The organism is Ralstonia sp. 1138 (assembly GCF_040544795.1).
GTDB lineage: Bacteria > Pseudomonadota > Gammaproteobacteria > Burkholderiales > Burkholderiaceae > Ralstonia > Ralstonia flatus.
This window is the reverse complement of sequence record NZ_JBEPKQ010000007.1, coordinates 55,577-168,778: the sequence shown is the minus strand read 5'-3', so window position 1 is coordinate 168,778 and position 113,202 is coordinate 55,577. Positions and strand designations below refer to the sequence as shown.

Annotated in this window: 113 protein-coding genes (2 of these 113 only partly in view); 99 read left to right on the top strand and 14 right to left on the bottom strand. The window is 63.8% G+C overall.

The genetic code is table 11. The features are described 5' to 3' along the window. The 11 genes from rplL to recQ form a co-directional block, all read left to right on the top strand. Positions 1-160: the final stretch of a 50S ribosomal protein L7/L12 gene (rplL, locus tag ABIC76_RS24380; protein ID WP_004634456.1), read on the top strand. 215 nt of this gene lie to the left of the window's left edge; the window shows 160 of its 375 coding nt (coding positions 216-375); its start codon lies off the left edge, out of view; its stop codon occupies positions 158-160. A 449-nt stretch (positions 161-609) separates the two neighbouring features. Further along, positions 610-4,716, top strand: a complete 4,107-nt coding sequence (rpoB, locus tag ABIC76_RS24375; protein WP_354535487.1) for a DNA-directed RNA polymerase subunit beta — start codon at positions 610-612, stop codon at positions 4,714-4,716. 127 nt (positions 4,717-4,843) lie between these two features. Continuing rightward, a complete protein-coding gene (gene rpoC / locus ABIC76_RS24370; protein WP_009241878.1) occupies positions 4,844-9,073 on the top strand; it encodes a DNA-directed RNA polymerase subunit beta' in 4,230 nt (1,409 codons plus the stop codon). 259 nt (positions 9,074-9,332) lie between these two features. Beyond that, positions 9,333-11,189: a DUF2138 domain-containing protein gene (locus tag ABIC76_RS24365; RefSeq protein WP_354535486.1), complete on the top strand. Its 1,857-nt coding sequence runs from the start codon at positions 9,333-9,335 to the stop codon at positions 11,187-11,189. After that, positions 11,186-11,890, top strand: a complete 705-nt coding sequence (locus tag ABIC76_RS24360) for a DUF1175 domain-containing protein (RefSeq protein ID WP_354535485.1) — start codon at positions 11,186-11,188, stop codon at positions 11,888-11,890. Before ABIC76_RS24365 ends, ABIC76_RS24360 begins: the two co-directional genes overlap by 4 nt. A gap of 8 nt (positions 11,891-11,898) precedes the next feature. Continuing rightward, the gene (locus ABIC76_RS24355; RefSeq protein ID WP_354535484.1) at positions 11,899-16,683 is read left to right on the top strand and encodes an alpha-2-macroglobulin family protein; all 4,785 of its coding nucleotides are present in this window, start codon (positions 11,899-11,901) and stop codon (positions 16,681-16,683) included. Positions 16,684-16,689: 6 nt separating this feature from the next. After that, a complete protein-coding gene (locus ABIC76_RS24350; RefSeq protein WP_354535483.1) occupies positions 16,690-18,420 on the top strand; it encodes a YfaQ family protein in 1,731 nt (576 codons plus the stop codon). An 8-nt stretch (positions 18,421-18,428) separates the two neighbouring features. After that, the gene (locus tag ABIC76_RS24345; protein WP_232041201.1) at positions 18,429-19,220 is read left to right on the top strand and encodes a YfaP family protein; all 792 of its coding nucleotides are present in this window, start codon (positions 18,429-18,431) and stop codon (positions 19,218-19,220) included. A 10-nt stretch (positions 19,221-19,230) separates the two neighbouring features. Further along, positions 19,231-20,073, top strand: a complete 843-nt coding sequence (locus ABIC76_RS24340; RefSeq protein ID WP_354535482.1) for a YfaP family protein — start codon at positions 19,231-19,233, stop codon at positions 20,071-20,073. Between the two features lie 20 nt (positions 20,074-20,093). After that, positions 20,094-20,684, top strand: a complete 591-nt coding sequence (locus ABIC76_RS24335; protein ID WP_354535481.1) for a class I SAM-dependent methyltransferase — start codon at positions 20,094-20,096, stop codon at positions 20,682-20,684. A gap of 112 nt (positions 20,685-20,796) precedes the next feature. After that, entirely contained in the window at positions 20,797-22,710 is a 1,914-nt protein-coding gene (recQ, locus tag ABIC76_RS24330; protein ID WP_027680277.1) for a DNA helicase RecQ, read from the top strand. Here the strand turns inward: recQ and ABIC76_RS24325 are convergent. After that, positions 22,707-23,627, bottom strand: a complete 921-nt coding sequence (locus tag ABIC76_RS24325) for a LysR family transcriptional regulator (protein ID WP_354535480.1) — start codon at positions 23,625-23,627, stop codon at positions 22,707-22,709. The two genes, recQ and ABIC76_RS24325, sit on opposite strands and share 4 nt — an antisense overlap. Before the next feature lie 99 nt (positions 23,628-23,726). Between ABIC76_RS24325 and ABIC76_RS24320 the strand changes: the two genes are divergently transcribed. From ABIC76_RS24320 to dsbD, 36 genes are all read left to right on the top strand, one after another. Further along, positions 23,727-24,980 carry an MFS transporter gene (locus ABIC76_RS24320; RefSeq protein WP_354535479.1) on the top strand — a complete coding sequence of 418 codons (1,254 nt, stop codon included), beginning with the start codon at positions 23,727-23,729 and terminating at the stop codon, positions 24,978-24,980. Between the two features lie 297 nt (positions 24,981-25,277). After that, on the top strand, positions 25,278-25,655 hold the full coding sequence (rpsL, locus tag ABIC76_RS24315) for a 30S ribosomal protein S12 (RefSeq protein ID WP_003265519.1): 378 nt from the start codon (positions 25,278-25,280) through the stop codon (positions 25,653-25,655). Positions 25,656-25,841: 186 nt separating this feature from the next. Further along, positions 25,842-26,312, top strand: coding sequence for a 30S ribosomal protein S7 (gene rpsG, locus ABIC76_RS24310; RefSeq protein WP_004634470.1), 471 nt, complete (start codon positions 25,842-25,844; stop codon positions 26,310-26,312). Positions 26,313-26,426: 114 nt separating this feature from the next. Then, positions 26,427-28,553: an elongation factor G gene (gene fusA / locus ABIC76_RS24305; protein ID WP_027680274.1), complete on the top strand. Its 2,127-nt coding sequence runs from the start codon at positions 26,427-26,429 to the stop codon at positions 28,551-28,553. Positions 28,554-28,636: 83 nt separating this feature from the next. After that, positions 28,637-29,845 (top strand): elongation factor Tu, encoded by a 1,209-nt coding sequence (tuf, locus tag ABIC76_RS24300; RefSeq protein ID WP_102067425.1) that lies wholly within the window; start codon positions 28,637-28,639, stop codon positions 29,843-29,845. Between the two features lie 107 nt (positions 29,846-29,952). Further along, positions 29,953-30,264 (top strand): 30S ribosomal protein S10, encoded by a 312-nt coding sequence (gene rpsJ / locus ABIC76_RS24295; protein ID WP_004634473.1) that lies wholly within the window; start codon positions 29,953-29,955, stop codon positions 30,262-30,264. A 284-nt stretch (positions 30,265-30,548) separates the two neighbouring features. Next, complete coding sequence (gene rplC / locus ABIC76_RS24290) at positions 30,549-31,202, top strand: 50S ribosomal protein L3 (protein WP_004634474.1); 654 nt, start codon at positions 30,549-30,551, stop codon at positions 31,200-31,202. A gap of 11 nt (positions 31,203-31,213) precedes the next feature. Further along, the gene (rplD, locus tag ABIC76_RS24285) at positions 31,214-31,834 is read left to right on the top strand and encodes a 50S ribosomal protein L4 (RefSeq protein WP_004634475.1); all 621 of its coding nucleotides are present in this window, start codon (positions 31,214-31,216) and stop codon (positions 31,832-31,834) included. Further along, a complete protein-coding gene (gene rplW, locus ABIC76_RS24280) occupies positions 31,831-32,145 on the top strand; it encodes a 50S ribosomal protein L23 (protein ID WP_004634476.1) in 315 nt (104 codons plus the stop codon). Before rplD ends, rplW begins: the two co-directional genes overlap by 4 nt. Before the next feature lie 2 nt (positions 32,146-32,147). Next, positions 32,148-32,978, top strand: coding sequence for a 50S ribosomal protein L2 (rplB, locus tag ABIC76_RS24275; protein WP_009241891.1), 831 nt, complete (start codon positions 32,148-32,150; stop codon positions 32,976-32,978). A 21-nt stretch (positions 32,979-32,999) separates the two neighbouring features. Continuing rightward, positions 33,000-33,275: a 30S ribosomal protein S19 gene (gene rpsS / locus ABIC76_RS24270; protein ID WP_004634478.1), complete on the top strand. Its 276-nt coding sequence runs from the start codon at positions 33,000-33,002 to the stop codon at positions 33,273-33,275. Positions 33,276-33,284: 9 nt separating this feature from the next. Continuing rightward, the gene (rplV, locus tag ABIC76_RS24265; protein WP_004634479.1) at positions 33,285-33,614 is read left to right on the top strand and encodes a 50S ribosomal protein L22; all 330 of its coding nucleotides are present in this window, start codon (positions 33,285-33,287) and stop codon (positions 33,612-33,614) included. Positions 33,615-33,623: 9 nt separating this feature from the next. Further along, complete coding sequence (gene rpsC, locus ABIC76_RS24260) at positions 33,624-34,412, top strand: 30S ribosomal protein S3 (RefSeq protein ID WP_311530543.1); 789 nt, start codon at positions 33,624-33,626, stop codon at positions 34,410-34,412. A gap of 2 nt (positions 34,413-34,414) precedes the next feature. Then, positions 34,415-34,831, top strand: a complete 417-nt coding sequence (gene rplP, locus ABIC76_RS24255; protein WP_003264123.1) for a 50S ribosomal protein L16 — start codon at positions 34,415-34,417, stop codon at positions 34,829-34,831. A gap of 12 nt (positions 34,832-34,843) precedes the next feature. Further along, the gene (gene rpmC, locus ABIC76_RS24250; protein WP_004634481.1) at positions 34,844-35,038 is read left to right on the top strand and encodes a 50S ribosomal protein L29; all 195 of its coding nucleotides are present in this window, start codon (positions 34,844-34,846) and stop codon (positions 35,036-35,038) included. Further along, positions 35,035-35,304 (top strand): 30S ribosomal protein S17, encoded by a 270-nt coding sequence (rpsQ, locus tag ABIC76_RS24245; protein WP_004634482.1) that lies wholly within the window; start codon positions 35,035-35,037, stop codon positions 35,302-35,304. Before rpmC ends, rpsQ begins: the two co-directional genes overlap by 4 nt. Positions 35,305-35,571: 267 nt before the next feature. Further along, positions 35,572-35,940 carry a 50S ribosomal protein L14 gene (gene rplN / locus ABIC76_RS24240; protein ID WP_003264129.1) on the top strand — a complete coding sequence of 123 codons (369 nt, stop codon included), beginning with the start codon at positions 35,572-35,574 and terminating at the stop codon, positions 35,938-35,940. Positions 35,941-35,951: 11 nt separating this feature from the next. Next, positions 35,952-36,260: a 50S ribosomal protein L24 gene (gene rplX / locus ABIC76_RS24235; protein WP_009241893.1), complete on the top strand. Its 309-nt coding sequence runs from the start codon at positions 35,952-35,954 to the stop codon at positions 36,258-36,260. A 26-nt stretch (positions 36,261-36,286) separates the two neighbouring features. Continuing rightward, entirely contained in the window at positions 36,287-36,829 is a 543-nt protein-coding gene (gene rplE / locus ABIC76_RS24230) for a 50S ribosomal protein L5 (RefSeq protein ID WP_009241894.1), read from the top strand. Positions 36,830-36,838: 9 nt separating this feature from the next. Further along, positions 36,839-37,144, top strand: coding sequence for a 30S ribosomal protein S14 (gene rpsN / locus ABIC76_RS24225; RefSeq protein ID WP_004634486.1), 306 nt, complete (start codon positions 36,839-36,841; stop codon positions 37,142-37,144). Between the two features lie 27 nt (positions 37,145-37,171). Then, positions 37,172-37,567, top strand: coding sequence for a 30S ribosomal protein S8 (gene rpsH / locus ABIC76_RS24220; protein ID WP_004634489.1), 396 nt, complete (start codon positions 37,172-37,174; stop codon positions 37,565-37,567). A gap of 12 nt (positions 37,568-37,579) precedes the next feature. Then, a complete protein-coding gene (gene rplF, locus ABIC76_RS24215; RefSeq protein WP_012763152.1) occupies positions 37,580-38,113 on the top strand; it encodes a 50S ribosomal protein L6 in 534 nt (177 codons plus the stop codon). 11 nt (positions 38,114-38,124) lie between these two features. Continuing rightward, a complete protein-coding gene (rplR, locus tag ABIC76_RS24210) occupies positions 38,125-38,481 on the top strand; it encodes a 50S ribosomal protein L18 (protein ID WP_004634492.1) in 357 nt (118 codons plus the stop codon). A 21-nt stretch (positions 38,482-38,502) separates the two neighbouring features. Further along, positions 38,503-39,021, top strand: a complete 519-nt coding sequence (rpsE, locus tag ABIC76_RS24205; RefSeq protein ID WP_004634493.1) for a 30S ribosomal protein S5 — start codon at positions 38,503-38,505, stop codon at positions 39,019-39,021. Positions 39,022-39,043: 22 nt separating this feature from the next. Further along, positions 39,044-39,226, top strand: coding sequence for a 50S ribosomal protein L30 (gene rpmD, locus ABIC76_RS24200; protein WP_003264137.1), 183 nt, complete (start codon positions 39,044-39,046; stop codon positions 39,224-39,226). Between the two features lie 18 nt (positions 39,227-39,244). Then, positions 39,245-39,676, top strand: coding sequence for a 50S ribosomal protein L15 (rplO, locus tag ABIC76_RS24195; RefSeq protein WP_024977880.1), 432 nt, complete (start codon positions 39,245-39,247; stop codon positions 39,674-39,676). Between the two features lie 57 nt (positions 39,677-39,733). Beyond that, positions 39,734-41,056, top strand: a complete 1,323-nt coding sequence (secY, locus tag ABIC76_RS24190; RefSeq protein ID WP_037027069.1) for a preprotein translocase subunit SecY — start codon at positions 39,734-39,736, stop codon at positions 41,054-41,056. A gap of 26 nt (positions 41,057-41,082) precedes the next feature. Further along, a complete protein-coding gene (infA, locus tag ABIC76_RS24185; protein WP_003264140.1) occupies positions 41,083-41,301 on the top strand; it encodes a translation initiation factor IF-1 in 219 nt (72 codons plus the stop codon). Between the two features lie 30 nt (positions 41,302-41,331). Beyond that, the gene (gene rpmJ / locus ABIC76_RS24180) at positions 41,332-41,448 is read left to right on the top strand and encodes a 50S ribosomal protein L36 (RefSeq protein WP_003264141.1); all 117 of its coding nucleotides are present in this window, start codon (positions 41,332-41,334) and stop codon (positions 41,446-41,448) included. Positions 41,449-41,469: 21 nt separating this feature from the next. Next, a complete protein-coding gene (gene rpsM / locus ABIC76_RS24175) occupies positions 41,470-41,835 on the top strand; it encodes a 30S ribosomal protein S13 (protein WP_004634501.1) in 366 nt (121 codons plus the stop codon). A 24-nt stretch (positions 41,836-41,859) separates the two neighbouring features. Beyond that, on the top strand, positions 41,860-42,261 hold the full coding sequence (gene rpsK, locus ABIC76_RS24170; protein ID WP_003264143.1) for a 30S ribosomal protein S11: 402 nt from the start codon (positions 41,860-41,862) through the stop codon (positions 42,259-42,261). Positions 42,262-42,464: 203 nt separating this feature from the next. Then, positions 42,465-43,088 carry a 30S ribosomal protein S4 gene (rpsD, locus tag ABIC76_RS24165; protein ID WP_354535478.1) on the top strand — a complete coding sequence of 208 codons (624 nt, stop codon included), beginning with the start codon at positions 42,465-42,467 and terminating at the stop codon, positions 43,086-43,088. Between the two features lie 240 nt (positions 43,089-43,328). Beyond that, positions 43,329-44,309 carry a DNA-directed RNA polymerase subunit alpha gene (locus ABIC76_RS24160; protein WP_004634508.1) on the top strand — a complete coding sequence of 327 codons (981 nt, stop codon included), beginning with the start codon at positions 43,329-43,331 and terminating at the stop codon, positions 44,307-44,309. Between the two features lie 153 nt (positions 44,310-44,462). Continuing rightward, positions 44,463-44,861 (top strand): 50S ribosomal protein L17, encoded by a 399-nt coding sequence (rplQ, locus tag ABIC76_RS24155; RefSeq protein WP_024977878.1) that lies wholly within the window; start codon positions 44,463-44,465, stop codon positions 44,859-44,861. Between the two features lie 157 nt (positions 44,862-45,018). Then, the gene (gene cutA / locus ABIC76_RS24150) at positions 45,019-45,357 is read left to right on the top strand and encodes a divalent-cation tolerance protein CutA (protein ID WP_343548755.1); all 339 of its coding nucleotides are present in this window, start codon (positions 45,019-45,021) and stop codon (positions 45,355-45,357) included. 18 nt (positions 45,358-45,375) lie between these two features. Continuing rightward, on the top strand, positions 45,376-47,211 hold the full coding sequence (gene dsbD / locus ABIC76_RS24145; RefSeq protein ID WP_354535477.1) for a protein-disulfide reductase DsbD: 1,836 nt from the start codon (positions 45,376-45,378) through the stop codon (positions 47,209-47,211). Here dsbD and hemB read toward each other — a convergent pair whose 3' ends face one another. Further along, positions 47,212-48,207 carry a porphobilinogen synthase gene (gene hemB / locus ABIC76_RS24140; protein WP_354535476.1) on the bottom strand — a complete coding sequence of 332 codons (996 nt, stop codon included), beginning with the start codon at positions 48,205-48,207 and terminating at the stop codon, positions 47,212-47,214. It lies immediately after the preceding gene. Positions 48,208-48,357: 150 nt separating this feature from the next. Beyond that, entirely contained in the window at positions 48,358-49,059 is a 702-nt protein-coding gene (gene yihA, locus ABIC76_RS24135) for a ribosome biogenesis GTP-binding protein YihA/YsxC (RefSeq protein ID WP_012763149.1), read from the bottom strand. Between the two features lie 256 nt (positions 49,060-49,315). On the opposite strand from yihA, the gene ABIC76_RS24130 reads away from it, so the two are divergent. The 8 genes from ABIC76_RS24130 to msrQ all read left to right on the top strand — a co-directional run bounded on the left by ABIC76_RS24130 (position 49,316) and on the right by msrQ (position 57,251). Next, positions 49,316-49,975 (top strand): c-type cytochrome, encoded by a 660-nt coding sequence (locus ABIC76_RS24130; protein WP_206274131.1) that lies wholly within the window; start codon positions 49,316-49,318, stop codon positions 49,973-49,975. A gap of 112 nt (positions 49,976-50,087) precedes the next feature. Further along, complete coding sequence (locus tag ABIC76_RS24125) at positions 50,088-52,295, top strand: cytochrome c biogenesis protein ResB (RefSeq protein WP_354535475.1); 2,208 nt, start codon at positions 50,088-50,090, stop codon at positions 52,293-52,295. 7 nt (positions 52,296-52,302) lie between these two features. Beyond that, positions 52,303-53,490 (top strand): c-type cytochrome biogenesis protein CcsB, encoded by a 1,188-nt coding sequence (gene ccsB / locus ABIC76_RS24120; protein WP_354535474.1) that lies wholly within the window; start codon positions 52,303-52,305, stop codon positions 53,488-53,490. Between the two features lie 108 nt (positions 53,491-53,598). Further along, positions 53,599-54,027, top strand: coding sequence for a COG4315 family predicted lipoprotein (locus tag ABIC76_RS24115; protein WP_354535473.1), 429 nt, complete (start codon positions 53,599-53,601; stop codon positions 54,025-54,027). 25 nt (positions 54,028-54,052) lie between these two features. Beyond that, entirely contained in the window at positions 54,053-54,625 is a 573-nt protein-coding gene (locus ABIC76_RS24110; RefSeq protein WP_102067432.1) for an RNA polymerase sigma factor, read from the top strand. Between the two features lie 8 nt (positions 54,626-54,633). After that, complete coding sequence (locus tag ABIC76_RS24105; RefSeq protein ID WP_354535472.1) at positions 54,634-55,494, top strand: anti-sigma factor family protein; 861 nt, start codon at positions 54,634-54,636, stop codon at positions 55,492-55,494. A gap of 97 nt (positions 55,495-55,591) precedes the next feature. Further along, positions 55,592-56,587, top strand: coding sequence for a protein-methionine-sulfoxide reductase catalytic subunit MsrP (gene msrP, locus ABIC76_RS24100; RefSeq protein ID WP_027680258.1), 996 nt, complete (start codon positions 55,592-55,594; stop codon positions 56,585-56,587). Positions 56,588-56,594: 7 nt separating this feature from the next. Continuing rightward, positions 56,595-57,251: a protein-methionine-sulfoxide reductase heme-binding subunit MsrQ gene (gene msrQ / locus ABIC76_RS24095; RefSeq protein WP_354535471.1), complete on the top strand. Its 657-nt coding sequence runs from the start codon at positions 56,595-56,597 to the stop codon at positions 57,249-57,251. Positions 57,252-57,315: 64 nt separating this feature from the next. Here the strand turns inward: msrQ and lysA are convergent, their stop codons facing one another. Both lysA and lptM read right to left on the bottom strand, forming a co-directional pair. Next, positions 57,316-58,575: a diaminopimelate decarboxylase gene (gene lysA, locus ABIC76_RS24090; protein WP_354535470.1), complete on the bottom strand. Its 1,260-nt coding sequence runs from the start codon at positions 58,573-58,575 to the stop codon at positions 57,316-57,318. A 64-nt stretch (positions 58,576-58,639) separates the two neighbouring features. Then, on the bottom strand, positions 58,640-58,873 hold the full coding sequence (lptM, locus tag ABIC76_RS24085; RefSeq protein WP_004634541.1) for an LPS translocon maturation chaperone LptM: 234 nt from the start codon (positions 58,871-58,873) through the stop codon (positions 58,640-58,642). A gap of 138 nt (positions 58,874-59,011) precedes the next feature. Between lptM and cyaY the strand changes: the two genes are divergently transcribed. Then, positions 59,012-59,356, top strand: a complete 345-nt coding sequence (cyaY, locus tag ABIC76_RS24080) for an iron donor protein CyaY (RefSeq protein ID WP_354535469.1) — start codon at positions 59,012-59,014, stop codon at positions 59,354-59,356. A 69-nt stretch (positions 59,357-59,425) separates the two neighbouring features. Here cyaY and ABIC76_RS24075 read toward each other — a convergent pair whose 3' ends face one another. After that, positions 59,426-61,840 carry a penicillin-binding protein 1A gene (locus tag ABIC76_RS24075; RefSeq protein WP_206274122.1) on the bottom strand — a complete coding sequence of 805 codons (2,415 nt, stop codon included), beginning with the start codon at positions 61,838-61,840 and terminating at the stop codon, positions 59,426-59,428. Between the two features lie 452 nt (positions 61,841-62,292). Between ABIC76_RS24075 and pilM the strand changes: the two genes are divergently transcribed. From pilM to ABIC76_RS24035, 8 genes are all read left to right on the top strand, one after another. Further along, complete coding sequence (gene pilM, locus ABIC76_RS24070; RefSeq protein ID WP_024542181.1) at positions 62,293-63,363, top strand: type IV pilus biogenesis protein PilM; 1,071 nt, start codon at positions 62,293-62,295, stop codon at positions 63,361-63,363. A gap of 10 nt (positions 63,364-63,373) precedes the next feature. Continuing rightward, complete coding sequence (locus tag ABIC76_RS24065; RefSeq protein ID WP_354535468.1) at positions 63,374-64,006, top strand: PilN domain-containing protein; 633 nt, start codon at positions 63,374-63,376, stop codon at positions 64,004-64,006. A 2-nt stretch (positions 64,007-64,008) separates the two neighbouring features. Continuing rightward, positions 64,009-64,668: a type IV pilus inner membrane component PilO gene (locus ABIC76_RS24060; protein ID WP_354535467.1), complete on the top strand. Its 660-nt coding sequence runs from the start codon at positions 64,009-64,011 to the stop codon at positions 64,666-64,668. Beyond that, on the top strand, positions 64,665-65,210 hold the full coding sequence (locus tag ABIC76_RS24055; RefSeq protein ID WP_343548770.1) for a pilus assembly protein PilP: 546 nt from the start codon (positions 64,665-64,667) through the stop codon (positions 65,208-65,210). Before ABIC76_RS24060 ends, ABIC76_RS24055 begins: the two co-directional genes overlap by 4 nt. Before the next feature lie 2 nt (positions 65,211-65,212). After that, on the top strand, positions 65,213-67,369 hold the full coding sequence (pilQ, locus tag ABIC76_RS24050; protein WP_354535492.1) for a temperature dependent type IV pilus secretin PilQ: 2,157 nt from the start codon (positions 65,213-65,215) through the stop codon (positions 67,367-67,369). A 138-nt stretch (positions 67,370-67,507) separates the two neighbouring features. Then, positions 67,508-68,080: a shikimate kinase gene (locus ABIC76_RS24045; protein WP_027680248.1), complete on the top strand. Its 573-nt coding sequence runs from the start codon at positions 67,508-67,510 to the stop codon at positions 68,078-68,080. Beyond that, a complete protein-coding gene (gene aroB / locus ABIC76_RS24040) occupies positions 68,077-69,183 on the top strand; it encodes a 3-dehydroquinate synthase (RefSeq protein WP_354535466.1) in 1,107 nt (368 codons plus the stop codon). Before ABIC76_RS24045 ends, aroB begins: the two co-directional genes overlap by 4 nt. Before the next feature lie 19 nt (positions 69,184-69,202). After that, positions 69,203-70,369, top strand: coding sequence for a deoxyguanosinetriphosphate triphosphohydrolase (locus ABIC76_RS24035; protein WP_354535465.1), 1,167 nt, complete (start codon positions 69,203-69,205; stop codon positions 70,367-70,369). Positions 70,370-70,585: 216 nt separating this feature from the next. Here ABIC76_RS24035 and ABIC76_RS24030 read toward each other — a convergent pair whose 3' ends face one another. Further along, on the bottom strand, positions 70,586-71,260 hold the full coding sequence (locus ABIC76_RS24030) for an OmpW/AlkL family protein (RefSeq protein ID WP_102067442.1): 675 nt from the start codon (positions 71,258-71,260) through the stop codon (positions 70,586-70,588). Between the two features lie 249 nt (positions 71,261-71,509). Here ABIC76_RS24030 and ABIC76_RS24025 point away from each other — a divergent pair, with 249 nt between their 5' ends. The 28 genes from ABIC76_RS24025 (at position 71,510) to tatC (ending at position 97,699) form a co-directional block, all read left to right on the top strand. Beyond that, positions 71,510-72,235, top strand: coding sequence for a transposase (locus ABIC76_RS24025; protein WP_354535464.1), 726 nt, complete (start codon positions 71,510-71,512; stop codon positions 72,233-72,235). Positions 72,236-72,493: 258 nt separating this feature from the next. After that, a complete protein-coding gene (locus tag ABIC76_RS24020; protein WP_316885406.1) occupies positions 72,494-77,215 on the top strand; it encodes a glutamate synthase-related protein in 4,722 nt (1,573 codons plus the stop codon). Positions 77,216-77,352: 137 nt separating this feature from the next. After that, complete coding sequence (locus ABIC76_RS24015; protein ID WP_102067444.1) at positions 77,353-78,816, top strand: glutamate synthase subunit beta; 1,464 nt, start codon at positions 77,353-77,355, stop codon at positions 78,814-78,816. 175 nt (positions 78,817-78,991) lie between these two features. Then, on the top strand, positions 78,992-80,023 hold the full coding sequence (locus ABIC76_RS24010) for a Bug family tripartite tricarboxylate transporter substrate binding protein (protein ID WP_354535463.1): 1,032 nt from the start codon (positions 78,992-78,994) through the stop codon (positions 80,021-80,023). Between the two features lie 228 nt (positions 80,024-80,251). Then, the gene (locus tag ABIC76_RS24005) at positions 80,252-81,085 is read left to right on the top strand and encodes an ABC transporter ATP-binding protein (RefSeq protein WP_354535462.1); all 834 of its coding nucleotides are present in this window, start codon (positions 80,252-80,254) and stop codon (positions 81,083-81,085) included. Further along, complete coding sequence (gene mlaE, locus ABIC76_RS24000) at positions 81,082-81,849, top strand: lipid asymmetry maintenance ABC transporter permease subunit MlaE (protein ID WP_027680239.1); 768 nt, start codon at positions 81,082-81,084, stop codon at positions 81,847-81,849. The genes ABIC76_RS24005 and mlaE overlap by 4 nt, the downstream gene beginning before the upstream one ends. A 37-nt stretch (positions 81,850-81,886) precedes the next feature. Beyond that, the gene (gene mlaD / locus ABIC76_RS23995; RefSeq protein WP_027680238.1) at positions 81,887-82,408 is read left to right on the top strand and encodes an outer membrane lipid asymmetry maintenance protein MlaD; all 522 of its coding nucleotides are present in this window, start codon (positions 81,887-81,889) and stop codon (positions 82,406-82,408) included. 3 nt (positions 82,409-82,411) lie between these two features. After that, positions 82,412-83,215 carry an MlaA family lipoprotein gene (locus ABIC76_RS23990; protein WP_343548777.1) on the top strand — a complete coding sequence of 268 codons (804 nt, stop codon included), beginning with the start codon at positions 82,412-82,414 and terminating at the stop codon, positions 83,213-83,215. Between the two features lie 152 nt (positions 83,216-83,367). After that, positions 83,368-84,003, top strand: coding sequence for an MlaC/ttg2D family ABC transporter substrate-binding protein (locus ABIC76_RS23985; protein ID WP_102067447.1), 636 nt, complete (start codon positions 83,368-83,370; stop codon positions 84,001-84,003). A gap of 65 nt (positions 84,004-84,068) precedes the next feature. After that, complete coding sequence (locus ABIC76_RS23980; protein WP_502947898.1) at positions 84,069-84,389, top strand: STAS domain-containing protein; 321 nt, start codon at positions 84,069-84,071, stop codon at positions 84,387-84,389. A 251-nt stretch (positions 84,390-84,640) separates the two neighbouring features. Then, positions 84,641-85,606: an ABC transporter ATP-binding protein gene (locus ABIC76_RS23975; RefSeq protein WP_354535460.1), complete on the top strand. Its 966-nt coding sequence runs from the start codon at positions 84,641-84,643 to the stop codon at positions 85,604-85,606. Then, positions 85,603-86,391, top strand: coding sequence for an ABC transporter permease (locus ABIC76_RS23970; RefSeq protein ID WP_027680233.1), 789 nt, complete (start codon positions 85,603-85,605; stop codon positions 86,389-86,391). Before ABIC76_RS23975 ends, ABIC76_RS23970 begins: the two co-directional genes overlap by 4 nt. A 59-nt stretch (positions 86,392-86,450) precedes the next feature. Continuing rightward, the gene (locus ABIC76_RS23965; protein WP_024542178.1) at positions 86,451-86,687 is read left to right on the top strand and encodes a BolA family protein; all 237 of its coding nucleotides are present in this window, start codon (positions 86,451-86,453) and stop codon (positions 86,685-86,687) included. A gap of 98 nt (positions 86,688-86,785) precedes the next feature. Then, positions 86,786-88,051, top strand: a complete 1,266-nt coding sequence (murA, locus tag ABIC76_RS23960) for a UDP-N-acetylglucosamine 1-carboxyvinyltransferase (protein WP_354535459.1) — start codon at positions 86,786-86,788, stop codon at positions 88,049-88,051. 19 nt (positions 88,052-88,070) lie between these two features. Then, entirely contained in the window at positions 88,071-88,760 is a 690-nt protein-coding gene (gene hisG, locus ABIC76_RS23955) for an ATP phosphoribosyltransferase (protein ID WP_004634593.1), read from the top strand. Next, positions 88,757-90,085, top strand: a complete 1,329-nt coding sequence (gene hisD, locus ABIC76_RS23950) for a histidinol dehydrogenase (protein WP_147215155.1) — start codon at positions 88,757-88,759, stop codon at positions 90,083-90,085. The genes hisG and hisD overlap by 4 nt, the downstream gene beginning before the upstream one ends. Before the next feature lie 16 nt (positions 90,086-90,101). Beyond that, positions 90,102-91,226, top strand: a complete 1,125-nt coding sequence (hisC, locus tag ABIC76_RS23945; RefSeq protein ID WP_354535458.1) for a histidinol-phosphate transaminase — start codon at positions 90,102-90,104, stop codon at positions 91,224-91,226. Further along, positions 91,223-91,813, top strand: a complete 591-nt coding sequence (gene hisB, locus ABIC76_RS23940; protein ID WP_004634601.1) for an imidazoleglycerol-phosphate dehydratase HisB — start codon at positions 91,223-91,225, stop codon at positions 91,811-91,813. The genes hisC and hisB overlap by 4 nt, the downstream gene beginning before the upstream one ends. Before the next feature lie 55 nt (positions 91,814-91,868). Continuing rightward, complete coding sequence (locus tag ABIC76_RS23935; protein ID WP_027680229.1) at positions 91,869-92,492, top strand: MarC family protein; 624 nt, start codon at positions 91,869-91,871, stop codon at positions 92,490-92,492. Between the two features lie 8 nt (positions 92,493-92,500). Beyond that, the gene (gene hisH / locus ABIC76_RS23930) at positions 92,501-93,154 is read left to right on the top strand and encodes an imidazole glycerol phosphate synthase subunit HisH (protein WP_027680228.1); all 654 of its coding nucleotides are present in this window, start codon (positions 92,501-92,503) and stop codon (positions 93,152-93,154) included. 76 nt (positions 93,155-93,230) lie between these two features. After that, entirely contained in the window at positions 93,231-93,974 is a 744-nt protein-coding gene (gene hisA, locus ABIC76_RS23925) for a 1-(5-phosphoribosyl)-5-[(5-phosphoribosylamino)methylideneamino]imidazole-4-carboxamide isomerase (protein ID WP_004634607.1), read from the top strand. 47 nt (positions 93,975-94,021) lie between these two features. After that, positions 94,022-94,798: an imidazole glycerol phosphate synthase subunit HisF gene (gene hisF, locus ABIC76_RS23920; RefSeq protein WP_037027077.1), complete on the top strand. Its 777-nt coding sequence runs from the start codon at positions 94,022-94,024 to the stop codon at positions 94,796-94,798. Then, a complete protein-coding gene (hisI, locus tag ABIC76_RS23915) occupies positions 94,795-95,217 on the top strand; it encodes a phosphoribosyl-AMP cyclohydrolase (RefSeq protein ID WP_027680226.1) in 423 nt (140 codons plus the stop codon). The genes hisF and hisI overlap by 4 nt, the downstream gene beginning before the upstream one ends. Next, a complete protein-coding gene (locus ABIC76_RS23910) occupies positions 95,210-95,584 on the top strand; it encodes a phosphoribosyl-ATP diphosphatase (RefSeq protein WP_065856222.1) in 375 nt (124 codons plus the stop codon). The genes hisI and ABIC76_RS23910 overlap by 8 nt, the downstream gene beginning before the upstream one ends. A 31-nt stretch (positions 95,585-95,615) precedes the next feature. Continuing rightward, positions 95,616-95,990 carry a DUF4870 family protein gene (locus ABIC76_RS23905; RefSeq protein ID WP_027680224.1) on the top strand — a complete coding sequence of 125 codons (375 nt, stop codon included), beginning with the start codon at positions 95,616-95,618 and terminating at the stop codon, positions 95,988-95,990. A gap of 62 nt (positions 95,991-96,052) precedes the next feature. Next, on the top strand, positions 96,053-96,301 hold the full coding sequence (tatA, locus tag ABIC76_RS23900; RefSeq protein ID WP_027680223.1) for a Sec-independent protein translocase subunit TatA: 249 nt from the start codon (positions 96,053-96,055) through the stop codon (positions 96,299-96,301). Positions 96,302-96,321: 20 nt separating this feature from the next. Then, positions 96,322-96,834, top strand: a complete 513-nt coding sequence (tatB, locus tag ABIC76_RS23895; protein ID WP_009241948.1) for a Sec-independent protein translocase protein TatB — start codon at positions 96,322-96,324, stop codon at positions 96,832-96,834. Positions 96,835-96,895: 61 nt separating this feature from the next. Continuing rightward, on the top strand, positions 96,896-97,699 hold the full coding sequence (tatC, locus tag ABIC76_RS23890; protein WP_009241949.1) for a twin-arginine translocase subunit TatC: 804 nt from the start codon (positions 96,896-96,898) through the stop codon (positions 97,697-97,699). A gap of 83 nt (positions 97,700-97,782) precedes the next feature. Here tatC and ABIC76_RS23885 read toward each other — a convergent pair whose 3' ends face one another. From ABIC76_RS23885 to ABIC76_RS23865, 5 genes are all read right to left on the bottom strand, one after another. Then, on the bottom strand, positions 97,783-98,868 hold the full coding sequence (locus ABIC76_RS23885; RefSeq protein ID WP_102067452.1) for an ABC transporter ATP-binding protein: 1,086 nt from the start codon (positions 98,866-98,868) through the stop codon (positions 97,783-97,785). Then, positions 98,861-100,672 (bottom strand): ABC transporter permease, encoded by a 1,812-nt coding sequence (locus tag ABIC76_RS23880; RefSeq protein ID WP_354535457.1) that lies wholly within the window; start codon positions 100,670-100,672, stop codon positions 98,861-98,863. Before ABIC76_RS23880 ends, ABIC76_RS23885 begins: the two co-directional genes overlap by 8 nt. Before the next feature lie 87 nt (positions 100,673-100,759). Next, a complete protein-coding gene (locus ABIC76_RS23875; protein WP_316885421.1) occupies positions 100,760-101,866 on the bottom strand; it encodes an ABC transporter substrate-binding protein in 1,107 nt (368 codons plus the stop codon). A gap of 122 nt (positions 101,867-101,988) precedes the next feature. Further along, positions 101,989-103,518 carry a sensor histidine kinase gene (locus ABIC76_RS23870; protein WP_354535456.1) on the bottom strand — a complete coding sequence of 510 codons (1,530 nt, stop codon included), beginning with the start codon at positions 103,516-103,518 and terminating at the stop codon, positions 101,989-101,991. Further along, entirely contained in the window at positions 103,515-104,216 is a 702-nt protein-coding gene (locus ABIC76_RS23865) for a response regulator (RefSeq protein ID WP_027680218.1), read from the bottom strand. Before ABIC76_RS23865 ends, ABIC76_RS23870 begins: the two co-directional genes overlap by 4 nt. 107 nt (positions 104,217-104,323) lie before the next feature. Between ABIC76_RS23865 and ABIC76_RS23860 the strand changes: the two genes are divergently transcribed. After that, entirely contained in the window at positions 104,324-105,466 is a 1,143-nt protein-coding gene (locus ABIC76_RS23860) for an extracellular solute-binding protein (RefSeq protein WP_343548786.1), read from the top strand. A 332-nt stretch (positions 105,467-105,798) separates the two neighbouring features. Further along, positions 105,799-106,905: a porin gene (locus ABIC76_RS23855; RefSeq protein ID WP_027680216.1), complete on the top strand. Its 1,107-nt coding sequence runs from the start codon at positions 105,799-105,801 to the stop codon at positions 106,903-106,905. Between the two features lie 420 nt (positions 106,906-107,325). On the opposite strand, the gene ABIC76_RS23850 is transcribed toward ABIC76_RS23855, so the two are convergent. Next, a complete protein-coding gene (locus ABIC76_RS23850; protein WP_354535455.1) occupies positions 107,326-108,540 on the bottom strand; it encodes a Do family serine endopeptidase in 1,215 nt (404 codons plus the stop codon). 19 nt (positions 108,541-108,559) lie between these two features. Here ABIC76_RS23850 and ABIC76_RS23845 point away from each other — a divergent pair, with 19 nt between their 5' ends. Beyond that, a complete protein-coding gene (locus tag ABIC76_RS23845) occupies positions 108,560-109,306 on the top strand; it encodes a Nif3-like dinuclear metal center hexameric protein (protein ID WP_354535454.1) in 747 nt (248 codons plus the stop codon). Positions 109,307-109,318: 12 nt separating this feature from the next. Here the strand turns inward: ABIC76_RS23845 and mscL are convergent, their stop codons facing one another. Beyond that, positions 109,319-109,747, bottom strand: coding sequence for a large conductance mechanosensitive channel protein MscL (mscL, locus tag ABIC76_RS23840; protein WP_027680213.1), 429 nt, complete (start codon positions 109,745-109,747; stop codon positions 109,319-109,321). Between the two features lie 245 nt (positions 109,748-109,992). Here mscL and petA point away from each other — a divergent pair, with 245 nt between their 5' ends. The 4 genes from petA to ABIC76_RS23820 form a co-directional block, all read left to right on the top strand. Then, positions 109,993-110,601 carry a ubiquinol-cytochrome c reductase iron-sulfur subunit gene (gene petA / locus ABIC76_RS23835; RefSeq protein WP_009241960.1) on the top strand — a complete coding sequence of 203 codons (609 nt, stop codon included), beginning with the start codon at positions 109,993-109,995 and terminating at the stop codon, positions 110,599-110,601. After that, on the top strand, positions 110,601-112,004 hold the full coding sequence (locus tag ABIC76_RS23830; protein WP_027680212.1) for a cytochrome b: 1,404 nt from the start codon (positions 110,601-110,603) through the stop codon (positions 112,002-112,004). Before petA ends, ABIC76_RS23830 begins: the two co-directional genes overlap by 1 nt. Positions 112,005-112,041: 37 nt before the next feature. After that, complete coding sequence (locus ABIC76_RS23825) at positions 112,042-112,785, top strand: cytochrome c1 (RefSeq protein WP_027680211.1); 744 nt, start codon at positions 112,042-112,044, stop codon at positions 112,783-112,785. Between the two features lie 150 nt (positions 112,786-112,935). Next, positions 112,936-113,202, top strand: the beginning of a protein-coding gene (locus tag ABIC76_RS23820) for a glutathione S-transferase N-terminal domain-containing protein (protein WP_004634649.1). The gene runs 345 nt beyond the window's last position; the window shows 267 of its 612 coding nt (coding positions 1-267); it begins with the start codon at positions 112,936-112,938; the stop codon falls past the right edge of the window.

The window sequence follows — 113,202 nt, the reverse complement described above, 5'->3', positions numbered from 1 at the left end:
CATCAAGGCCGTGCGCGAAATCACCGGCCTGGGCCTGAAGGAAGCCAAGGACCTGGTCGATGGCGCACCGAAGCCCGTGAAGGAAGGCGTCGACAAGAAGACTGCCGACGAGCTGGTGAAGAAGCTGGTGGAAGCCGGCGCGGAAGCCGAAGCCAAGTAAGTGCAGGTCTCGCGTGCCGCATCCGGTACGCGATAGAGGCTGGCAAAGGGAGATTTCCCGGCGCCAGCCTTTTTGCGCTTGTGGGACCGGTTGTTGAGCGATCCCGAAATCACGCTGTAAGTATTGTTGAAGTCTCTTTGCCGGGTTTTCCGGCAGCCGGCCTGGACAAGGCCAGCAGAGGCCAAACATCAGTGGCACACTAGGCAGTTCGCAGTCCGCTGATGTTTGTCTTCTGAACCGACTGCAGAAGGCAAGTTTGGTCGGGTACTCCCCCGTCCGTAGCATGGGCTCCATGGGCCCTTGTGCGGGCGGCGCGCGCAGTACCGTCAGCCAGAGGTTGGTAGCGGCCAACCGCCAAATCCCGTCACCAGTCGCTGAACACCTCAAGTGTCAGGCGTGCCTTATCGCCTTAAGTCCGTCGCGCGCACTTGCGATGATTCGGAGATCCCATGGCGTACAGCTTTACCGAGAAAAAGCGTATTCGCAAGAGTTTCGCGAAACGCGCAACGGTTCATCAGGTTCCCTTCCTGCTTGCCACCCAGATTCAATCGTATGCCCAGTTCTTGCAGGAGAACGCTCCTGTTGCACAACGCAAGAGCGAAGGTCTGCAAGCGGCGTTCAACGCCATTTTCCCCATCGTGTCGCACAATGGTCTGGCACGCATGGAGTTCGTGTCGTACCACCTGTCCAACCCGCCGTTTGACGTCAAGGAATGTCAGCAGCGTGGTCTGACCTTCCACTCGGCGCTGCGCGCAAAAGTGCGCTTGATCATCAACGACCGCGAGAATCCCACCAAGGTCAAGGAGATCAAGGAGCAGGAAGTCTACATGGGCGAAATTCCGCTCATGACGTCCACCGGTTCGTTCGTGATCAACGGTACGGAACGTGTGATCGTGTCCCAGCTGCACCGTTCGCCTGGCGTGTTCTTCGAACACGACAAGGGCAAGACGCACAGCTCGGGCAAGCTGCTGTTCTCGGCGCGGATCATTCCGTACCGCGGCTCGTGGCTCGACTTTGAATTCGACCCGAAGGACATCCTGTACTTCCGCGTTGACCGCCGCCGCAAGATGCCGGTGACGATCCTGCTGAAGTCGATCGGCCTGACGCCGGAACAGATCCTGGCGCACTTCTTCGTGTTCGACAACTTCACGCTGAAGACCGAAGGCGCACTGATGGAATTCGTGCCCGAGCGTCTGCGCGGTGAAGTCGCTCGCTTCGACATTTCCGACAAGAACGGCAAGGTCGTCGTCGAGAAGGACAAGCGCATCAACGCCAAGCACATCCGCGACCTGGACTCGGCCGGCACCAAGCTGATCAGCGTGCCGGAAGACTACCTGCTGGGCCGCGTGCTGGCGAAGAACATCGTCGATCCGGATACCGGTGAAGTCCTGGCCAACGCCAACGACGAACTGACTGAAGGCGTGCTCGAGAAGCTGCGCGACGCCGGCGTGAAGGAAATCCAGACGCTGTACACGAACGACCTGGATCAAGGTCCGTACATGTCGGCGACGCTGCGCACGGACGACACGGCCGACCAGACCGCCGCGCGTATCGCCATCTACCGCATGATGCGCCCGGGCGAGCCGCCGACCGAAGACGCCGTCGAAGCGCTGTTCCAACGTCTGTTCTACAGCGAAGACTCGTACGATCTGTCGCGCGTTGGCCGCATGAAGGTCAACAGCCGCCTGAACCGCTCGACCGGTACCGGCCCGATGGTGCTGACCGACGAGGACATCCTCGACACGATCAAGCTGCTGGTGAACCTGCGTAACGGCAAGGGCGAAGTGGACGATATCGACCACCTCGGCAACCGTCGTGTGCGTTGCGTCGGCGAACTGGCGGAAAACCAGTTCCGCGCCGGTCTGTCGCGCGTTGAGCGTGCCGTGAAGGAACGTCTGGGCCAGGCCGAGACGGAAAACCTGATGCCGCACGACCTGATCAACTCGAAGCCGATCTCGTCGGCGATTCGCGAGTTCTTCGGCTCGTCGCAGCTGTCGCAGTTCATGGACCAGACCAACCCGCTGTCGGAAGTCACGCACAAGCGTCGTATTTCGGCACTGGGCCCGGGCGGTCTGACGCGCGAGCGTGCAGGCTTTGAAGTCCGTGACGTGCACCCGACCCACTACGGCCGCGTGTGCCCGATCGAAACGCCGGAAGGTCCGAACATTGGTCTGATCAACTCGCTGGCACTGTACGCACAGCTGAACGACTACGGCTTCCTCGAGACGCCGTACCGCAAGGTTGAAAACGGCAAGCTGACCGACCAGGTGGATTACCTGTCGGCCATCGAGGAAGGCAAGTACGTGGTGGCGCAGGCCAACGCGACGCTGGACAAGGACGGCAACCTGATCGACGAACTGGTCTCCGCGCGTGAAGGCAGCGAGCGTGAAACCCGTATGGTCACGCCGGACCGCGTGCAGTACATCGACGTCGCACCGTCGCAGATCGTGTCGGCTGCAGCCTCGCTGGTGCCGTTCCTCGAGCACGATGATGCAAACCGTGCACTGATGGGCGCAAACATGCAGCGTCAGGCCGTGCCTTGCCTGCGTGCGGACAAGCCGCTCGTGGGTACGGGCGTCGAGCGCACCGTGGCAGTGGACTCGGGTACCGCCGTGCAGGCAACCCGTGGCGGCGTGGTCGACTATGTTGACGCGAACCGCGTGGTGATCCGCGTGAACGACGACGAAGCCGTGGCCGGTGAAGTCGGCGTGGACATCTACAACCTGATCAAGTACACGCGTTCGAACCAGAACACGAACATCAACCAGCGTCCGATGGTCAAGGTGGGCGACATCGTTGCCCGCGGCGACGTGATTGCTGACGGCGCCTCGACCGACATGGGCGAGCTGGCGCTCGGCCAGAACATGCTGGTCGCGTTCATGCCCTGGAACGGCTACAACTTCGAAGATTCGATCCTGATCTCGGAGCGCGTCGTGGCTGAAGACCGCTACACCTCGATCCACATCGAGGAACTGTCGGTCGTTGCCCGCGACACCAAGCTCGGACCGGAAGAAATCACGCGCGACATCTCGAACCTGGCCGAAGCCCAACTGGCTCGCCTGGACGAGTCGGGCATCACGTACATCGGCGCGGAAGTGGAAGCCGGCGACGTGCTGGTCGGCAAGGTCACGCCGAAGGGCGAGACCCAGCTGACGCCGGAAGAAAAGCTGCTGCGTGCGATCTTCGGTGAGAAGGCGTCCGACGTGAAGGACACCTCGCTGCGCGTGCCGTCGGGCATGAGCGGTACCGTGATCGACGTGCAGGTCTTCACGCGTGAAGGCGTGGTGCGTGACAAGCGCGCCCAGTCGATCATCGATGAAGAACTGAAGCGCTACCGCCTGGACCTGAACGACCAGCTGCGTATCGTGGAAGGCGATGCCTTCCAGCGTCTGGAGCGTCTGCTGGTGGGCAAGGTTGCCAACGGCGGCCCGAAGAAGCTGGCCAAGGGCACCGCGCTCACGAAGGAATACCTGGCCGATCTGGACAAGTGGCACTGGTTCGACATCCGCCCGGCAGAAGACGAAGTCGCACTGCAGCTGGAAGCCGTGAAGGTCGCCATCGAGCAGAAGCGCCACGACTTCGACCTCGCGTTCGAAGAGAAGCGCAAGAAGCTCACGCAAGGCGACGAACTGCCGCCGGGCGTGATCAAGATGGTCAAGGTGTACCTGGCCGTGAAGCGTCGTCTGCAGCCTGGCGACAAGATGGCTGGTCGTCACGGTAACAAGGGTGTTGTGTCGAAGATCACCCCGATCGAAGACATGCCCTACATGGCCGACGGCACACCTGCTGACATCGTGCTGAACCCGCTGGGCGTGCCTTCGCGGATGAACGTGGGTCAGATTCTCGAAACCCACCTGGGCTGGGCCGCGCGCGGTCTGGGCGAGCGCATCGGCAACATGCTCAAGGCGCAAGCCAAGGCTGCCGAGATCCGCAAGCTGCTGGAGCAGATCTACAACGAAAGCGGCAAGGTTGAAGATCTGGACAGCCTGTCCGACGCTGAAATCCTCGAGCTGGCCGAGAACCTGAAGAAGGGCGTGCCGTTCGCGACGCCGGTGTTCGATGGTGCGCATGAGGATGAAATCCGCCGCATGCTGGACCTCGCCTATCCGGAAGACATCGCGAAGGAGAAGGGCCTGACCGCTTCCAAGCAGCAGGTCACGCTGTTCGACGGTCGCACCGGTGAAGCCTTCGAGCGTCCGGTCACGCTGGGCGTGATGCACATGCTGAAGCTGCACCACTTGGTCGACGACAAGATGCACGCGCGCTCGACCGGTCCGTACTCGCTGGTGACGCAGCAGCCGCTGGGCGGTAAGGCCCAGTTCGGTGGCCAGCGTTTCGGTGAAATGGAAGTGTGGGCACTCGAAGCGTACGGCGCGTCTTACGTGCTGCAGGAAATGCTGACCGTGAAGTCGGATGACGTGAACGGCCGGACCAAGGTGTACGAGAACATCGTCAAGGGCGAGCACTCGATCGATGCCGGCATGCCGGAATCGTTCAACGTGCTGGTGAAGGAAATCCGCTCGCTGGGTATCGACATCGACCTCGAGCGCAACTAAGCGCCGATGCGGTGAGGGCGTGGCGGCAACATCGCCATGCCCTGGTAACAGCAGCCATTGACGAAGATTTAGGGCCGGCGCCTTTGGGTCACACCAAGGCGCCAGCCTCAAACTCAAGGAGTTTGGAATGAAAGCATTGCTCGACCTATTCCGTCAGGTACAGCAAGAAGAGCAGTTTGACGCGATCAAGATCGGCCTCGCGTCGCCTGAGAAAATCCGTTCGTGGTCGTTTGGCGAAGTCAAGAAGCCTGAGACCATCAACTACCGTACGTTCAAGCCCGAGCGTGACGGTCTGTTCTGCGCCAAGATCTTCGGCCCGATCAAGGACTACGAGTGCCTGTGCGGCAAGTACAAGCGCCTGAAGCACCGTGGCGTGATCTGCGAGAAGTGCGGCGTTGAAGTGACGCTGGCCAAGGTGCGCCGTGAGCGCATGGGCCACATTGAACTGGCTGCGCCGACCGCGCACATCTGGTTCCTGAAGTCGCTGCCGTCGCGTCTGGGCATGGTGCTCGACATGACGCTGCGCGACATCGAGCGCGTGCTGTACTTCGAAGCATTCGTCGTGGTTGAGCCGGGCATGACCGCGCTCAAGAAGAGCCAGATCATGTCGGAAGACGACTACCTGGCCAAGTGCGACGAGTACGGCGAAGGCGAGTTCGTCGCCATGATGGGCGCCGAAGGCATTCGCGAGTTGCTGCGCGGCATCGACATCGAGAAGCAGATCGAGACGATCCGCGCCGAGCTGCAAGCTACGGGCTCGGAAGCCAAGATCAAGAAGTTCGCCAAGCGCCTGAAGGTGCTCGAGGCATTCCAGCGTTCGGGCATCAAGCCGGACTGGATGATCCTCGAAGTGCTGCCGGTGCTGCCGCCCGAGCTGCGTCCGCTGGTGCCGCTGGACGGCGGCCGTTTCGCCACGTCGGACCTGAACGACCTGTATCGCCGCGTGATCAACCGGAACAACCGTCTGAAGCGTCTGCTCGAGCTGAAGGCGCCGGAGATCATCGTGCGCAACGAAAAGCGCATGCTGCAGGAAGCGGTGGACTCGCTGCTGGACAACGGCCGTCGCGGCAAGGCGATGACCGGCGCCAACAAGCGTCCGCTGAAGTCGCTGGCTGAAATGATCAAGGGTAAGGGCGGCCGTTTCCGTCAGAACCTGCTGGGCAAGCGCGTGGACTACTCGGGCCGTTCGGTCATCGTGGTGGGCCCGACGCTGAAGCTGCACCAGTGCGGCCTGCCCAAGCTGATGGCGCTCGAGCTGTTCAAGCCGTTCATCTTCCACAAGCTGGAAACGATGGGCATCGCCACCACGATCAAGGCGGCGAAGAAGGAAGTGGAAAGCCAGACGCCGGTGGTGTGGGACATCCTCGAAGAGGTGATCCGCGAACACCCGGTGATGCTGAACCGTGCGCCGACGCTGCACCGTCTGGGTATCCAGGCGTTCGAGCCGGTGCTGATCGAAGGCAAGGCCATCCAGCTGCACCCGCTGGTCTGCGCGGCGTTCAACGCCGACTTCGACGGTGACCAGATGGCTGTTCACGTTCCGCTGTCACTCGAAGCGCAGATGGAAGCGCGCACGCTGATGCTGGCGTCGAACAACGTGCTGTTCCCGGCCAACGGCGATCCGTCGATCGTGCCGTCGCAAGACGTGGTGCTGGGTCTGTACTACACGACCCGCGACAAGATCAACGGCAAGGGCGAGGGCATGACCTTCGCCGACATCTCGGAAGTGATCCGCGCCTACGAGAACAAGGAAGTCGAACTGGCTTCGCGCGTGAACGTGCGGATCACCGAGTATGAGCTGGTGAACCCGGAAGCCGACGGCGACGCCCGTTTTGCACCGAAGATCACGCTGCAATCGACCACGGTCGGCCGCGCGATCCTGTCGGAAATCCTGCCGAAGGGTCTGCCGTTCTCGGTGCTGAACAAGCCGCTGAAGAAGAAGGAAATTTCGCGCCTGATCAACACGGCATTCCGCAAGTGCGGTCTGCGCGAAACCGTGATCTTCGCTGACAAGCTGCTGCAGTCGGGCTTCCGCCTGGCAACGCGCGCCGGTATCTCGATCGCCATCGACGACATGCTGGTGCCGCCCGCCAAGGAGAAGATCATCTCCGAGGCGGCCGCCAAGGTGAAGGAATACGACAAGCAGTACATGTCGGGTCTGGTGACGGACCAGGAGCGTTACAACAACGTCGTGGACATCTGGGGCGCCGCCGGCGACCAGGTGGGCAAGGCGATGATGGAGCAGCTCCAGACCGAAGACGTGGTCGACCGCAACGGCAACACCGTCAAGCAAGAGTCGTTCAACTCCATCTACATGATGGCCGACTCGGGCGCACGGGGTTCCGCAGCGCAGATCCGTCAGCTCGCCGGTATGCGTGGCCTGATGGCCAAGCCGGACGGCTCGATTATCGAGACGCCGATTACCGCGAACTTCCGCGAAGGCCTGAACGTCCTGCAGTACTTCATCTCGACCCACGGTGCACGTAAGGGTCTGGCGGATACGGCACTGAAGACCGCGAACTCGGGTTACCTGACCCGTCGTCTGGTCGACGTGACGCAGGATCTGGTGGTGGTGGAAGACGATTGCGGCACCTCCAACGGCGTGGCCATGAAGGCCCTGGTCGAAGGCGGTGAAGTGATCGAAGCCCTGCGCGACCGTATCCTGGGCCGCGTGGTCGTCAACGACGTGGTGAACCCGGAAACGCAGGAAACCGCGATCGAAGCCGGCACGCTGCTCGACGAAGACATGGTCGACCTGATCGACGCGCTCGGCGTGGACGAAGTGAAGGTCCGCACGCCGCTGTCCTGCGACACGCGTTACGGCCTGTGCGCTAAGTGCTACGGTCGCGACCTCGGCCGCGGTGTGCTGGTGAACTCCGGTGAAGCAGTCGGTGTGATCGCTGCTCAGTCGATCGGTGAGCCGGGTACGCAGCTGACGATGCGTACGTTCCACATCGGTGGTGCGGCATCGCGTGCGGCAGTGGCATCGAGCGTGGAAGCGAAGGCAACCGGTACCGTGCGTTTCACGGCGACCATGCGTTACGTCACCAACGCGAAGGGCGAGCAGATCGTCATCTCGCGTTCGGGCGAAGCGCTGATCACCGACGACCACGGCCGTGAGCGTGAGCGCCACAAGATCACGTACGGCGCGACGCTGCTGGTCAAGGATGGTCAGTCCATCAAGGCCGGCACGCAGCTCGCCACGTGGGATCCGCTGACGCGTCCAATCATTTCGGAGTACTCGGGCACCATCAAGTTCGAGAACGTCGAAGAAGGCGTGACCGTCGCCAAGCAGATGGACGAAGTGACCGGTCTGTCGACGCTGGTGGTGATCGATGCGAAGCGTCGTACCGCTGCCACGAAGGGCATCCGTCCGCAGGTGAAGCTGCTCGACTCGTCGGGCGCCGAAGTGAAGATCCCGGGCACGGACCACTCCGTGACCATCGGCTTCCAGGTGGGCGCGCTGATCACCGTGAAGGACGGTCAGCAAGTGCATGTGGGTGAAGTGCTCGCACGTATCCCGACCGAATCGCAGAAGACGCGTGACATTACCGGTGGTCTGCCGCGTGTGGCCGAACTGTTCGAAGCCCGTTCGCCGAAGGACGCCGCCGTGCTGGCGGAAGTCACCGGTACGGTTTCGTTCGGTAAGGACACCAAGGGCAAGCAGCGCCTGGTGATTACGGATCTCGACGGCAATGCCCACGAGTTCCTGATCGCCAAGGAAAAGCAGGTGCTGGTGCACGACGGCCAGGTGGTCAACAAGGGCGAAATGATCGTCGAAGGCCCGGCCGACCCGCACGACATCCTGCGTCTGAAGGGCGTGGAAGAACTGGCGACCTACATCGTCGACGAAGTGCAGGACGTGTACCGTCTGCAAGGCGTGAAGATCAACGACAAGCACATCGAAGTGATTGTTCGTCAGATGCTGCGCCGCGTGCAGATCGTCGATACCGGCGACACCCGCTTCATCCCGGGTGAACAGGTGGAGCGTTCGGACCTGCTCGACGAGAACGACAAGGTGATCGCGCTGGGCAAGCGTCCGGCGACCTACGAAAACCTGTTGCTGGGTATTACGAAGGCATCGTTGTCGACCGACAGCTTCATCTCGGCGGCGTCGTTCCAGGAAACCACGCGCGTGCTGACCGAAGCCGCCATCATGGGCAAGGTCGACGACCTGCGTGGTCTGAAGGAAAACGTCATCGTTGGCCGTCTGATCCCGGCCGGTACCGGCTTGGCCTACCACCGCGCCCGCAAGGCGAAGGAAGTGGCCGACCGCGACCGCGCTGCGGCGATTGCCGAAGAAGAAGCCGCTTCGATCTTCGAAACGCCTGCTGTTCAGCAAGAAGGCGACGCGTAAGCGATCGCTTGCAACACCATCAAAGCCCGGCCACGTGCCGGGCTTTTTTTTGCCCGCAATTTGGCCCCGGGCCGTGTGCAGACACGAAACAACACCGGCGTTGCCCGATTCCGAATTTCTCGAAACGTTAACCCGCCTTAACATGCCAACCGCTATGATTTCGCGGTTATAGACCGGCACTTTTTACAATCTGCGCGCCCTCCAGCGGAGCAGGTTCCAGCAAGTCGCCGGCCCCTCCAGTCTTGCCGACGATTCCTCCATGAAGCTCACACGCAAGCAGATCGCCGTTGGTGCGGTCGCCCTGGTCGTTGCCGGCGCGGCGGTGGTGCAGATGGTCTGGCACCCGTTTGGCCGCACACGCGCGCTGCACGCCCGCCAGGTCCAGCTCGACCTGACCTATCCCGACGCCCTCATCGACAGCCAGAGCCTGTCGCAACTGCCGCGCGACGTGCTGCGTGTGCCGCTGCTGCGCGACGTGCTGACCGAAGATTTCGTCGCCTATTACGAAGGCAACGAAGACCGCCTCTCGGTGGCCGGTGCGCTGCGCCGCCTGGCGTACGAGCAGAAGCTCGACCTGGCCGAGACCGTGCTCAAGCACGTGTTTGACGAGCCCGCGCGCGTGATGCTGTGGCGCGGCCCGGACGACAAGCTGCGCTACTGGGTGCTCTCGATGCAGCGCAACGGCCTGGCCAAGGCGCTGGAAGCTGTCGCCACCGTGGCCACGAGCGATGCACAGCTCAGCAAGGTCGCCGATGGGCTGGGCGATTCGGGCGCGCCGGTCTATGCGCTCAGGCTTTCGGCCACGCGTTCGATCCTGATTGCCTGCAAGGGCGACCGGCTGATCGCGCTGTCCGAGCCCGGCATGCTGCTGGACAAGGACGGCAAGCCGATCTCCAAGCAGGCGAACGCGCTGGCGGCGCTGTTCTCCGACGACGCCGGCAAGCGCAATGTGCAAGGCACGGCGTACGCGCTGCCCGCGCAGGAACCGACGGGCCATCACGTTGTGGTGAGCGCCAACTATCTGTCGTTCGGTTATCAGCAATACTTCCCCGGCATTGAAGCGCTGCGTTTCGACTTCAGTGCGGGCAAAGACGGCGGGGGCAATGGCTGGCAGAGCGCCGCACTCATCGACCCGGCCCGGCTTTCTGCCAAGTGGGACAACGCCGGGCTCTGGCGCGCGCTGCCGTCTGACCCTGCTGCGTGCGCGACGCTGCCGGTCGACTGGAAGGCCGCCGGCACGCTGCTGAAGTCCGTGGCGGGCGATGCCAAGGAGATCGGCGACGCCGCCGCGCATGTCGGCGATGCATTTGCGGGGCCGGCTGCTGCGTGCTGGTACGGCAAGTCGTCGCTGGTGGCGCCGTTGTTCGTGGCGAAGCTGGCATCGGCGTCGCAGGCAGAAGCCGTCAAGCCGGCGCTCGGCGCGCTGTTCGGCCAGATTGTCGGTTCGTACGAAGCCAAGGCCCAGGCCGATGACAAGTCCGGTCCGTACAAGCGCCTGCCGGTGACGACAAAGCCGGGCCCCGCCAACGCCACGCTGTGGCAGCGCCCGGTCAGCGCGCGCTACGGTACCGCGCAGTCGGCCGGTGCACCGTTTGCGGCGCAGCTGTCGGCGGATCGCTACTTCCCGGTCACGCTGGCGATTGCGGGCGACGTGGTCGTGTTCTCGCCGGACGCGCGCCTCGTTGAAGACGCCCTAGCGGTGCTCGCCAAGCGCTTCCCCGCCGTGGCCGATAGCCTGCCGAAGGACAAGACCGATCGCATCGTCCTGACGATGACGCCCGCATCGCTCGCGCCGCTGGTTCGCCGCGAAGCCGGTGCCGCGCTGCCCGCCGATCAGGAAGCGGTGTTCCTGAACGCCGCGCAGACGCATCTGTTCCCGAAGCTCAAGGCGTTGTCGCGGTACGCGCCCGTGTCGCTGGCGCTGGACGGCGGTGTGCCGTCGGCGCGCGGTTGGGTGCCGGTGACGTGGCTCTCCAGCGGCCGCGGTCTGCCTGCCGGTGGCGATGGCACGCCGCCCCCGGCTGACGCAGCGGCAGCGCAAGCTCCGGTGTCCGACGCGCCCGCCACAGCGGCTGCGGCGCCCGCCTCCGAAGACAACGCCAGCACGCAGCAATGACGTTGCGCGCCCGGGCCGCCGCGTTGAACCGCCGCCGTTGGTTGACGGCGGCTGGCGTCTGCCTGCTCGCTCCGTCTGTACATGCGCTGTCGGGCTGGGCCGACACGGCTCCGGCGGATGCCGATGCCCTTACGGCGGACCAATCGAGCGTGTTTCGCGCGTGGTTCGTTCGCATCGTCAACGAGCAGCTCCGCCAAGGCCCGACGCCGCGCTGGACGCATCGCGACTGCGCCGGCCTCGTGCGCTTTGCCGCCGGCGAGGCGCTGCGCCCCCACGACGCCCGCTGGCTGCGCGCCAACGGCATGCGCGATGCCGAATCCACACGGCAACTGCCGCCCGAGCTGAATCTCACGCCCGCCCAACGCACGCTTACGCAGCGGTGGGCACGCTTCGATGGCAGCACCGGCGCGTATGTCTCGGCGCTGGGGCTCATCCAGCAGAACAGCCGCTTCATCGCCAAGGACGTCAACCAGGCGCTCCCGGGCGATCTGCTCTTCTTCGATCAAGGCGACGACCAGCATCTGATGATCTGGATGGATCGCTACATCGCTTACCACACCGGTACCGTCACCCGCACCGACAACGGCCTGCGCGCGGTCCCGGTTTCTGAACTGATGCAATGGAAAGACTCGCGCTGGCAGCCGCAGAGCGGCAACCCCAACTTCATCGGCGTGTTTCGTCTGGCCTTTTTGACACGGTAGAAAAACTCATGCGCAACCGTTGGCTGTCGTTCAATCTCGTTGCCGCCGTCTGCGTGACGGTGCTGGCGTTGGTCGCTTCGGTGCCCGCAGCGCACGCGGCTGACGCGCCGGAAGCGCCGAACCCCACGCTGTTCGACGTGCCGGGCAGCGGCTACGAGCCGATCAAGGGGCAGCCGTTCTTCCTGCTCTCCGATGCGAGCTACGGCACCGATCAGGAAGCGCTGGTCCGCCTCGAAGCCCCGGGCCGCGAATACAAGGACGAACTTTCCCGCTACGGCGGCGCAGACATCCTCGTCTACCGCGTGCCGCAGCCGCTGGAGTTTCTGCAGGCGCAGAAGAACCTGCACCGCATCGACGTCAAGGCCAACTACACGGGCGAAGGCCTGGCCAACACGCTGGCCTATCTGTGGGACAACTGGACGCGCCAGGCCCGCCGTGCCTGGCAGCGCGTGTTGTCGTTCGCCACACGCAGCAAGGCCGTGGAGACCGCGCCGCAGTTCAGCATGGGCGACCAGATGACCGCGCCCACGCGCTTCTCGAACAACCCGCAATACGCGCCGCTCAAGGGCTACGAGTTGCTGGGCCGGTTCCGCTACCCGATCTGGGATGCCAAGCCCATTGCGCCGCCCAAGGACGTGAAGCTCGAAGGCAGCAGCAGCGAATGGATGCCGCAGAACGCCGGCAACGTGATGATCCCGGTGGGCAAGCTGCCGGCGGGTCTGTACATCGTTGAAGCCGTGATTGGGGCGTACCGTGCGCATACGCTGCTGTTCGTGTCGGACACCGTGGCCGTCACCAAGGGCACGTCGCAAGGGATGATGGTGTGGACGGCCGAGCGCAAGAGCGGCAAGCCGGTCAGCGGTGCATCGGTGAACTGGACCGACGGCGTAGGCGTGCTGGCCTCCGGCACCACCGAAGCGGACGGCACGGCCGACCTGCGCCACGTCTCGCCCGAACGCAGCTACGTGATCGGCAGCGACCGCGCGGGCGGCGTGTTCATCTCCGAGAATTTCTATTACGACAGCGAGATCTACAACACCAAGCTGTACGCCTTCACCGATCGCCCGCTGTATCGGCCGGGTGACGAAGTGAGCGTCAAGTTCATCGGCCGCAATTTCAAGAACGCGACCGAATCGACGGTGCCGGCGGCCGGCGACATCAAGCTGCAAGTGCTCGACCCGAATGGTGCGCCGGTGGCTACGACGACCACGCGCCTGACGGGCGAGACGGGCGCTGACGCGCGCTTTACGCTGCCGTCCAACGCGCCGGCCGGCGGCTACTCGCTGCGCTTCGACTACAACGGCGGCACATACGGCGGCGCCTTCCGCGTGGCCGAATACATCAAGCCGCACTTTGACGTGAACCTGTCGCTCGACAAGGCCAGCTACGGCACGGGCGAAGCGGTCAAGGGCAAGATCAGCCTGCGCTATCCGGACGGCAAGCCGGTCAAGAACGGCAAGGTGTCGGTCAGCTTGCGCGCGCAACAGGTGACGATGGTGGAAGGCGAGCTGCGTTACGCGGGCCTGTTCCCCGTCAAGCTGGAGCAGCAGGAGCTTGTCACCGATGGCGACGGCAACGCCAAGCTGGAGCTGCCCGCCGCCAAGGAACCGAGCCGCTACGTCGTGACCGTGTTTGCCAACGATGGCGCGGCGTACCGCGTGAAGGTGACGCGCGAATTGCTCATCGCACGTGGCGCGACGCCGTACAAGCTGTCGACCACGTCGAACTTCACCACGCCGGGGCAGAACGTGTCGTTCACGCTCACGCCGATGCCGGTTGCGAGTGGCGCAAGCGGTGCCAGCGCGCCGCCCGCCAAGTGGGACCTGGTGCGCCTGGAAACGCGCACGCGCACCGAAGGCACACTCACCCCGGATGCCAAGGGCAACGCCACGTTCCCGGTCAAGTTTGACCAGCCGGGCTCATACACGCTGTCGGTGCGCGATGCTGCTGGCAACCTGCTCGCCGCATCGAGCCACTGGGTCGCCGGCGACGGCGTGCAGACCGTGCCGGGCAACATCGAAATGGTGTTCGACCGCGATCGCTACCAGATTGGCGACACGGCGGAAGCGCTGATCACCTTCCCGCTGCCGGTGGACGACGCGCTGCTCACGCTCGAGCGCGACAAGGTGGAGCGCCACGCGCTGCTCACGCGCGGCGGCGAATGGCTGAGCCTGCAGAAGGTCACGCCGTCGCAGTATCGCGCGCGCATCAAGATCGGTGCAGAGTTCGCGCCCAACATGACGTTCTCGGTGCTGTACGTGCGCGACGGCGACATGGTGTTTCAGAATGCCGGCATTGTCGTGACGCAACCGACGCTGGACCTGGGCGTGCATGCCGACAAGGCCGTCTACGCGCCGGGCGAGACCGTCACGCTGGACCTGACCAGCGCGCTGGCGGGCAAGCCTGTACCGGCCAACCTGACCGTGTCGGTGGTCGACGAAATGATCTACGTGCTGCAGCCTGAAGTGGCGCCCAGCATCGTCGACTTCTTCTATCACCCGCGCCGCAACAGCGTGCGCACCACGTCGAGCCAGAGTTTCATCAGCTATGACCTGGCGCTTGCGTCGCTGCCGGGCAAGCCGGGCGGCACGTACGGCCGTCACAACGAGCGCGGCGTGAAGGTGCTCGAACGCCCGCGCCGCGACGAGAAGGACACCGCTGCCTGGGTCGCCAACCTGCAGACCGGCGCAGATGGCCGTGCGCGCATGACCTTCAAGATGCCGGATTCGCTGGCGCGCTGGCGCATCACGGTGCGCGCGGTGTCCACCACCGGCGCATCGGACGGCATCGTTGGCCAGCGCACGGCGAGCATCCGCTCCGACAAGCCGCTGTACCTGAAGTGGACCGGCCCGCAGCGCTTCCGCGAAAGCGATCAGCCGCGCCTGGACATGGTCGCCTTCAACCAGACCGACAAGGACATCACCGCCGACTGGATCGTCTCGGGCGCCGGCCTGAACATCAACCAGCGCGTGACGCTCAAGCGCGGCGCCAACTACCTGCGCGCGCCCGTCACGGCGCTGCAGGCGGGTGTGGTCAATGCCGAGCTGAAGCAGGACGACAAGGTTTCGGACCGCCTGCAGACCACGCTCAAGCTGGATGCGACCGGCTGGCTGGCGGACCGCGAAAACGTCGTCCCGCTCACGCAGCTGCAGGGCACGCGCCTGCCGCTGGGCCTGCCCGCCGATGCGCGCGACGTGCGTCTGCGCGTGGTCGGCAACACGGCCAGCCAGTTTGCTCGTGTGGCCGATGACCTCATCGAATATCCGTACGGTTGCGCCGAGCAGACCGCCAGCCGGCTGATTCCGCTGGCACTGGCCCAGCAGAGTCTGGCGGCCACTGGCACGCGCCTCGGCGACGGCGGCCCGGCTGGCACCCAGGGCGTCGACGCGCTGCTGCGCACGCAACGCCAGCGTCTGGCACTGCTGGCGGGCACCAACGGCACCTTCGGCTGGTGGGGCGAGCTGACCACCAGTAGCGCGCTGATCACGTCGTATGCGTATTACGCGGATTGGCTTGCCAGCCGTTCAGTCGGCATCAGCCTGCCGGCAGACAACTGGAAGCAGGTCCTCGAAGCCTACAAGCGCACCAGCCAGAACGAGCCGCTGCTGCACCGCGCGCTGGCGCTGTGGTTTGCCAACGAGATGGGCTTGCCCGTGGCGACGCCGCTGTCGGGCGTGGCGAACGAGCTTGCACCCAGTGGCGGCAAGGCGCCCAAGGCCTCGGCCGACGCCGACCCCGCCGCGGGCGACAGCCTGATCTTCGTGGCGCCGGATTCGCCGCGCGGCCGTCAGGTAGCGACGGTGCTGACGGCACAGCTGATGCGCCAAGTCGGCCAGCCGGTGCCGGAAGCGCTGGTCTCCGCTGACATCGCCGCGCGCAATGCGTTGGCTGCCGACACTTCCCCGCTGGTGCAAAGCCTGCTGCTGATGGGCGGTGGCCGCTCGGCTACCGACCCGGCACCGCTGCTGGCCCGCGCCAGCGCCGCCATGCCGACGATGGATCGCGCGGTGGCGCTGGTCTGGCTGCAGAAGGGTTTGGGCGGCCTGCAAGGCGCCAGCGTTGCCACCATCCAGCCGGCCGTCTCGGCGGGCGGCTGGCAGGCGACGCGCTCGCCGGTCGGTGTGCCGACGTGGCGCTGGACCGGCGCGCAAGCCCCCGCCGCGCTGGACCTGACGACGGCGCCGACCGATGTGACCACGCAATCGGCCATCGTGTCGTACCGCAGCCGCGCCGCCGAGGCCTCCAAGCTGCCGATCACGGTGGAGCGCAAGCTGTACCGTCTGGAGCCGATCGATTCGGCACCGGCCAAGCCGGACCCGAAGGCGCCCAAGCAGCCGGCGGCCGACACCAGCAGCAGCGGCATCGCCTTTACCGCCAAGCCGGTCAAGCCGGGCGACACGCTCGACAGCAACGCGCTCTACGTCGACGAGGTCGTGCTGACGCCGCGCCAGGGCACGTACCGCTACGGCCTGGTCGAGGTGCCGCTGCCGCCGGGCGCCGAAGTGGAAGCCACCACGTGGGGCATCCAGATCGACGGGCTGAAGGGTGAGCCGAACGAAGGCAACGGCGCGCAGGCGTTCGAGCGCAAGGCCGCGTACGAAATGGGCCAGCTCTCGTACAACCAGCCGGTGCCCGCCCTGGAGCGCCCGACCGTGCTGCGCCAGCTGGTGCGCTTCTCGCTGCCGGGCCGCTTTGCGCTGCCGCCGGTGCGCTACTTCCGCATGTACCAGCCGGAAGCCAAGGCGTTCCAGGGCGACGGCAAGACGGCCAGCTATCCGTTCAAGGTGGAGTGATCGGCGATGCTTTCCCGCCTGCTCGCGCGTGGTGTGCTGACCGGCCTGCTCTGGGCTGGCGGCGCCTGCGCGCTTGGCGGGCAGACTGGGCACGCCATGGCCGCGCCGGTGGGGCAGTCGCTTCCACCGTTGCGATATGCCGCGTTGCAAGGCGATGACGCCAAGCTCTGGCAGTTCAGCGCTGACCCTGCCGGCGGCGTGCCGCAAGCCACCGCGTTGCCGCGCGACACCGAAACACCGCTCGGCAGCGTCTGGAAGCTTTTCGTCTACAGCTACCTCGTCTCGCGCCGCCTCAGCACGCCCGACTACACGTGCCACGGTAACGACCCTGAAGAGGTCTACTGCTGCACCGCCGGCAACAGCATCGACCGCGAGCGCGCGCTCATCCAGTCGTGCGGACGCTATTTCGAACCGGCGCGTCTCGGGCTGGACCGCGCGGATTGGCGGCGCTTCTGGCAGCAAGCCGGATCGCCCACATGGCTGCGCGAGCTGCGTGCCATGCAGCCGACGCATCGCGTGCCGGTCGCCGATCTGCTCACCGCGCTGCGCAGCGTTCCGGCCGATGGGCGCGAAACGGCCGCGCAAACGCTCGTCTCTGTGCTGACCGTCGGGCGTGGCGAGGGCACGGTGTCGGACTTCGGCGGCCTGTTGCGCGCCAAGACCTGGACGATGCCCGACCCGCAGCGGCCCGGCGCGTCGATCGGCGGGGCCGCGGGCTGGCTGGCCGACGGCACGCCTGTCTGGCTGGGCGGTGCCGGGTCGAGCAACCAGGTGCTGGCCGCTGCCGCACCGCGCCTGACGCCGCTGATCGAACAGACGCCCGTGCCCGACGACGATGCCTGTGTCGTGGTGGACTTCTTTGCGCGCTATCCGATTCGCGAGGTGCGCGACGCCAGCGGCAAGCCGGTCGCCGCCGGTCGCCTGGAAGGCCGCTATGCCGTGCGCTTCGTCAACGGCAACACGCTGCCGATCGAGAGCAAGGGCGAGTTGACGCTCGCGCGCCAGAACAACGTGCCCGTCATCAGCGGCCGTCTGGGCATGAACGACTACGTGGCGCGCGTGGTCGAGCGCGAAGGCGAACTCGCCGAGCCGCAGGCCGCGCGTGCGTTGGCCGTGGCGGCGCGCAGCTACCTCGTGCAGCACGCCTCGCGCGACAAGGGCTGTTACCGCATCGCCGACAGCTCGCGGACGCAGCGCGTGCTGCCGCGCCCGCCGCAGGCCGCTGCGCGCAACGCCGCCGAATTTACCGACGCGCTGGTGCTGACCGGCCAGTCCGTGCAGTACCACGGCACCATCAGCGCGCGTGGCCAGATGAGCTGGACCGCGGCGCGCGCCGCCGCGCAAAGCGGCCAGGGGTTCGACGCAATCCTCGCGCAGTGGTGGCCGCAGGCGACGCTCACGTCGTTCCAGAGCCCGGTGGCGGGCGATTGCGCGCCGGTGGCGGGTGCGCAGCAGTGGCTGCAGGCGCGCGCGCCGGGTTGGTCGGCCCGCCTGGCTGCCGAGCCAGGCTACGAGGCGCCGCCGCTGCCCGCCGTGTGCGTCGTGCACGAGGGCCGGCCGTACGCTGATGCACGCCGCAACCGGCTCTACGTGCACCGGCTCGCGACCGAGGAAGACCGCATCGCGCTGACGCACGAATATCTGCACCTTGCCTTTGCGCGCCACCCGCGCGGGCAGGACGAACAGTTTGTCGAGGCGATGGCGCGTCGCCTGATCCGAGGGGAGGGTTTGCTGTGAAGAGTGGGATGACGCGCTTGGCGCTGGGCACCGTTGCGCTGCTGCTGGCCGCTTCGGCGCTGGCTGAGCCGGTGGCCGATCTGGAAGGACCGATCGGCGGATGGCGCAACAGCAAGCTGACCAACGAGCTGGAGCAATACACCGCGGCGTATCCAAAACCGCCCGTGGACCGCGGCGCCCAAAAATACCGCACGCTCATCGCCGGACGCATCCGCGCGGCCGGCAAGCAACGCCGCCCGCCGGTGCTTGTCGTCAACGGCAACGCCATGCCGCTGTATGGCGACGGCGAAGGCCGCTTCGCCCGCCCCTGGGCGTTCGGCCCGGGCTCGAACAGTGTCGAAATCGTCAGTGCCGACGGCCAATCGCGCCAACGCCTGCAGTTCTACGAGGCCGACACCACCAAGACGTCGGCCAAGCTGCGCGCCGTCCTCACGTGGGACGACCCGCGCGCTGAGGTCGACATGCACGTCATTTCGCCGATTGGCGATCACGCGTTCTGGGCGCAACCGCTGCTGTCCGACGGCGGCGGCCTCGACGTGGACAGCGTCGACGGTGCGGGCCCCGAGATTTTCTCGACCGCCGCGCCGCGCCCCGGCGTGTGGCTGTTCTACGTGAACTACTGGGGCAACTTCAACGCCGGCGGCTACAACTTCGACGAAAAAGCGCACGACCGCGATCTCATCACCGCGCAACTGACGCTGATCTATAACGAGAACACGCCAAACGAGCGGCGCGAGTTTGTCAGCGTGCCGCTGCGCAAGATCGGCGAGCTGGCGCTGATGAAATCGATCCGCTTCTGACGTGACCCACATGACGCCTTCCACTTTCCGTCTCGCCGTTGTCATCGCGCTGGCCACCTTTGCGGCCGCGGGCAGCGTGCTCGCGCAAACCGATGCCGGCAATGTCGAGATCACCGCGCCGCTCAACGGCTGGCGCAATTCGGCGGGCGACGACTCCCGCTACACGCAGGACGTGCATTACCCGGCGGTGTCGGTGTCCACGCCGCAAGGGCAGGGCGTGGCGTCCATGATCGCCGGGCGCATCCGCAACCAGCCGAAGGCGGCCGCAGCAACCGACGAGAACAACCCGCGCCGCCGCCGTGGCGCCGATGGCGCGTCGGTCGGTACGCTGATCGTCAACGGCGTGGCCATGCCGCAGCGCATCGAGGCCGACGGCACGTTCTCGCGTCCGTACGCATTTGGCGCGGGCAGCAACAGCGTCGAGGTGCGCAGCGCGCGCGGTGACGCCAAGCGCGTGCAGTTCTACGACAGCTACACCGGCAAGCAGCGTCCGCGTTTGCGCGTGGTCCTCGCGTGGGACACCGACGGCACCGATCTCGACCTGCATGTCATCTCGCCCGACGGGCAGCACGCCTGGTACGGCAACCGCGTGGTTGAAAACGGCGGCGCGCTCGACGTGGATGTCACCACCGGCTACGGGCCAGAGATCTATTCGAACCCGGCGCCGGTGCCCGGCACGTACCTCGTCTACGTGAACTATTACGGCAGCGGCAACGACCGCAGCGCGATCACCACCGCCACCGTCACCATCATTACCGACGAGAACACGCCGTCCGAACGCCAGCAGACGTTTGTCGTGCCGATGCGCAAGGCCGGCGATCTGACGTTGCTGCGCAGTTTCACGATGAAGTAGCCCACACGACCGGAGTCGCCATGGACACGCAGACCGTTGCCGCCTACGACGCGCTCGCCGAAACCTTCGCGCAGGAGTGGCGCGACCAGCCGGCGCCTGAAGACCTGTACGCGCTGCTGCGCCGCGAGTTCAAGGCAGGCGGCGCCACCGCCGACATCGGCTGCGGCGCGGGGCGCGAGGTGGCGTGGCTCAACGCCAACGGTTATCCGGCGGTCGGCTACGACGCGTCTGCCGCGCTGCTGGAAGCGGCACGCGAGCAATATCCGGGGCTGTCGTTCCGGCACGCGTTGCTCCCCGAGCTTGTCGGCATTGCCGAAGGCGCGTTCGACAACGTTCTCTGCGAGACCGTCATCATGCATCTGCCGCCGGACCAGATTGGTGCGGCGGTGCAGCGGCTGGTGTCGTTGCTGCGCCCGGGCGGCACGCTGTATCTGAGCTGGCGCGTCACGCCCGACGCCGACCAGCGCGATGGGCGCGGCCGGCTGTTCACGTCGTTCGATGCGGCGCCCGTGCGCGAGGCGCTGGCCGGCACTGAAGTGGTTTTCGACGAAGCGGCCGTTAGCCAATCGTCGGGGCGGACGATCCATCGCATCGTTGCACGCAAGGTCTGAGCGCAGCGTTTCCGACAATCCGACTGTCCTGATTGACCGCCCCTCGGCGGGGTTTGTCACAATAGCGGTTTCGCCCAGCCCGCGCGTGACACCGCGCGCACCCGCCGTCCCGATGTACGACTCTCCCGCCATAGATCACGCGCTGCAGGCGCTGCCCGAAGACACCGCCGCCGCCACGCATGCGGTGCTGCACGATGTGTTCGGCTACAGCGCCTTCCGCGGCCCGCAGGCGGAAATCGTCGCGCACGTCGCCGACGGCGGCGATTGCCTCGTGCTGATGCCGACCGGCGGCGGCAAATCGCTCTGTTACCAGATACCCGCGCTCGTGCGGCACCGGCGCGGGCAGGGCGCCGGCATCGTCGTGTCGCCGCTGATTGCGCTGATGCAGGATCAGGTGGCCGCGCTGGAAGAGGCTGGCGTGCGCGCGGCGTATCTCAACTCCGCGCTGACGGGCGCCGAGGCCGCGCAGGTCGAGCGCGATCTGGCGGCAGGGCGGCTGGACCTCGTCTACGTGGCGCCCGAGCGGTTGATGACGCCGCGCTTCCTCGAGTTGCTTGAGCGATCGCGCATCGGCCTGTTCGCCATCGACGAAGCGCATTGCGTGTCGCAGTGGGGGCACGACTTCCGGCCCGAGTACATCCAGCTTTCCGTGCTGCACGAGCGTTTCCCGCACGTGCCGCGCATTGCGCTCACGGCCACGGCGGACGCCGTCACGCGCGACGAGATCGTGGAACGGCTAGCGCTGACGGACGCACGCGTTTTCCTCTCCAGCTTCGACCGCCCGAATATCCGCTACACCATCGTCGAGAAGGACAGCGCGCGGCAGCAGCTGCTGCGCTTCATTCGCGCCGAGCACATGGACGGCGACACCTGCGACGCCGGCATCGTCTACTGCCTGTCGCGCAAGAAGGTGGAAGAGACCGCGCAGTGGCTGGCCGAGCAGGGCATCCGCGCGCTGCCGTATCACGCCGGGATGGACTCCGAAGTGCGCGCCCGCCATCAGGCGATCTTCCGCAAGGAGGAGGGCGTCGTGATGGTGGCGACCATCGCGTTCGGCATGGGCATCGACAAGCCGGACGTCCGCTTCGTTGCGCACCTTGATTTGCCCAAGAGCCTGGAGGGCTACTACCAGGAGACCGGCCGCGCCGGCCGCGACGGCCTGCCCGCCAACGCGTGGATGGCGTATGGCCTGGCCGACGTGGTGCAGCAGCGCCGCATGATCGACGAGTCCGATGCGGACGATGTGCACAAGCGCGTCTCGACCGCCAAGCTCGAAGCGCTGCTCGGCCTGTGCGAAGCCGCAACCTGCCGCCGCGTGGCGCTGCTTGCGTACTTCGGCGAAAGCAGCCAGCCCTGCGGCAACTGCGATACGTGCCTCACGCCGCCGCAAACCTGGGATGCCACGCGCGAGGCGCAGATGGCGCTGTCGTGCGCATACCGCGTCCAGCAAGCCAGCCGCGTGAGTTTTGGCGCGGGCCAGCTCATCGACATCCTGCGCGGCAACGCCACCGAGCGCATCAAGCAGTGGCATCACGAAACGCTGTCCACCTTCGGCATCGGCAGCGATCTGTCCGAAGCCGCTTGGCGCAGCGTATTCCGCCAGTTGGTCGCGCAGGGCTTGTTTGCGGTGGACCACGGCGGCCACGGTGCGTTGATCCTGACCGACGCGGCGCGCCCCGTGCTCAAGGGCGAGCAGCCGGTGATCCTGCGCCGTCAGGCCGAGAAGGTGCGCGGCGCGTCGTCATCGTCGACGAAGAAGGAGCGCCGCGCCGATCCGGCCGCCGAGCTTTCCACCGAGGCGCAGGTGCGCTGGCAGGCGTTGCGGGCCTGGCGGACGCAGGCCGCGCGCGAGCACAGCGTGCCGGCGTATGTGATCTTCCACGACGCCACGCTCGCGCGCATTGCGGAGACCGATCCGGATTCGCGCGAGGCGCTCGGCGAGCTGCCGGGTATCGGCATGGCCAAGCTGGACCGCTACGGCCAGGCGCTGCTCGACGTGCTGGAGAAGTGCCGCGAGCAAGCCTAGGCGGACGGCGGCAATGGCCCCATCACGCCGGTGCGGCTCAGGTGATCGCCCAGGAAATCGACAAACGCCCGCACCTTCGGCAGCAGATGCACACGCTGGGTGAACACGGCGTGCAGGGGCACCTCGCGCGCTGTGTAGCTCGTCAGCACCGCCTGCAGCCGACCGGCCGCAATATCGTCGCGCACGAGATACGCCGGCCCGAGCGACACGCCCAGCCCTGAACGCGCCGCCTCGCGCAGGACGAGGCTGTTGTTGGCGAGCATCGAGCCGGTGACGTGTGCGACGTGACGCTGGCCGGCAGCGTCCGTCAGCACCCAGTCGTGCGGCCCGTCGTAGTTGGCGTAGACGAGGCAGTTGTGGTCGCGCAAGTCCTCCGGCGACTGCGGAATGCCCCGCTCGCGAAAATACGACGGCGCGCCGTAGATGGCGTGCGCGCAGTCCGCCAGCCGCCGCGCCACCAGCGACGAGTCCTCCAGCATGCCGATGCGGATCGCCACGTCGATGCGCCCCGCCACCAGATCCGCGTAGCGGTCGTTCATGTCCAGATCGATCTGCACTGCGGGGTAGCGCGCCTGGAATGCGCCCAGCAGCGGCGCCAGCAGTGTCACCGCAAACGAGGCCGGCGCCGACACGCGCAACGTGCCGCGCGCCTCATCGCGCAAGGCGCTCACGGCCTGCTCCGCTGCATCGACGAGCGCCAGACCTTCGCGGCTTTTCTCGAAGAACGCGGCGCCTGCTTCGGTGAGCGACAGGCGCCGCGTCGTCCGTTGCAGCAGGCGCGTCTGCAACCGCGCCTCCAGCCGCGCAAGCGCCTTGCTGATCACCCCGCGCGACATGCCCAATGCATCGGCCGCCGCCGAGAGGCTGCCGCGCTGCACGACCTGCACGAAGACCACCACGTCAGAAAGCCGATCCATATTTGCGCACGTATGGAAACAATATGACGCCAGAGGCTACCTTAATCTGCGCGAATCGGCTGGCTAGGATGGGGTTTCCGACTCTTCGTCCCGCCCATCATGACCACCGAAGCCCCAGCCGTTCCCAACACGTCCCTCACCGACGCGCTCCCTCGCGGCGCCACGCCGCTGTTTGCCGCCGCCGTCGGGCTCATCGTCATCAACCTGTTCGGCATCCAGCCGCTGGTCGCCGAGATCGCCGCGAGCATCGGCTGGACCACGGCCGCCACCGGGCTGCTCGTGACCGCCACGCTGGTCGGCTACGGCATCGGCCTGTTGCTGCTGATGCCGCTGACCGACCTGCAGGACAATCGCGCGCTCGCCTCGCGCACGCTATGGGGCGCGGTGGCGTCGCTGGTGCTGACCACGGTCGCGCAGAGCGGCCAAGTGCTGATGCTGGCCGCCTTTGCCATCGGCCTCACGTCGACGGTCATTCAGATGCTGATCGCGCTGGCGGGCCGCTTGGCCGCAGACCACCGGCGCGGCCGCGTGCTCGGCGACATCATGATCGGCCTGAACCTGGGCATCCTGCTGTCGCGCCCGGCGGCCAGCCTGATCGCGGCGCAATGGGGCTGGCGTGCGTTCTACGGTGCATCGGCGGTGGCGATTGCCGTGCTGGCAGTCCTTCTGCCGCGCGTAATGCCGACCTTCGTGCCGCCGCGCGCGCTGTCGTATGGCGCGTTGCTCAAGTCGTATGGCCATCTTCTGCGCAGCGAACCGGTATTGCGTCGCCGCGCCGCCACGCAAGCTTTGCTGATGGCGGCCTTCACGCTGTTCTGGACGGCTGTTGCACTGCGGCTGGCGGCCGCGCCGTTCCATCTTTCGCAGAACGGCATCGGCATCTTCGCGCTGTGCGGCGCGGCCGGCGTCGTGGCGGCGCCCATCGCCGGACGGCTGGCGGATCGCGGCTTGGTGCGCGTTGGCACGCTGCTCGCGCATGGCAGTGCGGCGACGGGTCTGCTGTTGGCGCTCGCTTCGGCGCTGCTGCCGGGCCTGAGCGCCCCTGTCATGTTGGTGATGCTGGCCGCCGCAGCGTTGTTGCTCGACTTTGGCGCCATCGGCGACCAGGCGCTCGGCCGCTACATGGTCAACACGCTGTCGCCGGAGGTCCGGGGGCGCGTGAACGGCCTGTACACCGGGGCGTTTTTCTTCGGCGCCGCAGCCGGGGGCGGCTTGGCCGGCGTGGCTTGGGTGCGCGCCGGCTGGATCGGCGTATCGCTTCTCGCGCTCGGGTTTGTGGTGGCCGCTGCACTCGTCTTCATATGGCCCGCTAGTGCGCAGCGTGCCATCGGCGCCACACCGCGCCGCTGCTGACCGACGGGCCCGTCGCCAGACTGGCGGCGCGCTTGACGCTTGCAAGACAGCCCGCTATAGTGCCAGATTCGAGTTTTTGGCTTCTGGTTTCGCGCGTCCATGCCCGGCAAATGCTGTGCAAGGCATCTGAAATCAGACGGGCTCGCGCTCTTTGGTCTTGATCTGTTCCCGCAGGTCCTCCCTTCAGAGCGTTCTGCTCGCCACTTCCATAAAACCCGATTGCGCCGTCCGCCTCCCAAATGAGGCGTTCACGTTATGTGAGCCGGCGATTTTTCAAAAACCAAGCTGGATTGAACAATGCCAACCATCAATCAACTGGTTCGCAAGCCCCGCGTCTCGGAAAAGCTGAAGAGCAAGAGCCCGGCACTTGAGAACTGCCCGCAGCGTCGCGGCGTGTGCACCCGCGTGTACACCACGACGCCGAAGAAGCCGAACTCGGCACTGCGTAAGGTCGCCAAGGTGCGCCTGACCAACGGTTTCGAAGTCATTTCGTACATCGGCGGTGAAGGCCACAACCTGCAAGAACACAGCGTCGTGCTGATCCGCGGCGGCCGTGTGAAGGACTTGCCGGGTGTGCGTTACCACATCGTGCGCGGCTCCCTTGACCTGCAAGGCGTCAAGGACCGTAAGCAAGCGCGTTCGAAGTACGGCGCGAAGCGTCCGAAGGCGGCCTAAGTCGCCAGTGAGATCGCGCCGCTTTTGCGGTCACGGTCTTGTCATGAGCAGGCGGTACAACGGTGCGTTTTTTGACCGCACTGGCACCGTCGAGTAAGTGGTCACCCGGCTCAGATTGTTGGAAGACAAGCTAGTTGGTGGCCGGAGAACCGAGGCGGTTCTCAACTGAACAGAGAAGGAAAGAAGATGCCACGTCGTCGTGAAGTCCCCAAGCGGGAAATTCTGCCGGACCCGAAGTTCGGCAATGTGGAAGTCGCCAAGTTCATGAACGTCCTGATGCTGGACGGCAAGAAGTCGGTGGCTGAACGTATCGTCTACGGTGCGTTCGACCAGATCGAAAAGAAAGCAGGCAAGGCGCCGATCGAGGTGTTCACGCTGGCTATCGGCAACATCAAGCCGGTGGTCGAAGTGAAGAGCCGTCGTGTTGGTGGCGCCAACTATCAGGTGCCGGTCGAAGTCCGGCCGTCGCGTCGTCTGGCATTGGCGATGCGTTGGCTGCGGGAAGCTGCGAAGAAGCGCAGCGAGAAGTCGATGGCCCTGCGTCTGGCTGGTGAGCTGCTCGAAGCCTCGGAAGGCCGCGGCGGCGCCATGAAGAAGCGCGACGAAGTGCACCGCATGGCTGAAGCCAACAAGGCGTTCTCGCACTTCCGCTTCTAAGCGACGCGAGACGTTGTTGGTTGCTGGGCGGGCTGTGTGCGCACATCTCGCCCATTTGTATTAGGGGCGCTTGGCCGTGGGCCAGCGCCCCGTTGACGAATCTGAGGATTAACCGTGGCTCGTAAGACCCCCATTGAGCGCTACCGTAACATCGGTATTTCCGCTCACATCGACGCCGGCAAGACCACCACGACCGAGCGGATCCTGTTCTACACCGGTGTGAACCACAAGATCGGTGAAGTGCATGATGGCGCTGCCACCATGGACTGGATGGAGCAGGAGCAAGAGCGCGGCATCACCATCACGTCCGCTGCTACCACCGCCTTCTGGAAGGGCATGGGCGGCAACTACCCCGAGCACCGCTTCAACATCATCGACACCCCGGGCCACGTGGACTTCACCATCGAGGTGGAGCGTTCCATGCGTGTGCTGGACGGCGCGTGCATGGTGTACTGCGCGGTGGGTGGCGTGCAGCCGCAGTCGGAAACCGTCTGGCGTCAGGCCAACAAGTACAAGGTGCCGCGTCTGGCGTTCGTCAACAAGATGGACCGTACCGGCGCGAACTTCTTCAAGGTCTACGACCAGCTGAAGACCCGTCTGAAGGCCAACCCGGTGCCCGTCGTGGTGCCCATCGGCGCCGAAGACGGCTTCCAGGGCGTCGTCGATCTGCTGGAAATGAAGGCGATCATTTGGGACGAAGCCAGCCAGGGCGTGAAGTTCGAATACCACGACATCCCGGCCAATCTGGTTGACGTCGCCAACGAGTGGCGCGAGAAGATGGTCGAGTCGGCTGCTGAAGCCAGCGAAGAGCTGATGGAAAAGTACCTGGGCGGCGAAGAGCTGTCCCGTGCTGAGATCGTCAAGGCGCTGCGCGACCGTACCATCGCCTGCGAAATCCAGCCGATGCTGTGCGGCACCGCGTTCAAGAACAAGGGCGTGCAGCGCATGCTCGACGCCGTGATCGACTTCCTGCCGTCGCCGGTCGACATTCCGCCGGTTCAGGGCATCGACGAAAACGACGAAGAGAAGAAGCTCGAGCGCAAGGCTGACGACAACGAAAAGTTCTCGGCACTGGCGTTCAAGATCATGACCGACCCGTTCGTTGGTCAGCTGATCTTCTTCCGCGTCTACTCGGGCAAGATCAACTCCGGCGACACCGTGTACAACCCGGTGAAGCAGAAGAAGGAGCGTCTGGGCCGTATTCTGCAGATGCACGCCAATCAGCGCGAAGAAATCAAGGAAGTGCTGGCAGGCGACATCGCCGCTGCGGTGGGCCTGAAGGACGCCACCACGGGTGACACGCTGTGCGACCCGAGCGCTCCGATCATTCTCGAGCGCATGGTGTTCCCGGAGCCGGTGATCTCGCAGGCTGTCGAGCCGAAGACCAAGGCTGACCAGGAAAAGATGGGCATCGCCCTGAACCGCCTGGCTGCTGAAGATCCGTCGTTCCGCGTGCGTACCGATGAAGAATCGGGTCAGACCATCATTTCGGGTATGGGTGAGCTGCACCTCGAAATTCTGGTCGATCGCATGAAGCGCGAATTTGGCGTGGAAGCCAACATCGGCGCCCCGCAAGTTGCCTACCGCGAAACCATCCGCAAGAAGGTTGAAGACGTTGAAGGCAAGTTCGTCAAGCAGTCCGGCGGTCGCGGTCAGTACGGTCACGCTGTGATCACGCTGGAACCGGCGGACGACGAGGCGAAGAAGGCTGGCAAGAACTTCGAATTCGTCGACGCCATCAAGGGCGGTGTGATTCCTCGCGAATACATCCCGGCGGTCGAGAAGGGCATCGTCGACACGCTGCCGTCCGGTATTCTGGCGGGCTTCCCGGTGGTGGACGTGAAGGTCACGCTGACGTTCGGTTCGTACCACGACGTGGACTCGAACGAAAACGCGTTCCGCATGGCCGGTTCGATGGCTTTCAAGGAAGCCATGCGCCGCGCCACTCCGGTTCTGCTGGAGCCGATGATGGCTGTGGAAGTGGAAACGCCGGAAGACTACACGGGTACCGTGATGGGCGACTTGTCGTCCCGCCGCGGCATCGTGCAGGGCATGGACGACATGGTGGGCGGCGGCAAGATCATCAAGGCCGAAGTCCCGCTGTCGGAAATGTTCGGTTATTCGACGTCGCTGCGCTCGCAGACGCAAGGCCGCGCCACGTACACCATGGAATTCAAGCAATACGCTGAGGCACCGAAGAACATCGCCGAAGCTGTGATGGCTGCCAAGGGTACGAAGTAATCAACGTGTTTTGGCGGCGCGCGCGTGCGTGCCGCCTGCATCCCAAATCTAGTAATTAGCCGATTCCGAATTGAGGAGCTGACATGGCAAAGGAAAAGTTCGAGCGGACCAAGCCGCACGTGAACGTTGGTACGATTGGTCACGTTGACCACGGCAAGACGACGCTGACCGCAGCGATCGCAACCGTGCTGTCGAGCAAGTTCGGTGGTACCGCGAAGAAGTACGACGAAATCGACGCAGCGCCGGAAGAAAAGGCACGCGGCATCACGATCAACACCGCGCACATCGAGTACGAAACGGCTAACCGCCACTACGCGCACGTGGACTGCCCGGGCCACGCCGACTACGTCAAGAACATGATTACCGGTGCCGCCCAGATGGACGGCGCCATCCTGGTGTGCTCGGCCGCTGACGGCCCGATGCCGCAAACGCGTGAGCACATCCTGCTGGCCCGTCAGGTCGGCGTGCCGTACATCATCGTCTTCCTGAACAAGTGCGACATGGTGGACGACGCTGAGCTGCTGGAGCTGGTCGAGATGGAAGTGCGTGAACTTCTGTCGAAGTACGACTTCCCGGGCGACGACACCCCGATCATCAAGGGTTCGGCCAAGCTGGCGCTGGAAGGCGACAAGGGCGAACTGGGCGAAGTGGCCATCATGAACCTGGCCGACGCACTGGACACCTACATCCCGACGCCGGAGCGCGCTGTTGACGGTACGTTCCTGATGCCGGTGGAAGACGTGTTCTCGATCTCGGGCCGCGGCACCGTGGTGACCGGCCGTATCGAGCGCGGCATCATCAAGGTCGGCGAAGAAATCGAAATCGTCGGTATCGCCATGGACGGCGACAAGCCGAAGATCGACAAGACGACCTGCACGGGCGTGGAAATGTTCCGCAAGCTGCTGGACCAAGGTCAAGCAGGCGACAACGTCGGTATTCTGCTGCGCGGCACGAAGCGCGAAGACGTCCAGCGCGGCCAAGTGCTGGCCAAGCCGGGCTCGATCAAGCCGCACACCGAATTCACGGGCGAGGTCTACATCCTGTCGAAGGACGAAGGCGGCCGTCACACGCCGTTCTTCAACAACTACCGTCCGCAGTTCTACTTCCGTACGACGGACGTGACTGGCTCGATCGCCCTGCCGGAAGGCAAGGAAATGGTCATGCCGGGCGACAACGTGTCGATCACCGTCAAGCTGATCGCCCCGATCGCCATGGAAGAAGGCCTGCGCTTCGCTATCCGTGAAGGCGGCCGTACCGTGGGTGCTGGCGTCGTTGCCAAGATCCTGAAGTAAAAGGCGGATCGATGCGCTGTTCCTCGTAAGCGGTGCGGCGCATCGCCTGTAGCATCGCTCTTTCAATCTACCGGCGGCCTGGCCGCCATGCTCTTTAAGGAAACATCATGCAGAACCAGAAGATCCGTATCCGCCTGAAGGCTTTCGACTATCGCCTGATCGACCAGTCCGCCGCTGAAATCGTCGAGACCGCCAAGCGCACCGGCGCGATCGTCAAGGGCCCGGTGCCCCTGCCGACCCGCATCCAGCGTTTCGACGTTCTGCGTTCGCCGCACGTCAACAAGACCAGCCGCGACCAGTTCGAAATCCGCACGCACCAGCGCCTGATGGACATCGTCGATCCGACGGACAAGACCGTCGACGCGCTGATGAAGCTGGACCTGCCGGCTGGCGTGGACGTCGAGATCAAGCTGCAATAAGCAAGACAACGCTGCCGGGTCACTCCGGTAACGGGCAAACGGCGAGCCAAGTGCTCGCCGTTTTGCTTTTACGCGGCAGATGTTGCGTTGCACACGACGTCCGGGCGCTATCCGGCAATCGGCCTTGCATATTGTTCGTAACCGGGATATATTGTAGGGCTACCCCTTTAGTGAGGGGAGTGGGCTGGCCATTTGGCCTCGCGCTGTCTCTTTAGGCGCAGTCCAGTTCAAGATTCGTAGTATCAATCAGCCCCGGCCAATCGCAGCTGGGAATGGAGCAAACCATGAGCCTTGGCCTTGTAGGTCGCAAGGTTGGCATGACCCGTATTTTCACGGACGACGGCGATTCGATTCCCGTCACCGTGCTCGAGGTCGGCGACAACCGCGTGACGCAAATCAAGACGGACGAGACCGACGGTTATACCGCGGTTCAAGTCACCTTCGGCACCCGACGCGCCAGCCGCGTCACCAAGCCGCTGGCGGGTCATCTCGCCAAAGCCGGCGTGGAAGCGGGCGAAGTCATCAAAGAATTCCGAGTGGATGCCGCTCGTGCCGCTGAATTCCAGCCTGGCGCGAACATCAGCGTCGACCTGTTCGAAGTCGGTCAGAAGATCGACGTTCAGGGTGTGACGATTGGTAAGGGCTACGCCGGTACCATCAAGCGTTACAACTTCTCGTCGGGCCGCGCCTCGCACGGTAACTCGCGCTCGCACAACGTGCCGGGTTCGATCGGTATGGCGCAGGATCCGGGTCGCGTGTTCCCGGGCAAGCGCATGACCGGTCACATGGGTGACGTCACCCGTACCGTTCAGAACCTGGAAATCGCCAAGATCGACGCAGAGCGCAAGCTGCTGCTGGTCAAGGGTGCGATTCCGGGCGCCAAGGGCGGTCAAGTCATCGTCACGCCGGCCGTGAAGGCCCGCGCCAAGAAGGCATAAGGAGCAAACGCATGGAACTGAAGCTGCTCCAGGACAACGGTCAACTCGGCGCCGGCGTTGCTGCCTCGCCGGAAGTGTTCGGCCGTGACTACAACGAAGCCCTCGTTCACCAAGTCGTCGTCGCTTACCAGGCCAACGCTCGCAGCGGTAACCGTAAGCAGAAGGACCGTGAAGAGGTCAAGCACACGACCAAGAAGCCGTGGCGTCAAAAGGGTACGGGCCGCGCCCGTGCAGGTATGAGCTCCTCCCCGCTGTGGCGCGGGGGTGGTCGTATCTTCCCGAACAGCCCGGAAGAAAACTTCTCGCAGAAGGTCAACAAGAAGATGTACCGCGCCGGCATGCGCTCGATTTATTCGCAGCTCGCCCGTGAAGGTCGCATCAACGTCGTTGACAGCCTGTCCGTCGACGCGCCCAAAACCAAGCTGCTGGCCGACAAGTTCCGCGCCATGGGCCTGGATTCGGTGCTCGTGATTACCGATAACCTGGACGAAAATCTCTTCCTGGCATCGCGCAACCTGGCGCACGTGCTCGTGGTTGAGCCGCGTCACGCCGACCCGCTGTCGCTCGTGCACTACAAGAAGGTGCTCGTGACCAAGGCAGCCGTCGCGCAGATCGAGGAGTTGCTGAAATGACGCAAGTTGCCAAGAACGACCATCGCCTGATGCAGGTGCTGCTGGCGCCTGTGGTGTCTGAAAAGGCAACCCTGGTGGCCGAGAAGAACGAACAGGTCGTGTTCGAAGTGGCTCGCGACGCCAACAAGGGCGAAGTGAAGGCTGCTGTCGAGCTGCTGTTCAAGGTCGAGGTCGAGTCCGTCCAGATCCTGAACCAGAAGGGCAAGCAAAAGCGCTTCGGTCGCTTCATGGGTCGTCGTGACCACGTGAAGAAGGCCTATGTCTCGCTGAAGCCGGGCCAGGAAATCAATTTTGAAGCGGAGGCCAAGTAATCATGGCACTCGTCAAAACCAAGCCGACATCGCCGGGCCGCCGCTCGATGGTGAAGGTCGTTAACCCCGACCTTCACAAGGGCGCGCCGCACGCTCCGCTGCTGGAAAAGCAAATCCAGAAGTCGGGTCGTAACAACAACGGCCACATCACCACCCGTCACAAGGGCGGTGGTCACAAGCATCACTATCGCATCGTCGACTTCAAGCGTAACGACAAGGACGGTATCCCGGCCAAGATCGAGCGCCTGGAATACGATCCGAACCGTAGCGCCAACATCGCGCTCGTGCTGTTCGCTGATGGCGAGCGCCGCTACATCATCGCCCCGAAGGGCGCTGTGGTTGGCCAAGCCATCGCCAACGGCTCGGAAGCGCCGATCAAGGCCGGTAACAACCTGCCGATTCGCAACATCCCTGTCGGTACGACGATCCACTGCGTGGAAATCCTGCCGGGCAAGGGCGCTCAAGTTGCCCGTTCGGCCGGTACGTCCGCCGTGCTGCTGGCTCGCGAAGGCATCTACGCTCAAGTGCGTCTGCGCTCGGGTGAAGTGCGCCGCGTGCACATCGAGTGCCGCGCGACCATTGGTGAAGTCGGCAACGAAGAGCACAGCCTGCGCCAGATCGGCAAGGCTGGTGCAACTCGTTGGCGCGGTATTCGCCCGACCGTTCGCGGTGTGGTGATGAACCCGGTCGATCACCCGCACGGTGGTGGTGAAGGTAAGACTGCTGCTGGCCGTGATCCGGTGTCCCCGTGGGGCACGCCGACCAAGGGCTACCGCACCCGTCGTAACAAGCGCACTGACAGCATGATCGTTCAGCGCCGTCACAAGCGTTAATCGGTAGGTAGGAGCTTAGATATGACTCGTTCCGTAAAAAAGGGTCCTTTCATTGACGCCCACCTGCTGAAGAAGGTTGAGGCGGCAGTGCAAACGAAGGACAAGAAGCCCATCAAGACTTGGTCGCGTCGTTCGACCATTCTGCCGGACTTCATCGGCCTGACGATCGCCGTTCATAACGGTCGTCAGCACGTGCCCGTGTATGTCACGGAAAACATGGTTGGCCACAAGCTCGGCGAATTTGCGCTCACGCGTACGTTCAAGGGCCACGCTGCCGACAAGAAAGCGAAGCGATAAGGGGCAATCATGGAAGTTAAAGCGATTCATCGCGGCGCCCGTATCTCCGCACAGAAGACGCGCCTGGTTGCTGACCAGATCCGCGGTCTGTCGATCGAGCGCGCGCTCAACGTGCTGACGTTCAGCCCGAAGAAGGCGGCTGGCATCGTGAAGAAGGTGGTTGAGTCCGCCATCGCGAACGCCGAGCACAATGAAGGCGCCGATATCGACGAGCTGAAGGTCAAGTCGATCTACATCGACAAGGCCACGTCGCTCAAGCGCTTCACGGCGCGTGCGAAGGGCCGTGGCAACCGCATCGAGAAACAAACCTGTCACATCACTGTGACGCTGGGCAACTAAGGGGTCACGATGGGACAGAAGATTCATCCGACTGGCTTCCGTCTGGCTGTCAGCCGTAACTGGGCATCGCGTTGGTACGCGAGCAACACCCAGTTTGCCGGCATGCTCAAGGAAGACATCGAGGTTCGCGAGTTTCTGAAGAAGAAGCTGAAGAACGCGTCGGTGGGCCGCGTGGTCATCGAGCGTCCGGCCAAGAATGCTCGTATCACCATTTACAGCTCGCGTCCGGGCGTGGTGATCGGCAAGAAGGGCGAAGACATCGAACTGCTGAAGGCTGAGCTGCAGCGTCGCATGGGCGTGCCCGTGCACGTGAACATCGAAGAAATCCGCAAGCCGGAAGTCGATGCACAGCTGATCGCCGATTCGATCACGCAGCAACTCGAGCGCCGCATCATGTTCCGTCGCGCAATGAAGCGCGCGATGCAGAATGCGATGCGTCTGGGTGCCCAAGGCATCAAGATCATGAGCTCGGGCCGTCTGAACGGCATCGAAATCGCCCGTACCGAGTGGTACCGCGAAGGCCGTGTGCCCCTGCACACGCTGCGCGCCGATATCGACTACGGCTTCTCCGAAGCAGAAACCACCTACGGCATCATCGGTGTCAAGGTGTGGGTGTACAAGGGCGACCACCTTGGCCGCAACGACGCACCTGTCGTGGAAGAGCCGAAGGAAGATGAGCGCCGTCGCCGTCCGGGTCGCCCGGAAGGTCGTCGCCGTGAAGGCGATCGCCCGGCCGGTCAGCGCCGCGGTGCTGGTGCAGGTGCCCGTCGTGGCGCCGACGCCAAGACTGGAGAATAAACATGCTGCAACCTAAGCGCAGGAAGTACCGCAAGGAGCAGAAGGGCCGTAACACCGGTATCGCGACGCGCGGCAACGCAGTCTCGTTCGGCGAGTTCGGTCTGAAGGCGATGGGCCGCGGCCGTCTGACCGCGCGTCAGATTGAGTCGGCCCGTCGTGCGATGACCCGTCACATCAAGCGTGGCGGCCGCATTTGGATCCGGATTTTCCCGGACAAGCCGATCTCGAAGAAGCCTGCCGAAGTCCGTATGGGTAACGGTAAGGGCAACCCGGAATACTACGTGGCTGAAATTCAGCCGGGCAAGATGCTGTACGAAATGGACGGCGTTGGCGAAGAACTGGCACGCGAGGCATTCCGCCTGGCCGCTGCTAAGCTGCCGATCGCGACCAGCTTCGTGGTGCGTCAGGTCGGAACGTAAGGAGCACACACCATGAAAGCATCCGAACTGCGCGACAAAGATGTCGCCGGGCTGAACCAGGAGCTCTCCGAGCTGCTGAAGGCCCAATTTGGCCTGCGCATGCAAAAAGCGACGCAACAGCTGCAGAACACCAGCCAGCTGAAGAAGGTGCGTCGTGACATCGCGCGTGTCCGCACCGTGCTGGGCCAGAAGGGGAACCAGAAATGACTGAAGCCGCAACGTCCCTGAAGCGCACGCTCGTCGGTCGCGTTGTCAGCAACAAGATGGACAAGACCGTCACGGTCCTGATCGAAAACCGCGTCAAGCATCCGCTGTACGGCAAGTACGTGGTGCGCTCGAAGAAGTACCACGCGCACGACGAAGCCAACCAGTACAACGAAGGCGACAAGGTCGAGATCACGGAATCGCGTCCGCTCTCCCGCACCAAGTCGTGGGTGGTGTCGCGTCTGCTTGAAGCTGCACGCGTGATCTAAAACAACAGCGAGCAGTTTGCTGTTGCAAGACCGAGATTATGTGATATAGTCTCGGTCTTTCCCTTTGTGAGGGTGGCCGGCAAATATGCTGGTGGCTCGGGTGAAGGGGAAAAGCGAATGGGCCAGGCGGCAATCGCCGTCGGGCAGCTACCGACTTCAAGTTGATCAACCCAATCGCAGTTGGCGCAATGCCAGCAGCCGGCGGGACCAAGACTGATCGCCTCTGCGCATTGTGCGTTTGGCGAATTAAGTTGGGACGAGAACACCATGATTCAGACAGAAAGCCGGCTCGAAGTGGCCGATAACACGGGTGCGCGTGAAGTCATGTGCATCAAGGTGCTGGGCGGTTCGAAGCGCCGCTACGCCAGCGTCGGCGACATCATCAAGGTCAGCGTCAAGGATGCTGCCCCGCGTGGTCGCGTGAAGAAGGGCGATATCTACAACGCCGTGGTGGTGCGTACCGCCAAGGGCGTGCGCCGTCCCGACGGCTCGCTCATCAAGTTCGACGGCAATGCCGCCGTGCTGCTGAACACCAAGCTTGAGCCGATCGGCACCCGTATCTTCGGGCCGGTCACTCGCGAACTCCGTACCGAGCGCTTCATGAAGATCGTGTCGCTCGCGCCGGAAGTGCTGTAATCGGAGGCCGCATGAACAAGATTCGCAAGGGCGATCGCGTCATCGTCCGTACCGGTAAAGACAAGGGCAAGCAAGGTACCGTGCTGGCCGTACTCGCCGAGCATGTGACGGTTGAAGGCGTGAACGTTGCCAAGAAGCACGTGCGCCCGAACCCGATGCTGGGTACGACGGGTGGTGTGGTCGACAAGGTCATGCCCATCCATATTTCGAACGTTGCGCTCGTGGATGCCAATGGCAAGCCGTCGCGCGTCGGCATCAAGGTTGAAGGCGGCGTGAAGACGCGCGTGCTGAAGACCACTGGTGCTGCCGTCGGCGCTTGATTCTGGGCAATAGAGAGGAGTTGAGCATGACTGCACGTCTGCAAGAGTTTTACAAAGAGAAGGTTGTGCCCGAGCTGATCAAGCAGTTCGGCTACAAGTCCGTGATGGAAGTGCCGCGCATCACCAAGATCACCCTGAACATGGGTCTTGGCGAAGCCATCAATGACAAGAAAGTCATCGAGCACGCCACGGGCGACCTGATCAAGATCGCTGGCCAGAAGCCCATCGTGACGAAGGCCCGCAAGGCTATCGCTGGCTTCAAGATTCGTCAGGGTTACCCGATCGGTACGATGGTCACGCTGCGTGGCCAACGTATGTATGAATTCCTGGACCGCTTCATCACCGTGTCGCTGCCCCGCGTGCGCGACTTCCGTGGTGTGTCGGGCAAGGCGTTCGATGGTCGTGGCAACTACAACATCGGTGTGAAAGAGCAGATCATTTTCCCCGAGATCGAATACGACAAGATCGACGCACTCCGTGGTCTGAACATCAGCATCACGACGACTGCGAAGAACGACGAGGAAGCGAAGGCGCTCCTCAACGCGTTCAAGTTCCCGTTCCGTAATTAAGGGGTTACCGTGGCTAAATTGTCTCTGATCGAACGCGAGAAGAAGCGTGCCAAGCTCGTGGCCAAGTACGCTGAGAAGCGCGCCGCTCTCGAAGCCATCGTGGCCGACCAAAGCAAGTCGGAAGAAGAGCGCTACGAAGCGCGTCTGAAGCTGCAAGCGCTGCCGCGCAATGCAAATCCGACTCGTCAGCGCAACCGCTGCTCGATCACCGGTCGTCCCCGCGGTACGTTCCGTAAGTTCGGCCTGGCGCGTAACAAGCTCCGCGAGATCGCCTTCAAGGGCGAGATCCCGGGTCTGACGAAAGCCAGCTGGTAATCACGCACAGGCTACAGGAGAAACAGTATGAGCATGAGCGATCCGATCGCCGATATGCTGACGCGTATCCGCAACGCGCAAGCGGTGGAAAAAGCGTCGGTGGTCATGCCGTCGTCGAAGCTGAAGGTGGCAATCGCCAAAGTCCTGAAGGACGAAGGCTACATCGACGAATTCGCCGTGACCGAGCAGGGTGGCAAGTCCACGCTGACGATTGGTCTGAAGTACTACGCTGGCCGCCCGGTCATCGAGCGCCTGGAGCGCGTCTCGAAGCCTGGTCTGCGTGTGTACAAGGGCCGTAATGAAATCCCGCAAGTGATGAACGGCCTGGGTGTCGCCATCATCTCGACCCCGCAGGGTCTGATGACGGACCGCCGCGCCCGCGCAACCGGTGTCGGTGGCGAAGTCATTTGCTACGTCGCCTAAGGGAGGGGAACCATGTCTCGCGTAGGTAAGGCTCCCATCGCGCTGCCCAAGGGCGCCGAAGTTAATTTCGCTGGTGGTCTGCTGACCGTCAAGGGCCCGCTGGGCACCCTGACGCAGCCGATCCACTCGCTGGTCAAGGTCACCACCGACAACGGCACGATCACGTTCGCGCCGGCAGATGAGTCGCGTGAAGCCAATGCGCTGCAAGGTACGATGCGCGCCCTGACGGCCAACATGGTCAAGGGTGTGACGACGGGCTTCGAGCGCAAGCTGAACCTGGTCGGCGTGGGTTACCGTGCTTCGGTTCAGGGCACCGCTCTGAAACTGCAACTCGGTTTCTCGCACGACGTGATCCATGAGATGCCGGAAGGCGTGAAGGCGGAAACGCCGACGCAGACCGAAATCATCATCAAGGGTTCGGACAAGCAAAAAGTTGGTCAGGTCGCCGCCGAAGTGCGTGGTTATCGTCCGCCGGAGCCCTACAAGGGCAAGGGTGTGCGCTACGCCGATGAGCGTGTGATCCTGAAGGAAACCAAGAAGAAGTAAGGGTGCACATCATGAACAAAAATGACTCGCGTCTGCGCCGTGCACGTCAGACCCGCCTGAAAATTGCGGAACTGAGCGTCGCCCGTCTGGCTGTGCACCGTACGAACCTGCACATTTATGCGCAGGTCTTCTCGGAAGATGGCACCAAGGTCCTGGCTTCGGCCTCGACTGCGGAAGCCGAAGTCCGCAAGGAACTGAACGGCAACGGTGGCAACACCGCTGCTGCCACCCTGGTGGGTAAGCGTATCGCTGAGAAGGCGAAGGCTGCCGGCATCGAAGCCGTGGCGTTCGATCGCTCGGGTTTCCGTTATCACGGTCGCGTGAAGGCTCTGGCCGACGCGGCACGCGAAGCTGGCCTGAAGTTCTAAGCCGGCATAGAGGATATCGTCATGGCAAAAATTCAACCTAAGGTCCAAGGGGACGAACGCGACGACGGTCTTCGCGAGAAGATGATCGCGGTCAACCGTGTGACCAAGGTGGTCAAGGGCGGCCGGATTCTCGGTTTCGCTGCTCTGACTGTGGTCGGCGACGGCGACGGCCGTATCGGCATGGGCAAGGGTAAGGCTAAGGAAGTCCCGGTGGCCGTGCAGAAGGCAATGGACGAAGCCCGTCGCAAGATGGTCAAGGTCCCGCTGAAGAACGGTACGCTGCAGCACGAAGTGGTTGGCAAGCATGGCGCCGCAAAGGTGCAGATGATGCCGGCGAAGGACGGTACTGGCGTGATCGCCGGCGGCCCGATGCGCGCCATCTTCGAAGTGATGGGCGTGACGAACATCGTGACCAAGTCGCACGGTTCGACCAATCCTTACAACATGGTGCGCGCAACGCTGGATGGCCTGCGCAAGATGAGCACCCCGGCCGAAGTTGCCGCCAAGCGTGGCAAGTCGGTCGAAGAGATCCTCGGCTAAGCCGAAGGGATAGGTGAACGATATGTCGCAGAAAACCGTGAAAGTCCAACTCGTGCGCAGCCTGATCGGTACGCGCGAAGACCACCGCGCCACGGTGCGCGGCCTGGGCCTGCGCCGCATGAACTCGGTGTCCGAATTGCAGGACACGCCCGCAGTGCGCGGCATGATCAACAAGGTGTCCTACCTGGTCAAGGTCATCGGCTAAGGCAAGACGGAGAAGAGCATGCAACTGAATAACCTGAAGCCGGCAGCCGGCTCCAAGCACGCCAAGCGCCGCGTTGGTCGCGGTATTGGTTCGGGCCTGGGCAAGACGGCTGGTCGTGGTCACAAGGGTCAGAAGTCGCGTTCGGGTGGTTTCCACAAGGTCGGCTTTGAAGGCGGCCAGATGCCCCTGCATCGTCGTCTGCCCAAGCGTGGTTTCACCTCGCTGACCAAGGAATTCACCGCTGAAGTGCGTCTGGGTGACCTGGCGGGCCTGCCGATCGAAGAAATCGATCTGCTGTCCCTCAAGCAAGCCGGCCTCGTTGGCGAGATGGTCAAGAGCGCCAAGGTGATCCTGTCGGGCGAAATCGACAAGAAGGTAACTCTGAAGGGTATCGGCGCGACGGCTGGGGCGAAAGCTGCAATCGAAGCGGCTGGTGGCTCGCTGGCCTAATAGCCTGCTGTTTTACACTGACGGAGCATCCGTTTGGCCACGGCGAAACCTAATGTGATGGCCCAGGCCAAGAACACGGCCAAGTACGGCGATCTTCGCCGTCGGCTGGTGTTCCTGGTCCTGGCACTGCTGGTGTACCGGATCGGCGCGCACATTCCTGTGCCGGGTATCGATCCGGATCAACTGGCGCAGCTTTTCCAACGGCAGTCGGGCGGCATCCTCGGGATGTTTAACCTGTTCTCCGGCGGCGCGCTGTCGCGTTTCACGGTGTTTGCGCTGGGGATCATGCCGTACATCTCGGCGTCGATCATCATGCAGCTGCTGACGATCGTGTTGCCGCAGCTGGAATCGTTGAAGAAGGAAGGCCAAGCCGGCCAGCGCAAGATTACGCAGTACACGCGCTACGGCACGGTCGTCCTGGCAACGTTCCAGGCGCTGGGAATTGCAGTGGCACTCGAAGCGCAGCCGGGTCTGGTTTTGGATCCGGGCCTGATGTTCCGGGCCACCGCTGTGATTACGCTGGTGACGGGCACGATGTTCCTGATGTGGCTGGGTGAGCAGATCACCGAGCGTGGTCTGGGCAACGGGATCTCGATCATCATTTTCGGCGGGATTGCTGCAGGGCTGCCCAACGCGATCGGCGGGTTGTTCGAGCTGGTACGTACGGGGTCGATGGGGATTTTCTCGGCGATCCTGGTCGTGGCGATTATTGGTGCGGTGACGTTCCTGGTCGTGTTCATTGAACGTGGTCAGCGCAAGATCCTCGTCAACTACGCCAAGCGGCAGGTTGGTAACAAGATTTATGGCGGGCAGTCGTCGCATTTGCCGCTGAAGTTGAATATGGCTGGGGTGATTCCGCCGATCTTCGCATCGTCGATCATTCTGTTCCCGGCCACGATCGCGGGCTGGTTTACAGCCGGTAACTCGACGAATCCGGTTGCACGGGTTGTCAAGGACTTGGCGGCGACGCTGTCGCCTGGTCAGCCGGTGTACATCCTGCTGTATGCAGCGGCGATCATCTTCTTCTGTTTCTTCTACACCGCGCTGGTCTATAACAGCCGGGAAGTGGCGGATAACCTGAAGAAGAGTGGGGCGTTCATTCCGGGCATCCGTCCGGGCGAGCAAACCACGCGGTATATCGACAAGATTCTGGTGCGTCTGACCTTGGCGGGTGCGATCTACATCACGCTGGTGTGTCTGTTGCCGGAGTTCTTGGTGCTGCGCTGGAACGTGCCGTTCTACTTCGGTGGGACGTCCCTGTTGATCATCGTGGTCGTCACGATGGACTTCATGGCACAAGTGCAGTCCTACGTGATGTCTCAGCAGTACGAGTCTTTGATGAAGAAGGCGAATTTCAAGGGAAACCTGACGCTCCGCTAGGAGTGATCGCACGAACCTGAAGGGACATGGCTAAAGATGACGTGATCCAGATGCAGGGCGAGGTGCTGGAAAACCTCCCCAACGCAACGTTTCGCGTCAAGCTAGAGAACGGCCACGTAGTGTTAGGCCATATTTCCGGCAAGATGCGCATGCATTACATCCGCATCTTGCCCGGGGACAAGGTGACGGTCGAATTGACCCCGTATGATCTGTCCCGCGCGCGCATCGTATTCCGGGCGAAGTGAGCGGACTGGAATTGAAGGAAGAGGAAAATCATGAAAGTGCTGGCTTCTGTTAAGCGCATTTGCCGCAACTGCAAAATCATCAAGCGCAAGGGCGTGGTGCGTGTGATCTGCTCGTCGGACCCGCGTCATAAGCAGCGCCAAGGCTAATTTCGCAAAGAGGATTGACGAATGGCACGTATCGCAGGGGTCAATATCCCCAACCACAAACATACCGTGATTGGCTTGACGGCGATCTACGGTATCGGCCGCTCGCGCGCTCAGAAGATTTGCGAGGCTACTGGCATCCCGACCGACAAGAAGGTCAAGGACCTGACGGATCCGGACCAGGACGCGCTGCGTAAGGAAATCGAGAAATTCCTCGTTGAAGGCGATCTCCGCCGCGAAACGACGATGAACATCAAGCGCCTGATGGATCTGGGCTGCTACCGTGGCGTGCGCCACCGCAAGGGCCTGCCGATGCGTGGTCAGCGTACCCGCACCAATGCCCGTACCCGTAAGGGTCCGCGCAAGGCCGGCGTCGCGCTCAAGAAGTAATCCGTCGGGTAAAGGATAGGAACTATGGCAAAAGCAGCGAATACCGCCGCCCAGCGCGCGCGTAAGAAGGTTCGCAAGAACGTCGCCGACGGCATCGCGCACGTTCACGCGTCGTTCAACAACACGATCATCACGATCACCGACCGTCAGGGCAACGCTCTGTCGTGGGCGACTTCGGGTGGCCAAGGCTTCAAGGGCTCGCGTAAGTCGACGCCGTTCGCTGCCCAGGTGGCTGCTGAGAGTGCTGGCCGCGTGGCCCAGGACCAAGGCATCAAGAACCTGGAAGTGCGCATCAAGGGCCCGGGCCCGGGTCGTGAATCGGCTGTCCGTGCACTGAACAACCTGGGTATCAAGATCCAGTTGATCGAAGACGTGACGCCGGTGCCGCACAACGGCTGCCGTCCGCCGAAGCGTCGTCGCATCTAAGCGATTCGACCGACCGCGCGGCTGTTGGCGAGGTCGGTCTGCGGGTGCTATACTTGCCCGCTTGCCTGTCTTCCGGTTTTTCCGGAAGGCGGGTTTCGTCTTTTCATAAGCCCACTGTTCGCTGCCGTCCTGTTGCTGAGACTGAGCAAGCGAACCATCCGAGGCCTCTGCGCCCCGGGTGACTGATAACGAAGGAACACAACGTGGCACGCTATACCGGCCCCAAGGCGAAACTGTCTCGCCGCGAAGGTACTGACCTTTTTCTGAAGAGCGCACGCCGCTCGCTCGCCGACAAGTGCAAGCTGGACAGCAAGCCTGGTCAGCACGGCCGCACTTCCGGCGCTCGCACCTCCGACTACGGCAACCAGCTGCGTGAAAAGCAGAAGGTCAAGCGCATCTACGGCGTGCTGGAACGTCAATTCCGCCGCTACTTCGCAGAAGCCGATCGCCGCAAGGGCAACACGGGCGAAACCCTGTTGCAACTGCTGGAGTCGCGTCTGGACAACGTCGTCTACCGCATGGGCTTCGGCTCGACGCGCGCAGAAGCCCGTCAGCTGGTGTCGCACAAGGCGATCCTCGTGAACGGCCAGGCTCTGAACGTTCCGTCGGCTCAGGTCAAGTCGGGTGACGTGATCGCCATCCGCGAAAAGTCGAAGAAGCAAGTGCGTATTGCTGAGTCGCTGACGCTGGCTGAGCAGACTGGCTTCCCGATCTGGGTGAGCGTGGATGCCAAGAAGATGGAAGGCATCTTCAAGCAGGCTCCGGATCGTGCAGATATCGCCGGCGATATCAACGAAAGCCTGATCGTCGAACTGTATTCGCGTTAATGACGACGCCCGTACCGCAAGGTGCGGGTTCGTGTGCCTTTCTGGGGACGCTCATCGTCAACGACATTGCGTTCTTGCACCGGCAGTACTCCGGCGCAGAGCCGATCCGATTCGTTACGTGCCGCAACGCGATTGCGGCACGTGCGTCTTCCGTCGCAATGTTTGTGATGGAACCTTTCCAGTCCAATCCGTCAGCCTTATCGGTGTAACGAGCCGAGGGTATTGAAATAGGACAACCTAATGCAAACAGCACTCCTGAAGCCCAAAATTATTGCGGTTGAGCCGCTTGGCGATCATCACGCGAAGGTCGTCATGGAACCGTTCGAGCGCGGCTACGGCCACACGCTCGGTAACGCGCTGCGCCGCGTGCTGCTGTCGTCGATGGTCGGCTATGCCCCGACCGAAGTTACGATCGCTGGGGTCGTCCACGAATATTCCACCATCGATGGCGTGCAGGAAGACGTCGTCAACCTGCTGCTGAACCTGAAGGGCGTGGTGTTCAAGCTGCACAACCGTGATGAAGTCACGGTGTCGCTGCGCAAGGAAGGCGAAGGTGTGGTGACCGCCGCCGATATCGAGCTGCCGCACGATGTCGAAATCATCAATCCGGGTCACGTCATCGCGAACCTGTCGGCAGGTGGCAAGCTGGACCTGCAACTGAAGGTCGAGCAAGGCCGCGGCTACGTGCCGGGCAACGTTCGCAAGTTCGGCGATGAGTCGAGCAAGGTCATCGGCCGCATCGTGCTGGACGCCTCGTTCGCCCCGGTGCGCCGTGTGTCGTACGCAGTTGAGTCTGCCCGTGTGGAGCAGCGTACTGACCTCGACAAGCTGGTGATGAACATCGAGACCAACGGTGTGATCTCGCCGGAAGAAGCGATTCGCCAGTCGGCTCGCATTCTGGTTGATCAACTGTCGGTGTTTGCTGCACTGGAAGGTACCGAGAGCGCTGCCGAGGCGGCCGCCGCTCGTGCGCCGCAGATCGATCCGATCCTGCTGCGTCCGGTCGACGATCTGGAACTGACCGTGCGTTCGGCCAACTGCTTGAAGGCCGAAAACATCTATTACATCGGCGACCTGATCCAACGTACCGAGAACGAACTGCTCAAGACCCCGAACCTGGGTCGCAAGTCGCTCAACGAGATCAAGGAAGTCCTCGCATCGCGTGGCCTGACGCTCGGCATGAAGCTCGAGAACTGGCCGCCGGCAGGTCTCGAGAAGTAAGTTGTCATCGTCGGCCGGTGCGAGAGCATCGGCCGGTTTTCCGCCATCGCTGTTTGGGTGGCTTATTGTCAAGGCTACCGGCCCGCGCCACGCCATGTTGTATGAGCGGCGGCGATAGAAGAGCTGGTTAAACACTTTTAAGAAGGAATCATCATGCGTCACCGTCATGGTTTGCGGAAACTGAACCGCACCTCGTCGCACCGTCTCGCGATGCTGCGCAACATGTCGAACTCGCTGCTGCAGCACGAGCTGATCAAGACCACCCTGCCGAAGGCCAAGGAGCTGCGCAAGGTTGTCGAGCCGCTGATCACGCTGGCCAAGAAGGACACCGTTGCCAACCGCCGTCTGGCATTCGCCCGCCTGCGCGACCGCGACATGGTCACCAAGCTGTTCAACGAACTGGGCCCGCGTTTCGCCACCCGTCCGGGCGGCTACACCCGTATCCTGAAGTTCGGCTTCCGCCAAGGCGACAATGCGCCGATGGCACTGGTCGAGCTGCTCGATCGTCCGGAAGTTGCCGAAGCTGTGGAAGTCGACGGCGCAGCTGAATAAGCGTTGCCCAGGTTTGCCAGTGCGACATGGCGTCGCGCTGGGCAAGCTGCAAGATGCGTGCTTCTGCGCGCATTACAATGAAGCCAGGATTCACATCCTGGCTTTTTTGTTGCCCATTTTTTGCGTTTGCCTGTCGGAAAGCATCCGTGGAGTGTCTATGTCTGCCGGAACCGAAGTGCTGCTGGTGCTGACCAACCTACCCGATGCCGACAGCGCGGATCGCGTAACCAAGGTCGTTCTGGAATCGCGTGCAGCAGCGTGCGTCAATCGCTTGCCAGCTTGTGCGTCGACGTATTGGTGGAATGGTGCGATCGAGCACGCCGCCGAGATTCCTCTGCTGATCAAGACCACGCGCGCAGCCTACCCGGCATTGGAAGCCGCGCTGCGCGAGGCCCATCCGTACGAGGTCCCTGAGATCATCGCTGTGCCGCTCGCTGCCGGGTTGCCAGGGTATCTCGCGTGGGTTGCCGATGAAACGCGCCAGCGCTCCAATTGATGTTCGATTGCCGTTGATATGACTTTCTCTTCGTTCCGGTCCGTGCGGCGCATGGTGCAGTGCCTATTGCTGCTGGTCGCAATGGCGACAGTGCATGTGTCCGCGCATGCTGCCGACGATTTCCTGCCGCCTGAACAGGCATTTCGCTTTTCGGCCGCGCAAGTCGATGGCCAAACTGTCGAAATCAAGTTCGCTATTGCCGATGGCTACTACATGTACCGCGAGCGTTTCGCGGTCGCGGCGGATCCGGCAACCACCACGCTGGCGCTTTCCGACATGCCGGCGGGCAAGGTCAAGTTCGACGAGACGTTCAACAAGGACGTCGAAACCTATCGCCATGAAGTCGCATTCCATGTAAAGGCGCAGAACGCGACGGCGCCGTTCACATTGATTGTCACGTCGCAGGGATGCGCGGATCAGGGCCTGTGTTATCCGCCGATGAAGAGCCGATTCCATGTCGAGCCCGCCGCAGCGTCGCTGGGCGCGTCGTCCGTGGGCGGTGGCGAGATCAGTTCCGGCGACGCACTCGGCCGCATCGCCAGCACGCTGGGCAGCGGCAACCTCGGGGCGATTGCGGCGTTGTTCTTCGGACTCGGGCTGTTGCTGACCTTCACGCCATGCGTGCTGCCGATGTTGCCGATCCTGTCGGCGATCGTTGTCGGCGAGCACGCGACGCGTTCCCGCGCCGCATTCGTGTCGGTTGCGTATGTGCTGGGTATGGCCGTGGTCTATACCGCGGTGGGCGTGGCAGCGGGCTTGGCGGGACAGGGCCTGCAAGCGGCGTTGCAGAACGCGTGGGTGCTCGGCGCATTCGCCGTATTGATGGTGGCGCTGTCGCTGTCGATGTTCGGTCTGTATGAACTGCAGTTGCCGGCGGCCTGGCGCGATCACCTGACAAAAGCCTCCAGCAAGCATGGTGGCGGCGAGATTGTCGGAGCAGTCGTGATGGGCGCGCTTTCGGCGTTGATCGTGTCGCCGTGCGTCACACCGGCACTGGCCGGCGCGCTGGCCTATATCGCGCAGACCGGCAACGCTGCGATCGGCGGTATGGCGCTGTTTGCAATGTCGATCGGCATGGGCGTGCCGCTGGTGCTCGTGGGTGTGGGGGCGGGCAATTTGCTGCCGCGCGCCGGTCATTGGCTGATCGTCACCAAGGCTGTGTTCGGTTTCATCCTGCTGGCTGTGGCGTTGTGGATTGTGCAGCCCGTGTTGCCCGCGTGGGCCGTGATGGTCGCGTGGGGCGGGTTGCTGATCGGCGCCGCCGTGTTTCTGCGGACGTTCGATTCGCTGCCCGAAGGGGCCGGCAACGTGCAGCGCCTGGGCAAGGTTGCGGGGGTGGTGCTTGCGCTGGCGGGCGCCGCGCAACTGGTCGGTGTCGCCGCCGGCGGCCGCGATCCGCTGCAGCCGCTGTCCGGATTGATTCGCGCGTCGGCAGGAACATCGGCGCAAGCCGAAACCCAGGGCGTGACCTTCAAGCGCGTCAGGAGCATCGCCGAACTCGATGCGGAAGTGCGCAATGCGAGTGCGTCCGGCCGTGCGGTGATGCTCGATTTCTATGCCGACTGGTGCGTGAGCTGCAAGGAAATGGAGCGCCTGACCTTTACCGATGCGCGGGTGCGCAAGGCGCTTGCCGATGTGGTGCTGTTGCAGGCCGACGTGACGGCCAACAATGCGGATGATCAAGCGCTGCTCAAGCGCTTCGGCTTGTTTGGCCCACCGGGCACGATCTTCTTCGATACGCAGGGTCGCGAACTGAAGGCTCGCGTGGTGGGCTTTGAGCGCGCGGACACGTTCCTGGAAAGCCTGCGTCGCGCAATCGGGACGACGACGCAGGCGGTCAAGCCGACGGCTTGATTACGCGCGCAGCAGGCGGGCAGCGTCCAGCGCGAAATACGTCAGAATGCCGTTCGCGCCGGCGCGCTTGAACGCCAGCAGCGATTCCAGCACGACCTTGTCGTGATCCAGCCAGCCGTTCTGCGCGGCGGCTTTCAACATCGCGTATTCACCGCTGACCTGGTAGACGTACGTGGGAAAGCGGAACTCATCCTTCACGCGTCGCACGATATCGAGATACGGCATGCCGGGCTTGACCATCACCATGTCGGCGCCTTCGGCGATGTCGAGCGCCACTTCGCGCAGCGCCTCGTCCGAGTTGGCCGGGTCCATCTGGTAAGTCATCTTGTTGCTCTTGCCCAGATTGGCCGCCGAGCCCACCGCATCACGGAACGGGCCGTAGAACGCTGAAGCGTACTTTGCCGCGTAGGCCATGATGCGCGTGTAGATGTGATCGTCGTTCTCCAGCGCCAAGCGGATCGCGCCGATGCGGCCGTCCATCATGTCCGACGGCGCGACGATGTCCACGCCGGCCTCCGCTTGCACCAGTGCCTGGCGCATCAGGATGTCGACCGTCTCTTCGTTGAGCACGTAGCCGTTGGCGTCGAGCACGCCGTCCTGGCCGTGGCTCGTGTACGGATCGAGCGCCACATCGGTCAGGATGCCCAACTCAGGGAAGCGCGCCTTGAGCGCCTTCACCGCGCGCGGGATCAGGCCATCCGCGTTTGTAGCTTCGATACCGTCCGGCGTCTTGAGGGACGGCTCGATGACAGGGAACAGCGCCAGCACCGGAATGCCAAGCTGCACACACTGCTCGGCCACGCTCAGCAACACATCGATCGACACGCGCTCCACGCCCGGCATCGACGGCACGGCCTGGCGCACGTTGGTGCCTTCGAGGATGAAAACGGGGTAGATCAGGTCGTCGGGAGTGAGGCGCGATTCGCGCATCATGCGGCGGGAGAAATCGTCGCGGCGCATGCGGCGCGGACGATGGTCGGGGAAGCTCGCGATCATTTCAGCAGACCCTAAGAACACACTGTGAAGTTTCGAAACCTTTGTCGCGATTATCCATCCTATGCACGGACAATGCGCCAGCGACGCTGATGCAGCGTCCCCCGCGGCTCCTCCCTGACGCGGGTTCCCATCGATGGCTCGATGGGGTCGTTACCCCCGTTGCGCGTTTGGCGACGGGGTTTTTTTTGCCTGTTCGGCTTGCGGCTGGGGCTCCAGCGCCTCGGGCAGGCACAGCCAGCCTGCGACAATTCGCTGCGCCTCTTCGATGCCGCGACGCTTCAGGCTCGAGAACAGCTGCACCGTCAGCGACACATCACCGTCGATCTGCGCACGGTAATCGGCCAGCACCTTGCGGGCCGCCATGAGCGCACGCGAGGCATCGTTGTTGGTCAGCTTGTCCGCCTTCGTGAGCAGCACGTGGATCGGCTTGCCCGTCGGCAGAAACCACTCGACCATCTGGCAATCGAGATCGGTAAACGGACGGCGCGCGTCCATCATGATGACGAGCCCGGCAAGTTGCTGGCGCGCCTGGACGTAGTCGCCGAGCAGATGAACCCAGTGCGATTTGGTCTCGCCGGGGGCTTCGGCATAACCGTAACCGGGCAGGTCGACCAGGAAGCCGAGCGGGTCCTCCGCCTTGGCGGGCATCACCGAGAAGTAGTTGATGTGCTGCGTGCGGCCGGGCGTCTTGCTGGAAAAAGCCAGCCGCTTCTGATTGCAGAGGATGTTGATCGCGGTGGATTTGCCCGCGTTGGAGCGGCCCGCAAACGCGACTTCCGGCACGGCGGTCGCCGGTAAATCACGCAGATGATTGACGGTGATGAAGAAACGGGCTTGATGCAGGAGCGACATGCGCGGCAGTACCTGTAAACTGCAGTTCAGAACTGCGTGGTTGCTGCGCCGCGAGGTCGCATTGCAGAGGTGTTATTGTACAATACGCCGGTTTACGGACGTCCCCACCAGATCCGTCGCAGGACCGCCCCGAGGCCCGGGCCGGTCCGTTTTCATGCGCGGGACTGGCACGAGGAGAAGGGGGCGCCCGGCGCCGCAGGGTCCCGCATAGGGCGGCGCACGCAGCATTCGAAAACAATCTAAACAAGGTGTGCGAATGAACCGCATCGCGAACGTTTTTGCTGTCGCAGCGCTGTCCCTGGCATCGGCCTTCTCCGTGGCCCATGCCGAAGAGCAAAAAGTCGCCAAGGCCGACGCCGCGCGCGGCGAAACGATCTTCAACACCGGTGTGCCGGCCAATGGCGTGCCTGCGTGTACCAGTTGTCATGGCGCCGGCGGCAACAGCGCCATGAACGTCAACCCGAAGCTGGCCGGCCAGCACGCCGAATACATCGAAAAGCAGCTCAAGGATTTCAAGGCCAAGACCGACCGCAACCAGCCGGTCATGTCGCTGTATGCCGGCGCGCTGTCGGATCAGGACATGAAGGACATTGGCGCCTATCTGGGCAAGCAACCGGCTTGGAAGCCGGGTTCAGCCAAGAGCAAGGACACCATCGAACTGGGCCAGAAGCTGTATCGCGGCGGTGACGCCAAGCGCGGTATCGCAGCGTGCGCAGGCTGCCACGGCCCGACGGGTGCCGGCATCCCGGCGCAGTATCCGCGTATCGCAGGTCAGTTCTCTGAATACACCGAGGCTCAACTGGTTGCGTTCCAGAGCGGCGCTCGCAAGAACAGCGTACAGATGCACGACTTGGCCGGTCGCATGACGGCCCAGCAGATCAAGGCGGTGGCCGATTACATTGCCGGCCTGCGCTAATCTGCCGCACCCGGCCGTCAACTGACGGTCGCACAATCAACAAGAAGAACAGGGTGGCAATGCGCCTGGCATCGCCACCCTGTTTTCGTTTTTGAACAGGTTGTTTCCCCGCATGTCTTCGGTCTCCACTTCCGGCGTCCAGATCCGCTCTCGCCGTCGCGCGTTGCGTGAAACGGTTGAGCTGCTGTCGTCGATGCGCTTCGCGATCAGCCTGCTGACGGTGATTGCCATTGCCAGCGTGATCGGCACGGTGCTCAAGCAGAACGATCCGTACCCGAACTACGTTAACCAGTTCGGGCCGTTCTGGGCCGATGTGTTCCGGTCGCTGACGCTGCCGACGGTCTACAGCGCGTGGTGGTTTCTTCTGATCCTGGCGTTCCTGGTGGTGTCGACGTCGCTGTGCATCGTGCGCAACGCGCCCAAGATGCTCGCCGACATGCGCTCCTGGCGCGAGAACGTGCGCGAAGGCAGCCTGCGGGCGTTCCATCATCGGGACGAATTCGATTCGTCCGTGGATACGGCGACCGTGACCGCGCGTCTGGCCGCACTCGCGCAGAACCGCGGTTTCCGCATCAAGGCGTTCGCGCGCGAGGGTGGCGCCACGCTCATTACGGCAAAGGCGGGGGCGGGCAACAAGATTGGCTACATCCTGGCGCATACGGCCATCGTCGTGATCTGCATCGGCGGCTTGCTCGACGGCGACATGATGATCCGCGCGCAGATGTGGTTTGGCGGCAAGTCGCCCATCAAGGGCAATGCGGTCATCAGCGATATCGGCCCGGAGCATCGGCTGTCGACGTCGAACCCGGGCTTTCGCGGCAACGCTTTCGTGCCGGAAGGTTCGACGGTCAGCACGGCGATTCTGAACATTGCGGACGGCGCGCTGATCCAGGATTTGCCGTTCATGATCACGCTTAAGAAGTTCACCGTCGAGCATTACTCGACCGGTATGCCCAAGCTGTTCGCCAGCGACATCGTCGTGACCGACCGCCGCACCGGCAAGCAGACCGCTGCGCGCGTGGAGGTGAACAAGCCATTTGTGTATGACGGCGTGGCGATCTATCAGTCGAGCTTTGAAGATGGCGGCTCCAAACTCAAGCTCATCGGCTATCCGATGCACGGTGACAACGCCAAGACGTTCGACATGTCGGGCGTCGTGGGCGAAAGCTCGAAGCTCACTGGCAAGGGCGGCGACTACACGGTCGAGTTCTCCGACTTCCGCCTGATGAATGTGGAAACGGTGACCGACGCCTCGGGCAAGCAGGACGCGCGCGGTGTCGGCAAGAAGGGCGGTGCGGAAAATGGTCTGCGCGCGGAGCTGGGCAACGTCACCAAGATGACGCGCGACCGCGATCTGCGCAACGTCGGCCCGTCCGTGCAGTACAAGCTGCGCGACGCCAACGGCCAGGCGCACGAATTCAGCAACTACATGCTGCCCGTCACGCTCGATGGGCAATCGGTGTTCCTGGCCGGCATGCGCTCGCAGCCGGACGAGCCGTTCCGCTATCTGCGCATTCCCGCCGATGCGCAAGGCACCGTCGCCGACTGGATGCGCCTGCGCGCCGCGCTGCAGAATCCGGCGATGCGCGGCGAAGCGGCGCGCCGGTTTGCGCTGCTCTCCATGCCCGGCGAAGAGCGCGCGGAACTGCGCAAACAGTTGACGGAAAGTTCGCGTCGCGCGCTCGACCTCTTTGCCGGCGCTGCCGATGCCAAGGACGGCGCCTCCGCCGGCGCGCAGGGTGGTTTTGCCGCGGTCGCCACGTTCCTGCAGAAGTCGGTGCCCGAAGGCGAGCGAGAGAAGGCCGCCGATGTGCTGATGAAGATCATCAACAGCTCCATGTGGGAACTGTGGCAACTCGCCCGTGCGCAGGACGGCCAGCCTGCGCCAACCGTGGATGCCGCGAGCAGCCAGTGGTTGCAGAGCGCCATCAACGCGCTGTCGGACAATGTCTTCTACGGCGCACCGGTCTATCTGCAGTTGAGCGACTTCCAGCAGGTGCAGGCCAGCGTGTTCCAGCTCACACGTGCGCCGGGCAAAAACATCGTGTATCTTGGGTCGTTGCTGCTGGTGCTGGGCGTGTTTTCCATGTTCTACGTGCGAGAGCGCCGCTGGTGGCTGTGGATCCGGCCGCAATCCGGCCAGGCCAACGAAAGCGCCTCCGGCGCACATGTGCTGACCGCCATGTCGACCATGCGCCGCACGCTCGACTTCGACCGCGAGTTCGAGCGCCTCAAGGACGATATCCGTGCCGCGGCAGGCGCCCCAGCCGCACCCGATGCCGCCAGTGCAGCGAGCGTCGACCCCAAACCAACGAAGTGAGCAGGTGATGGAAGTGACCAATCCCCAAACGACCGTGGCGAGCGCTGATCTGGGTGCGCTGCAGCGTCCGTCGTATTTCCGCCGCCTCGGCTGGTTTGACTGGCTGTTTGCTGCAATGCTGGCCGCCGGCGCCGGTTACGCCTTCTCGCGCTACGGCGCCTACATGGACGGCTACGAGCGCGGCATTCTCGTTGCCGCCGTGCCCGCCTTCGCATGGCTGGGCTGGACGTGGAAGCCGGTGCGCGTGCTGATGATCGGCATCGCCGTATTGTCGCTGTTCGGCATCTCGCAGTACGCCGGCGCCAATGGCCCGGATCTCGCCCGCGCCGAGCACGCCTTCTTCCTCAAGTACTTCCTCGCCAGCCAGTCGGCCATCCTGTGGATGAGCGCGCTGATCTTCCTGTCCACGTTGTTTTTCTGGACGGGCCTGGCGCTGCGCTGGGAAGCGGGCGGGGCCATCGGCAGCAAGCTGTGCTGGGCAGCGGTGGTGCTGGGCCTGACCGGCATGCTGGTGCGATGGTACGAGTCGTACTTGGTCGGCGCAGACATCGGCCACATCCCCATCTCGAATCTGTACGAGGTGTTCATCCTCTTTACGTTGATCACCTCGGTCTTCTATCTGTACTACGAGCAGCGTTACAAGACGCGCGCGCTGGGCCCCTTCGTGATGCTGGTGGTGTCGGCGGCCGTGGGCTTTCTGCTGTGGTACACGGTGTCGCGCGGCGCGCAGGAGATCCAGCCGCTGGTGCCTGCACTGCAGAGCTGGTGGATGAAGATTCACGTACCCGCCAATTTCATCGGTTACGGCACGTTCGCGCTGTCGGCCATGGTGGGCTCTGCCTATCTGCTGAAGGAGCGCGGCGTGCTGGCCGATCGTCTGCCGTCGCTCGAAGTGCTGGACGACGTGATGTACAAGGCCATCACTGTCGGCTTCGCGTTCTTCACCATCGCCACGATTCTCGGCGCGCTGTGGGCGGCCGACGCCTGGGGTGGCTACTGGAGCTGGGATCCGAAGGAAACGTGGGCGCTGATCGTGTGGCTGAACTACGCGGCGTGGCTGCACATGCGCCTGATGAAAGGGCTGCGCGGTCGCATGGCGGCCTGGTGGGCACTGATCGGCCTGTTGGTGACGACGTTCGCCTTCCTGGGCGTGAACATGTTCCTGTCGGGCCTGCACAGCTACGGCGAGCTGTAAGCCGTCAGTCACAAAAAAATCTCAGCGGACTGGAATAAAGACGCGCTTGGCGTGTTTACTGCTCAGTGAGGGCGCGATCGGCGTGCCCCTCCATCCAAGGAGAACAAGATGAGCCAGTCCGCAGCTTCCCAGAAGTGGTTCAACCCGCGCACCGCGCTGGCCAGCGCCGCGCTGCTCACCGCCCTCGGTTTGGCGGGCTGCAGCGGCATGGGCATGGGGGCGTCGTCCACGCCGTCCGCCGTCAAGGTGACCAACGGCACGCTCACCGATCAACACGGCATGGCGCTCTACACCTTTGACCGTGACGCCACGGCCGGCAAGAGCGCCTGCAACGGCAAGTGCGCCGAGAATTGGCCGCCGCTGGCCGCCAATGACGCCGACAAGCCGTCCGGCGACTACACCATCATCACGCGCGACGACGGCAAGAAGCAGTGGGCCTATCGCGGCAAGCCGCTCTACCTCTGGACCAAGGACAAGATGCCGGGCGACCAGACCGGCGACGGCTTCATGAACGTTTGGCACATCGCCAAGCCGTAAGCACGCCGCCGTCGCTCACGCCGCTATGTCCGATCTGGCCAGCCGGCTGATTGCGCTGACGCCACGCCTGCGCCGACACGCACGCGGCCTGGTGCGTGACGCGAGCCGTGCCGACGACCTCCTTCAGGACACGTTGGAACGCGCCTGGCGTTACCGCTGGCGCTTCCAGCTGCGGCCGAGGCTGGGCCCCCTCGGCGCGATCGGCGCGAAGGATGAGAGCGACGGGCTGTTTGCCTGGCTGCTGACGATCATGCACCGGCTCCACCTGAATGCCGTGCGCCGGCCCGACCGGATCGAGCTGAGCGACGCACCCCCTGAGATTCCCGTCGATGACGACCCCGGCGTGCGCCGCGACCTGCTGCGCGCGCTGGCGACGTTGCCCGAAGACCAGCGCGCGGTATTGCTGCTCGTCGGTCTGGAGCAATTCGCCTACAAGGAGGCCGCCGACGTGCTTGGCGTGCCGGTCGGCACGGTGATGTCGCGGCTGTCGCGGGCGCGCGAGCGGATGCGTGTCGCGCTCGAGGGAGCGCCCGCCGCATCGGGTGCAATTGCGGCATCCGGCGATGCCAGCAGCGCAATGCTGCACCGCGTGAAGTGAGGCTCGCCATGTCCTCCAATTCCATTCATATCGACGAACTTCATGCGTATGCCGACGGCCGTCTGCCTGCGGCGCGCCGTGCTGCGGTGGAGGCCTATCTTGCCGCGCACCCCGGGGTCGCGGCTGAAGTTGCGGCTTGGCGCGAGACGGACGCGCAATTGCATCGCGCGCTCGATCCGCTGCTCAACGAACCGGTGCCGCAGCGTCGCATTCCGGCAGCGATCCTTGCGGCAGCGCGTCGCCCCACGGCCGGCGGGTTCGGAGCGATGCGCGGCTGGAGCGTGGCGGCGCTGAGCGTGGCGTGTCTGGCCATCGGTTCCGGGGCGGGCTGGCTGAGCCGAGGTGCCGTTGAGCGCACCATGCCCATGCAACGGTTCGCCAACGATGCCCTCGTTTCGCACGTCGTCTTTTCGCCGGAGTCCAAACACATCGTGGAAGTGCCGGCCGACGAGGAGGCGCATCTGGTCACATGGCTGTCGCGCCGGCTTGATGCACAACTGCACGTGCCTGATCTGACATCGCTGGGCTACCGGCTCATCGGCGGGCGCCAGACGGTGGTGGCCGATGCGCCCACGGCCATGCTGATGTACGAGGGGCCGGGCGGCACGCGCATCTCCGTGCAGCTGCGGCGCATGCCCAACAACCGCGATACCGGCTTCCGGCTGGAGACGCTCGCGCCCGACAACCGTGTGCTGCAAGCAATCCATCCTGCGGTCGATCACCCGCCGCCGATGGCGTTCTATTGGGCGGATCACGGCCTGGGATTTGCGGTCGCCGGCCCGCTTGCCCGGGCGCAGTTGCTGGAAGTGGCGCAAGTCGTCTTTCGACAGTACAGCGAATTCACCGGGCCGGCGGCACGTAAGGAATAGCGCTACATTTTTCTTTCGCTACGCGCTGTCAGGTCGGCAGCGCTGGCACGACCAACGCACATGGGACAGCGTTCCCCCACAACGAGGACCACGAATCATGTTGATCAAGACTGACCGCTGGCTGCGTGGCGACGACATCCCCGCCAGCGAGATCACGCCGCAGCACATCTTCGAGCAGCGCCGCCGTTTCTTGGCCGCTGCCGCCATGGGCGCGGCCGGCGCGACGCTGGCGCCCTGGGCATCGCGCGAAGCCTTTGCCGCCAACCCTTCGCTGGCCAAGTTGCCCGGCAAGCCGAATCCCGCGTACACGACGGTGGAGAAAGCCACGCCGTACGACCAGGTCACCACGTACAACAACTTCTACGAGTTCGGCACCGACAAGGCTGACCCGGCGCGCTATGCCGGCACGCTGCGCCCGCACCCGTGGCAAGTCAGCGTGGAAGGGTTGGTGAAAACTCCCAAAACCTACGACCTGGATGACCTGATGAAGCTCGCGCCGATGGAAGAGCGCGTCTACCGCCTGCGTTGCGTCGAGGGCTGGTCGATGGTGATTCCGTGGGTGGGCTTTCCGCTGGCTGAGTTGATCAAGCGGGTGGAGCCTCAGGGCAGCGCCAAGTACATCCAGTTCATCTCGCTGGCCGACAAGCGGCAGATGCCCGGCATCAGCAGCCCCGTGCTCGAGTGGCCCTACAGCGAAGGCTTGCGCCTGGACGAGGCGATGCATCCCTTGGCATTGCTCACCTTTGGCCTTTACGGCCAGGTGCTGCCGAACCAGAACGGTGCGCCCGTGCGCGTGATCGTGCCGTGGAAGTATGGCTTCAAGAGCGCAAAGTCCATCGTCAAGATCCGCTTTGTCGACAAGCAGCCGCCGACGAGCTGGAACATTGCCGCAGCCAATGAATACGGCTTCTATTCCAACGTGAACCCGACGGTGGACCATCCGCGATGGAGCCAGGCCACCGAACGCCGCATCGGCGAGGACAAAGGCGGTTTCGGCGGCCTGTTCGCGCCCAAGCGCAAGACGCTGATGTTCAACGGTTACGACCAGGTGGCCCCGCTGTACGCCGGCATGGACCTGCGTAAAAACTTCTGAGGCCGACATGACATTGCTGCCGCCGATGTTGGCGCCCAAGCCATTGCGTGTGGTGAAGGCGATCGCATGGACTCTGGCGCTGCTGCCGTTCCTGCGCATCGTCTTCCTGGGCGCGACAGACCAGTTCGGGGCCAACCCTCTGGAGTTCGTCACGCGCTCGACCGGGACGTGGACGCTGGTGCTGCTCTGCTGCACGCTGGCCATCACGCCGCTGCGCCGCATCACGGGCATGAATTGGCTGATTCGGCTTCGCCGCATGCTCGGTCTCTACACGTTCTTCTACGGAACGATCCACTTCCTGATCTGGTTGCTGGTGGATCGCGGGCTCGATCCGGCGTCGATGTTGAAGGACATCGTCAAGCGGCCCTTCATCACCGTCGGTTTTGCGGCGTTCGTGCTGATGATTCCGCTGGCGGCCACGTCGACCAACGCGATGGTGCGCAGGCTCGGCGGCAAGCGCTGGCAGTGGCTGCACCGGCTTGTCTACGTGACCGGTGTGCTGGGCATCCTGCATTACTGGTGGCACAAGGCCGGCAAGCATGACTTTGCCGAGGTGTCGATCTACGCCGCAGTGATGGCGGTGCTGCTGGGCCTGCGGGTGTGGTGGGCGTGGCGCTCGCAGCGCAGTGCGATGACCGGAGGCGCGATGCCAGCCCGCGATTGATGCCGATCGCGCCCACAAAAAAGCCGACGTTTGCGCGTCGGCTTTTTCTTTTTGCGATGCGGGCTTACGCCGGGAACAGGTGCTCGCCGCGGATCAGGTCTTCAAAGCACTCGCGCTCGCGCGCCAGATGGACTTTGTCGCCATCGACGATGACTTCTGCTGCGCGATTGCGGGTGTTGTAGTTCGAACTCATCGTGAAGCCGTACGCGCCGGCCGACAGGATCGCGAGCACATCGCCCGGCTGCACCGCCAGCGAACGGTCGCGGCCCAGCCAGTCGCCGGATTCGCACACCGGGCCCACCACGTCGTAGACGACCGGCGCGCTTTGGCTTTCGCGTACCGGCACGATGTGGTGATACGCCTCGTACATCGCCGGGCGGGCCAGGTCATTCATGGCCGCATCGACGATGCAGAAGTTCTTGCTCGCGCCGGGCTTGAGGTATTCAACACGCGTGAGCAGCAGGCCGGCGTTGCCCACCAGCGATCGGCCCGGCTCGAACAGCACGGCGCGATCGCCAAAGCCGCGCTGCTCCACGCGGTCCAGCAGCGTGCGCGCGAAGGCGGTGATGTCCGGCGGCGTCTCGTCCGTGTACGTGATACCCAGACCGCCGCCCACATCGATGTGCGCGAGGCGGATGCCCTCGGTGTCGAGCTGCGTCACCACGTCGAGCACCTTGTCGAGCGCATCCAGATAGGGCGACACCTCGGTGATCTGCGAGCCGATATGGCAGTCGATGCCGACCACGCGCAGGTTCGGCATCGCAGCCGCCGCGCGGTAGGTCGGCAGCACTTCGTCAAACGCCACGCCGAACTTGTTGCCCTTCAGGCCCGTCGAGATGTACGGGTGCGTCTTGGCATCCACGTCCGGGTTGATGCGCAGCGACACGGGCGCGATCTTGCCCATCGATGCGGCCACGTCGTTCAGGCGGTGCAACTCGGGAATCGACTCCACGTTGAAGCACGCCACGCCGACTTCCAGCGCGAAACGCATTTCGTCCGCGCTCTTGCCCACGCCCGAGAACACCACCTTCGACGCCTGTGCGCCGGCAGCCAGCACGCGCTTCAGTTCGCCGGCAGAGACGATGTCAAAGCCGGCACCAAGCTGTGCGAACACCTGCAGCACGGCGAGGTTCGAGTTGGCTTTCACGGCGTATTGCACATGCGCGTTGCGGCCTTCGCACGCGGCGGCGTAGGCGCGATAGTTGGCCGTGAGGGCGGCGCGCGAGTACACGTAGGTGGGCGTGCCGAACTGTGCGGCAATCGCGTCGAGCGCGACGCCTTCGATCATCAGCGCGCCTTCCTGGCGGATCAGGGACTCAGACATGAGCGGGAACATTCTGGGCGTCGCACCGGATAAGGGCGTCGCCGGTTGAGCAAAAAGGATGGGATCAGCGGTTCGCGGGCACCGCGCTGGCTGCATCGGCGGCTGCGGGTTTGGCGCCCGGCACCGGGGGCTGCGGCACGGCGTTCGGGCCGGCGATGCCAGGGTCGGTGGTTTGCGGCGCGGTCGGCGCCGGCGGCACCTTGGGCATGTACAGCGGCCCGCGAATTCCGCAGCCGGATAGGCCTGCGACCGTCAGGGTCAGGCCGACAGTGGCTACAATGGCGGCGGTTCGTATCATCGGATGATGGTGCAGAAAGGATGCCCCAGGGGTGTGGCCCTTGCGGCGATCGGAGTCATATGGGACGAGGCGCCTGCTGGTCAGGACGGGCCGGAAAGGGCCGCCACGCAACGTCCGCGCAAGATTTTGGAGTGTAGCATGCCCCCCCTGAGCGAATCGGAGTTCCTGGCGCTGGCCGAGGCCGAACTCACCCGCATCGAAAGCATTGTCGAAACGGCCGCTGATGAGGCCGATGCCGACATCGAGATCAACCGCACCGGCAACGTGTTGACCCTCGAATTCGACGATGGCTCCAAGATCATCATCAACAGCCAGGCGCCGATGCAGGAACTGTGGGTAGCGGCGCGTGCGGGCGGTTTCCACTTCCGCCGCGGCGATGACGGCCGCTGGGTCGACACACGCAGCCAGGAAGAACTGTATGTGGCGCTCTCGCGCTACGTCAGCCAGCAAAGCGATGTGGATGTGACATTGGCGGCGGGCTGAGCGCAGCGTTCTCGTTAGATGCCAAAAGAAAAGCCGCCCCGAAGGGCGGCTTTTTCATGGGCGCGACGTTCAGTTGCCGCGGAACATGTCGAGAATCTTCTGTTTCTCCTGTTCCTGCGTCGGCGCCAGGTTGATGCCAGGCTGTTGTGACGGGTCGCCGCCCGGCGCAGAGGCTCCCGGCAGTGCATCGCCCAGGCCCACCGACGCCACGCCCTGACCGTTGGCGTATTCCTCGTAGGCCCAGTCGCCCGCCATCTGCACGACGCCTTCCGGCGGCTGGCGCTCGGTCTGCGGTTCGCCCTTCAGTGCGTAGCTCATGTAGTTGATCCAGATCGGCAGGGCCAGGCCGCCGCCGGTTTCGCGATCCCCGAGGCTGCGCGGGTTGTCGTAACCCATCCAGGCCACGCCGACCAGCTTGGGCGTGTAGCCGCAGAACCACGCGTCGAACGAGTCGTTGGTGGTGCCGGTCTTGCCGGCCATGTCGTTGCGGCCCAGCTTGACCTTGGCCTGGTAGCCCGTGCCGTTCGACACCACGCTGCGCAGCAGCGAATCCATGATGAAGTCGTTGCGCGGATCGATCACGCGCACGGCATCCTTGCCGGCGGTCATCGGATGGCTTTGCTGCACGACCGTGCCGCGCGCATCGACCACGCGATCGATGATGTACGGGTTCACGCGGTAGCCGCCGTTGGCAAACACCGAGTAGCCGCTCGCCATCTGCAACATCGTCACCGAGCCGGCGCCCAGCGCCATGGGCAGATAGGCGGGGTGCCGATCGGCATCGAACCCGAAGCGCGTGATGTACTGCTGCGCGTACTGCGTACCGATCGCCCGCAGGATGCGCACGGACACCAGGTTCTTCGATTTCTGCAGCGCGCGGCGCATCGTCATCGGGCCGTCGTAGCCGCCGCCGTAGTTCTTCGGCTCCCACACCTGGCCGCCGGTGTCGCCCGTCGGGATCGAGAGCGGCGCATCATTGATGACGGTAGACGGCGAGAAACCCTTGTCCACCGCCGCTGAGTAGATAAACGGCTTAAAGCTCGAACCCGGCTGGCGCCACGCCTGCGTGACGTGGTTGAACTTGCTGCGGTTGAAATCGAAGCCGCCGACCATCGAGTAGATCGCGCCCGTTTGCGGATCCAGCGAGACGAAGCCCGAGGCCACTTCCGGCAGCTGCGTGATCGACCACTTCTGCGTCTTCGGATCTTCGATCACGCGGATCACCGCGCCCGGGCGGAGCTTGATCTTCGGCTGCGCGTTGTTCGACAGCGCGGCCTGTGCAAAGCGCAGGCCGTCGCCGGTCAGGTCGATCGTCTCGCCGGTCAGCATCGTCGCGCGCACCAGCTTGGGTGTCACGCTCACCACCACGGCCGATTGCAGATCGTCGCTGTTCGGATGTTCCAGCAGGGCATCGTCGATCGCCTGTTCGCGTTCCTCCGCATCGGAGGGCAGGTCGATGAATGCTTCAGGGCCGCGATAGCCGTGACGGCGCTCGTAGTCGAGAATGCCGCGACGCACGGATTGATACGCGACGTCCTGATCCGCCTTGCGCAGCGTCGTGTAGACGTTCAGCCCGCGCGTGTAGGTTTCTTCGCGGTATTGCGCGTACATGAGCTGGCGCACCATTTCAGCCACGTACTCGGCGTGCACGTCGAACTCATGGCCTTCGCCACGCACCGGCAGTTGCTCATTGATGGCCTGGGTGTACTGCTCCGGGGTGATGTAGTGCAGGTCGCGCATGCGCTGCAGGATGTATTCCTGACGCACCTTCGCGCGTTTCGGGTTCACCACCGGGTTGTACGCCGACGGCGCCTTCGGCAGGCCGGCCAGCATGGCCGCTTCGGCCAGGGTGATGTCCTTGATGTTCTTGCCGAAGTAGATCTGCTCGGCGCTCGCAAAGCCGTACGCGCGCTGGCCCAGGTAGATCTGGTTCATGTACAGCTCGAGGATCTGATCCTTTGTCAGGCTCGCCTCGATCTTGTACGAGAGCAAGATCTCGTAGATCTTGCGCGTGTACGTCTTCTCGCTCGACAGGAAGAAGTTGCGCGCCACCTGCATCGTGATGGTCGACGCGCCTTGCGACAGGCCGCCATGCAGGTTCGCCAGGCCCGCGCGCAGGACGCCGATGAAGTCGACGCCGCCGTGCTCGTAGAAGCGGTCATCTTCGATGGCCAGGACCGCGCGCTTCATCACGTCGGGCATCTGCGTGATCGGCACGAAGCTGCGGCGCTCTTCACCGAATTCGCCGATGAGGACGTTGTCGGCGGTGTAGACACGCAGCGGAATCTTCGGGCGGTAATCGGTGATGGCGTCGAGCGACGGCAGGTTGGGCGCGGCGACGAGCAGGGCATAGCCCAGCAGCAGCGCCCCGACGACCCCCATGGCAACGAACAGGCCGAGCATCCAGAGAAGCAGTCGCGCCCACAGTGGGCGACGGGCCTTGGGCGGCTTGGGCGAAGCTGGGGTGGTTTGGGCAGTAGCCATTACAGGTGGGCACCGGGGGTGTCAGTCAGCGTGGCGGCGATTATATCGTTGAGGCTTCGGCGGTCCGGCTGCCTTGGACGTAACAGCACGTAACCGCTGTCACCGCAGCGGAGGCGCTGGCACTTGTGCGCCGCGCCATGCACCGTCCGGGCGCAGATTGTGCGCCGGCGGTATCTCGATTCAAGGCGGCTAAGAATCCGCCGTTAGAAGTAGACGGAGCGGAAATCAAGTCAGACGAAAGGGGTATCCCCCGACCGTGGGGTTTTGACAACGCTTTCGGAAGGGCATGGCGCGAAATGCATCGCGGTCTGCCTGAGCGTTTGCCTGTTCTAAAGGATTTTGTGAGAATCCAGCAGCAAATCTAAGCAGGCTATGGCGCACGTTGGATTTGCGACGGGCGCCAGGGTTCAAAAAACTATAAACGGTGGGGTGTCTCTGTGCGACGGGGTTTGTTGTCCGGCCTGCTGCGCCGCAATATCGTCGGGATAGATATCGGGTCTTCCAGCGTCAAGGTGGTGGAGTTGTCCGCCAACGGCAAGCAGGGGGATTTCCGTCTCGAAAAATGCGCCAGCGAGCTGATTGAACGCAGTGCCGTCGCTGACGGCAATCTGGTGAATATCGATGCGGTGGGCAATGCGCTCAAGCGCGCCATCGCCAAGGCCGGCATTCGCGGTAAGGAAGCCGTGCTTGCCATTCCCGCGAGCCTGACGGAATCGCAAACCGTCAGCCTGCCCGACAACCTGACTGAAGACGAACTCTTCGTGCAGGTCGAGAGCGAAGCCAACCGGCTGTTTCCGCCCTCGCAGAACGTCAATTTCGACTATGTCGTGATCGGTCCGTCCGAAACCGAAGGCGGGATCGGCGTGCGCGTCACGGCAACGGTGTCCGAGCGTGTGACCGAGCGCGTGACCGCCGCCGAGATGGCCGGTCTGAAAGCGATCGTCATGGACGTGGAGGAAAACGCCATCCAGCGCGCCATGACGCACATGCTCGCCGTGAAGCCGGACGCCAGCGAGATCGAGACGCGCGACATGCCCGTCGTGGCGATGTTCCACTTGGGCGGTGCGCGCTCGCACGCATTGTTCTACCAGGGCTGGAAGGAGTTGTACGAGCAGCCGATGTCGGGATCGGGCGACCAGCTTACGCAGAGCATTTCCCGTCTGTTCTCCCTCGATCTGCTCAAGGCCGAGGTGAAGAAGCGCAAGAACACGCTGCCCGACGAATACCGCAGCCAGCTGCTCAAGCCCTCGCTTGAGACGCTGGCCATGGAAGTCGGTCAGGCCATCCAGAATTTCCTGTCGACCTCGAGCGTCGGCCGCGTCGACGAGATCGTGCTGTCGGGCGGCCACGCATCGTTGCTGGGCGTGCAGACCGCCATCCAGCAGCAGACGCAGATCAATACGACGCTGGCCAATCCGTTCGCCAATATGGGCGCGGCCAAGAACGTCAACGCGCGCTATCTGCAGCGCGATCTGCCGGCCTACATCGTCAGCGCGGGCCTCGCCCTGCGCGGGCTGCAATAAGGAGCTGACGATGGCCAATGAAAGCGCACATGCTGTGAATGCGCTCCCGAGCGTGAACCTGCTGCCGTATCACGCGGAGCGACGCGCCGGTAAGCGCAAGAAGGTATTCATGAGCCTCGGCGCCGCCGCTGCCGTGGGTGCGGTGGTGGTATTCCTGGGCGGCATGGTGATCGATCACCAGACCGAAGAGGCGCAACGCATCAACGACATCCTCACGCAGAAGAACGCGGAGATGGACAAGCAGATCGCCGAGGTCAACACCCTCAAGAAGGACATCGACGACCTGCTGCAACGTCAGCAGGCCGTGGAGAGTCTGCAAAACCAGCGCAACCGCCCGGTGCAGTTGCTTGAAGAACTGGTGCGCCAGGTGCCGGACGGTATCTATCTCACATCGCTGAAGCAGGAAAGCGAGCGTTACACGGTATCCGGGGTGGCGCAGTCGAACGAGCGCGTCTCGGACCTGCTGCGCAACCTGGGCGCGGTGCCCTGGCTCGACCATGCCGAACTGGGCGAATCGGTGGCCACCACCATGACGAACAACCTGAAGGAACAGCGCCGCCTGTTCAACTTCACGATCCGCTTCCAGTGGAAGGCCGAACCGGCAACGCCGGCCAAGCCCGGTGCGGCCACGGCGGGGAAATAACCATGGCGCTCTCGACCGAAATTTCGTTGGAAGACCTGGTCAGCCAGTTCCGTGGCCTGAACCTGAACGAGCCGGAAACGTGGCCGATCGCGCCGCGCATCCTGTTCATGATTCTCTCCGCCGTGCTGGTGATCGGCCTGGGCTGGCAGTTCTATTGGAGCGGCAAGTTTGACGAACGCGACGCCAAGCGCACCGAGCAGGACAACCTCAAGTCGGCATACCAGAGCAAGCTCGCGCAGGTGGTGAACCTCGAAGCGCTGCGCAAGCAGAAGACCGAGGTGGAGCAGCGTGTCGCGAAGCTCGAACTGCAACTGCCCAACAAGACCGAGATGGACGCGCTGCTGGCCGACGTCAACCATGCCGGTATCGCGCGTGGGCTGACCTTCGATCTGTTCCGCCCGTCCGGCGCCGTGATCAAGCCTTACTACGCCGAGATCCCGGTCGCGGTGAAGGTGAATGGTCGCTATCACGACATGGCGCTCTTTGCTGCCGACGTGGCGGCGCTCTCGCGCATCGTCACGCTGCAGAACATCTCGCTGACAGGCACCAAGGATGGCGGCATGGTGATGGAAACGCGCGCCGAGGCCTACCGGGCGCTCGACGCCGACGAGCAGGCTGCCCAGCGCAAGGCGAATGCAGCCGCCAAGGGAGGCGCCAAATGAGGGGCCGCACCGTGAGCCGTCGCCGCATGTCGCGCGTTCTGCGTCTGTCGCCGCTGTGCCTGGCCGTCGTGCTGACGGCCTGCGGCGCAAGCGAAGACGATGAATTGCAGCAATGGATGCAGCAAGCGCGCCAGAGCGTCAGTACGACCGTGCCGCCGCTGCCCGAGCCCAAGCCTTACGCGCCGCGCGAATACACGACCACCAAGCAGACTGATCCGTTCAGCGTGCAGAAGGTGGCAGAACTGTCGCGCGCGCAGAACGAATCGCCGGAACCGAATCGCCGTCGCGAGCCGCTGGAAGACTATCCGCTGGAAGCCTTCAAGCTGGTCGGGACGATGAAGCGCAATGGCGAGACGGAAGGTGTCCTGTCTGTCGGGGACAAGACGCAGCATGTGCATGTGGGGCAGTACATCGGACAAAACTATGGTCGCATCGTCCGCATCGGAGACCAGGAACTCACCCTGCGTGAGCTGGTGCGCGAAGGCACGACCGAATGGAAAGAAAAAATGACGACCCTGAAAGTTCAGGAGAGCGCGCAATGACGATGCGTCTTGTGAAGGGCGGCCTCTCGCAGGCAGCCCGAGTGGCCCGGGGGGGCGCGGTGGCATGGCTTTCGCTGTGCCTGTTCATGGTGGCCGGTCAGGCCGCCGCCCAGCAGGCGGCGCCTGCAGCGGCCGTCTCCGGCAACACGATCGAAAAGGTGGAGCAGGCCACGGCCGGCGAATCCACCGTGGTGACGGTCACGCTCAAGAGCGCGCCGACCCAGAAGCCGGTGGAGTTCAGCACGCAGCAGCCAGCGCGCATCGCCATCGACTTCTTCGGGGCCAGCTTCGCGCAGGGCCGCGCCAATTACCAATACGGCGGCAAGCTGCTGCGTTCGGCGAACGTGGTGCAGATTGGCGACCGTACCCGCGTTGTGCTCGATCTCGCGCGCCAGACGCAATACAAATCGGAAGTGCGTGGTAACCAGTACGTGCTGACGCTGGAAGCTGCGCCCGTGGCCGCGGCTGTCGCGGCGCCGACGTTCTCGGCGCCGACGCCCGTCGCAGGCGCCGAGCGCCCGGCGGTGCGCAACGTTGATTTCCGCCGCGGCGAGGATCTCGCCGGCCGCGTCGTGGTCGACCTGTCGACTGCCAACTCGGCGATCAACATCGCCCAGCAAGGCCAGAACCTCGTCGTGGACTTCGTCGGTGCGACGCTGCCGCAGTCGCTGCGCCGTCGGTACGACGTGAGCGATTTCGGCACGCCCGTGCAGGCCATGCGCGCGACCGACAACGGCACCGGCGCTCGCCTGATCATCGAGCCACGCGGCAACTGGCAGTACAGCTCGTACCAGACCGACACGCAGTTCGTCGTGGAAGTGCGCCCGACCAAGGAAGACCCGAACAAGCTGATTTCCGGCCCGGGCTACCGCGGTGAGCGCCTGTCGCTGAACTTCCAGAACATCGATGTGCGTTCGTTGCTGCAGGTCTTCGCAGACTTCACGAACCTCAACATCGTGACGAGCGACAGCGTGACGGGCACCCTTTCGCTGCGTCTGAAAGATGTGCCCTGGGATCAGGCACTGCAGATCGTGCTGGATTCGAAGGGCTTGGCGTCGCGTCGCAACGGCAACGTGCTGTGGGTTGCCCCGCGCGGCGAGCTGGCCACGAAGGAAAAGGCCGAGCTTGAGTCGCAACAGCAAGTGACCGAGCTGGAGCCGCTGCGCAGCCAGGTGTTCCGCCTGAACTATCAGAGCGCCGGTGACGTGCGCAACATGCTGCTGGGTACCGGGGCTGCCGGCGGGGCAGGTGGTGCTGCCGGCGGTACGACTTCTCGGATCCTGTCCAAGCGCGGCTCGCTCACGGCCGATACGCGGACGAATCAGCTGTTCGTCTCGGACATCCCGAGCAAGCTGGAGGAAGTGCAGGCGTTCCTGCTGAAGATCGACATTCCGGTTCGCCAAGTGATGATCGAAGCGCGCATCGTCGAGGCGGACGACACGTTCAGCCGCAACCTCGGCGCCAAGCTCGGCTTCGCCTCCAAGACGAACGGCGCCGGTTATGGCAATACCTACACCAACGTGGTGTCGCCTGTGACGCAAAACGCCACGTGGGACAACAGCCCCGCGATCAGCTTCCCGGCCAATGGCATCAACGGCGTGAACGCAGCTAGCGTGGCCGTGAGCCTGTTCAACGCCGGTGCCGGCCGCTTCCTGGCGCTGGAGCTGTCTGCGCTGGAGGCTGATGGCCGCGGCAAGATCGTCTCCAGCCCGCGTGTCGTGACTGCCGACAACATCAAGGCGCTGATCGAGCAAGGTACTGAGATTCCGTACCAACAAGCGACGTCTTCCGGTGCGACTTCGGTGCAGTTCAAGAAGGCCAACCTGAAGCTGGAAGTGACGCCCAAGATCACGCCGGACGGCAACATCTTCCTGGACGTGGACGTCAACAAGGACAGCGTAGGTATCCAGACCACCAACGGCTTCGCCATCGACACCAAGCACGTGCAGACGCAGGTGCTGGTCGAAAACGGCGGCACGGTCGTGATCGGTGGTATCTATACGCAGAATGAGCGGACCGACATCAACAAGGTGCCGCTGCTGGGCGACATTCCGGTGCTGGGCAACCTGTTCAAGAGCACCAACAAGATCAACAACCGCACCGAGTTGCTGGTCTTCCTGACGCCGCGTGTGCTCTCCGATCAACTGTCGCTGAAGTAACCGACGGCGGCGTTTCGATCAAAAAGCCCGGCCTCCTGAATGGAGCGCCGGGCTTTTTTGTGTCCTGCGGCGGGGTTTGTGCAGGATGGTGACCAAATGCCACTACAATCAGGCTCAAATTCCTGATTTCACGCGATTTTGTCTGTTTCGAACGTATTTTTCGTCGGCTTGATGGGCGCGGGCAAGACCACGGTCGGCCGGGCGGTGGCGCGTCGGCTCGATCTGCCGTTCTTCGACTCCGACCATGAGATCGAAGCGCGCTGCGGTGTGCGGGTGCCGGTCATTTTCGAGCACGAAGGCGAGGTCGGTTTTCGCGATCGCGAAACCCACATGATCGACGAGCTGACCGCGCGCGACGGCGTGGTCATCGCCACGGGCGGGGGTGCCGTGTTGCGGGCCGAAAACCGGGCGTTCCTGCGCGAACGCGGTACGGTGATCTACCTGCGCGCCAATCCGCATGACCTGTATCTGCGCACGCGCCACGACAAGAACCGGCCGCTGCTGCAGACAGAAAACCCGCGCGCCAAGCTCGAGGAACTGCATGCGATCCGCGATCCGCTGTACCGTGACGTGGCGCATTTCGTCATCGAAACCGGCAAGCCCACCGTCGCGCAGCTTGTTAATATGGTCCTGATGCAACTCGAAGTGGCCGGCATTGTGGCTCCGCCCGCAGGCTCGTCCACCTCCTCGCAAGTCTCCTCTCAGTCATGATTACCGTTGATGTTGACCTTGGCGATCGCGCCTATCCGATCCATATCGGCTCGGGGCTGCTGTCCAAGGCTGAGTTGTTTGCCCCCCACATTCGCAGCGCGCGTGCCGTGATCGTCACCAACGAGACCGTCGCACCGTTGTATGCGGCCAAGGTCGAAGCGGCCATTCGTTCGCTCGGCAAGGAGGTCGACACGGTCGTGCTGCCTGATGGCGAATCGTTCAAGAAGTGGGACACGCTCAACCGCATCTTCGACGCGCTGTTGACCGCAGGCGCAGATCGCAAGACCACGCTGATCGCCCTCGGTGGCGGCGTGATTGGCGACATGACGGGCTTTGCCGCCGCCTGCTACATGCGCGGCGTGCCCTTCGTCCAGGTGCCGACGACGCTGTTGTCGCAGGTCGATTCTTCGGTGGGTGGCAAGACGGGCATCAACCACCCGCTGGGCAAGAACATGATCGGCGCATTCCACCAGCCGCAGGCGGTGCTGGCCGATATCGATACGCTGCGCACGCTGCCGGCGCGTGAGCTGGCTGCAGGCATGGCCGAGGTCATCAAGCACGGCGCGATTGCCGATGCCGATTACTTCGCCTGGATCGAGCAGAACATCAAGGGCCTCAACGACTGCGACACCGACCTGATGACCGAGGCCGTGCGCGGTTCGGTGCGCATCAAGGCCGCAGTCGTGGCACAGGATGAGCGGGAGACCGGTCTGCGTGCCACCCTCAATTTCGGTCACACCTTTGGCCACGCCATCGAAGCCGGTCTGGGCTATGGCGAATGGCTGCACGGCGAGGCCGTCGGCTGCGGCATGGTGATGGCGGCGGACCTGTCGCATCGCCTCGGCTTTATTGATATCGACACGCGTAACCGGATCACTGCGCTGACGCGTGCCGCCAACTTGCCGACGGTGGCGCCGGACCTCGGCGTTGATCGGTTCATCGACCTGATGCGCGTCGACAAAAAGGCCGAAGCCGGCGAGATCAAGTTCGTACTCCTGCGCAAGCTGGGCCAGGCCTTCGTGACCACGGTGCCCGACGCTGATTTGCGCGCCACCTTGCAGCACGCCGTGCTGCGACCGCCGACCGAGGCGCCCGTCGCCTGAGACAAGACGAGATGGCCCGATGAACGACCGATTTGATGTGCCGTCCGCGCCGTTCGATCTCGAAGGCCCTCTCGCTCCCTACGCCGCGCATTCGGCGCAGACGCGCGGCCGCGTCCACGCCGAGCCGCCGTCCACGTCGCGCACCGAGTTCCAGCGTGACCGCGATCGCATCATCCACAGCACCGCTTTCCGCCGGCTCGAATACAAGACGCAGGTCTTCGTGAATCACGAGGGCGACCTGTTCCGGACGCGGCTCACACACAGTCTGGAAGTCGCGCAGATTGCCCGTTCGATCGCGCGCAGCCTGCGCCTGAACGAGGATCTCGTCGAAGCGATTTCGTTGGCACATGATCTGGGCCACACGCCGTTCGGCCATGCCGGGCAGGATGCGCTCAACGATTGCATGAAGCCGTACGGCGGGTTTGAGCACAACCTGCAGAGCCTGCTCGTGGTCGATCGGCTGGAAGAGCGCTACGGCGGTTTCGACGGGCTGAACCTGACGTTCGAAACGCGCGAGGGCATCCTCAAACATTGTTCCCGCAATAACGCGGCGACGCTGGGTGACCTGGGGCGGCGCTTTCTCGAAGGGCAGCAGCCTTCGCTGGAAGCGCAACTCGCCAACCTCGCCGATGAGGTCGCGTACAACAACCACGATATCGACGACGGCCTGCGCTCCGGCCTGATCACGCTGGAGCAACTCGAAGACGTGCCGCTGTGGGCCATCCATCGGCGCGAAGCCGAGGCGGCATTTCCGGACGTCAGCGGCCGACGCCTGATCAACGAAACCATTCGTCGCATCATCAACGCGCTGATCGTCGATCTGATCGGCACCACGCGCACGGGCATCGCTGAAGTCGCGCCGCAATGCATCGACGATGTGCGTGCCGCGCCGGCGCTCGTTGCGTTCTCCGAGCCGATGCGCGAAGAGGCGCGGGCGCTCAAGCGTTTCCTGTTCGATAACCTGTATCGGCATTACCTCGTGATGCGCATGGCGGCCAAGGCGCGCCGCATCATCGACGATCTGTTCGGCGCGTTCATGGATGATCCGCGTCTGCTGCCGCCGCAATACCAGGCGAAAGCCAACCCTGAAGAGCAGCCGCGCTGGATTGCGCATTACATTGCCGGCATGACGGATCGCTATGCCATCAAGGAGCATCGCCGCATCTTTGCGGTGGATGCAGTTTGAGCGACGGCGCTAGCGGGGCGGCTACTCGCTTGCCTACCTCCCCGAACATCCGGCAACTGATCTAAACCGAGCGCCCAAAAAAAATGCCCGGCCGCCCCAACGCATGCCGGGCCGAACGCGCCAACCACCGCCGACGAGCGCCCCCGCCGTCGACGGCCCCTGCGGCACGTCGGTAAAAGTCGATCAGGACAGTGTCGGATCGCTGATCGTCCTCCCTTAAAAGCGATAGCCCAGGCCGACGCCCAGCAGCCACGGGTCAACCTTGACCTTGCTGATGGTCTGGCCGGCCGCCTTCACGTCGGCGCTGATCCAGGTCTTCTTCAGGTCGACGTTGAAATAGAGGCGTTCGGTCAGGCGATAGTCGAAGCCGACCTGCAGCGCCGGGCCGAAGCTGTTCTTGCTGAGGTCGAGCGGGCCAACGCCCGGCACCTGCAGATTCACATTCGAAATGCGCGTGTAGTTGATGCCCGCACCCACGTACGGCTTGAAGCGCGACTCGGGCGTGAAGTGATACTGCATCGTCAGAATCGGCGGCAGGTGGCGGAAATTGCCGATCTTTGTCGGGCCGCCCAGCGCACTTTGCATGACGGTCACGTCGTGCTGCTGCGGGTACGTCAGGATCAGCTCGGCCGCGAGGTGCGGCGTAAAGAAGTACGAGATGTCCAGCTCAGGCAAAACCTTGTTGTTGATCTGAATGGCATCCGCCGGAATGGCAAGCGCCGGCACTGCATCGGACTTGTTGGCGGCTGTCAGGTTGACGGCGCGCAGGCGCACCATCCAATTGCCAGTGGCGGGCGCCAAATCGGTGCTCTGCGCAAATGCGGCCGGGCTGAATCCGGCGGCAAACATGCCGGCGGCTGCGGCGACTGCGGCTAGGCGGTAAAAAGCCATGAAACGCTCCCTCTCGTGTTGTCTCGTGATGTGATGGGAGCCAGTCTCGCGGGGAAGTTGCCTTGCCGATTTGCTTGGGATCAAGTTGGGCCGGTCGTCGATGGCGCATCGGGCCGCCGATTTGACGGTACGCAAACTTCGCCGTTGCGCCCCCGCGACAGCGTCATGCAAGCGTTTGCGCTCTAAAAATTGGGGACAGATTCGCGAGCTCCGGCTACGATGGTGCTTTTCTTCCCCCTGTTTTTTCCCATGGCTCGCCTGCCTCGTCTCAGTCCAATCGATGTCCCGGTGCACGTGTTGCAGCGCGGCAACAATCGCCAGACCGTCTTTCGCGGCGACGACGACTACGCGTTCTATCTCGACACGCTGCGCATGGCCGCCCGCGAGCATGACTTCGCCATCCATGGGTTTTCGCTGATGCCGAATCACGTCCATCTGGTGGGAACACCCAAGGTGGCGGATAGCCTCTCGCGAACGCTGCAGGCCGTGGGACGGCGCTATACGCGCTACTTCAACGCTGCGGCGGATCGCAGCGGCACGTTGTGGGAAGGGCGTTTCCGCTCGACGGTACTGGACCCCGCCGAGTGGGTGCTGCCGATCCTGTTGTACGTGGAATCGAACGCCACACGCGCAGGCCTCGTCAGCACGCCGGAGGAAGATCGATGGAGCACGTATCGTCACCACGTCGGCATCCAATCCATTCCGTGGGTGAGTGACCACTATTGCTATTGGCGGCTTGGCAACACGCCGTTCGAGCGGCAGTCGCGATACCGGACGTTGTGGCACGAAGGTCTGGGTTCAGACCAGCTGACGCAGATCCGCCAGCATGTGCACAGCGGTTGGCCGCTCGGCAACGAGGCGTTTCTCGCTACCTTGGCGCGCACCGGAGGCCGTCGCGTTGCCCCATTGCCCAAGGGGCGGCCGCCTCGTCGCACCGCAGAAGTGGGAACGGAGAGCAGCGCGCGCATCGAATAGGGGCGGCGACGCCGTCATGCAGACGACATCAATCGCACCGATTTTGATCTGTCCCCATTAATAAACCCGCACTGATGTCGTGCATTTATTAATTTGTTCCGACCCCATTTAAAAAATTTTGCCTGTTACGGGCCACTCTTTTATATTCGTTTCACCCCGCATTCATGGTGCGGCGCGCCATTGCTTGTCTGCCACCGCATCCGCACCATCGCGAGGGCCTCCCACGGCGCGTTGCACCTACAACCTCGGAAGATCGCCGTGGAACAACATTCCTTCCCCATCACGCCGTCGGCGCCGTCGGCCCAGGGTCTGTACGACCCGACCAATGAACACGACGCTTGCGGCGTCGGCTTCGTCGCCCACATCAAGGGCAAGAAGAGCCACGAGATCGTCCAGCAAGGCTTGCGCATCCTGCACAACCTCGACCACCGGGGCGCCGTCGGTGCCGACCCGCTGATGGGCGACGGGGCAGGCATCCTGCTGCAGATTCCCGATCAGTTCTTCCGCGAAGAGATGGCCAAGCAGGGCATCAACCTGCCGCCGGCCGGCGAATACGGCGTCGGCATGATCTTCCTGCCGAAGGAACACGCCTCGCGCCTCGCTTGCGAACAGGAACTTGAGCGCACCGTGCGTCTGGAAGGCCAGGTTGTGCTGGGTTGGCGCGACGTGCCGGTCGACAAGACCATGCCGATGTCGCCCACGGTGCAGAAGACGGAGCCGGTGATCCGCCAGATCTTCATCGGGCGCGGCCGCGACATCATGACCACCGATGCGCTGGAGCGGAAGCTGTACGTGATCCGCAAGACCGCCAGCCACGCCATCCAGGCGCTCAAGCTCAAGCACGGCAAGGAATACTTCGTGCCGTCGATGTCGGCGCGCACGATCGTCTACAAGGGTCTGCTGCTGTGCGAACAGGTCGGCCGCTACTACCAGGACCTGGCAGACCCGCGCACGGTGTCGGCGCTGGCGCTGGTGCATCAGCGTTTCTCGACCAACACGTTCCCTGCATGGGAACTGGCGCACCCGTACCGCATGGTTGCGCACAACGGCGAAATCAACACCGTCAAGGGCAACGTCAACTGGATCAACGCGCGTACGGGCGGCATCTCGTCGCCGGTGCTGGGCGATGATCTGCCGAAGCTGTGGCCGCTGATCTATCCGGGTCAATCGGATACGGCTTCGTTCGACAACTGCCTCGAACTGCTGACAATGGCCGGCTATCCGCTGGCCCAGGCGATGATGATGATGATTCCGGAAGCGTGGGAACAGCACACGCTGATGGACGACAACCGTCGCGCTTTCTACGAATACCACGCTGCAATGATGGAGCCGTGGGACGGCCCCGCCGCCATCTGCTTTACCGACGGCCGCCAAATCGGCGCGACGCTCGACCGTAACGGCCTGCGTCCGGCGCGTTATTACGTCACCGACGACGACATGGTCGTGATGGCGTCCGAAGCCGGCGTGCTGCCGATTCCCGAGTCGCGCATCGTCAAGAAGTGGCGTCTGCAGCCGGGCAAGATGTTCCTGATCGACATGGAGCAGGGCCGCATCATCGACGACAAGGAACTCAAGGACAACCTGGCCAACGCCAAGCCGTACAAGAGCTGGATCGACGCCGTGCGCATCAAGCTCGACGAGCTGGAAGCCAAGCCGGAAGACGTGGCGGCAGAGACCAAGCCGGCCGCCAAGCTGCTGGATCGCCAGCAGGCCTTCGCCTACACGCAGGAAGACGTCAAGTTCCTGATGGCCCCGATGGCCGCCAACGGTGAAGAAGCCGCCGGCTCCATGGGCAACGACAGCCCGCTGGCCGTGCTGTCCTCCAAGAACAAGACGCTCTACAACTACTTCAAGCAACTGTTCGCGCAGGTCACGAACCCGCCGATCGACCCGATCCGCGAAAACGTGGTGATGTCGCTCGTCTCGTTCATCGGGCCGAAGCCGAACCTGCTTGAGCTGAACAACATCAACCCGCCGATGCGTCTTGAAGTGAGCCAGCCCGTGCTGGACTTCAAGGACATGGCGAAGATCCGCAACATCGAGCACTACACCGGCGGCAAGTTCATGGCTTACGAGCTGAACATCTGCTACCCGGTGGCCTGGGGCAAGGAAGGTATCGAAGCGCGCCTGGCCTCGCTGTGCGCCGAAGCCGTCGATGCGGTCAAGTCGGGCTACAACATCCTGATCGTGTCCGACCGCGCGGTCGACGAGAAGCAGGCAGCCATTCCGGCGCTGCTGGCTACGTCCGCCATCCACCATCACCTGGTGGAAAAGGGCCTGCGCACGAGCACCGGTCTGGTCGTCGAGACCGGTTCGGCCCGCGAAGTGCATCACTTCGCCCTGCTGGCCGGCTACGGTGCGGAAGCCGTGCACCCGTACCTGGCGATGGAAACGCTGGCCGAACTGGCACCGGGCCTCGGCCTGACCGCCGAGAAGGCGATCTACAACTTCACCAAGGCGATCGGCAAGGGCCTGCACAAGGTGATGTCCAAGATGGGCATCTCGACGTACATGTCGTACACCGGCGCGCAGATCTTCGAAGCGATCGGTCTGTCGCGTGAACTGGTCGACAAGTACTTCCAGGGCACGGCATCCAACGTGGGCGGCATCGGCATCTTCGAGGTGGCTGAAGAAGCGCTGCGCTTGCATCGCGACGCCTTTGGCGATGCGCCGGTGCTGGCCAACATGCTGGACGCCGGCGGCGAATACGCCTACCGCGTCCGCGGTGAAGAGCACATGTGGACGCCGGATTCGATCGCCAAGCTGCAACATGCGACGCGGGCGAATTCGTACCAGACGTACAAGGAATACGCGAACCTCATCAACGATCAGAGCAAGCGGCACATGACGCTGCGCGGCCTGTTCGAGTTCAAGGTGGACCCGGCGCGCGCGATTCCGCTGGAAGAAGTCGAGCCGGCCAAGGAGATCGTCAAGCGCTTTGCCACGGGCGCCATGTCGCTGGGTTCGATCAGCACGGAAGCGCACACCACGCTGGCCGTGGCGATGAACCGCATCGGCGGCAAGTCGAACACGGGCGAAGGCGGTGAAGACGAGCGTCGTTACCGCAACGAGCTGCGCGGCATTCCCATCAAGCAGGGCACGAAGCTGTCGGACGTGATCGGCCGCGAAGTGGTCGAGCGCGATCTGGAACTGCAAGAAGGCGATTCGCTGCGCTCGAAGATCAAGCAGGTGGCGTCGGGCCGGTTTGGCGTGACGGCCGAGTACCTGGCGTCGGCCGATCAGATCCAGATCAAGATGGCGCAGGGCGCGAAGCCCGGCGAGGGCGGCCAGTTGCCCGGCCACAAGGTGACGGATTACATCGGCAAGCTGCGTTACGCAGTGCCGGGCGTGGGCCTGATCTCGCCGCCGCCGCACCACGACATCTATTCGATTGAAGACCTGGCGCAGCTCATCCACGACCTGAAGAACGTGAACCCGCGTTCGGACGTGTCGGTCAAGCTGGTGTCGGAAGTGGGCGTGGGCACGGTGGCGGCAGGTGTCGCCAAGGCGAAGGCAGACCACGTGGTGATCGCGGGTCATGATGGCGGCACCGGTGCTTCGCCGTGGTCGTCGATCAAGCATGCCGGCACGCCGTGGGAATTGGGCCTGGCCGAGACGCAGCAGACGCTGATGCTCAACGGCCTGCGCAACCGCATCCGCGTGCAGGCCGACGGCCAGATGAAGACCGGCCGTGACGTCGCGATCGGTGCGCTGCTGGGCGCCGACGAGTTCGGCTTTGCGACCGCCCCGCTGGTGGTTGAAGGCTGCATCATGATGCGCAAGTGCCACCTGAATACCTGCCCGGTCGGCGTGGCGACGCAGGATCCGGTGCTGCGCAAGAAGTTCTCGGGCAAGCCCGAGCACGTGGTGAACTACTTCTTCTTCGTGGCCGAGGAAGTGCGCGAAATCATGGCGCAACTGGGCATCCGCACGTTCAACGAACTGATCGGTCGCGCGGATCTGCTCGACACGAAGGCCGGTATCGAACACTGGAAGGCCCGCGGTCTGGACTTCGCGCGCATCTTCTACCAGCCGGCGAAGAAGGAAGGCGAACCGTGCTACCAGGTCGACGTGCAGGACCACGGTCTGGATCGTGCGCTGGATCACCAGCTCATCGAGAAGTCCAAGGCTGCGCTGGAGAAGGGCGAGCGTGTCTCGTTCATCCAGCCGGTGCGCAACGTCAACCGTACGGTGGGCGCGATGCTGTCGGGCGAGGTCGCCAAGCGCTATGGCCACGAAGGTCTGCCTGATGATTCGATCCACGTGCAGATGCAGGGCACGGCCGGCCAGTCGTTCGGCGCGTTCCTGGCGCACGGCATCACGTTGGATCTGGTGGGCGACGGCAACGACTACGTGGGCAAGGGCCTGTCGGGCGGCCGCGTGATCGTGCGCCCGCCGCACGAGTTCCGCGGTGAGCCGACGTCCAACATCATCGTCGGCAACACCGTGCTGTACGGCGCGCTGGCCGGTGAGGCGTTCTTCAACGGCGTGGCAGGCGAGCGCTTTGCGGTGCGCAACTCCGGCGCCACCACGGTAGTGGAAGGCACGGGCGACCACGGCTGCGAATACATGACCGGCGGCACGGTCGTCGTGCTCGGCGCTACCGGCCGCAACTTCGCGGCAGGCATGTCGGGCGGCGTGGCCTACGTCTATGACGAAGACGGCCTGTTCGACAAGCGCTGCAACACGGCGCAGGTCGCACTGGAATCCGTGCTGTCGGCGGCCGACCAGGAGAAGGCCCACACGCCGTCGACCTGGCACAAGGTGAACGGCGAACGCGTGCTCGACGAGCAACTGCTCAAGGCACTGGTGGAAAAGCACTTCCGCTACACCGGCTCCGAGCGTGCCAAGGAACTGCTGGCCGACTGGAACAACGCGCGCCGCCGCTTCGTCAAGGTCTTCCCGACCGAGTACAAGCGTGCGCTGGCCGAGATGTACGAACGCGAACAGGAAGCCGGCCGCGAACAGATCGCTGCCTGATTCCAATCGACTGGGCGAATGGCTGATCCGATCGGCCGTTCGCCACCACCGAATACAACGCAACCTCACAAGACAGGCTCGACTGCCTGGCTAGCACGACTGTGCCGGCAGAGCAGCATCGGGCCAGGAAGGACACCATGGGCAAGGCGACCGGTTTTCTCGAATTTCCCCGCCAGAACGAGGCATACGAAGCGCCCGAAGCGCGCGTGAAGCATTACAAGGAATTCGTGTTCGCGCTGGCGGACAACGAGGCCAAGATCCAGGGCGCACGCTGCATGGACTGCGGCATTCCGTTCTGCAACAACGGCTGCCCGGTCAACAACATCATCCCGGACTTCAATGACCTGGTGTATCGCCAGGACTGGAAGACCGCGATCGAGGTGCTGCACTCGACCAACAACTTCCCCGAGTTCACGGGCCGCATCTGCCCGGCCCCGTGCGAAGCGGCTTGCACGCTGGGCATCAACGAACTGCCGGTGGGCATCAAGTCGATCGAGCACGCCATCATCGACAAGGCCTGGAAAGAAGGCTGGGTCGCGCCGCAAGTGCCGAAGCACAAGACTGGCAAGACCGTGGCCGTTGTCGGCTCGGGCCCGGCTGGCATGGCGGCAGCGCAGCAACTGGCGCGCGCCGGTCACGATGTGACGCTGTTCGAAAAGAACGACCGCATCGGCGGCCTGCTGCGCTACGGCATCCCCGATTTCAAGCTGGAGAAGGCGCAGATCGACCGTCGCATGCAGCAGATGGAAGCCGAGGGCGTGACGTTCCGCACCGGCGTGATGGTGGGCGACAAGACGGTTCCGGCCGGCATCACCAACGACGCACGCGAGACCATCGCCGCGGAAGAGATCCTCAAGCAATTCGACGCCGTCGTGCTGACGGGCGGTTCGGAAGTGCCGCGCGATCTGCCGGTGCCGGGCCGTGATCTGGACGGCGTGCATTACGCGCTCGAATTCCTGATCCCGCAGAACAAGGAAGTGGCCGGCGATGCGCCGAACCCGATCCGCGCCGACGGCAAGCACGTCATCGTCATCGGTGGCGGCGACACGGGTTCGGACTGCGTTGGCACGTCCAACCGCCATGGCGCCGCATCGGTCACGCAATTCGAACTGCTGCCGCGTCCGCCCGAAGAAGAGAACAAGCCGCTGGTGTGGCCCTACTGGCCGATCAAGCTGCGCACGTCGTCGTCGCATGACGAAGGTTGCGAGCGCGACTGGTCGGTCGCCACCAAGGCGCTGATCGGCGAGAACGGCCGCGTGACGGGCCTGACCGCCGTTCGCCTCGAGTGGAAGGACGGCAAGATGGCCGAGGTCGCGGGCAGCGAATTCACCCTCAAGGCCGATCTGGTCCTGCTGGCGATGGGCTTTACCAACCCGGTCGGCGGCGTGCTGGATGCCTTTGGCGTGACGAAGGATGCGCGCAACAATGCGCGTGCCTCCACCGAAGGCGACAACGCCTACGCCACCAACGTGCCGAAGGTGTTTGCCGCCGGTGACGTGCGCCGCGGCCAGTCGCTCGTCGTGTGGGCCATCCGCGAAGGCCGCCAGGCTGCCCGCGCAGTCGACGCGTTTCTCATGGGCCATTCGGAACTGCCGCGCTGACCACGTGGTGGAATCGATTGGTTCAGGCCCGCCTCGGCGGGCCTTTTTGTTTGGTGTGTCCATCATGGCGCGGGCGGGCGCGTCTTCATGGTTTACATCGACATGGTTTACATGAGTGCAGGGCGGGCGGGCCGGTTTCTAGAATGAAATCCTCCCCGTGATCCCAGCACCGCCCATGCGCACCTGCGCCAGCGATATGCCCGCAGAAGTGACCGACGCGCCCAATCGGCAGCGGCGCCGCGCCTTGGCCTGGCTGGGTGTGCTGCCGGCGGTGCTTGCGTCTCCGGCGCATGCGCTGTTGCGCGGATATCCCTCGCAGCCTATGCGCCTTGTGGTGCCGGCCGCCGAGGGCAGCGCTTTCGATGCGCTCGCCCGCGCGCTCGCCGCGCAGCTCCAGGCGCAGGTGGGCCGGCAGGTCGATGTGGAGGACCGCCCCGCCGGCAACGGCATGGCCGCCGGCGAGACGGTCGCGCGTGCGCCGTCCGACGGGCATACCTTGCTGCTCCACCAAACCACGTTTGTTGCCCAGCCAGCGCTGGAGGCGGCGTCGTACGATCCGCTGCGCGACTTCCAGCCGGTCGCCATGGTTGCGACGCTGCCGCTCTTTCTTGCGGTCGATGCGCGGCTGCCGTTCTCTTCTGTGACGGAACTGCTCGCGCAGGCCCGCGCCGACACGGTCACCGTGAATTGCGGGTCGGATGTCGCCGGCACCTGGTCACACCTCGTCGCCGAGCAGTTTGTCCGCGATTACGCCTTTCACGCGCCGCACGTCGCCGTCCGCGGAGAAGCCGGCCTCGTGCAGCAGGTCCTGGCGGGCCGCATGGCCGCCTGTTTCGCCTGCTATCCGAGCGTGGCGGCGGCAGCGGCCAACGGCCAGCTGCGGTTGCTCGGCGTCACGGGCGATGTACGTTCGCGCTTGGCACCGGCTGTGCCGACGCTGCGCGAAAGCGGCCTCGCCGGATTTGATCGCAGTGCGTGGATCGGTGCCTTCATGCCGGCGCGCACGCCGCGCCTGCTGTCGTTGCGCGCCGCGGCGGAGTTACGTCGCGCGATTTCGGCAAGCGACGTACGCGACACGTTGCGGGCCGGGGGCTTCGAGCCGGAATGGGACGCGCCCGACACGTTCGCGCAGGCCGTCCGCCGCGACGCCACGCATTGGCAAGGGGTGATTCGCCAAGCCGATCTGCGGCTGGATAGTGGCGAATAAGCCGCTTTCTCGCGGCGTGCGCACTGTCTTCCGCCACCTGCAAGGGCCGCGTGGGGGCATCGCGGCGCCCAAGCCACACACCGTGTCGGTAAGCGCAGCGTGACCGGCGGGGCACGCGGGTTTCCCCCTATAATGGCGGGCCGCGCCAAGCTGGTGCGGCAGCCAAGACAACAAGATGCGGCACTGCATAGCCGCCAACCCGTCGAGCCCTCTGCACCGAACTCCACCGTGTCCACCGAGCCTTCCAACGCCGTTGTCGAACTCGATCAGGTCGATTTCGCCTACCAGCCAGGTGCGCGGCGCATCCTGTCCGGCCTGTGCATGCGCGTGCCGAAGGGCAGCGTGGTGGCCGTCATGGGCGGCTCCGGCTGCGGCAAGACGACGATTCTCCGGCTGATTGGCGGCCAGGTGAGCGCCGCCGCGGGCACGGTCCGCGTGCACGGTCAGGACATCGGCGCCATGGACAAGCGCGCGCTGTACGACGCCCGCCGCCAGATGGGCATGCTGTTCCAGTTTGGGGCGCTGTTTACCGATCTGTCCGTGTTCGACAACGTGGCATTTCCGCTGCGCGAACATACCGAACTGCCCGAGCCGCTCATCCGCGATCTGGTGCTGATGAAGCTGAACGCCGTCGGCCTGCGCGGAGCGCGCGACCTGATGCCCTCGGAGATTTCCGGCGGCATGGCGCGGCGCGTGGCGCTGGCGCGGGCGATTGCGCTGGACCCGTCGCTCATCCTCTACGACGAGCCGTTCGCCGGGCTGGACCCGATCTCACTGGGCCTCACTGCCTCGCTGATCCGCAAGCTGAACGACGCGCTGGGTGCGACGAGCATCATCGTCTCGCACGACGTACAGGAAACGTTCCACATTGCCGATTACGTCTATTTCATTGCCAACGGTGGCATTGCCGCCGAGGGCACGCCGGCCGAGCTGACCGCATCGACCGATCCGTTCGTGCGCCAGTTCGTGCACGGCGAGGCGGACGGCCCCGTGCCGTTCCACTATCCCGGGGCGCCGCTGGCCGATGACTTCGGTCTGGGCAAGGTCGGAGGCGCGCGATGATTTCCACCATCGGCCGCTTCGTTCTGGTGCTGATCAGCCGCTTCGGCTATGCCGCGCGCACGTTGATTTCACTGATCGCCGCTTCCGGCGATGTGCTGCGCCGCCCACGTCTGGTCGTTGAGCAGCTGCGCTTTGTCGGCAACGATTCGTTCATCATCATCGCGGTGTCGGGTCTGTTCGTCGGTTTCGTGCTCGGCTTGCAGGGGTACAACACGCTCAACCGCTACGGCTCCGAACAGGCGCTGGGCCTGCTGGTGGCCCTGTCGCTGGTGCGCGAACTGGGCCCGGTGGTGACAGCCTTGCTGTTTGCCGGTCGCGCCGGTACCTCGCTCACCGCCGAGATTGGCCTGATGAAAGCCGGCGAACAGCTGATCGCCATGGAAATGATGGCCGTCGATCCGCTGGCCCGCGTGCTGGCGCCGCGCTTCTGGGCGGGCTTCATCGCCATGCCGTTGCTGGCGGCGATTTTCAGTGCCGTGGGTATTCTGGGCGGATACTTCGTCGGCGTGGGGCTGATTGGTGTGGACCCCGGCGCGTTCTGGTCGCAGATGCAGGCCGGCGTCGATGTCATGGATGACGTGCTGAACGGCGTCATCAAGAGTTTCGTGTTTGGTGTGGCGGTCACCTTCATTGCCCTGTATCAGGGGTATGAGGCCAAGGCCACGCCGGAAGGCGTCTCGCGCGCGACCACCCGCACGGTGGTGATCGCGTCGCTCACCGTGCTGGCGCTGGATTTCGTGCTCACGGCGCTGATGTTCAGCTGAGCCGCCGGTTGTCGTTAGCGTTCAACGAGAAAAGATCATGCGTAAAAGCGTCCTCGATTTCTGGGTCGGCCTGTTCGTTCTGGTAGGCATCATCGCGCTGCTGTTCCTGGCGCTCAAAGCGGGCAATATGAGTTCGTTCTCGTTTGCCAAGACCTACCAGGTGAAGGCGGCGTTCGACAACATCGGCGGGCTGAAGGTGCGGGCCCCGGTCAAGAGTTCGGGCGTGGTGGTCGGCCGGGTGTCGCAGATCCTGTTCGACGACAAGAGCTATCAGGCGATTGCCGTGCTGGAGATGGACCAGCGCTATCAATTTCCGAAGGACAGCTCGGCCAAGATCCTGACATCGGGTCTGCTGGGCGAGCAGTACGTGGGCATCGAGCCGGGCGGGGATTCGGCCATGCTGGCCAGCGGCAGCAAGATCACCATGACGCAGTCGGCGGTGGTGCTGGAAAACCTGATCAGCCAGTTCCTCTACAGCAAGGCAGCAGATGCCGGCGCTGGCAGCGGAAATGGCGGTGCCGGCGCAGCCAAGCCGGCCGAGGGCAGTGGGAGCAAATAAACCATGAAAACAACAACATCTATCCGTACGTTGCGCGGCTTTGCGCTGGCCGTGGCCGCAGGCGCCACGCTGCTGGCCGGCTGTGCCACGGGGCCGAATGCGAATCCGGCAGACCCGTTGGAACCCTTCAATCGCGAAGTCTTCCGCATCAACGAAGACCTCGACAAAGGCGTGCTGAAGCCCGTTGCCCAGACGTACGTCGATGTCGTGCCGTCGCCGGCGCGCACTGCGGTATCGAACTTCTTCTCGAACGCGGGCGATGTCTATTCGGCCGTCAACAACCTGCTGCAATTGAAGGGCACGGCAGCGCTGGAAGACACCATGCGCGTGGCGATCAATACCGTGCTGGGTCTGGGTGGCCTGATCGACATTGCATCGGATGCCGGCCTGCCCAAGCACAAGGAAGACTTCGGCCAGACGCTTGGCGTGTGGGGTGTGCCATCCGGCCCGTACGTCGTGTGGCCGCTGCTCGGCCCCAGCACCGCGCGTGACACCGTGGGTTTCCTGGTCGACTGGCAGATGGACCCGCTCACGTACTGGCACGACAGCACGATCACCTATTCGCTGGCTGCGCTGCGCGTGATCGATGTGCGTGCCAATCTGCTCGGCGCGAGCAATGTGTTCGAACAGGCCGCGGTCGACAAGTACACCTTCCTGCGCGACGCCTACCTGCAGCGCCGCCGCTACCTGATCTATGACGGCAACCTGCCGGAGGATCAGGACAGCAAGACGTCGCCGGATACCGGTGACGCCACGGTTTCGCCGTATCAGCGCTTTACGCCGAACTGGCCGGTATTCCGCCGCTGAGCGGACCACGTAACACCGTCGCCACAATGGTGACAAGGCGTAAAACAGGCCGTGCCGCGCGAACTTGGCAGCGGACGGTCTGTTCTAATCGCCAGCAAGATTGCAGTGAATCTGCTGCAAGCGACCCGAAAATCACACTATAAGGACGCGATATGTTGAACAAGCTTCTCCGCTCCCTCTTCGCAGGCCTCACGCTGACGGCCGCCGTGGCAGCTGCCCCGGTTCATGCTCAAGAAGCCGACGCACAAGCGACCGTCAAGACGGCTGTGGACGATGTGCTCACCACCATCAAGAGCGATCCGGAACTCCGCAGCGGCAACATGGCCAAGGTGTTCCAGCTGGTCGACCAAAAGATCGTGCCGCGTGCCGATTTCAAGCGCACCACGCAGATCGCCATGGGCCGCTTCTGGACCCAGGCGTCGCCTGAGCAGCAGCAACAGATTCAGGAAGGCTTCAAGACCCTGCTGATCCGCACTTACGCCGGCGCGCTGTCGAACGTGAAGAATCAGACCGTTTCGTACAAGCCGTTCCGTGCCGCCGCCGACGACACCGACGTCGTGGTGCGCTCGACCGTGAACAACAACGGCGAGCCGGTGGCCCTGGATTACCGCCTCGAAAAGACGGCCGGTGGCTGGAAGGTGTACGACATCAACATCAGCGGCCTGTGGCTGTCGGAAACCTACAAGAACCAGTTTGCCGATGTCATCAGCAAGCGCGGCGGGGTGGCTGGCCTGGTGAGCTTCCTGAACGAGCGCAACGCGCAGCTTGAGAAGGGCCCGGCAAAATAAGCCGCCTTCCGGTAGAATCAACACAGCGGTCAACTCTGGCCGCTGTTTCTTTTTCTGGTGCCCCCATTTCCGCCATGTTGACCTTGTCCGGCCCGCTGACTCACCGCGAAGCGCCGCGCGTTCTGCGCGAGGGCGAGGCGCAGCTCGGTCAGGCGCGCGAAGCCGGCATTGCCGCGTTGCACGTCGATTGCGCCGGCTTGTCGCAGGTCGATTCGTCTGCGCTGGCGGTGCTGCTGTCGTGGCAGCGCACGGCGCAGGATGCCGGTATCGCACTCGATATCGCAGGCGCTCCGCGGACGCTGTTCAACCTCGCCGCGCTGTACGGCGTGGAATCTCTGCTCGCTCTTGCGCCGGCCACTGCCGACCACCACCACGCACGACATTGAGGCGGCGTCCGGTGCGGGGCGCGGGGCGGTTGCCCTGAACCCGACATCGCGATGCCGCGCTCCGGCCGGGGCGTCGCGAGCGCGCCTGGCATTCGCGGTTCGGCGTCTTCAGTGGTGACGCCGTGAGTTGGTCCAGTTCCCCTATAATTCTGGGTTTGTCGCTCTGCCGTCGCCGTGTGCGGCGTCCGCTGCCGTGATCGCCACGTCGATTCATGGCCACGACATGCGCAGAGTAGTTCACTTTGTCGGCCATGAAAGCCATCGAAATCGCTGACGTCCGCAAGCGCTACAAGTCGTTGCAAGCGCTCAAGGGCGTGAGCTTGTCTGTCGAGCAGGGCGAGTTTTTCGGCCTGCTGGGCCCCAACGGCGCGGGCAAGACCACGCTGATCTCCATCCTCGCGGGCCTGAATCGTGCCGATTCCGGCAGCGTGCGCGTGCTCGGCCACGACGTCGTTTCCGACTACCGCACCGCGCGCCGCAAGCTCGGCGTGGTGCCGCAGGAACTGGTGTTCGATCCGTTCTTCACGGTGCGCGAAACGCTGCGCCTGCAGTCGGGCTATTTCGGCCTGACCAAGAATGACGATTGGATCGACGAGGTCATGGCCAACCTGGACCTGACCAACAAGGCAGACGCCAACATGCGCGCGCTGTCGGGCGGCATGAAGCGACGCGTGCTCGTGGCGCAGGCGCTGGTACATCGCCCGCCCGTGATCGTGCTGGACGAGCCGACCGCCGGGGTGGACGTCGAGTTGCGCCAGACGCTGTGGAAATTCATCTCGCGCCTGAACCGCGAGGGCCACACCGTCGTGCTGACCACGCACTATCTGGAAGAGGCCGAATCCCTGTGCGACCGCATTGCCATGCTCAAGTTTGGCGAGGTGGTGGCGCTCGATCGCACGGCGAATCTGCTGTCGCAATTTGCCGGGCTGCAATTGGTGCTGAGCTTTGCGAAGGGCGCGCTGCCGGCATCGCTCGAAAGCCTGCGGCTGTCTGGCAACCACGGCGAGCGCGGTGTGCGTCTGCGGCTGTCGGGCTACGGCGAGGTCGAACAGATTCTCTCCACGTGCCGCCTTGCCGGCTGCGAGATCGACGACATGGAAGTCGCCAAGGCCGATCTGGAAGACGTGTTCGTGCAGATCATGCGCCGCGAAGGCGGATTGCCCGTCGGCCCCCAAACGCCTGCCATTCCCGATTCTGCGCTGGAGCCCGCTGCATGAATGCCATTCCCGAGAGCTTGCCGGGCCGTTGGGTCGGTTTCCGCACGCTGCTGTACAAGGAAGTCCTGCGCTTCTGGAAGGTGAGCTTCCAGACCGTCGCCGCGCCGGTGCTGACGGCGCTGCTGTATCTGCTGATCTTCGGCCACGTGCTCGAAGATCGCGTCAAGGTGTTCGACCAGTTGAGCTACACCGCCTTCCTGGTGCCCGGCCTGGTGATGATGAGCGTGCTGCAGAACGCGTTCGCAAACAGCTCGTCGTCGCTCATCCAGTCGAAGATCACCGGCAACCTGGTGTTCATCATGCTGCCGCCGCTGTCGCACTGGGAGATGTTCGGCGCGTATGTGTGTGCTTCCATCATTCGCGGGTTGGCCGTGGGGACCGGTGTGCTCGTCGTGACGACCTTGTTTGCGCACCTGCACTTTGCGCAGCCGCTGTGGATCATCGTGTTTGCCGTGCTGGGCGCGAGCGTGCTGGGCACCTTGGGGCTGATCGCCGGTATCTGGGCTGAAAAGTTCGACCAGCTCGCAGCGTTCCAGAACTTTCTGATCGTGCCGGCCACCTTCCTGGCAGGCGTGTTCTATTCGATTCATTCACTGCCGCCGTTCTGGCAGGCGGTGTCCCACGCCAACCCGTTCTTCTACATGATCGACGGCTTCCGCTACGGCTTCTTCGGCGTGTCCGATGTGCCGGTGGCGACGAGCCTCGGCGTGATGCTGATCGCGCTGGTCGTGGTGGGGGGAGTGGCCCTGCAGATGCTGCGCACGGGCTACAAGCTGCGCCATTGACGCGTCGATAACAAAACGAACGACGCTCACCCTAACGTTTTGCAGGAGAAGGGACGGCCATGTTGCCCACACCCGAACAAGTCAAGCAGTACATCGAAACCGGCCTGCCGTGCGAGCACCTCGAAGTCGAGGGCGACGGCCAGCACTTTTTTGCCACCATCGTCAGCGCGCAATTTGAAGGCAAGCGGTTGATCCAGCGTCACCAGCTCGTCTACGCCGCGCTGGGTGAGCGGATGCGCGCCGAAATCCACGCGCTGTCCATGAAGACGCTCACCCCGGCGGAGTGGCAGTCCTGATGGCCGAGCTTGATCCCACCCCGGTTACCGTTTCAACCGACTCCGACCTTGCGCTCGCCGAGCGCCCCTCCCACAGTGATCGACGAGACGTCTCGCTCATGGACAAACTGCTGATCGAAGGCAATGGCCCGCTGTCGGGCGAAATCCGCGTGTCTGGTGCCAAGAACGCCGCGCTGCCCATCATGTGCGCCGCGCTGCTGACGGCCGAGCCGCTGGCGCTGAGCAACGTGCCGAACCTGCAGGACGTGCGCACGATGCTCAAGCTGCTGCGCCAGATGGGCGTGGAGGGCGTGCTTGACGGTCACAACCTCACGCTCGACGCTGCCACCATCCACACGCCCGAAGCTTCGTACGACCTCGTGAAGACGATGCGTGCGTCGATCCTGGTGCTGGGCCCGCTGCTGGCGCGTTTCGGCCATGCGCGTGTGTCGCTGCCGGGCGGTTGCGGCATCGGCGCGCGGCCGGTCGATCAGCACATCAAGGGCCTGCAGCTGATGGGCGCCGAGATCGTGATCGAACACGGCTACATCGAAGCCAAGCTTCCTGATGGCGCCAAGCGCTTGCGTGGCGCGCGCATCGTCACCGACATGGTGACGGTCACGGGTACGGAAAACCTGTTGATGGCCGCTGCACTGGCCGACGGCGAAACCGTGCTCGAAAACGCCGCACGCGAGCCGGAAGTCACCGACCTCGCCAATCTGCTCGTGAAGATGGGCGCGCGCATCGACGGCATCGGCACGGACCGCCTGGTCATCCAGGGCGTCGAAGCACTGCATGGCGCCGCCCACACCGTGATTGCCGATCGCATTGAGGCCGGCACGTTCCTGTGCGCCGTGGCAGCAGCCGGCGGCGACGTGACGCTGCGCGGCGTGCCGCCGGGCATCCTCGATGCCGTGCTCGACAAGCTGCGCGAAGCCGGCGTGACGCTTACCACGGGCGACGACTGGATCCGTGTACAGATGACGGGCCGCCCCAAGGCCGTGAGCTTCCGCACGTCGGAGTACCCGGCGTTCCCGACGGACATGCAGGCGCAGTTCATGATGCTCAACGCCATTGCCGAAGGCTCTGCCACGGTGACGGAGACCATCTTCGAGAACCGCTTCATGCACGTGCAGGAACTGAACCGCCTGGGCGCCAATATCGTGATCGACGGCAAGACGGCCGTGGTGACGGGCGTCGAGCAACTGTCGGGTGCGACCGTCATGGCAACCGACCTGCGCGCTTCGGCCAGCCTCGTCATCGCCGGGTTGATTGCGCAGGGCGAGACGCTGGTCGATCGCATCTATCACCTTGATCGCGGCTACGACCGCATCGAAGACAAGCTGTCCGCTGTCGGCGCCAAGATCCGCCGCATTCAAGCGTAAGGTAAGGAACCCGCCGGTCATGAACGCATTCCAGTCCGCCTCCAACCAGCTCACGCTGGCGTTGTCCAAAGGGCGCATCTTTGAAGAGACGCTGCCGCTGCTGAAGGCCGCCGGCATCGAGGTGACCGAAGATCCGGAAACCTCGCGCAAGCTGATCCTGCCGACCTCGGACCCCGCGCTGCGCGTGATCATCGTGCGCGCTTCCGACGTGCCGACCTACGTGCAATACGGCGCGGCGGACTTCGGCGTGGCCGGCCGCGACGTGCTGATGGAGCACGGCATGGCGGGCCTGTATGCGCCTATCGACCTGAACATCGCCCGCTGCCGCATGTCGGTGGCGGTGCCCAAGGGCTTCGATTACGCCAACGCGGTGCGCCAGGGCGCGCGCCTGTCGGTCGCGACGAAGTATCTGAATACCGCGCGCGAGCACTTCGCCAAGAAGGGCGTGCACGTCGACCTGATCAAGCTGTACGGCTCGATGGAACTGGGCCCGCTGGTGGGCTTGGCTGACGCCATCGTCGACCTCGTCAGCACGGGCGGCACGCTGCGCGCGAACAACCTCGTCGAGGTGGAGGAGATCGTGCAGATCTCGTCCCGACTCGTCGTCAACCAGGCCGCGCTGAAACTCAAGCGTGACCGGCTGGCGCCCATCCTCGACGCTTTCGAGCGCGCCTCCGCCCAGGACGAGCGTGCTGGGGAACCCGCATGAGCTTGACCATTCGTAAGCTGGATTCGGCCGACGCCGGATTCGCGGCGCAACTGCGCCAGGTGCTCGCTTTCGAAGCGAGCGAAGACGAAGCCATCGACCGCGCCGCCGCGCAGATCCTGGCCGACGTGAAGGCGCGCGGCGATGCCGCCGTGCTGGAAGCCACGCACCGCTTCGACCGCATCGAGGCCGACAGCGTAGCCGCGCTGGAGCTGTCGCCCACCGTGCTGCAAGCTGCGCTGGACGGCCTGGAACCCAAGCGCCGCGCGGCGCTGGAAGCCGCCGCCGCCCGCGTACGTGCGTATCACGAGAAGCAGAAGATCGAGTGCGGCACGCACAGCTGGGAATACGCCGAAGCTGATGGCACGGTGCTCGGCCAGAAGGTCACGCCGCTCGACCGCGTGGGCATTTACGTGCCGGGCGGCAAGGCGGCATACCCGTCGTCGGTGCTGATGAACGCAATCCCGGCGCGCGTGGCGGGCGTCAAGGAAATCATCATGGTGGTGCCCACGCCCGGTGGCGTGCGCAATGACCTCGTGCTGGCTGCGGCCTGCATCGCTGGGGTGGACCGCGTGTTCACCATCGGCGGCGCGCAGGCCGTGGGTGCGCTGGCTTATGGCACGGACACCGTCCCCGCCGTCGACAAGATCGTCGGCCCGGGCAACGCCTATGTGGCTGCTGCCAAGCGTCGCGTGTTCGGCACCGTGGGCATCGACATGATTGCCGGTCCGTCGGAAATCCTCGTCATCTGCGATGGCACGACCGATCCGGATTGGGTGGCGATGGACCTGTTCTCGCAGGCCGAGCACGACGAGCTGGCTCAGTCGATTCTGCTGTGCCCGAACGCCGAGTTCATCGCGCAGGTGGAAGCCAGCATCAACCGCCAACTTGAAGACATGCCGCGCCGGAGCGTGATTGCCGAGTCGCTGTCGGGCCGCGGTGCGCTCATCAAGGTGCGCGACATGGAAGAGGCGTGCGACATCGCCAACGACATCGCGCCGGAGCATCTGGAGATTTCGGCAGAGAACCCGCGCCAGTGGGCCGAGCGCATCCGCCACGCCGGCGCGATCTTCCTCGGCAAGTACACCAGCGAATCGCTGGGCGACTACTGCGCAGGCCCGAACCACGTGCTGCCCACGTCGCGCACGGCGCGCTTCTCGTCGCCGTTGGGCGTGTACGACTTCATCAAGCGCTCGAGCCTGATCGAGGTGAGCGAAGCCGGCGCGCAGATGCTGGGCGAGATTGCTGCCGAACTGGCTTACGGCGAAGGCCTGCAGGCGCATGCCCGCAGCGCCGAATATCGCCTGCAACGCCCCACGTCCGAATAACCTCCGCCGCACGACGATGACCGCCACCGCTCCGGCCCAAGCCTCTCTGGATGACCTGCTCGCCCGCATCGTGCGCGACGACGTTCGCGCCATGGGCGCGTACCACGTGCCCGACGCCACCGGCATGGTCAAGCTGGACGCGATGGAAAACCCGTACCTGCTGCCGGCGATGCTGCGCGACGCGTTGGGCAAGCGCCTGGCCGAAGTTGCGCTCAACCGCTACCCGGTGCCGACCGCCGACGCACTGAAGGCACAGCTCAAGCAGGTGATGCACGTGCCGGCCGGCGCCGAGGTGCTGCTGGGCAACGGCTCGGACGAGATCATCAGCCTGATCGCCATTGCCGCGGCCAAGCCGGGCGCGACCGTGCTGGCGCCGCTGCCGGGCTTCGTGATGTACGCGATGTCGGCGCAGCTGCTGGGCCTGAACTTTGTCGGCGTACCGCTCAAGGCGGACCTGACGCTGGACCGAGAAGCGATGCTGGCGGCCATGGCCGAGCACCAGCCCGCCGTCATCTACCTGGCGTATCCGAACAACCCCACGGGCAACCTGTTCGACGCGGCCGACATGGACGCGATCATCCGCGCCGCACGCGGCCCGGTGTGCCAGAGCCTGGTGGTGGTCGACGAGGCCTACCAGCCGTTCGCGCAACATAGCTGGATGCCGCGCCTGCGCGATTTCGATCACCTTCTGGTGATGCGCACCGTCTCCAAGCTCGGCCTGGCCGGCATCCGCCTCGGCTACGTGGCCGGCCACCCGAAGTGGATCGCCGAACTGGACAAGGTGCGCCCGCCGTATAACGTGAATGTGCTGACCGAGGCGACCGCCCAGTTCATGCTCGAACACGTGGACGTGCTGGATGCCCAGGCAGCGACCCTGCGCGCCGAGCGCACCAAGCTGATCGATGTGCTGTCGGCGCAGCCGGGCGTGACGGTGTTCCCCAGCGCGGCGAATTTCATCCTGCTGCGCGTGCCGAATGCCGCCGCCTTGTTCGAGCGCCTGCTCAATCGGCGGATTCTGATTAAAAACGTCAGTAAAATGCACCCGTTGCTGGCCAACTGTCTGCGCGTGACGGTCAGCAATCCCGAAGAAAACGCGCAATTTATCGATGCCTTTGTCGCATCGATGCAGGAAGCCCCATGAGCCGCCGTGCCGAGGTCACTCGCAACACCTCTGAAACGCAGATCCGCGTCGCCCTTGATTTGGACGGCACGGGCAAGCAGACGCTGAACACCGGCGTCCCCTTCCTCGACCACATGCTCGACCAGATCGCCCGTCACGGCATGGTCGACCTGGACGTCTCGGCCACCGGCGACACCCATATCGACGATCACCACACCGTGGAAGACGTCGGCATCACGCTGGGCCAGGCCGTCGCCAAGGCCATCGGCGACAAAAAGGGCATCGTGCGCTACGGCCACAGCTACGTGCCGCTGGACGAAGCCCTGTCGCGCGTGGTCATCGATTTCTCCGGCCGTCCGGGCCTGGAGTTCCACGTGCCGTTCACGCGCGCGCGCGTCGGCAACTTTGACGTGGACCTGTCCATCGAATTCTTCCGCGGGTTCGTCAACCATGCCGGTGTGACGCTGCATATCGACAACCTGCGCGGCGTCAACGCGCACCACCAGATCGAAACCGTGTTCAAGGCCTTCGGCCGCGCGCTGCGCATGGCGGTCGAGATCGATCCGCGCGCAGCCGGCACGATTCCGTCGACCAAGGGCGCCCTGTAAATCACTGCGTCGGCCAGGCCGCGCCTACCCGACTCCAAAACCGGCCGCCGATCCGATGGATCTGACCAAAAGCTTTTTCTCGCTGCTCGCGCTGATCAACCCGATCGGCGCGATCCCGTTCTTCATCAGTCTGACCGAGAGCCAGACGGATGAGGAGAAGCGCCGCACCATCAAGGTCGCGTCGATTTCGGTGGCGATTGTGATCGGCCTGTCGGCGTTGCTGGGCGAGCAGATCATCGGCTTTTTCGGGTTTTCTGTGGGTTCGCTGCAGGTCGGCGGCGGGATCATCATGATCATGATCGCGCTGAACATGCTGAATGCGCAGACGAGCCGCACCAAGGCGACGCCCGAAGAAGAGGACGAGGCCGGCGCCAAGGCCAGCATTGCGGTTGTGCCGCTGGCGATTCCGCTGCTCACGGGCCCCGGCTCGATCAGCACGGTCATCGTCTACGCCGGCAAGACCAAGCACTGGTGGGACCTGTTTCTCCTGGCGGGCGTCGGTGTGGCGATTGCAGCTGTGGTCTGGATTGTGTTGCGCGCGGCAGAGCCGATCGCCCGTGTGATCGGCCGCACCGGCATCAACGTCGGGACGCGGTTGATGGGCTTGATCCTGGCGGCGCTGGCCGTGGAATTCATCGTTGATGGGCTGAAAACCCTGTTGCCCGTACTTCGGGCCTAAGTTAAGTCATGACTAAGATCGCAATCGTCGATTACGGCATGGGCAATCTGCGCTCGGTGGCGCAAGCCCTGATGGCCGTTGCTCCCCAGGCCGATGTGCGCATCAGTGCGCAAGCGGATGAAATCCGCGCCGCTGATCGCGTGGTGCTGCCAGGGCAAGGCGCCATGCCCGACTGCATGGCGGCCTTCGACCAATCCGGCCTGCGCGACGCAGTGCTGGAAGCATCGCGGAGCAAGCCGATGCTCGGCGTATGCGTAGGCGAGCAGATGTTGCTGGAGCGCAGCACCGAGGCGCGCCCCGGCCAGCAATACACCGAAGGTCTGGGTCTCATCAAAGGCGATGTGGTCCGCTTTGATCTGGATGGCCAGTTGCAGCCGGACGGCTCACGGTACAAAGTGCCTCAGATGGGCTGGAACCGCGTGCACCAGAGTCGTGCCCACGCCCTCTGGGAAGGGGTGCCGGACCAGAGCTACTTCTATTTCGTGCATAGCTATTACGCGCGGCCCGCCAATGCCGACGAATCGGTCGGAGAGACCGAATACGGCGTGCGGTTTACCTGCGCCATCGCCCGGGATAATATTTTTGCAACACAGTTTCACCCGGAAAAAAGTGCGCAAGCCGGCCTGCAGATCTACCGGAACTTCGTGCACTGGAATCCGTGACGCCCGCCGTGGCGTCGCAATCGAATCCATTTTTCGCCCTTTTTAATTTTTCCCCCTCAACTCTGTCGTCACGCTTATGTTGCTCATCCCGGCCATCGACCTGAAGGACGGTCAGTGTGTGCGCCTCAAACAAGGCGATATGGATCAAGCCACCGTGTTCTCGGAAGACCCGGCCGCCATGGCGCGGCACTGGGTCGAACAAGGCGCGCGCCGGTTGCATCTGGTCGATCTGAACGGCGCTTTCGCCGGCAAGCCTCGTAACGAGGCGGCCGTCAAGGCCATCCTCGCCGAGGTGGGTGACGAGATCCCCGTGCAACTCGGCGGCGGCATCCGCGACCTGGGCACCATCGAGCGCTGGCTCGACGACGGCCTGTCGTACGTGATCATCGGTACGGCGGCGGTCAAGGACCCGGGTTTTCTGCGGGACGCCTGCACGGCATTCGGCGGCCATATCATCGTCGGGCTCGATGCCAAGGACGGCAAGGTGGCGACCGACGGCTGGAGCAAGCTGTCTGGCCATGAAGTCGTGGACCTCGCCAAGAAGTACGAAGACTACGGCGTCGAAGGCATCATTTACACCGACATCGGCCGCGACGGCATGCTGCAGGGCATCAACATCGATGCGACCGTCAAGTTGGCGCAGTCGGTGAAGATTCCGGTCATTGCCAGCGGCGGCCTGTCGAACCTGAAGGACATCGACCATCTGTGCGCGGTCGAAGAGCATGGCGTGGAAGGCGTGATCTGCGGCCGCGCCATTTATTCGGGCGACCTGAACTTCAAGGAAGCGCAAGCCCTTGCGGACAAACTCGGCGCGGCCTGATCGTTGATCCAGCCGTGCACAACGGGCGCTTCGGCGCCCGCCTCATCATGCTAGCCAAACGAATCATCCCCTGCCTGGACGTGACCAACGGCCGGGTGGTCAAGGGCGTCAACTTCGTCGAATTGCGCGACGCCGGCGACCCCGTCGAAATCGCACGCCGCTACGACGAGCAGGGCGCCGACGAAATCACCTTCCTCGACATCACGGCCACGTCCGACGGGCGCGACCTGATGTTGGGCATCATCGAAGCGGTGGCTTCGCAGGTGTTCATTCCGCTGACGGTGGGCGGCGGTGTGCGCGCGCTGGAAGACGTGCGCCGGCTGCTCAACGCCGGTGCGGACAAGATCAGCATGAACTCGTCGGCGGTGGCGAATCCGCAACTGGTTTCGGACGCCAGCGCCCGCCATGGCGCGCAGTGCATCGTCGTGGCCATCGACGCCAAGAAGGTGTCGGCCGAAGGCGAGGCCCCGCGCTGGGAAGTCTTCACGCACGGCGGCCGGAAAGGCACGGGCCTGGATGCCGTGGCGTGGGCGCGTGAAATGGCACAGCGCGGCGCCGGCGAAATCCTGCTGACCAGCATGGACCGGGACGGCACCAAGGCCGGCTTCGATCTGGAGTTGACCTGCGCCGTGTCGGACGCAGTGCCGGTTCCGGTCATCGCCTCGGGCGGCGTGGGCAACCTGCAGCATCTGGCTGACGGCATCCAGCAAGGCCACGCCGATGCAGTGCTCGCGGCGAGCATCTTCCATTACGGCGAATACACCGTCGGCCAGGCCAAGCAATTCATGGCAGAGCAGGGCATTCCAGTACGGATCGGACTATGAGCAAGAAGTGGCTGAACAAGGTCCACTGGGACGACAACGGCCTGGTGCCGGTGATCGTGCAGGAGCAGGGCAGCAACGACGTCCTGATGTTCGCCTTCATGAACCGCGAGGCGCTTCAAAAGACAGTGGAAACGGGCGAGGCCGTGTTCTGGTCGCGCTCGCGCAAGCGTCTGTGGCATAAGGGCGAGGAGTCCGGCCACATCCAGAAGGTGCACGAGATCCGCCTCGACTGCGATGAAGACGTGGTCCTGCTGCGTGTCACACAAGTCGGCGGTATCGCCTGCCATACTGGCCGCCACGCCTGCTTCTTCCAGAAGTTCGAAGGCAATGTGGAAGACGGCGACTGGCACACCGTCGAGCCCGTGCTCAAGAATCCCGACGACATCTACGCCGGCAAGCCCGGCCACAATCATGAGTGACACCCTGCGCCGCCTGGGCGAGGTGCTCGAATCCCGCAAGCTCGCCAATGGCGGCGACCCGGAGAAGAGCTACATCGCGCGCCTCTTCAACAAGGGCGACGATGCGATCCTCAAGAAGATCGGCGAAGAAGCCACCGAGACCGTCATGGCCGCCAAGGACGCCCGCGCTGCCGGCATGACCGACGAGGCACGCAGCAAGGTCGTCTACGAAGTGGCCGATCTGTGGTTCCACACGATGGTGCTGCTGTCGCATTTCGATCTCACGCCGGATGATGTTGTAAGCGAACTGGCGCGCCGCGAAGGACTTTCGGGTCTGGAAGAAAAGGCGCTGCGCAAGTCGCAGGCGCGCGACGCGGCGGGTGACTGAACACGGTGGCGAATCGTCGCAGGGAGGTGGCGTGGACAAATACGGAGCAGCAGTGGTGGTGACGGACGACGCGGAGCGCCTGGCCGGTTTGCGTCGCCTGACGCATATTCTGTATGCCCTCTACGCCATTTTTTGGCTGACCGGCGGTATCACTGCATTGATTGCCATCATCGTCGGGTATGTTAAGCGCGACGATGTGCGCGGCACCCTGTATGAGTCGCACTTTCGTTGGCAGATCCGTTCGTTCTGGTGGTGCGTACTGTGGGGTGTGGTCGGTGTGCTGCTCATTCCCGTCGCCTTCATCGGCTTTGCCGTGCTGTGGGCTCTGGGCATCTGGATGCTGTATCGTATTGTGAAAGGTTGGCTGTATCTGAATGACAGCAAGCCGATGTACGCAAATCCGTAAACTCAACCAATGGCGCCGCCATCGTTGCGGCGCCGCCAGCCGTATTTACGTGGGAGTAGGACATGGGTTCCTTTAGCATTTGGCACTGGCTGATCGTGCTGGTGATCATCATGATGGTGTTCGGCACGAAGAAGCTGCGCAACATCGGTTCGGATCTGGGCAGCGCCGTGAAGGGCTTCAAGGACGGCATGAAGGAAGGGGCGGAAGACAAGCCCGCAGCACCGCAGCAGACGGCCAGCCAGCCGCCGCGCGAGCTGCACGATTCGACGACGATCGACGTCGAAGCGCGCGACAAGTCCAAGCAAGGTTGAGCACCGACGCGCGCTGACCGATGATCGATCTCGGCATTTCCAAGCTGGCGCTGATTGGCATGGTGGCGCTCGTCGTCATCGGCCCCGAGCGCCTGCCCAAGGTGGCGCGGACCGCTGGCGCCCTGCTTGGCCGCGCACAGCGCTACATCGCCGACGTGAAGGCCGAAGTCAGCCGCGAAATCGAGCTTGAGGAGTTGCGCAAGATGCGCACCGACTTCGAGCAGGCCGCGCGCAATGTCGAGCAGACCATCCACCAAGAGGTCAGCAAGCACACGACCGAGATCAACGAGCGCCTGAACGAGGCGCTGGGTGACCCGGCCCAGACGTCGACCTCCGCGCCGGACTGGCGCCCCGCGCCGGGCAAGTCGCGCAACGGCCGTAACAGCTGGCGCAACAAGCAGCTCTCGATGCCCAAGTGGTACCGCCAGAAGCAGGGCGTGCGCATGTGGGCGCAATCGGGTGCGGCACGCGTCAAGCGTCACCGTCCGCCCATCGTTGCCGCACAGTCGCGTGCGCGCTCCTTCTTCGAATGATCTTCCGGGCGCGAGCCGTGTTTGCGGTGTCGCGTCCTGACTTCCCCCTTTCCCACCCGACATGAGTGCCGCTCCGCTCGATCCGCAAGAGTCGCCCGAGGACGGCGCGCAGGAAACCTTCATTTCGCACCTGGTCGAGTTGCGTGAGCGCATCGTCAAGGCGGGTGCCGGCGTGCTGCTGATCTTTCTGGGCCTGGTCTACTGGGCGCCGGATATTTTCAATCTGTTCTCGCGGCCGCTGATTCAGGCGTTGCCCAAGAACGGCCACATGATCGTGACGGACGTCACCGGTTCGTTCTTCGTGCCGATGAAGGTGACGCTGCTGGCTGCTTTCCTGATCGCACTGCCGTGGGTGCTGTACCAGATCTGGCGGTTCGTGGCGCCGGGGCTCTATACGCACGAGAAGCGGATGATCATGCCGCTGGTGGTGAGCACCTACGTGTTGTTCCTGTGCGGTGTGGCGTTTGCGTATTTCCTGGTGTTCCCGACGGTTTTCAAGGTGATGGCGCACTACAACGCGCCGCTGGGTGCCGAGATGTCCACCGACATCGACAAGTACCTGAGCTTCGCCATGACCACGTTCCTCGCCTTCGGCATCACCTTCGAGGTACCGGTAGTCGTGATGGTGCTGGTGCGCTTTGGCATCGTGAGTCTGGAGAAGCTGCGACAGGCGCGGCCCTACGTCGTGGTGGGCGCCTTCGTGATTGCCGCGGTGGTGACGCCGCCCGACGTGATGTCGCAGCTGTTGCTGGCGGTGCCGCTGTGGCTGCTGTATGAGCTGGGGTTGATCTTGGCGGCCATCTTTATCCGTAACACCACGGCACCGGAGAACAATCCGGAGCACTTGCCGGTGGTGAAGGACTGACGGGCCGATCCCGCATCAGCCAAAGAAAAAGGCAGCCGAGGCTGCCTTTTTTGTTGCCGATGAATCTGCTGTTGCCGCTTCGTTTAGGCGGCGTACAGCCAGAACTGCTCGCGCGGGAAGGTCAGCGCGTACTTGCCGTCGCTCGGCGCGCTGGCGGAGTAGGCGCGCAGGCCTGTGCCCGTTGCGCCGCTGTCGTCGGTGGCGCGGAACAGGCATTCCCAGCGGTCGCCCAGGTACATGCGCGTCGCCAGCGGCAGGTGGATGGTGTTGTCGGCGTTGTCGACGCCCACGCGCACCTGTTCCAGGCGGATCACGCCGTGCGCCGACGCGCCCGGCTTCAGATCGCCGCGCGCTACGCCCCACAGCGACCAACCTCCGGTCTCGTCCACCAGCCGGGCCATGCCGTCGCGCACCTCGGCGATCTTGCCGTTGATGCGGTTGTTGCTGCCCATGAACTCGGCGGTGAACAGCGTCTGCGGCGCACCGTACATTTCTTCAGGCGTGCCTTGCTGCTCGATCACGCCATTGTTCAGCAGCAGGATGCGATCGGACATGGCCATCGCCTCGCTCTGGTCGTGCGTGACCATCAGCGCCGACAGGCCCAGACGCACGATCAGTTCGCGCAGGAAGGCACGTGCTTCTTCGCGCAGCTTGGCGTCGAGGTTCGAGAGCGGCTCGTCGAGCAGGATCACAGGCGGGTTGTAGACCAGCGCGCGCGCGATGGCCACGCGCTGCTGCTGTCCGCCGGACAGCTGGCTCGGGAAACGCTCGCCGAGATGGCCGAGGCCCAGTTGCTGCAGCACGGCTTGCACGCGTTCCTTGATCTGCGCGGCTGGGGTCTTGCGAAGCTTGAGCGGATAGGCGACGTTCTCGGCCACGGTCTTGTGCGGCCACAGCGCGTAGGACTGGAAGACCAGCCCCAGGTTGCGCCCTTCGGCCGGCACGTCGAGCTTCTTGGCGCCGTCGAACATGACCCGATCGCCGATCTTGACGGTGCCCTGGCTGGCCTGTTCGAGGCCGGCGACAGCGCGCAGCAGCGTGGTCTTGCCCGAACCGGACGGGCCCAGCAGCGAGACGACCTCGCCCTTCTGCAGCTGCATCGAGACACCCTTGAGAACCGGGTTGTTGCCGTATTGCAGGTGCAGGTCGTTGACAGTGAGTTCAATCATGGAGCTTCACTCCGAAACGCAGTGCGATGCCGAGGCCGACGGCCACCAGCACGATATTGACGAAGGACAGCGCGGCAACGATATCGATGGCGCCGCCCGCCCACAGGGAAACCAGCATCGAGCCGATCGTCTCGGTGCCCGGCGATAGCAGGTACACGCCGGTCGAGTATTCGCGCTCGAAGATCAGGAAGATAAGCAGCCACGCGCCCAGCAGGCCGTAGCGCGTGAGCGGTACCGTCACGTCGCGCGTGGTGCGGGCGCGGGTGGCACCGACCGAGCGCGCGGCTTCTTCCAGTTCCGGACCCACTTGCAGCAGTGCGGCGGAGATCAAGCGAAGGCCATAGGCCAGCCACACGACCGTGTAGGCGATCCACACGCTGAAGATCGTGCTGCGCAGGTCGCGCAGGCTCGGCACGATGTTTTCGATGATCCAGTTGGCGAAGGGCAGGCCGCTGTCGGTCAGTCCGGTCTCGATCCAGTTCGGCACGAACAGGAACACCCACAGGAACGCCAGGCCGGCCAGCAGACCCGGAATGGCGCGGGGCACCAGCACGCTGTAATCGAGGAAGCGCGTCCAGCCATCCGGCTTGCGGTGCATGGCCAGGCCGATGCAGGTGTAGCAGCCCACCGCCAGCGCGCCGCCGATCACGCCGATCAGCACCGTGTTGACCATCGCCCGCAGGAACTGCGGCTGCGCGAAGATCTGCTGGAACGCCGTGGTCGAGAAGGCCTCCACCAGCGACACGCCTTCACCCCAGTTCGACACGAAGGCGCGCAGGGCGATACCCGAGAGCGGCACCACCACCGTCACGAAGAACCACAGCACCACCACCGCCCACGCCGGCCAGCGCCAGCTGCCCAGGGGAAGCGGGCGGCTGCGCGTGACCTTGCCCTTGACGGTGACGAAGCGGTTGGCCGACTTGAGCATGTAGCGCTGCAGCAGCACCAGCGGGAACGTCACCATCACGAGGCAGACCGCCACGGCGGCCATCAGGTGATACGCCGGCGTGCCGAGCTTGTTCGTCAGCTTGTACAGATACGTGGCCAGCACCAGGTGGCCTTCCGGATCGCCCAGCACGAGCACCAGGCCGAACACCTCGAAGCCCAGGAACGTCACTAGCACGGCGGCGTACAGCAGGGCGGGGCGCACCATCGGCAGGCTCACATTGAGTGCCACCGACAGCGGCGATGCCCCCGCGATACGCGCGGCTTCTTCCACGTCCGAACCGAGGCTGCGCAGCGCCGACGAGACGTACAGATACACGTGAGGCACATGCGTCAGGCCGGCAATGATGATGATGCTCGTGAACGAATACACGTTCCACGGCGCACCGCCAAACAGGCCCTTGAACCACACCGTGTAGAAGCCCACGGGGCCGGCGGACACCACGTAGCCGAACGCCAGCACCATCGGCGAGACGAACACCGGAATCATCAGCAGCGGTTCGAGAATGCGGCGGCCGGGCAGATCCGAACGCACCATCAGGAATGCCAGGATGCCGCCCAGCGGCACCGAGATCACCGCCAGGCCGAACGCCAGCGCGGCGGATTTCTCGAAGGCGTGCCAGAAATCCGAATCGGTAAAGATGAAGCGATACGCATCCAGCCCGGCCAGCGCGTCGGGCATGAAGAACGGCGCGGACAGAAAGCTCTGGTAGAAGATCAGCGCCAGCGGCGTGAAAATCGCCAGCGCGGTAAGCAGAATGACCACGCCGCGCGGCAAAGCCTGTCCCACACGCGTCCAGGGCGAGCGCTTGGGAGAGACTTGGCGAACGGCGGCACGGTCTTGCGCTAGAGAACGCATGGTGCCTCCAGAAGAAGCCGGCGCCAGGTACGGATGGCGCCGGCAGGTCGGTCAGATGAGTGGAGTGCCGATGATCAGCGGATCAGGTCAACGGCCGGCGGCGGTGCGCCATTGCTTGATGAAATCCAGACGCTTCTTCGGTTCCAGGAACGCCAGGATCGATTCGTCCACCGGAATCGGCTTGATCGTGTTGCCCAGAATCTTCTTCAGGCCGGCGGCGGTGGCTTCGCCCGTCACGTCTTCGCGCAGCGAGTGCAGATCCGACTTGTTGGCGAGGATTTCCTGGCCGCGCTTGGACAGGATGTAGTCCAGCCACAGCTTGGCCGCGTTCGGGTTCTTCGCCTTCTTGGCGATCATCGCCACGCGCGACACCACCAGCGTGTAGTCCTTCGGATAGACGATGCCGATCGACGGATCTTTCTTGGCGCGTGCAATCGCGTACGAACCGAGGATGTTGTACGCCACCAGGTTTTCGCCCGAGGCCACGCGCTCCATCATCGTGCCGGTGGAGGACTGCAGCACCAGGTTCGGGCCCACGGCCTTGACGAAGTCGAAGTACTGCGGCGAGTCGACGTTGTCCTGCGCGGCCATCATGAAGCCCACGGCGGATTTCTCGATGTCGTACGTCGTGACCTTGTTCTTGAAGCGTTCGGGCTGGCTGGCCACCAGCTTGGCGAAGTCGGCGTGCGTCTGCGGGACTTCGCTGTCCTTGATCAGGCGCTTGTTGTACAGGAACACGGCCGGCTCGTACGTGGTGCCGTAAGCCAGGCCCTTGTAGACAGCCCACTTCGGCAGGTTCTGCACTTCCGGCGAGTCGTACTTCATCGCGTAGCTCTGCGCCAGCTTGAGCTGCGAGTCCATCGACGAGTTCCACATCATGTCAGCCGAGGCGCCACCGGCAGCCTGCTCGCTGATGAAGCGGTTGTACAGCTCGCTGCTGTTCATGTCGTTGTACTCGACCTTCACGCCCGGGTAGAGCGACTCGAAGTCCTTGATCAGCGGATCGGCGGCCTTGGTGTCGGTCGTCGCGTACACGACCACCTTGCCTTCCTTCTTGGCGGCGGCGATGGTGTCGGCGTAGTTGGCGGGATAGCCGGCCGGGACTTGCGCGACGGCGGCGGTGCTGAGGGTCAGTGCGGCAGCGGCAATGGAAGCGAGAGCGGCGTGCGCGGGCGTAAAGCGGCCACGAAGCATGGGTTTGTCTCCTGTTTGCTTGTGATGGTGTGGGGCCGGCTACTTATGGCGTGGTGCGTGTAGCTCGGGCGGATGGCCCCCGGTGCGGCGGATTATAGAAATCGCGCGCTTTCGTCACGCTTTCATTGCGGCTGCTGCGTCGCAGCATGTTCGGCAGACGCAGCGGAGGCTGCCAGCGGTACGCGAATCCGCGCAGACAAACCGACGCCGCCGTGTTCGTTCGGCTCCCCGTCGGCCAATTCGATTTGCCCGCCGCTACGCGCTGCATAGGCACGTGCGATGGCCAGACCGAGGCCGGAGCCCTCAGCGGCATAGCGGGCATCTTTGGGCGCGTCTTTGGGTTTACCCGAGCGACTTCCGCCCTCGTGTGCGCGGCGGAAACGCTGGAACGCATGCGCGCGCTCTTCGGCGCTCATGCCGGGCCCGGTGTCGTCCACGCAGACCAGTGCGGTATTGCCGTCAGCCGTGGCGCGCACGGTGACACGGCCGCCGGCCGGCGTGTAGCGGATGGCGTTGTGCACAAGGTTCGAGAGCGCCTCGCGCAGGAACGCCGGATAGCCGATGACGGGCAGCGTCATGACGAGGCCGCCGTCATCCCAGCCGAGATCCTGCTGTTTTTCGCGCGCCAACGGCAGCGCATCGACCACCACGTCGCGCGCCAATTCACCCAAGTCGAAGGTTTCAGCCGGCGCATCCTGTCCCGCATGCCGTGCGCGGGCGAGGGCCAGCAGTTGCGTGGTCAGCCGGTTCGTCGACTGCAGGCGCGCGATGATGGCAGACAGGCTTTCACGCACGCGCGCCGGGTCGGTCTCGCGCAGCGCGTATTCGGCTTGCGTGAGCAGCACGGCCAGCGGCGTGCGCAACTGGTGCGACGCATCGGCAAGGAACTGGCTTTGCGCCTCCGCAAGTTCGGCGTAGCGATGAATGTGGTGGTTGATCGCCTCCACCAGCGGGCGCACTTCGGCGGGCACATCGGTGGCGTCCAGCGGCCGGAGGTCGTCCGATGCGCGCACGCCGATGCTGCGTGCCAGGCGATTGAGCGGCCGCAGCGCCACGGTCACGCCGAGCCACAGCAGCGCAGCGCTCACCGCCACCAGCGCCGCATCGCGCAGCAGCGTACCGCGCCACACCGCCTGCTGCAGCGCGCGCCGCGTCTCGATGGTTTCCGCCACCTGAATGACGATGCGCGCCGGCAGCCCCGGCTGATACAGCGGCTTGGCCACGGCGGCCACGCGCACGGGCTCGTCGTGGTATGTCGCGTCGTAGAAGAGCGGGGTGTCGTTTTCCAGCCGCCGGGCGGGCAGCGGCAGATCGTCGTAACCGGTCAGCGCGGCTTCGGGCGCCTTGCCCGGCAAGGGTTCGAAAGCGACGCGGTAATAGACGTTGCTCTGCGCGGTCGATTCGAACATGGACAACGCCACGTACGGCACGTTGACCTGCACTTGCCCCCGCTCGATCGTCACGCCGTTTTCGATGGCGCGCACCGAGCCGAGCAGCGCGCGGTCATACGCGCGATCCGTTGCGCCGCGCAGCGCCTGGTACGCCGAGACGATGTCGATGGCCAGCACACCCACCAGCCCCGGCAGGAGCAACCAGAGCAGCGTGAGTTTCAGGCTGCGCGGCAGCCGGAGCCGGGCGAGCCGCTGCATCATGCGCTGCTGTCGCCCGCGGCTGGCGTTTCACCGTCGCCGGCTTCGAGCATGTAGCCCAGTCCCCGCACGGTGACGATCTGTACGCCCATGCCCGCCAGCTTCTTGCGCAGGCGGTGCACGACCACCTCCACTGCGTCGGGGCTCGAATCGCTGTCCAGGTTGAAGACCTTGTCGAACAAATGCACCTTACTGATCGGCTGGCCGGTCTTGTGCAGCAGTGCCGACAGGGCGGCGTGCTCGCGCGGGGTGAGCGCCAACGGCTCGCCCGACAGCAGGAATGCCTTGCGCCCGGTGTCGAACTCCAGCGGCCCGCAACGCAGACGCGGGAACGCCCGGCCGCGGCTGCGGCGGATGAGCGCCATCAACCGCGCTTCCAGCTCGGACAGCGCGAACGGCTTGGTGAGGAAATCGTCCGCGCCGGCATTGAGCCCGCGCACGCGTTCATCCAGCGCGCCCTGCGCCGTGAGGATCAATACGGGCGTGCGGTCGTCACGCGCGCGCATGTCGGCCAGCACGGCAAAGCCATCCTTGCGCGGCAAGCGCAGGTCCAGCACCACCGCATCAAATTCTCCGGAGCCGAGGAAGGCTTCCGCGATGACGCCATCGGCAGCACGCTCGATCACGAAGCCGCTCTGTGCCAGCGCGCGCGCCAGCCAGGCCGCCAATTCGTCCTCATCCTCCACCAGCAAAATCCGCATCGGGTGTCTCTCAATATCGTTCTGACTACTTTTTCATGATAATGCGTGGCGCTCGCATCTCGATCTCCCTGTCTACGGGATGCGGCTCCCGTAGCGCTTCAACCGGCATGTCGTCCATCCCAAATTCCCGTCGCCGCTGGCTTTGTCAGACCGCCGCATTGCTGGCTGCAAGCGGCGTGGTTGCGCGAGGGGCGCATGCCCAGTGGCTGGCGCGATCGACGCCGGAGCTGCCGTCGTACTATCCGCGCGACTACGGCGCGATGGTCGACGCCGCGCGCCGCGAAGGCCGTGTCACGGTGTATTCGACGACGGATTTCTCGGCCGCGTACCCGCTGATCCGCGCCTTTGAAACGCGCTACCCCGGCATCACCGTCGATTACCGCGAGCAGAACAGCGACGACCTCTACCGCCGCTTCCTCGCGGAATTCGCCGCCAAGTCACCCGGCGCCGACGTGGTCTGGAGTTCGGCCATGCCCGAGCAGTTCAAGCTGGTGAACGACGGGCACGCACTCCCGTATGCCTCGCCCGAGCGGCCTTACCTGCCGTCGTGGGCCATCTGGAAGAACGAGGCGTACGGCACGAGCTACGAGCCGGTCGTCTTCGTCTACAACGCGCGCCAGTTGCCGGCGGAGTTGATTCCTTCCACTCACGCCGACTTCGCGCGCATTCTGAATGGCCATCGGGACTTGCTGCGCGGGCGCGTCGCCTCGTACGACATCGAGCACTCCGGCTCAGCCTTCCTTTTCGCCGCCGAAGATGCGCGCACAACGCCGGTGTTCTGGGATGTTGCCAAGGCATTGGGTGGGGTCAACGTCAACCTGTACATCACCACGGCCGCGATGCTGGAGCGCGTCGCCTCGGGCGAAAGCCTGCTCGCCTACGACGTGATCGGTTCCTATGCCGCGCGCTACGCCGATCGCAATCCAGCGCTGGCCATCAAGATGCCCACCGACTACACGCTGGTCGCGACGCGGGTCGCCTTTATCGCGCGGCGCGCTGCCCGCCCGAATGCCGCGCGTCTCTGGCTCGACTTCATGCTCTCGCGCGATGGCCAGAGCGTGATGGCGGACCGCGCGTTCCTGTTTTCGCTGCGCCAGGACGTTGAGACAGGGCTCACTGCGAAGCGCCTGCTCGCCGAGCTTGGCAATACGCATCGGCCCATTCCGGTCGGCCCGGGTTTACTCGCCCATCAAGATCAGCTCCGCCGTGCCGATTTCCTGAAGAGATGGCGCGCCGCCCTTGGTCGATAAAAGAGAATTAAAAGTCACTTATCGTCATAACGTGGCGCGAAGGCGACAAATCGCAGCGGCTGTCGATTGCCAAATTTGGTGCGCGGGAAAGGGGGCGCAATCGCCCGCCAGCCCCTGTGCCACCGCGCAAAAAGCGGGTTGCGCCCCCCTTCCCGAGGGGTTCGGCGCGTGTTGCCCATGAGCAACAACTTGGCCGCAAATCGCGGCCCAGAGCCAGAAAGGGTTTCCGGAATCCGTCAACGCTGGCACATAATGCGGTCAGACGTGAGGTATCTGCGTCGTCCATAAGGACAGTCAAGATTTCCCAATCAGTTGACAAGGAAAGTGTCGATATGAAGATGAAACTGTTTGCAGCTGCTGTCGCAGCTCTGGCCGCCGGTGGCGCCTATGCACAATCCTCCGTGACCCTGTACGGCGTGGTCGACGCTGGTCTGACCTACGCAAACAAGGTGCCGGGCGCAACCGCTGGTTCGAGCGGCTCGCGTTTTGGCCTGGATTCGGGCGGCCTGTCGGGCTCGCGTTGGGGCCTGCGTGGCGTTGAAGACCTGGGCGGTGGCCTGAAGGGTATCTTCAACCTGGAAAGCGGCTTCAACCTGGACACCGGCACGTCGGGTCAAGGTGGTCGTCTGTTCGGCCGTAACGCTTACGTCGGTCTGCAAGGCCAGTGGGGTCAACTGACCCTGGGTCGTCAGCAAAACCTGCTGTACGACTTCTCGCTGATCTATGACCCGATGGCAATCGCCACGCGTTACTCGCTGGCCTCGCAAGACCAGTTCTTCGCTGGCCGTGCTGACAACTCCGTCAAGTACATCGGTACGTTCGGTGGCCTGAGCGTCTCGGCTCTGTACTCGTTCAACTACAACGGCAACGAAGTCGCTGGCAGCAACAAGACCGGCCGTGAGTGGAGCCTGGGTGCTAACTACGCTGGCGGCCCGCTGGGTATCGGCGCAGTGTACGACCAAACCAACTCGACGACCGTTGGTAGCGACAACAAGGAACAACGCGCCACGATCGCTGGCACGTACGCCTTCGGCCCGGCCAAGCTGTACGCTGGCTACCGTTGGTACAAGGCTAACTACGCAACTGTTGCTGGCAACGGCAACCTGCGTTCGAACCTGTACTGGGCTGGCCTGGGTTACCAAGCTACTCCGGCTCTGTCGCTGACGGGTACGGCTTACTACCAACAGTTCAAGAACAGCGGTACGGGCAACCCGTGGCTGTTCGTGGTCGGCACCGACTACGCTCTGTCGAAGCGCACCGACGCGTACTTCAACCTGGCCTATGCTAAGAACAGCGGTGGCTCGGGTCTGGGCGTGATCGGCCTGAACGACGCTAGCTACGCTGGCACGACGCTGACGAACGGCAGCCAAGTGTTCTCGGGCCCGAACAACAGCAACAACCAGTTCGGCGCTACGGTTGGCCTGCGTCACAAGTTCTAATTTGACGCGCTCATAAGGGCGCATCAAATTAAACGGTTAAACGCCGATCCCGAAAGGGGTCGGCGTTTTTCTTTGTGTGGACGATTTGCAGCGCACATGCATGGCTGAAACGGTGCCGCGAGTCGGCTTGGCTGGCATGCGAGCTTCAGCGGGTGAGATAGGGGTGCCGGCGAAGCGGGGGCGAGCGGCGCTTGTTGCCTTACCGCGGCATACGTTCAGGGCAGGCGGCGAAGGTGCGGGGGCGAGGGTAGCTCGATGTACGTAGCGCAGCTGTTGGTACGTTGGATCGATTGCCCGTTGAGCAGGGAATGCAGCCAAAGTGGCCCTTTCCTAGCCAACGAGTCGGCTTGACGCTCAGCGTACGGGCATAAAAAACGGCGGCACATGTGGCCGCCGTTTGCTTATTCCGAAACCTGCGTTTTACTGCGGTTCTTCGTCGTCCTGCGAGGGCATCGGCACGTTGCGACGCGTAGGCGCGGGCCGTTTGCCAACAACGATGGTCAGTTCCACTGCCTTGCCCTTGCGCGACACGGTCACCTTGGCTTCCGCGCCGGGTTTCAGCTGCGCGATGCTGTTGAGCAGCGCCGTCGTATCCAGGATCGGCTCTCCGTTCACGCTGTTGAGAATGTCCCCCGGGCGCAGGCCTGCCTTGTCCGCTGGGCCGCCTTGGACCACGGCGGCAATCAGCGCGCCATCCTTGCGTGACAAGCCAAACGACTCGGCGATTTCCGGCGTCACATCCTGCGGCTCGACGCCGATCCAGCCGCGGACCACGCTACCCGTCGAGATAATCGACTCCATCACCTGCTTGGCCAGCGAGACCGGAATCGCGAAGCCGATGCCCAGCGAGCCGCCCGAGCGCGAGTAGATCGCCGTGTTGATCCCGAGGAGGTTGCCGTCAGCGTCGACGAGCGCACCGCCCGAGTTGCCGGGGTTGATCGCGGCGTCGGTCTGGATGAAGTTTTCGAAGGTGTTGATGCCCAAATGGCTGCGGCCCAGCGCGGAGACAATACCCATCGTCACCGTCTGGCCCACGCCGAACGGGTTGCCAATGGCCAGCACCACGTCGCCGACGCGCACATTCTCCAGCCGGCCCAGCGTAATGGCGGGCAGATTCGGCAGGTTGATCTTGAGGACGGCCAAGTCGGTTTCCGGATCGGAGCCGACCACCTTGGCGTTGGCCTTGCGGCCGTCGGTCAGGGCGACCTCGATTTCGTCGGCGCCGTCCACGACGTGGTGGTTCGTTAGAATGTAGCCTTCCGAGCTGACGATCACGCCTGAGCCGAGGCTGGCCGTGGGTTCCTGGCGTTGCTCAGGGGCGCGGTCGCCGAAGAAGAAGCGGAACCACGGATCTGCGCTGGCTTGAGGATTGCTGCCGCGCTTCGGCGCGTTCTTGCTGCTGAAGATGTTGACCACCGCCGGCATCGCGACCTTGGCGGCTTCCGCGTAGGAGTTGCTGGAGGTGCCGCCGTGGCCGATCGGCGCGACTTCCTTGAGCGCGACGATGGGCGAGCCGGATTGCACTGCGACCTTGCCGCGCTGCAGCCAATCAGGCTTGAGCGTGGCGATCACAAACCAGACGGCCAGGACGACCGTGACGGCTTGCGCAAAAAACAGCCAAAAGCGGCGCAACATAGAGCGAAATTGAGTCCAAATGGATCGAAAAGAACTTGAATTGTACTTGAACGACCTGTTGCAGGCGCCCCGTTTTCGGGACTATTGCCCCAACGGTCTACAGGTGCAAGGGCGCGAAACCGTTACGCACATCGTGACGGGGGTCACGGCCAGCCTGGCCTTGATTGAGGCCGCCATCGAAGCGCGTGCCGACGCCATCCTCGTGCACCACGGTTACTTCTGGAAGGGTGAGGACGGCCGTGTCGTGGGCCAAAAGCATGCGCGCCTGAAGCCACTCCTGGCGCACGATCTCAACTTGTTCGCGTATCACCTGCCGCTCGATGCGCACCCTGATCTGGGCAACAACGCGCAGTTGGGCGCATTGCTCGGCATCACGCCACAAGGCCGGTTCGGCGACGATGAACTGGGCTGGATTGGCGCGCTTCCCGAGGCGACCACGCTAGGCGCTTTCGCGCAGACGGTGTCGGCAAAGCTGAATCGGGCGCCGCTCGTGATCGGCGACGACAACCGTTCGGTGCGTACCGTCGGCTGGTGCACGGGCGGTGCTCAAGGCTGGTTTGGTGCCGCCGTGGCCGCCGGTGTGGACGTGTATCTGAGTGGTGAAGCGTCGGAGCAGACCACGCATCTGGCGCGTGAATCGGGTGTGGCCTATATCGGCGCCGGCCACCACGCCACCGAGCGCGGCGGCGTTCGGGCGCTCGGCAACCATCTCGCCGAGCGTTTTGGCGTACGTCACACCTTCATCGATATCCCGAATCCGGTGTGAAGCCCGCTCCAATTACGACTTGTTCTTGAGGCTGTCGCGAATCTCGCGCAGCAGCTGGATGTCTTCTGGCGTTTCGGCGGGGGCCGTCGGCGGGTTGGCGTCGATCACGCGCGTGACGGCGCGCACCATCAAGAACACGATAAACGCCAGAATCAGAAAATTGACCGCCACGGTGATGAAGTTGCCGTAGGCGAAGACTGGTACGCCGGCCTTCTTCAGGTCAACCAAGGTATGAGGCACGCCCGCGGGTGCCTCTGCGAGCTGGATGAACAGATTCGAGAAATCCAGCTTGCCAACGATACGGCTGATCAGCGGCATGATCAGATCATTGACAAGCGAATCGACGATTTTGCCGAACGCCGCGCCGATGATCACGCCCACTGCGAGGTCGATCACGTTGCCGCGCATCGCGAATTTCTTGAAGTCTTGCATCAGTGCCATCGGTTTTCTCCGGATTGTTTGATTCGAGACAAACGGTCAAGCTAGCGAACGGTTGACCTGAATTGTTGAAAGCGAGGTTGCAAGAGACATGCCGAAGCCTTGCCTGGACTGGGCTGGCGGGCAATCGGTGCGTCCACTATATCCGCAACGGACGCCCCCCGCGACCGCTACCGTTGGCTAGGTACGCTCGGGTATAATTTTTGGTTGACGCGAATCTATCTTGATTTCTCACCCTGGGGTCTTGAATGAGTGACCAGCAAAACGTGGACAAGGGTCGCCGCAATCTATTGATTGCGACGTCCGTGGCTGGTGGTGTGGGAGGGGTTGCAGTTGCGGCCCCTTTCGTTTGCACATTCGCACCATCTGAAAAAGCCCGTGCAGCGGGCGCGCCCGTAGAGGCGGACGTGAGCGACCTGGCCCCGGGCCAGATGAAGGTGGTGGAATGGCGCGGCAAGCCGGTCTGGCTGCTCAAACGCACGCCCGACATGCTGGAATCGCTCAAGAAGACCGATAACGAAGTCGCCGACCCCAAGTCCGACGTGCCCTTCACCATGAAGACGCCGGACTACTGCAAGAACGAAACCCGCTCTCGTGCCGAGCATAAAGACCTGCTGGTCGTGGTCGGCATCTGCTCCCATCTTGGCTGCTCCCCGTCCGGTCCGTTTCCCGCAGGTGCCAACGTGCAGCTTGCCGGAGACCCCGGCTTCGTCTGCCCGTGCCATGGCTCCACGTTCGACCTGGCTGGCCGCGTGTTCAAGAACAAGCCCGCGCCGCAGAACCTCGACGTTCCGCCGTACATGTTCCTGTCCGACACGAAGCTGGTGATCGGTAAAGACGAGAAAGGAGAGGCTTGATCATGGCCGAGAAGAAGGTGGAGACAACCGGGCTGCTGGGCTGGATCGATGCACGCTTCCCGGCATCGGAGCTGTGGAAGGCGCATCTGTCCGAGTACTACGCGCCGAAGAATTTCAACTTCTGGTATTTCTTCGGGTCGCTGGCGCTGCTGGTGCTGGTGATCCAGATCGTCACGGGCATCTTCCTGGTGATGAACTACAAGCCCGACGGCACGCTCAACGCCGCCGGCATCCCCGTGGCCTATGCGAGCGTGGAGTTCATCATGCGGGAGGTGCCGTGGGGCTGGCTGGTGCGCTATATGCACTCGACCGGCGCGTCGGCGTTCTTCATCGTCGTGTATCTGCACATGTTCCGCGGCATGCTGTACGGCTCGTACCGTAAGCCGCGCGAGCTGGTCTGGATCTTCGGCTGCCTGATCTTCCTGTGCCTGATGGCCGAAGCCTTCATGGGCTATCTGCTGCCGTGGGGCCAGATGTCGTACTGGGGCGCGCAGGTCATCGTGAACCTGTTCTCCGCCATTCCGCTGATCGGCCCGGACCTGTCGTTGTGGATCCGCGGTGACTACGTGGTGTCGGACGCGACGCTGAACCGCTTCTTCTCGTTCCACGTCATCGCCGTACCGCTGGTGCTGCTGGGCCTGGTGGTGGCGCACATCATCGCGCTGCACGAAGTGGGTTCGAACAATCCGGACGGCGTCGAGATCAAGGCCAAGAAGGACGAGCGCGGCATTCCGCTCGACGGCATTCCGTTCCATCCGTATTACTCGGTGCACGACATCGTCGGCGTGGCGGTGTTCCTGTTCATCTTCAGCGCGATCGTGTTCTTCGCGCCGGAAATGGGCGGCTACTTCCTGGAAGCCAACAACTTCATCCCGGCAGACTCGCTGAAGACGCCGCCGCACATTGCGCCGGTCTGGTACTTCACGCCGTTCTATTCGATGCTGCGCGCGACCACGTCGGACTTCCTGCCGTGGCTATGGGGCTTCATCGCAATCATGCTGGGGCTGCTGTTCGTGCGCTCCAAGAGCATGAAGGTCAAGGGCGTAGCGGTGGCTGTGGCCGTGATTCTGGCGCTGGGCTTCGCGTTCATCGACGCGAAGTTCTGGGGCGTGGTCGTGATGGGCGGCTCGGTGGTGATCTTCTTCTTCCTGCCGTGGCTGGACCAGTCGCCGGTCAAGTCGATCCGTTATCGCCCGGGCTTCCACAAGACGCTGCTGATCGTCTTCGTGATCGCCTTTGCGGTGCTGGGCTACCTGGGTATCCAGCCGCCGAGCCCGGTCGGTTCGATCGTTTCGCAGATCGGCACCATTCTGTACTTCGCGTTCTTCCTCGCGATGCCGATCTGGAGCCAGATCGGGACCTTCAAGCCAGTGCCTGAGCGCGTCACGTTCACGCCGCACTGATAGAGCCCGCGCACAAGGACCCATGAAGGACACAAGAATGAAAAAGCTGCTTGCGATTTTCGCCTTGGCCGGTCTCGTGTTTGCCGCGCCCGTGATGGCCAATGAGGGCGGCGTGCCGCTCGATCCGGCGCCCAACCAGTCCAGCGACACGTCTGCGCTGCAGCGCGGCGCCAAGCTATTCGTCAACTACTGCCTGAACTGCCACGGCGCCAGCGCCATGCGCTACAACCGTCTGCGCGACATCGGTTTGAGCGAGGAGCAGATCAAGCAGAACCTGCTGTTCTCGTCGGACAAGGTCGGCGACACGATGCACATCGCCATGGATCGCGAGGACGCCAAGAAGTGGTTTGGCGCTGTGCCTCCGGACCTTTCCGTGATTGCCCGGGCGCGCGGCAGCGACTGGCTCTACACCTATCTGCGCACGTTCTACCGTGACGACACGCGTCCGACCGGCTGGAACAACCTCGTCTTCGACAAGGTCGGCATGCCGCATGTGCTGTGGGAGCTGCAAGGCCAGCAAGTGCCGAAGTACGCCGAAGTGAAGTCCGAGCACGGCGAGGCCGAGAAGAAGCTCGTCGGCTTTGAGGTGTCGGTGCCAGGCAAGATGAACAAGGTCGAATATGACCAGGCGGTGGCCGATCTGGTCAGTTATCTGGACTGGATGGCGGAGCCCGCCGGCAACCTGCGCAAGCGCCTCGGTGTGTGGGTATTGTTGTTCATTGGTGTGTTCTTCGTGCTGGCCTGGCGCCTGAATGCGGCCTATTGGAAGGACATCAAGTAAAATCCGTGTTTTCCGGGCAAGGGCTAGGCCGGTGGAGAACTGGCTCTAGCCCTTTGCCTTTTCGCTTTTTGTGCCGTGGCGATGTCATTTGTCGTCACGGTTGTACCGTCATCGGGCCGCCCCCGGCCCATGCGCCAAGGAACTACAACCATGATGGTCTTGTACTCGGGCACCACTTGCCCGTTCTCGCAGCGTTGCCGCCTCGTCCTGTTCGAAAAGGGCATGGATTTCGAGATTCGCGACGTCGATCTCTTCAACAAGCCGGAAGATATCGCGGTGATGAACCCGTACGGCCAGGTGCCCATCCTGGTTGAGCGCGATCTGATTCTGTACGAGTCGAACATCATCAACGAATACATCGACGAGCGCTTCCCGCACCCGCAGCTGATGCCGGCTGATCCGGTGCAGCGGGCCCGT

Excerpts from the sequence above, each read along its gene's own strand:
- secY (WP_037027069.1), top strand. The coding sequence starts at position 39,734 with ATGGCCCAGGCCAAGAACACGGCCAAGTACGGCGATCTTCGCCGTCGG.
- rpsK (WP_003264143.1), top strand. The coding sequence starts at position 41,860 with ATGGCAAAAGCAGCGAATACCGCCGCCCAGCGCGCGCGTAAGAAGGTT.
- ABIC76_RS24010 (WP_354535463.1), top strand. The coding sequence starts at position 78,992 with ATGCGCACCTGCGCCAGCGATATGCCCGCAGAAGTGACCGACGCGCCC.
- hemB (WP_354535476.1), bottom strand. The coding sequence starts at position 48,207 with ATGATCGCGAGCTTCCCCGACCATCGTCCGCGCCGCATGCGCCGCGAC.
- ABIC76_RS24025 (WP_354535464.1), top strand. The coding sequence starts at position 71,510 with ATGGCTCGCCTGCCTCGTCTCAGTCCAATCGATGTCCCGGTGCACGTG.
- ABIC76_RS24355 (WP_354535484.1), top strand. The coding sequence starts at position 11,899 with ATGCGCAACCGTTGGCTGTCGTTCAATCTCGTTGCCGCCGTCTGCGTG.
- ABIC76_RS23850 (WP_354535455.1), bottom strand. The coding sequence starts at position 108,540 with ATGTTGCGCCGCTTTTGGCTGTTTTTTGCGCAAGCCGTCACGGTCGTC.
- ABIC76_RS24345 (WP_232041201.1), top strand. The coding sequence starts at position 18,429 with ATGACGCGCTTGGCGCTGGGCACCGTTGCGCTGCTGCTGGCCGCTTCG.
- msrQ (WP_354535471.1), top strand. The coding sequence starts at position 56,595 with ATGACATTGCTGCCGCCGATGTTGGCGCCCAAGCCATTGCGTGTGGTG.
- yihA (WP_012763149.1), bottom strand. The coding sequence starts at position 49,059 with ATGTCGCTCCTGCATCAAGCCCGTTTCTTCATCACCGTCAATCATCTG.
- hisH (WP_027680228.1), top strand. The coding sequence starts at position 92,501 with ATGACTAAGATCGCAATCGTCGATTACGGCATGGGCAATCTGCGCTCG.
- rplN (WP_003264129.1), top strand. The coding sequence starts at position 35,572 with ATGATTCAGACAGAAAGCCGGCTCGAAGTGGCCGATAACACGGGTGCG.
- rpsJ (WP_004634473.1), top strand. The coding sequence starts at position 29,953 with ATGCAGAACCAGAAGATCCGTATCCGCCTGAAGGCTTTCGACTATCGC.
- ABIC76_RS24340 (WP_354535482.1), top strand. The coding sequence starts at position 19,231 with ATGACGCCTTCCACTTTCCGTCTCGCCGTTGTCATCGCGCTGGCCACC.
- hisB (WP_004634601.1), top strand. The coding sequence starts at position 91,223 with ATGAGCCGCCGTGCCGAGGTCACTCGCAACACCTCTGAAACGCAGATC.
- ABIC76_RS24335 (WP_354535481.1), top strand. The coding sequence starts at position 20,094 with ATGGACACGCAGACCGTTGCCGCCTACGACGCGCTCGCCGAAACCTTC.
- ABIC76_RS24160 (WP_004634508.1), top strand. The coding sequence starts at position 43,329 with ATGCAAACAGCACTCCTGAAGCCCAAAATTATTGCGGTTGAGCCGCTT.
- ABIC76_RS23965 (WP_024542178.1), top strand. The coding sequence starts at position 86,451 with ATGTTGCCCACACCCGAACAAGTCAAGCAGTACATCGAAACCGGCCTG.
- ABIC76_RS23825 (WP_027680211.1), top strand. The coding sequence starts at position 112,042 with ATGAAAAAGCTGCTTGCGATTTTCGCCTTGGCCGGTCTCGTGTTTGCC.
- ABIC76_RS23855 (WP_027680216.1), top strand. The coding sequence starts at position 105,799 with ATGAAGATGAAACTGTTTGCAGCTGCTGTCGCAGCTCTGGCCGCCGGT.
- ccsB (WP_354535474.1), top strand. The coding sequence starts at position 52,303 with ATGGAAGTGACCAATCCCCAAACGACCGTGGCGAGCGCTGATCTGGGT.
- rplP (WP_003264123.1), top strand. The coding sequence starts at position 34,415 with ATGCTGCAACCTAAGCGCAGGAAGTACCGCAAGGAGCAGAAGGGCCGT.
- ABIC76_RS23865 (WP_027680218.1), bottom strand. The coding sequence starts at position 104,216 with ATGCGGATTTTGCTGGTGGAGGATGAGGACGAATTGGCGGCCTGGCTG.
- ABIC76_RS23970 (WP_027680233.1), top strand. The coding sequence starts at position 85,603 with ATGAATGCCATTCCCGAGAGCTTGCCGGGCCGTTGGGTCGGTTTCCGC.
- mscL (WP_027680213.1), bottom strand. The coding sequence starts at position 109,747 with ATGGCACTGATGCAAGACTTCAAGAAATTCGCGATGCGCGGCAACGTG.
- rpsL (WP_003265519.1), top strand. The coding sequence starts at position 25,278 with ATGCCAACCATCAATCAACTGGTTCGCAAGCCCCGCGTCTCGGAAAAG.
- msrP (WP_027680258.1), top strand. The coding sequence starts at position 55,592 with ATGTTGATCAAGACTGACCGCTGGCTGCGTGGCGACGACATCCCCGCC.
- mlaE (WP_027680239.1), top strand. The coding sequence starts at position 81,082 with ATGATTTCCACCATCGGCCGCTTCGTTCTGGTGCTGATCAGCCGCTTC.
- rpoC (WP_009241878.1), top strand. The coding sequence starts at position 4,844 with ATGAAAGCATTGCTCGACCTATTCCGTCAGGTACAGCAAGAAGAGCAG.
- rpsC (WP_311530543.1), top strand. The coding sequence starts at position 33,624 with ATGGGACAGAAGATTCATCCGACTGGCTTCCGTCTGGCTGTCAGCCGT.
- rplQ (WP_024977878.1), top strand. The coding sequence starts at position 44,463 with ATGCGTCACCGTCATGGTTTGCGGAAACTGAACCGCACCTCGTCGCAC.
- rpsG (WP_004634470.1), top strand. The coding sequence starts at position 25,842 with ATGCCACGTCGTCGTGAAGTCCCCAAGCGGGAAATTCTGCCGGACCCG.
- hisG (WP_004634593.1), top strand. The coding sequence starts at position 88,071 with ATGAACGCATTCCAGTCCGCCTCCAACCAGCTCACGCTGGCGTTGTCC.
- hisC (WP_354535458.1), top strand. The coding sequence starts at position 90,102 with ATGACCGCCACCGCTCCGGCCCAAGCCTCTCTGGATGACCTGCTCGCC.
- cutA (WP_343548755.1), top strand. The coding sequence starts at position 45,019 with ATGTCTGCCGGAACCGAAGTGCTGCTGGTGCTGACCAACCTACCCGAT.
- rplO (WP_024977880.1), top strand. The coding sequence starts at position 39,245 with ATGCAACTGAATAACCTGAAGCCGGCAGCCGGCTCCAAGCACGCCAAG.
- lptM (WP_004634541.1), bottom strand. The coding sequence starts at position 58,873 with ATGATACGAACCGCCGCCATTGTAGCCACTGTCGGCCTGACCCTGACG.
- ABIC76_RS24325 (WP_354535480.1), bottom strand. The coding sequence starts at position 23,627 with ATGGATCGGCTTTCTGACGTGGTGGTCTTCGTGCAGGTCGTGCAGCGC.
- ABIC76_RS24110 (WP_102067432.1), top strand. The coding sequence starts at position 54,053 with ATGTCCGATCTGGCCAGCCGGCTGATTGCGCTGACGCCACGCCTGCGC.
- rplV (WP_004634479.1), top strand. The coding sequence starts at position 33,285 with ATGGAAGTTAAAGCGATTCATCGCGGCGCCCGTATCTCCGCACAGAAG.
- ABIC76_RS24055 (WP_343548770.1), top strand. The coding sequence starts at position 64,665 with ATGAGGGGCCGCACCGTGAGCCGTCGCCGCATGTCGCGCGTTCTGCGT.
- ABIC76_RS23875 (WP_316885421.1), bottom strand. The coding sequence starts at position 101,866 with ATGCTTCGTGGCCGCTTTACGCCCGCGCACGCCGCTCTCGCTTCCATT.
- pilQ (WP_354535492.1), top strand. The coding sequence starts at position 65,213 with ATGCGTCTTGTGAAGGGCGGCCTCTCGCAGGCAGCCCGAGTGGCCCGG.
- ABIC76_RS23845 (WP_354535454.1), top strand. The coding sequence starts at position 108,560 with ATGGATCGAAAAGAACTTGAATTGTACTTGAACGACCTGTTGCAGGCG.
- rpsQ (WP_004634482.1), top strand. The coding sequence starts at position 35,035 with ATGACTGAAGCCGCAACGTCCCTGAAGCGCACGCTCGTCGGTCGCGTT.
- lysA (WP_354535470.1), bottom strand. The coding sequence starts at position 58,575 with ATGTCTGAGTCCCTGATCCGCCAGGAAGGCGCGCTGATGATCGAAGGC.
- murA (WP_354535459.1), top strand. The coding sequence starts at position 86,786 with ATGGACAAACTGCTGATCGAAGGCAATGGCCCGCTGTCGGGCGAAATC.
- rplB (WP_009241891.1), top strand. The coding sequence starts at position 32,148 with ATGGCACTCGTCAAAACCAAGCCGACATCGCCGGGCCGCCGCTCGATG.
- ABIC76_RS24350 (WP_354535483.1), top strand. The coding sequence starts at position 16,690 with ATGCTTTCCCGCCTGCTCGCGCGTGGTGTGCTGACCGGCCTGCTCTGG.
- rpmD (WP_003264137.1), top strand. The coding sequence starts at position 39,044 with ATGTCGCAGAAAACCGTGAAAGTCCAACTCGTGCGCAGCCTGATCGGT.
- ABIC76_RS24125 (WP_354535475.1), top strand. The coding sequence starts at position 50,088 with ATGTCTTCGGTCTCCACTTCCGGCGTCCAGATCCGCTCTCGCCGTCGC.
- ABIC76_RS23990 (WP_343548777.1), top strand. The coding sequence starts at position 82,412 with ATGAAAACAACAACATCTATCCGTACGTTGCGCGGCTTTGCGCTGGCC.
- rpmJ (WP_003264141.1), top strand. The coding sequence starts at position 41,332 with ATGAAAGTGCTGGCTTCTGTTAAGCGCATTTGCCGCAACTGCAAAATC.
- tatC (WP_009241949.1), top strand. The coding sequence starts at position 96,896 with ATGAGTGCCGCTCCGCTCGATCCGCAAGAGTCGCCCGAGGACGGCGCG.
- rpsE (WP_004634493.1), top strand. The coding sequence starts at position 38,503 with ATGGCAAAAATTCAACCTAAGGTCCAAGGGGACGAACGCGACGACGGT.
- rplX (WP_009241893.1), top strand. The coding sequence starts at position 35,952 with ATGAACAAGATTCGCAAGGGCGATCGCGTCATCGTCCGTACCGGTAAA.
- ABIC76_RS23910 (WP_065856222.1), top strand. The coding sequence starts at position 95,210 with ATGAGTGACACCCTGCGCCGCCTGGGCGAGGTGCTCGAATCCCGCAAG.
- rpsS (WP_004634478.1), top strand. The coding sequence starts at position 33,000 with ATGACTCGTTCCGTAAAAAAGGGTCCTTTCATTGACGCCCACCTGCTG.
- rpsM (WP_004634501.1), top strand. The coding sequence starts at position 41,470 with ATGGCACGTATCGCAGGGGTCAATATCCCCAACCACAAACATACCGTG.
- ABIC76_RS23870 (WP_354535456.1), bottom strand. The coding sequence starts at position 103,518 with ATGATGCAGCGGCTCGCCCGGCTCCGGCTGCCGCGCAGCCTGAAACTC.
- hisF (WP_037027077.1), top strand. The coding sequence starts at position 94,022 with ATGCTAGCCAAACGAATCATCCCCTGCCTGGACGTGACCAACGGCCGG.
- rplF (WP_012763152.1), top strand. The coding sequence starts at position 37,580 with ATGTCTCGCGTAGGTAAGGCTCCCATCGCGCTGCCCAAGGGCGCCGAA.
- ABIC76_RS24015 (WP_102067444.1), top strand. The coding sequence starts at position 77,353 with ATGGGCAAGGCGACCGGTTTTCTCGAATTTCCCCGCCAGAACGAGGCA.
- ABIC76_RS23975 (WP_354535460.1), top strand. The coding sequence starts at position 84,641 with ATGAAAGCCATCGAAATCGCTGACGTCCGCAAGCGCTACAAGTCGTTG.
- recQ (WP_027680277.1), top strand. The coding sequence starts at position 20,797 with ATGTACGACTCTCCCGCCATAGATCACGCGCTGCAGGCGCTGCCCGAA.
- rpsH (WP_004634489.1), top strand. The coding sequence starts at position 37,172 with ATGAGCATGAGCGATCCGATCGCCGATATGCTGACGCGTATCCGCAAC.
- ABIC76_RS24130 (WP_206274131.1), top strand. The coding sequence starts at position 49,316 with ATGAACCGCATCGCGAACGTTTTTGCTGTCGCAGCGCTGTCCCTGGCA.
- dsbD (WP_354535477.1), top strand. The coding sequence starts at position 45,376 with ATGACTTTCTCTTCGTTCCGGTCCGTGCGGCGCATGGTGCAGTGCCTA.
- ABIC76_RS23885 (WP_102067452.1), bottom strand. The coding sequence starts at position 98,868 with ATGATTGAACTCACTGTCAACGACCTGCACCTGCAATACGGCAACAAC.
- ABIC76_RS24115 (WP_354535473.1), top strand. The coding sequence starts at position 53,599 with ATGAGCCAGTCCGCAGCTTCCCAGAAGTGGTTCAACCCGCGCACCGCG.
- hisA (WP_004634607.1), top strand. The coding sequence starts at position 93,231 with ATGTTGCTCATCCCGGCCATCGACCTGAAGGACGGTCAGTGTGTGCGC.
- ABIC76_RS23985 (WP_102067447.1), top strand. The coding sequence starts at position 83,368 with ATGTTGAACAAGCTTCTCCGCTCCCTCTTCGCAGGCCTCACGCTGACG.
- ABIC76_RS24075 (WP_206274122.1), bottom strand. The coding sequence starts at position 61,840 with ATGGCTACTGCCCAAACCACCCCAGCTTCGCCCAAGCCGCCCAAGGCC.
- ABIC76_RS23935 (WP_027680229.1), top strand. The coding sequence starts at position 91,869 with ATGGATCTGACCAAAAGCTTTTTCTCGCTGCTCGCGCTGATCAACCCG.
- ABIC76_RS24035 (WP_354535465.1), top strand. The coding sequence starts at position 69,203 with ATGAACGACCGATTTGATGTGCCGTCCGCGCCGTTCGATCTCGAAGGC.
- aroB (WP_354535466.1), top strand. The coding sequence starts at position 68,077 with ATGATTACCGTTGATGTTGACCTTGGCGATCGCGCCTATCCGATCCAT.
- ABIC76_RS24065 (WP_354535468.1), top strand. The coding sequence starts at position 63,374 with ATGGCCAATGAAAGCGCACATGCTGTGAATGCGCTCCCGAGCGTGAAC.
- rplC (WP_004634474.1), top strand. The coding sequence starts at position 30,549 with ATGAGCCTTGGCCTTGTAGGTCGCAAGGTTGGCATGACCCGTATTTTC.
- petA (WP_009241960.1), top strand. The coding sequence starts at position 109,993 with ATGAGTGACCAGCAAAACGTGGACAAGGGTCGCCGCAATCTATTGATT.
- hisI (WP_027680226.1), top strand. The coding sequence starts at position 94,795 with ATGAGCAAGAAGTGGCTGAACAAGGTCCACTGGGACGACAACGGCCTG.
- tatA (WP_027680223.1), top strand. The coding sequence starts at position 96,053 with ATGGGTTCCTTTAGCATTTGGCACTGGCTGATCGTGCTGGTGATCATC.
- rpoB (WP_354535487.1), top strand. The coding sequence starts at position 610 with ATGGCGTACAGCTTTACCGAGAAAAAGCGTATTCGCAAGAGTTTCGCG.
- tuf (WP_102067425.1), top strand. The coding sequence starts at position 28,637 with ATGGCAAAGGAAAAGTTCGAGCGGACCAAGCCGCACGTGAACGTTGGT.
- ABIC76_RS24105 (WP_354535472.1), top strand. The coding sequence starts at position 54,634 with ATGTCCTCCAATTCCATTCATATCGACGAACTTCATGCGTATGCCGAC.
- ABIC76_RS24320 (WP_354535479.1), top strand. The coding sequence starts at position 23,727 with ATGACCACCGAAGCCCCAGCCGTTCCCAACACGTCCCTCACCGACGCG.
- cyaY (WP_354535469.1), top strand. The coding sequence starts at position 59,012 with ATGCCCCCCCTGAGCGAATCGGAGTTCCTGGCGCTGGCCGAGGCCGAA.
- tatB (WP_009241948.1), top strand. The coding sequence starts at position 96,322 with ATGATCGATCTCGGCATTTCCAAGCTGGCGCTGATTGGCATGGTGGCG.
- rplR (WP_004634492.1), top strand. The coding sequence starts at position 38,125 with ATGAACAAAAATGACTCGCGTCTGCGCCGTGCACGTCAGACCCGCCTG.
- hisD (WP_147215155.1), top strand. The coding sequence starts at position 88,757 with ATGAGCTTGACCATTCGTAAGCTGGATTCGGCCGACGCCGGATTCGCG.
- rplE (WP_009241894.1), top strand. The coding sequence starts at position 36,287 with ATGACTGCACGTCTGCAAGAGTTTTACAAAGAGAAGGTTGTGCCCGAG.
- ABIC76_RS24365 (WP_354535486.1), top strand. The coding sequence starts at position 9,333 with ATGAAGCTCACACGCAAGCAGATCGCCGTTGGTGCGGTCGCCCTGGTC.
- ABIC76_RS24060 (WP_354535467.1), top strand. The coding sequence starts at position 64,009 with ATGGCGCTCTCGACCGAAATTTCGTTGGAAGACCTGGTCAGCCAGTTC.
- rpmC (WP_004634481.1), top strand. The coding sequence starts at position 34,844 with ATGAAAGCATCCGAACTGCGCGACAAAGATGTCGCCGGGCTGAACCAG.
- mlaD (WP_027680238.1), top strand. The coding sequence starts at position 81,887 with ATGCGTAAAAGCGTCCTCGATTTCTGGGTCGGCCTGTTCGTTCTGGTA.
- rplD (WP_004634475.1), top strand. The coding sequence starts at position 31,214 with ATGGAACTGAAGCTGCTCCAGGACAACGGTCAACTCGGCGCCGGCGTT.
- rplW (WP_004634476.1), top strand. The coding sequence starts at position 31,831 with ATGACGCAAGTTGCCAAGAACGACCATCGCCTGATGCAGGTGCTGCTG.
- ABIC76_RS23880 (WP_354535457.1), bottom strand. The coding sequence starts at position 100,672 with ATGCGTTCTCTAGCGCAAGACCGTGCCGCCGTTCGCCAAGTCTCTCCC.
- ABIC76_RS23860 (WP_343548786.1), top strand. The coding sequence starts at position 104,324 with ATGTCGTCCATCCCAAATTCCCGTCGCCGCTGGCTTTGTCAGACCGCC.
- ABIC76_RS24030 (WP_102067442.1), bottom strand. The coding sequence starts at position 71,260 with ATGGCTTTTTACCGCCTAGCCGCAGTCGCCGCAGCCGCCGGCATGTTT.
- infA (WP_003264140.1), top strand. The coding sequence starts at position 41,083 with ATGGCTAAAGATGACGTGATCCAGATGCAGGGCGAGGTGCTGGAAAAC.
- ABIC76_RS24360 (WP_354535485.1), top strand. The coding sequence starts at position 11,186 with ATGACGTTGCGCGCCCGGGCCGCCGCGTTGAACCGCCGCCGTTGGTTG.